This is a genomic window from Sulfitobacter sp. W002 (assembly GCF_025142135.1).
Lineage (GTDB): Bacteria > Pseudomonadota > Alphaproteobacteria > Rhodobacterales > Rhodobacteraceae > Sulfitobacter > Sulfitobacter profundi.
On sequence record NZ_CP081126.1, the window covers coordinates 1 to 114,133 of the forward strand.

Below are 114,133 nucleotides of genomic sequence, written 5' to 3' on the forward strand. Positions count from 1 at the left end.
ATGACATTAGATCACTGGGGCGAGATCAAAGAGCGGCTTCTAAAGACAGTGGGGCAGAACAACTACACCACCTGGATTGAACCGCTTGTGCCCGGCGCTGTTGAAGACGGAATCGTGACACTCAAAGTGCCGACAAATTTCTTCGGGAATTACGTCAGCCAGAACTTCTCGGATCTGATTCTGCATGAGATCAACACGGCGGGCACCGATGCCACCCGTTTGAACTTCGCCTTGAATCAGCAGCCCAGCCCTGCCGCCGAAAAGCCTGCCCCGGCTGCGCGTCAGACCACGGCTGCCGTGAAACCCGCCGCCAACACCCAGCTGAGCACCGCCCCGCTTGACCCGCGCTTCAGCTTTGACAATTTCGTCGTCGGCAAGCCCAACGAACTGGCCCACGCTGCCGCCCGCCGCGTCGCCGAAGGCGGCCCGGTCACCTTCAACCCGCTGTTCCTGTATGGCGGCGTTGGTTTGGGTAAAACGCACCTCATGCACGCCATCGCGCGCGAATTGCACGCGCGTAAGCCTGAGATGAATGTGCTCTACCTCTCGGCCGAGCAGTTCATGTACCGTTTCGTTCAGGCGCTGCGCGACCGCAAGATGATGGACTTCAAAGAGATCTTCCGTTCGGTCGACGTGCTGATGGTCGATGACGTGCAGTTCATTGCGGGCAAGGATTCCACCCAAGAAGAGTTCTTTCACACGTTCAACGCGCTTGTGGACCAGCACAAACAGATCATCATCTCTGCCGACCGCGCACCGGGGGAGATCAAAGACCTCGAAGACCGCGTGAAGTCGCGCCTGCAATGCGGCTTGATCGTTGACCTGCACCCGACGGACTATGAACTGCGTCTCGGCATTCTGCAAAGCAAGGTTGAAGTGCAGCGCAAGACCTACCCCGACCTCGAAGTGGCCGATGGCGTGCTGGAATTCCTGGCGCATCGCATCACCTCGAACGTGCGTGTCCTCGAAGGCGCGCTGACCCGGCTCTTTGCTTTCGCCTCGCTCGTGGGCCGTGAGATCGACATGGGTCTGACGCAGGACTGTCTGGCCGATGTGCTGCGCGCCTCCGAGCGCAAGATTTCGGTCGAGGAAATCCAGCGCAAGGTATCGGACCATTACAACATCCGCCTGAGCGACATGATCGGCCCCAAGCGTCTGCGCAGCTATGCCCGCCCGCGTCAGGTGGCGATGTATCTGTGCAAGCAGATGACCAGCCGCTCCCTGCCCGAAATTGGCCGCCGCTTTGGCGGGCGCGACCACACCACCGTCATGCACGGGGTGCGCCGCATCGAAGAGCTCAAGGTCTCGGACGGGCAGATCGCCGAGGATCTGGAACTGCTGCGCCGGGCGCTCGAATCCTAAGCTGAGCGGCCTGAGGGGTTGTCCTCAGGACACGGTTAAACAGCGATCGGGGGCGCAGCTTGCGCCCCTCTTGCATTCACTTAAACAAAGCCACAAAAGTTCTTGTGTAAGCGTGGGAACCGGGTAGTTTGCCTCTCCCGGCAATCGGTATGGGAGAAGGCATATGAAATTCAGCATCGAACGCGCGGCACTGCTCAAGGCCGTTTCGCAAGCCCAATCCGTGGTCGAGCGCCGCAACACCATTCCGATCCTCGCCAACGTGCTGATCGAGGCCGAGGACAGCGATGTCTCCTTCCGCGCCACCGATCTGGATATCGAAGTGGTCGACAAGGTCGCCGCGCAGGTTGAGCGCGCTGGCGCCACCACCGTTTCGGCCACGCTGCTGCACGAAATCGTGCGCAAACTGCCCGATGGCGCGTTGATCAGCCTGACCGCCGATACCGCCGCTGGCCGCCTGACTGTCGAAGCGGGCCGCTCGAACTTCTCGCTGGCGACCCTGCCGCGTGAGGACTTCCCCGTCATGGCGTCCTCGGAATATGCCTCGAACTTCGCGGCCCCTGCCCCGGTGCTGCGCCGCTTGTTCGACAAGTCGAAATTTGCCATCTCCACCGAAGAGACGCGCTATTACCTGAACGGTGTCTACCTGCATATCGCGGATGCCGAAGGCGGCAAGGCCCTGCGCTGCGTGGCGACCGATGGTCACCGTCTCGCCCGGATCGACGCCGAGATGCCCGAGGGGGCATCCGAGATGCCCGGCGTCATCGTGCCGCGCAAAACCGTGGGCGAATTGCGCAAGTTGCTGGATGATGACGAGATGGAAATCGCGGTTTCCGTGTCAGAGACCAAGATCCGTTTCGCCACCCCCGCCATCACCCTGACCTCCAAGGTCATCGACGGCACCTTCCCCGATTACACGCGTGTGATCCCGCAGGGGAACACCCGAAAGATGGAAGTCGACGCCGCGGATTTCGCTCGTGCGGTGGACCGTGTGGCGACCGTGAGTTCCGAGCGTTCGCGCGCCGTGAAACTGCAGCTGGACGAAGACCGTCTGGTGCTATCCGTCAACGCGCCTGACAGCGGTGCCGCCGAAGAAGAGCTTGCCGTGGCCTATGCCGACGAGCGGCTGGAGATTGGTTTCAACGCGAAATACCTGCTTGAGATCGCAAGCCAAGTGGACCGCGAGAACGCCGTCTTCCTGTTCAACTCCTCTGGCGACCCGACCCTGATGCGCGAAGGCAATGACACTTCGGCGGTCTACGTCGTCATGCCGATGCGCGTGTGAGTTGGGCGGGAATTTTTGAAATTCCCGCGCCGTTTTCTTTCAAAGAAAACGGGGTCTGAATGGCGCAGCTGTATCTTTCCAACCTCGGCCTCTCGCATTTCCGCTCGCACCGCCGGGCGGTGATCGACGTAGATGCGCGCCCCGTCGCGCTCTATGGCCCCAATGGCGCGGGCAAGACCAATATCATCGAAGCGATCTCGCTGCTGTCGCCGGGTCGCGGGCTGCGCCGCACCAGCGCGCAAGATATGGCACGGCGGCCCGAGGCTTTGGGCTGGAAGGTGACCGGGCTGCTGCACGGCCCCACGGTGCTGCATGAGGTCGACATCTGGTCCGAAGCGGGCGCGGCCCGGCAGACCAAGATCGACGGCAAGGCGTCCGCCCAAACGGCGCTTGGTCGCATTGCCCGCGTGCTCTGGCTGATCCCCGCCATGGACCGGCTTTGGATCGAAGGCGCCGAGGGGCGGCGGCGCTTTCTTGACCGGGTGACGCTTTCGATGCTGCCCGACCATGCGGACCTGTCACTGAGCTACGAGAAAGCCATGCGCGAGCGCAACCGGCTGCTCAAGGACATGGTGCGCGAGCCTGCGTGGTACACAGCGCTTGAGACCCGAATGGCTGAAACCGGGGCGCAGATTCACGCCAACCGCCTACAGGCGCTGGCAGCCCTTGAGGCGGCGCAGGCAGAGGCCCAAACCGCTTTCCCCATCGCGATGCTGTCGCTGCTGAACGACATGCCCGAGAGCGCCGATGCCCTGCGCGCCGCGCTCTCGGACAACCGCATGCGCGACCTTGCCGCCGGGCGCACGCTCATCGGCCCCCACCGCGCCGATCTGGAGGGCACCTATGCCGCCAAGGGCATCGCCGCGCGGGACTGCTCCACCGGAGAGCAGAAGGCGCTGCTGGTCTCGCTCATCCTTGCTAATGCCCGCGCCATCGCCGCCGACTTCGGCGCGCCGCCGCTGCTGCTACTGGACGAGGTCGCCGCCCATCTCGACGCGAGCCGCCGCGCGGCGCTTTACGACGAGATCACCGCGCTTGGCGCGCAGGCGTGGATGACCGGCACCGGCCCTGAACTGTTCGAGAGCCTTGGCGCGCGGGCGCAATATGTCGAGGTCACCGAAGAGGATGGCCTTTCGCAGGTGGAGCGGCAACCGTGACCCTTACCCCCGCCGATCTGTTGCTTTACTGCGGCGCGCTGCTGATCCTTTTCCTCACCCCCGGCCCAGTTTGGCTGGCGATGATGGCCCGTGCGCTTTCGGGCGGGTTTCAGGCGGCATGGCCGCTGGCGCTCGGTGTGGCGATTGGGGACATGCTTTGGCCGCTGGTGGCGGTGCTGGGGATCACATGGATCGTCTCGGCCTTTGACACGGTGATGGAGGTGCTGCGCTGGACTGCGGCGCTGGTGTTCATCGCCATGGGGATTGGCCTGATCCGTCAGGCGGGTGCGCAAATCAGCACCGACAGCCGCCTCACCCGCCCCGGGATGTGGTCGGGTTTCGTCGCGGGGCTGGTGGCGATCCTCGGCAATCCCAAGGCGGTCCTGTTCTACATGGGCGTGCTGCCCGGCTTCTTTGACCTGCGCCAAGTCACCGGCCCCGACATCGGGCTAATCCTCGCCGCCTCGGTCATCGTGCCGCTTATCGGCAACCTTGTGATCGCGCTGCTGGTGGGCCGCCTGCGCGGTTTTCTGACCGCCCCGCGCACCCTGCGGCGGATCAATCTGATCTCGGGCGGGATGCTCATTTTCGTGGGGCTGATCATCCCCTTCACCTGACACAAAATCTTGTGTCATTCGCGTGACAATGCCGGGCGAAAACACTATAAATCGGGCAAACGAGAAGGGTTATTTCCGCATGTCCGATACCGCGCAGACACCACAGGAATACGGCGCCGATTCCATTAAGGTTCTCAAAGGGTTGGAGGCTGTTCGCAAACGCCCCGGCATGTATATTGGGGACACCGATGACGGCTCGGGCCTGCACCACATGGTCTATGAGGTCGTGGACAACGGCATCGACGAGGCGCTGGCCGGTCATGCCGACGCGGTAACAGTCACGATCCACGAGGACTCCAGCGTCTCGGTCAGCGACAACGGCCGCGGGATTCCGGTAGGCATCCACGAAGAAGAAGGCGTTTCCGCCGCCGAGGTCATCATGACCCAGCTGCACGCGGGCGGCAAATTCGACAGCAACTCCTACAAGGTCTCAGGCGGTCTGCACGGGGTTGGCGTTTCGGTCGTGAACGCCCTCTCGGACTGGCTGGAACTGCGCATCTGGCGCGAGGGCAAGGAACATGTCGCACGGTTTGAGGGTGGTTTTACAACCAAGCACCTCGAAGTCGTGGGCGAGACGGACCGCACCGGCACCGAGGTCCGCTTCATGGCCTCGACCGAGACTTTCTCGAACCTCGAATACAGTTTCGAAACGCTGGAAAAACGCCTGCGCGAACTGGCCTTCCTGAACTCCGGCGTGCGGATCATCCTGAACGACGAACGCCCCGTCGAGCCGCTGCGGACGGAGCTGTTCTACGAAGGCGGGGTGAAAGAATTTGTTAAATACCTCGACCGTCACAAGTCTTCGGTCATGCCCGAGCCAATCTTTATCACCGGTGAGCGTGACGACATCGGCATCGAAGTGGCGATGTGGTGGAACGACAGCTACCATGAGAACGTACTGCCCTTCACCAACAACATTCCACAGCGCGATGGCGGCACCCATATGGCGGGCTTTCGCGGCGCGCTGACGCGGACGATCAATAGCTACGCCCAGACCAGCGGCATCGCCAAGCGGGAGAAGATTAACTTCACCGGTGACGACGCCCGCGAGGGCCTGACCTGCGTGCTGTCCGTCAAAGTGCCGGACCCAAAGTTCTCTTCGCAAACCAAGGACAAGCTGGTGTCTTCCGAAGTGCGCCCGGCTGTCGAAGGTCTGGTGAACGAAAAGCTCGCCGAGTGGTTCGAAGAGAACCCCAACGAGGCCAAGCAGATCGTCGGCAAGATCGTCGAGGCCGCACAGGCCCGCGAAGCTGCCCGCAAGGCGCGCGAGTTGACCCGCCGCAAATCCGCGATGGATGTGAACTTCCTCGCCGGGAAGCTCAAGGACTGCTCGGAAAAAGACCCGTCCAAAACCGAAGTCTTCCTCGTCGAGGGTGACAGCGCCGGTGGCTCCGCCCAGACCGGCCGCGACCGGCAAACGCAAGCGATCCTGCCGCTCAAAGGTAAAATCCTCAACGTTGAACGCGCCCGGTTTGACCGGATGCTGGGCAGCCAAGAGATCGGCAACCTCGTCATGGCGCTCGGCACTGGCATTGGGCGGGATGAGTTCAACCTCTCCAAACTGCGCTACCACAAGATTGTCATCATGACCGACGCCGACGTCGACGGGGCGCATATCCGCACGCTCCTGCTGACCTTCTTCTACCGCCAGATGCCCGAACTCATCGAGAACGGACACCTCTACATCGCGCAACCGCCGCTCTACAAAGTGTCGCGCGGCAAGTCCGAGGTCTATCTCAAGGATGAGGCTGCAATGGAGGAATATCTGATCCAGCAGGGCGTCGACGGTGCCATGCTGCGCCAAGGCAACGGCGAAGAGATCACCGGCCAAGACCTCACCCGCGTGGTCGACATGGCGCGCCAACTCAAGCGCGTGCTGGAAGCCTTCCCAACCCATTACCCGCGCCATATCCTTGAACAGGCCGCCATCGCCGGGGCCTTTGTCGATGGCGCGGTGGACAGCGACCTGCAAGGCGTGGCCGACAAGGTCGCCGACCGTCTGAACCTGATCGCGCTGGAATACGAGCGTGGCTGGCAGGGCCGCATCACCCAAGATCACGGCATCCGCCTCGCCCGCATCCTGCGCGGCGTAGAGGAGGTACGCACGCTTGATGGCCGCATGATGCGGTCGGGCGAGGCGAAGAAATCCGGCAGCTTCACCCAGCACCTGCAAGATGTCTATGACCAGCCCGCCAAGCTGATCCGCAAGGACCGCAGCCAGATGATCTATGGCCCCATGGACCTGCTCGGAGCGATCCTCGCCGAAGGCGAAAAGGGCCTGTCGTTGCAGCGCTACAAAGGTCTGGGCGAGATGAACCCGGATCAGCTGTGGGAAACCACCCTAGACCCCGATGCACGCACGCTGCTGCAGGTCCGCGTAGAGGACATGGCCGAGGCGGATGATCTCTTTACCAAGCTGATGGGGGATGTGGTCGAGCCACGGCGCGAGTTCATTCAGCAGAACGCGCTGAGCGTGGAGAACCTGGATTTTTAAAGGGGGGAAGTAGGCAGGCGCAAAGACGCGCTTTCGCTCTGCTCAAATTCTTGAAACGGATATCCGCCGCGTAGCTCAGACAGCTACGCGGCGGATTTGTTTATATCAGGCTAGTTACCCGATGATGCCATTCAGCGTTTCGGAGGGGCGCATCACGCGGGCGGTTTTCTCGGCGTCGGTGTGGTAGTAGCCACCAAGATCGACAGCAGCACCTTGGGCCGCAGCAAGCTCGGACAGGATGTCAGCTTCCTTGGCGGCAAGCTCTTTGGCGATGGGCGCGAACTCTGTGGCGAGTTCCGCATCATCACCCTGCGCGGCCACCGCTTCTGCCCAGTAGCGCGCGAACCAATAGTGGCTGTCGCGGTTGTCGGGCTCACCCACCTTGCGCGAAGGAGAACGACCGTGGTCGAGGATGCCCTGCGTCGCGGTCTCGACCGCTTTGCCCAACACGCGCGCCTTCTCGTTGCCGCGTGCGTCGGCGAGGAACATCAAGCTTTCGCCAAGCGCGCAGAACTCGCCAAGGCTATCCCACCGCAGGTGATTTTCTTCGACCAACTGCTGCACGTGCTTGGGGGCCGAACCGCCCGCGCCGGTTTCAAACAAACCGCCGCCGTTCATCAGCTTCACGATCGATAGCATCTTGGCAGAGGTCGCCAATTCCAAGATCGGGAAGAGGTCGGTCAGGTAATCGCGCAGCACGTTGCCGGTGATGGCAATCGTGTTCTCGCCTTTGGTGATGGTCTCAAGCGAGGCGCGGGTGGCTTCGCGGGGGGCCATGATCTCGAACTTATCGGCCACGCCTTGGGCCTCAAGGATCGGCTTCACGTAGGAGATCAGTTCGGCGTCATGGGCGCGGCTTTCGTCCAGCCAGAAGATCGCCCGGCAGCCTTCGGCCTTTTGACGCGAGATGGCGAGGTTGACCCAATCTTCAATCGGCGCCTTGCGTGCGGAGGAAGAGCGCCAGATATCACCGGCCTCGACCTTGTGCTGGTGCAGCACAGTGCCATCGTCGAGGATCATCTTGACGGTGCCCGCCTCAGCCAGCTCAAACGTGGTGGGGTGAGAGCCGTATTCCTCGGCCTTTTGCGCCATCAGGCCGATGTTCTGCACCGTGCCTGCGGTCGCTGGGTCAAGCTTGCCGTTCTCTTTGAAGAAGTTGATCGCCTCGTCATAGACCGGCGCATAGGAGTTGTCGGGGATCACGCAATTGGCGTCGTGTTCCTTGCCGTCCGGGCCCCAGCCTTTGCCGCCAGCGCGGATCAGCGCGGGCATCGAGGCGTCGATGATGACATCGGACGACACATGCAGATTGGTGATGCCCTTGTCGGAATCGACCATATACATCGGCGGACGGTCGTCCATGCAGGCGTCGATATCGGCCATGATCTCGCTCTCGCCTTTCACGCGCTCCAGCAGGTCGCCGAGACCGGAATTGGGGTTCACGCCCAGTTCCTTGAGCTTTTGCCCGTGCTTTTCAAACACCGGCGCAAAGTAGGCTTTGACCGCGTGGCCGAACAGGATCGGGTCAGAGACCTTCATCATCGTGGCCTTGAGGTGCAGCGAGAAGAGAATGCCGTCTTCTTTGGTTTTCTCGATCTGAGCGGCGAGGAATTCTTTGAGGGCCGCAGCGCTCATGAATGTCGCGTCGACGACGGTGCCTGTGGGGTAATCAAGGCCGTCTTTCAGCACCTTCTCACCATCCGCGGTCTCTAACACGATTTTCGCGCCGGAGGCTTTGTCGAGCGTGGCGGAAACTTCGTTAGAGAAGAAGTCATTGCCGGACATCGACGATACATGCGTCTTGCTGTCCGACTGCCAGTTGCCCATGCGGTGCGGGTTGGACTGGGCAAAGCTTTTGACGGCCTTGGCCGCGCGGCGGTCAGAGTTGCCTTCGCGCAGGACCGGGTTCACAGCCGACCCTTTGATGCCATCATATTTGGCGCGCACGGCCTTTTCCTCGTCCGTGCTGGGCTCTTCTGGATAGTCGGGCAGCGCATAGCCTTGGGCCTGAAGCTCTTTGATCGCCGCGACCAGCTGCGGCACAGATGCAGAGATGTTCGGCAGCTTGATGACATTCGCTTCGGGCGTTTTTACCAGACGGCCCAGTTCGGCCAGATCGTCGGACTGACGCTGTTCCTCGGTCAAGTGCTCGGGGAAAGTCGCGAGGATACGGCCCGCGAGGCTGATGTCTTTCGTGCCGACGCTCACACCGGCGGCTTCGGCGAATTTCTTGATGATCGGCAACAGCGACGCAGAGGCCAGCTCCGGCGCTTCGTCAACTTTGGTGTAGATGATATCGGACATGATTGCTCCAAATTGCTGCATTTGCTGCCCTGATAGCGGAAGAGGCGGCGAAGGTCGACGGTATACCGCAGTATGCGGTAGGGTCGTTTCGGGAAAATATGCGGAACTAGCGGATTTCAGCCTTTCGGCATGCTTCGATGGAGCGCATCCCCCCGGGTCCTGCGCCTGTGTCTCAGCGGGTCACGCTGCGCGTTTGCAGAATCTGCATCCCGATGGCCATGGCCGGACCGATGCCGACCGCGAAAAGCAGCGTGCCAAGGCCCAGCGTCCCGCCCAAGGCCCAGCCAATCGCCACGACCGATAATTCGATGCTCATGCGGACAAGGGCGATGGGTTTGCCCGTCACCCGCTGCAGCCCCGTCATCAGCCCATCGCGCGGGCCGGGGCCGAGGTTGGCCACAAGATAAATCGCGCCGCCAAAGCCGGTCACGAAGACGCCGGTCAGCGCCAGCATTACATTGGCCAGATAGCTGTCAAACTGCGGCAGGATCGGCAAGGCATATTCCAACACCAGTGCTACGATCACCGCGTTCAGAATGGTGCCGATGCCCGGCGTCTGGCGCAGCGGAATCCAAAGCAGCAGCACCGTGGCGCTGATAAGGAACGTGGCCAGCCCAAGGCTCCAACCCGTAATGTTGGTCACCCCTTCGGCAAAGACGGTCCAAGGGCTGACACCGACGCCTGCATTGACCAAAAGCGCTTCGCCCAAGCCGAACATGACCAGCCCGAGGACCAGAAACACCATCGAGGCAAAGGGCGGCTTGAGGGTAAACGCCTTCGGCGAACTCCAGCGCAATGTCGGGACAGAGGTGACAGACAGGAAACTCACGGGCGGCGCGACCTTTGGCGATGCATTCAGGATGCATCCTTGTTCCAGTTTACGCCAAACCCGGCAAGGTCAATCCACCGCCAACTCAGCGCCAGCGGGGGAAGCCGAAAGTCATGTAATCTTTTTGATAGGCATCCGCCGTCAGCGCCTCGATCTCGTCGTCATAGATATCGGCGAGCGTGAAGGGACCGGGTTCCGCCGCCGCAGCCACGGCGGGGGTGGTCACATGACCTTGGCCCGCGGCCAAAGCGGGCAGCTCACTGGCCAGCTCCTCTTCGCGGATGATGCGATCCGGCAGGCAGAACTCGCCGAACCCCGCGATGGCTTGGGCCTGAGAGCACCATGCCGCATCCACCCGGATCGACGTCTGACCGGCCAGATTGCCTTTGAGAAATTTCAGAAAGGCGACAAAGGCGGTGCGATGTGCGGCATGGTCATAGCCAGCAACGGGGCCATCTTTCGGCAGCGGCATCTTGTAGCGGCGCATCAGCGTGTTGCGCAATTGGCGATAGCTGCCCTCGCCCGTGGTCAGGATGTGGCGGCAAAAAGCATCATGCGCCCGTAGAGCGGGATGGCGCAGCACGGTAAAGCCACGATGCCCCGGCGTTTTGCGCTTCCACTGACGCAGATCTTTTTGCGACATCTTATCGCGCAGCGCCTCGCGCGGGACACCATCAAGAGCAGCCAGCCAATCCAACACCTGATCCTGCGGCCCGGATTTGATCGGGAGATAGATCAACCCGCTGGTCGCCGCCGCCACGTAGGAAGGCACATTCGGCCCGCGCCGCGGCTCGAAATTGGGGGTGCGTGTCAGATCGAAACGGTCCAACCGCGCCAGCGCCTCTAGCATCTCGTCATAGTTGCTGACCTTGGCCGAGATCGGGCTGGGGTTCTGCTTCTTGAGGTTTTTGTCCAGCGCCTCCAACTGCTCATCCACGCCAAGATAGCGCGCAAGGCCGTTCATCACCTCAACGCTTTGTAGGTCTTCGTATGCCACGTAAAACGCCGTTTGGCCCGAAGTCTGCAAGCGGTTCAGTAGCGTGATCTGAAAGCGCTGCAAGGCGTCCAGATGTGTGCTGAACTCATCGGCGTCAAAGACCGCCTGCGCCACCTTCTGCGCCTTCATATCGGTCAGTTTCCACTGCCCGGTCGCCTGCGCGATCTTCCAACTCACGTAGCTGTCGACCGGATTGCGGGTCAGCACGATTTTCGCGCAGCGCTGGTCTTTGATAATGGTATCAAAGACGCGCGGATCGTGATCGTGGAAATACCGAAAACCGCCCAAGGCATCCTGTTGTCCCCGGATGGCGGAGAGCAGCTTTTGGGGGTTTTCGTCCCGCGTGGCCTGATCGACCCCTAAGATCGGCTCGCTTTTGGGATAGCCCATAAAGAAAGGGTTAAAAGCCTCTCCATGACAGGCGATCCCCGCGAAAGCGTTTAGGTTCGCCTCCAGAAAGTTAGACCCGGTTCGCATCTCGGCGAAGACCACGAAACTGTCGAATTTATCGCGCATGGGTTATTTCACCAGATAGGGTTTGGGAGAGGGTTTGGCATCGGCACTGCCGCCGCGGGCGACAGGGAAATCGCCGACCAAATAGGGGTGCATGCCTTGGTTCTTGAGGTTCTGCAGGAACTGGCCGAAACCGTTCAGATCAACCATGCGAGGCGCCTCTGACAGGCGGCGCAGGCGGGGGCGGCCAATCTCACCCAGGATATCTTGCAGCGGCTCCATCGGCGCTTCGATGAAATCCGCCATGGTCCAGACCCGCACGCGCGCCTTGGTATAGGGCGAGTGCAGCACATCCAAATGCGTGCTTTCCGTCTTTTGCAGCTTGGCCGCCAGACGGCGTATATCGGCGAAATCGAGGTTCGAGCGGAACAGCGGCACTGCCCAAGCGCCGGTGATTACCGAAATATGCGCATTCGGGTCTTTGGCGATGCGCCAATTGATGTCTTGGTTGTCCATCGGGCCGAACTGAAAACACTGGCGTTCGCCACGGGTGTTCCAGATCAGGTTGGTCAAAAACGCGCTGGCATTGTGATCGCGCAGCACCGGATTGTCCGACAAGGCACCGTTCAACGCGGTCTGCCCGTCGGCGAAATGAACTCGGTCGGGCGCAAAGAGATGCCCATGCACGCGCCCCCCGCTGGCACGGCTCAGCCAATGTTCGAAATCCTCAAAAATCTCGGCAAAGCCCTGAAACACAGAATAGGGCGCAGCGGTGACGCCATTCTCCCAATCCTCATTGGGAAAGCGGCTTTGCATATAGAGCCCGGCCCGCCCACGGGTCCGTCGCTCCACGGCCTTGGCAAAGATGCGGTCGATCTTGCCGGGGTTCGGTTCGGACTTTTTCAGCGCACCGGCCGAATCCGTCAAAAACGCTTGATAGAGCCTGTCTGCATGGGGCCAAATCTTGCGTGCGACAAAGCAATCCGAACGGCGCAAAAGCTGCAGGTGATCGTCGTAAAAGATATGCGGTTTGCCCTGAAAATCGAACTTCGACAGGGTCAGCGACCGGCTCTCGATCTTGCTGGAATAGAGCCGCGTTAGGGTCTGGAAATAGCTTTCGTCCGGGATCCAGACATGGCGAAAGAACTTGTCATAGCTGGGCCGGTCCGGGTCTTGCAGGATCGCCGAGAGCGTGCGCCGGGTTAGGCACCACCATTGCGAGCCCATATGCGGGACGATCCCGCGCGGCATCCGACGTTTGAGCCGCAGCAGGCGCTGCATCTCGACCGCGCGGTCAAACAGATAGCGGTTGCGCCGCCAAGAGAAGGGGAAACGCAGGGTAAACCGCTCTTCATCCAGCCCGCCCACCGTCCAGGGTACATCCGCCGTGGTGGCGCTTTCGATGAAATCGGTCTGCGGGCGATCCTCAAGATAGTCGATCAATTCCTGCACCGGGCGCAGCGGCAGACAGGAACCCGAGGCCAGATAGACGTGGCGCACCTTGGGAAAGCGCGACAGCATCAATTCCGCCGCCCCCTGAGAGGCCGCAACGATCCCCCAAGTGCCCCATTCGCAGCGTTTGCGGGGGCTGAAACGCACATCCTTCAGGTCAGAGAGTGCCGCCACGAAAGCATCGTGCGCCCGCCGGGGCACGGCCTTGTCGATGTGGATCACCACCGGGCAGCCCGCAGCGGCCCAATGGCGCGCGACCTGCTCGGCCCGGTCAAAGGCGTTATGCACCAGCATGACGATCCCGACGCTCATGCCCAGTTCCCCTTGGACATCAGGCCGAGAATCTCAAGCTGCCGCCAGTTGATGTAGCGCTCCGACCACTTGCACCATAGCTGCGGGTCGTCCTTTAGCTGCGCGGCATAGGCTTTGTATTCCACCGAAGCCGCGTAATGCTCGCTGCGCTGCAACTCCTCCGCCGCCTTGGCGCCGAAGGTGTCGAGGAACTTGGCATGAAGCAGCACACCCGAGGCTTTCTCTCCGCCCCATTCGTCATAGACCTGATTAAGCCCGCGCGGCAGCAGCATATGGGTCGAACTGACATAGGCATAGCGCCGATCCCATTTGACCAGCGGTACTTTGTTCAGCGCCGGCGCCTTGGCGGGTTCATCTGGGAAGAACACCCGCGCCCGTGGCCCGCCCTGAATCCAGAGGTTCCCAAACCGCCGATTGCGCGAAATGGTGTAATTGCCGCTGTCGAACCACGACGCAATCTCAATTGGATTTTGGCCCGCTTGGTAGGGTTCTTCGTCAAGCCGACCCTTGGGATACATATCCAGCAACATCGCGGAAAAGCTTTTGATCGACGACGCGTCAAGCCAATCGGTCAGCGCCCGCAGGGGCCGCGTGTCGCAAAAGGGATAGACCAGAAATTCATCGGGATCGACCGTCAGCGCCCAGTGGCCATGGGCGTATTTCATCTGCAGCCAGTTCAGCCAATCGACGCCGAAGCGCGCGCGCTTGTAGCTGGCCTTGGCGCTCCAGACCGACACATCAGGTTGCTCGGCAAGATAGTCGAGCGAGCCATCCGTGCTGTCGTTATCGACGAAGAAGAAGTGTCCGACGCCCATCTCGCGGTAGTATTGCAGGAAATAGGGCAGCCGGATGCGTTCGTTGCGCTGTGTGCAGAACACAAGGATATCGTCGCGTTTGATCTGGGCGGTGCGGTTCGCTACGCGGGTCAACTCGCGCCGTTTGCGGAAGGCGCGGATGCGCCAGCGCTTGCGTTGCAGCCGCAATCGATATGACTGAATTAAGCCCAAACCGCCCCTTACCTATCGGATCTGACCGCTTCTCTACCGCGCTATCACGTCGACTTTAACACGGTCTTGAAGTGTTCGGCCCATGTTGGCGCGATAAAAGTCGTCGCGGGGCGCGGGTCTGGCACAGATGCGGCCCATTCTTCGATTGTTCTGATCCATGAATAGGGCTCGGACAGGGCCGCGTAAACGGCTTTGTCGCCCAAGACCTCGTGCAAGACCGGTAAATCGTTGCATAAAACACGCGTTCCAAGGCTTAGCGCCTCGGCCGGGGGCAGGCCGAACCCCTCTGCATGGCTGGGAAAAAGCATCCCTGCCGCGCCCTGCACCAATGCGGCCAATCCGGCGTCGCTGAGGCTTGAGAACTCGCGCACAGGGCCGCTCGGGGGCAGCCGATCAAGTCGGTCAAAGACCGCGCTGTTGTTCCACCCCCGAGCGCCGCAAATCAGCAGCAGCGGCGCGTTAGGGCCCATCTGCTGCCATAGGTCCAGCAAGAAACCATGGTTCTTGCGCGGCTCAATGGTGCCGACGACGACGAAATAGGGCGGCTTTGGCGGCAGGCCCGCAGGCAGTTCACCGCTATCGGGCGCAGGCAGATCAAGACCCAGATGCGCGACAACGGCAGGGGGAATCCGCCCCCGCATCTGCGCCTCGCTGCGCTGGCGCGTGTCCTGCGAGTTGTAGATCACCAGATCGGCCTGCGCAGCCACCCGGTCAATCTTGGCCCGAAACGGCGCGACCGTGCCGGGACGCTGGTAGGCGGGATGGTCTAGCGGAATCACGTCATGGATAAGAACCGCAATCCGTCCCTGCGCCTTTTTCACGGCACCCAGAACCCGGTCCGTCAAGTTGCTGTGGCCGACATTGAGATAGGCAAAGCCCGGTGGCAGATGCCGCGCGAGCAGTGACGGCAACCCGGCAGGCAGACACCGCCCCCTCGCCAAGCGCCTCAGGTCACTTTCCGCCCGTGTTAGAGCCACACTACGCCCCCGTGGCAAGCGCGACAGAAGGTCTGCCCGCCCCCAAGGGACCCGACCTTCAAGCCGATCATGAAAGCCCCGCATCCCGGCGCGGTCCAGCAAGACATAGCCCAAAGCCGTGCGCGCCACTCCAAAGAGCGGCGCGCCACCTGTCAGAAGATGTGAGAGATAGGCCAGTTCGACCCGATCAACCCCCGTCGCGCCCCGCCCGACCCGACGCAAACTGCGCGTCAAGTCCAAGAGCCGCGCGGCGGGTTCAGCCATCGTAGTGGCCGGTCTGGTGCCACTTCCAAGCGTCTGCAATCATCTTGTCCAAGGTCGAGCGTTTGGGCGCCCAGCCCAACTCCTCTTCCGCGCGGGAAGAGCCCGACACAAGTTTGGTACAATCCCCCGGACGGCGCGCGCCGATCTCATGGGGCACCGTTTGATTGGTCACGGCGCGGCTATGGTCGAGCACTTCACGCACCGAAAAGCCACTGCCGGTGCCAAGGTTGAACACGCGGCTGCCCTTCCCGTCCTGAAGCCATTTCAGACCCAAAACATGGGCATCGACCAGATCGCAGACATGCACATAGTCCCGAATACAGGTGCCGTCGGGGGTGTCATAGTCATCCCCGAAAACAGTCAGCGCCGCGCGTTTTCCGGCAATCGCATCCAGCATCAGGGGGATCAAATGCGTCTCTGGCTGATGGAACTCGCCCACTTCGCCTTCGGGGTCCGCCCCGGCCACGTTGAAATAGCGAAAGATCACATGCTGCAGCCCATAGGCCGCTTCAAAGTCGCGCAGGATGTCTTCGATCGCGCGTTTCGATGCGCCGTAGGCGTTGATCGGATATTGCGCGCTGTTCTCATCCAGCACGACGTTATCCTGATCGCCATAGGTCGCACAGGTCGACGAAAAGACGAAGCCTTTGCAGCCTGCGGCGACCGCCGCCTCGATCAGCGTGAGAGACCCGTTGACGTTGTTGCGCCAGTAAAGCCCCGGCTCCGCCATGCTCTCCCCCACTTGGCTGAGGGCGGCGAAATGCATCACCGCAATGGGCTGATGTTTCGCAAAGACCTCATCCAGCCGCGCGCGGTCCAGCAGATCGCCTTGCTCAAAGGGGCCGAATTTCACGGCATCGCGCCAGCCTGTCACCAGATTATCAAATGTGACGGGAATAAAGCCCGCCGCTTTCAATGCCTTACAAGCGTGCGAGCCGATATAGCCTGCCCCGCCCGTTACCAATACCTTTTCCATTTTGCGTTTTCCCGCCCTTACTGCGCGGCCCGGTCGATTTGGGAAATACTTTGCAGATAGGCCGAAAGATCGTCGCGCAATTCCTCACGGGCGAGACCAAAGGCCACGGTCGCTTGAAGAAAGCCCGCTTTGGAGCCGCAATCGAACCGCTGCCCGCGGAACCGGAAACCATAGACATCACGGCCTTGCTCGATCTCTTGGGCGATTGCATCGGTCAGCTGAATCTCACCACCCGAGCCGGATTTCAGTTTGTTGAGGTTCTTCAAAACGTTCGGCGAGAGGATATAACGCCCGATCACCGCAAGGTTCGACGGCGCTTCGTCGACGGCGGGTTTCTCTACCATCGCTTTGACCTTCACCATATCGCCGCGCTCTTCGCTGGTGTCGAGAATGCCGTAGGAAGACGCACGGGATGGCTCGACCTCCATCGCGGCGACCATGCTGCCGCCGGTTTCCTCATAGGCTTCGACCATCTGCTTGAGGCAGGGCTTTTCCGCCGCGATCACGTCATCAGGCAGCATGACGGCAAAAGGTTCATTGCCGATCAAACGGCGGGCGCACCAGACCGCATGGCCAAGACCAAGCGCCTTATGCTGGCGGATATATGCAATCGCACCGCTGTCCATATTGGTGCTTTGAAGCGTCTCAAGAAGCTCTGTCTTGCCCTTTTTACGCAACTCCTGCTCAAGCTGCGGGGCGTGGTCGAAATAATCCTCCAACGCGCCTTTGCCGCGCGAGGTCACGAAGATGAACTCTTTGATCCCGGCCGCCCGCGCCTCATCGATTGCGTATTGAACCAAGGGGCGGTCAACGAGGGTCATAATCTCTTTGGGCACCGATTTGGTGGCGGGCAGAAAGCGTGTCCCCATACCTGCGACAGGGAAAACCGCCTTTGTTACCTTCTTGCGCATGTTAATCCTTACAACTTATTCGAAAAATACAGAACGCCACGGTAAATCCACCTGCGTCTTTTTAACGGCTACGATCATCGCTGAAACCGCGCTGTCTGGCAACTCGCTTAACTTCTCTTTTCAGCCGATCACACCGCCGCCTTAAGCGAAAAACCGCGTCATCCCGGGCGGATTTTCCGAATATTCCACCTGTTTGCAGCCAAATAGCGTGGGTCGGATCAAAGGCAACGCGATGGTAGAGCGCCGTTGGCGAAAGGCTGATCAGGGTAACGATCTCTCCGGCTTGCGCCCGTTTTGCAGCTTTTGCCCGGTCCCGTGCCAGTTTTATAGGCCGGGTGAAGATCGCCACGCTGCGCCGCGCGCGGGCGGGGAAAGGGCGAAAGGGACTGTTGGCGACGTGCGGTACGCTGGTGCTGACGATTTGGCGCTTCAGCCCCTCGGCATGGCCTTCATCCAGTCTGCGCAACAAGCGGGGAACATCGCGCGGCTCTAACCCGCCGCTTATCAGGTGGCGCAGCAACCGGCGGCGCTCTGCCGCGCGAAGGTACGCCCATTGCGCGGCATGGTCCTGCGGGGGCAGATGTTTGCGATGGAACACGGCCCAGCTTGCCCCGATGTCGAAAAGATCACGTGGCACGCGGTTGGCGCTTCGCATTGTATTGGCGGCGAAACCGTGATGGACCTCGGCCAGCGGCACGATTGCGGTGGCATGGCCCGCCCGCGCCAGCCGCATGTTCAGGTCGGTTTCATCGAGATAGTAATGAAAGGCCGGGTCAAAACCGCCCATCTCCACCAAGACATCACGCCGAAAGGCCATATTGGTGCCTTCGGTTTTGATCGCCCCCCCGGGCGGGGGGGGCAGAATGCTGGGCGTTTCGGGGTCTACATCAAGGTTTTCCGGCTCTCCCAAAGCGTTCAGTTGGCGCGCGCGGTATTGGAACGAGATGCCGTTTCGCCCCCGGACGAAACCGGTCATCGCCGCGAGGTCGGGCCGTTGCGCAGGTTCCAGCAGGTGGCGCAGCCATAGCGGCTCTGGCACGGCATCATCGTCGATAAAGGCCACGACCTCTCCCGCGGCCTCAGCGATCCCAAGATTGCGCGCGGCAGAGATGTTCGGCCTGTCATAAGTGACCAGCTTTAGGGCCTCGGCAAAGGCCATGTCGCGGGCCACGGCGATCCCTGCGGGGTCGGCCACGACGATGACTTCGAAAGGGGCGTATTGAAGCTGCCCCACCCCCGTCAGACAGCGCCGCAATGCCTCGGGCCGGTTCCGGCTGACGATGACGATGCTGACAGGCACGCCGCTTTCCAGCGTGGCACTGACGGGGGTGGTGGTCATTCCAGACCCATTTTCGCCATCATGGCTTCGAGCTTCGGCACGTCTTCGGGGTTGTTCAATTCCCAGAACTCGCGCCCTTTGGCCTCGACCTCGGCGCAGAGCACCGGGCGGCCATTCTCAAGGAAACGAAGCTGTTCCAGCCCCTCCAACTGCTCCAAGGGGCCGACAGGCCAGTTGGGGTAGCGCGCCAGCGCGTCGGGGCGGTAGGCATAGACCCCGACATGATGGAAAACCGGGGTCATATCAGTCTCTGCGTAGGGCTTTCCGGTATAGGGAACGACCTCTTTCGAGAAATAGAGCGCTTGATTATCGGCTCCGAAAACCGCCGTCGTGCCCCCGACGCGGCCCGCTTTGCGGTCGCCCAAAAGACTGTTCAGCGTGGCACCGTCGCAACGCAGCACCGGGGTGGCAATCTCGGCATCGGGATTGTCTTTCAACCCCTGCACCAGCCCTTCGACGAACCAATGCGGCGTTAGCGGTGCGTCGCCTTGCAGGTTGACCACGATGTCATAGCCCCCGCCCAGCGCGGCATGAGCTTCGGCGCAGCGTTCGGTGCCGTTGGCGCAGGCTTCCGAAGTCATCACGACCTCGGCGCCGAAACCTTCTGCGGCCTCGCGAATGCGGTCGTCGTCGGTGGCCACCACCACACGATCGACGCCCGAAACCGCGCTGGCGGCCCGCCAACTGCGCTCGATCAGCGACTGTTTTTGCCCCGTAGCCCCGGTGAGGGCCACAAGCGGTTTGCCGGGATAGCGGGTGGAGGCATAGCGGGCGGGGATGACGATCAGAACAGACATCAGCCCGCCTTCAGCTCAACACCCGGTGCATGGGCGATGAAGAAGGGGTTGGCGAAATCTTCCTTGCCGTAGGCCAGCGGAGTGAGGTCATCGAAACGCACCACTGCGCCGCCTGCCCCGTTCAGCACCGCATGGCCTGCGGCGGTGTCCCATTCCATCGTGCGGCCCAAACGCGGGTAGAGATCGGCCTCTCCAGTCGCGACCAGACAGAACTTCAGCGACGACCCTGCCGAGGTCATGTCCCGCACGCCGTATTTGCCGATGTAATCGTCGGTCGCCTGATCGCGGTGGGATTTGGAAGCAACGACCATCAGGGCCGTGTTGTCTGGATTAGAGACTGAAATCGCCTTGGTTTCGCCAAGCTGCCCTTTGGCAAATGCGCCCGTCTCCTCGACCGATTGACCGTCGGCTTGGGTAAAGAACATCCGGGATTTCGCGGGGGCATAGACCACGCCGCGCGTCGGCACGCCGCCTTCCACCAGCGCGATGTTCACCGTGAAATCCCCGCGGCGGTGGACGAATTCCTTGGTGCCATCAAGCGGATCGACGATGAGAAATGTATCGCCCTTGGCAGTATGGGTCGCGGCCTGCTCTTCGGTGACCAGCATGACATCGGGAAAGGCAGCGCGAAGCCCTTCGGAAATGATCGCATCGGCGGCTTCGTCGGCGGCGGTGACGGGGCTGTCGTCGGATTTCGATTTCACCTCAAAATCATCCTGACCATAGATCTCCATGATCTTATCCCCGGCTTCCAATGCCAGCCGCCGCATTTCTGCGACCAATTTCTCGTAATCCATTTTGCCTCCGGCCCTGCGGGCTGTCGTTGCTTCAATTAACCGTTTCCCTTATGCTGTGCAGCTAACGGAACAGCAAGAATTCCGTGCCACGTTAGGGCTTCGTCAAGGACGCGCGCATGTTCCAATCCTCCAGAAAGCCGAAATCCGGCTTTGGCTCGGCTCTCTCCATTGCAGAGTTGGTTTACCATTCCGTGGTGCGCAACGTGCGCAAACAGCACAACAACGCCTTCATCGCCATCGCGATGAACATGCTGCAAACGGTGATGTTCGTGCTGGCCTTCTATGTGATGTTCTCGATCCTCGGGATGCGCGGGTCTGCCGTGCGCGGTGATTTTCTTGTCTATCTGATGTCTGGCATCTTTCTCTACCTCACCCATGTGAAGGCATTGGGCGCGGTCGCCGGGTCAGAGGGGCCGGCAAGCCCGATGATGCAGCACGCCCCGATGAATACAATCATCGCCATCGCTTCGGCGGCGGTCGGATCGCTTTATATTCAGGTGCTGTCGCTCTTTGTGATCTTGTTTATCTACCATGTGGCGGTGACCCCGATCTCCATCGATCAGCCCTTTGCCGCTTTCGGGATGATGCTCACCGCGTGGTTTACCGGCTGTGCGCTTGGGCTGGTGATGCTGGCGATCAAGCCGTGGTTTCCGTCCTTCGTGACGATTTTTTCGACCGTCTATCAACGTGCCAACATGATCGCCTCGGGCAAGATGTTCCTCGCCAACTCACTGCCCGGCTATATGCTGGCGATGTTTGATTGGAACCCGCTGTTTCATAGCATTGATCAGGCGCGCGGCTTTGCCTTCATCAATTACAACCCGCGCTACAGCAGTTGGGAATACCCGCTCTGGGTTGGTCTGGTGCTTTTGATGATCGGGCTGATGGGCGAATTCTATACCCGCCGCCATGCGTCGATCAGTTGGAATGCCCGGCGGTGAGACTGCTGGCGGTCCTTCTCTGCCTCTGGGCGCTGCCTGTTTGGGCGACGCAGGATGCATGGCCCGCCCTGCATGACGTCAGCGGTGTCGCGGCGCATGACGTGTTGAACATTCGCCAAGCCCCGAGCGCCAGCGCCCCGATCATCGGCAGTTTTGAGCCTGATGCGCAGAACATCGAAGTGATCCGCCCCGACGACCATCACGGCTGGGGCTTGATCAATACGGGCGAAGGGGGCGGCTGGGTCTCTCTGCGTTTCCTCACCCGGCAACCGGGCCAATGGGCCGGTGCGATGCCACCCCTGGCCCATTGCGGCGGGACGGAGCCGTTTTGGTCTGTTGAGGTGACCGGCGAGACGCTGAGTTATGATGCCATGGCGGACGGCCCGCGCGATCTCCGCATCACCCAGTCTGGCACGGCGCAGGGGCGGCGCGACAGCTTTCATCTGATTGCCGAGGGGGCCAGCGGTACCGCAATCGCGGCGCTTACGGCGCGTGCCTGTAGCGATGGCATGTCTGACCGCGCCTATGGGCTTGCGGTCGACCTTCTTTTGCAGGGAAATGATGGCTGGCAACATCAGACAGGGTGTTGTTCCCTCAGCCGCTGAAACGACGGACTTTTCAAAAAAGTCCGTCGCCGTTTTCTTCAAAAGAAAACGTCACTCCACCACCCGAAGCGTCAAATTGATCCGCCCCCCCTTGGGCAGCAGGGTCGAGGTGCCGGGCTTGATCCGGTCCACCCCGTGGTAGGTCAACCGCGCCTCACCGCCCATGACCACCACATCGCCCGACTGCAGCCAGATCGATTCCGTCTTGCCGCCTCGGGTCAGGTTGCCGATCCGAAACAACCCGTCATCTCCCAGAGAGACCGAAACGACAGGCCACTGAAAGTCCGCCTCATCCCGGTCCTGATGCAGCCCCATGCGCGCATCGGCATCGTAGTAATTGATCAAGCAGCATTCGGGACGACGCTCCAACCCCGTCAACTTGTCCCAGATCGCCAGAATCGGTGCGGGGATCTCGGGCCATGGCTGGCCATCGGGATGTTCGGTGACGTAACGATAGCCGCGCCGGTCCGAGAACCAGCCATAGCGCCCCGCCGCGCTCATCCGGACCGACATGCGCCCGCCGCGCGGCACTTCGGGGCGAAAGAACGGCGCCTCGCGCACCACACCGCGCACCGCGTCCAACACCTCCTGCTGGGCCGCTCTTCCCAGAAATTCTTTGTGGATATCGAAGCCCCGCAGGCGCAAAGCAGTCATTTTTCTTTCTTCCTCACTCGTTTGGCAAAAACATCACGGAATCGCGACCATCCTGACCAGCCAATGGTTGCAGGGTGCAAATACCCTCCCTATATACGCTCCGAACCGTCGAAGGCACGTGGTCTTCGATGTCAACAGATCGGGGCAGGATGCCGAAACGGGTCCGCGCCTCGTGTCATCGCCTTAGATTCAAAGAGGGATCGAACATGTCCAAAGTAATCGGTATTGACCTTGGCACCACCAACAGCTGCATCGCCATCATGGATGGCAGCCAGCCGCGCGTGATCGAAAACGCCGAAGGCGCGCGCACAACGCCGTCGATCGTCGCCTTCGCCGACGATGAGCGCCTTGTCGGCCAGCCGGCGAAACGCCAGGCGGTCACCAACCCAGAAAACACTGTCTTTGGCGTCAAGCGCCTGATCGGCCGCCGCAATGACGATGCGGATCTGGCCAAAGACAAAAAGAACATGCCGTTCAACGTCATTGATGGCGGCAACGGCGACGCATGGGTCGAAGCCCGTGGTGAGAAATACTCCCCAAGCCAAATCTCGGCCTTCATCCTTGGTAAGATGAAAGAAACCGCAGAAAGCTATCTGGGTGAGGAAGTCACGCAGGCCGTTATCACCGTGCCCGCATACTTTAACGACGCCCAGCGTCAGGCCACCAAAGACGCCGGCAAGATCGCCGGTCTCGAAGTGCTGCGGATCATCAACGAGCCGACAGCCGCCGCGCTGGCCTATGGCCTCGACAAAGAGAACACGCAAACCATCGCGGTCTATGACCTTGGCGGCGGTACATTCGACGTGACCATCCTTGAGATCGACGACGGCCTGTTCGAAGTGAAATCCACCAACGGCGACACCTTCCTCGGCGGTGAAGACTTTGACATGCGCATCGTCAACTACCTTGCGGATGAGTTCAAAAAGGCCAACGGCGTTGACCTGACCCAAGACAAGATGGCGCTGCAGCGTCTGAAAGAAGCTGCTGAGAAAGCGAAGATCGAGCTTTCCTCCTCCAGCCAGACCGAGATCAACCAGCCCTTCATCTCGATGGGCAAAGACGGCTCGCCGCTGCACATGGTCATGAAGCTGACCCGCGCCAAGCTGGAAAGCCTCGTTGGCGACCTGATCAAAGCGTCGATGAAGCCCTGCGCCGCAGCGCTGAAGGATGCGGGCCTGTCCGCGTCTGACATCGACGAAGTCGTGCTGGTCGGTGGTATGACCCGGATGCCGAAAGTCGCAGAAGAAGTGACCAAGTTCTTCGGTAAAGAGCCGCACAAGGGTGTGAACCCTGACGAGGTTGTGGCCCTTGGTGCCGCCATTCAGGCCGGTGTTCTGCAAGGCGACGTCAAAGACGTGGTTCTGCTCGACGTGACACCGCTGTCGCTGGGTATCGAAACGCTGGGTGGTGTCTTCACCCGTCTGATCGACCGCAACACCACGATCCCGACGAAAAAGTCTCAGGTCTTCTCGACCGCCGAAGACAACCAGAACGCTGTGACCATTCGGGTTTTCCAAGGTGAGCGTGAGATGGCAGCCGACAACAAAATGCTCGGTGCCTTCAACCTTGAGAACATCCCGCCTGCCCCACGCGGTATGCCACAGATCGAAGTGACCTTTGACATCGACGCCAACGGCATCGTGTCGGTGGGCGCGCTCGACAAAGGCACCGGCAAAGAGCAGAAAATCACGATCCAAGCCTCGGGTGGTCTGTCGGATGCGGATATCGACAAGATGGTCAAGGACGCGGAAGAGAACGCCGAGGCGGACAAATCCCGTCGCGAGCTGATCGAAGCGAAAAACCAAGCGGAATCGCTGATCCACTCGACCGAGAAGTCGCTGGAAGAGCATTCCGACAAGGTTGACCCGACCACCGTCGAAGCGATCGAACTGGCCATTGCCGCGCTGAAAGACGAACTGGAAACCGACAACGCCGACAAGATCAAGTCCGGCATCCAGAACGTCACCGAAGCGGCCATGAAACTGGGCGAGGCGATCTATAAGAACGCTCAGGAAGAAGGCAACGACGACACGGCGCAGCCTTCGGATGCTCAGCAATCGCAGGGTGGCGACGATGACATCCTCGACGCCGAGTTCGAAGATCTGGACGACGACAAGCGCGCGTAAGCGTGAAACGGAACCTGTGAAAGGGCCGGTCCGTCAGACGGGCCGGCCCATCACGTTCCAGCGCAGGAGCATGATAACCCATGGCAAAACGTGACTACTACGAGGTGCTTGGCGTTGCCAAAGGGGCCTCTGCCGACGAGATCAAGAAGGCCTACCGCAGCAAGGTCAAAGACCTTCACCCCGACCGCAACAAAGACAATCCAAACGCCGAAGCCCAGTTTAAAGAAGTGGGCGAAGCGTATGACGTGCTGAAAAGTGACGACAAGAAAGCGGCCTATGATCGCTACGGCCACGCCGCCTTTGAAGGTGGCATGGGCGGCGGGCGTCCCGGCGGCGGCATGGGCGGCGGTCAGGGCGATTTCTCTTCGGCCTTTTCCGACGTCTTTGACGATCTTTTCGGTGACTTCATGGGCCAACGCGGGGGTGGTGGCGGACGCCGCGCCGCACGCGGTGCCGACTTACGCTATAACCTGCGCATCTCGCTCGAAGATGCCTTCTCGGGCATGCAAAAGTCGATCACCGTTCCGGCCTCGGTCCAGTGCGATTCATGTGACGGCAGCGGTGCCGAGGGCGGCGCAGAACCTTCGACCTGTCCGACCTGTTCGGGCATGGGTAAGGTGCGCGCACAGCAGGGTTTCTTCACTGTTGAACGCACCTGTCCCACCTGTTCCGGCATGGGTCAGATCGTCAAGAATCCTTGCAAGAAATGCCGCGGCGCGGGCCGTGTTGAGAAAGAGCGCACGCTCTCGGTCAACATCCCCGCTGGTGTTGAAACCGGCACCCGTATCCGGTTGGCCGGTGAGGGCGAAGCGGGCATGCGCGGCGGACCGTCGGGCGACCTCTATATCTTTATCGAGGTGGCCGATCATGAGCTCTTTGAGCGTGACGGGCCGAACCTGTTCTGCCGTGTCCCCGTGTCGATGAGCACCGCCGCTTTGGGTGGCAATATCGAGGTGCCCACCATCGACGGGGGTCGTGGCCGCGTGCAGATACCCGCAGGCAGCCAGTCGGGTCGTCAGATGCGTCTGCGCGGCAAGGGCATGCCCCCGCTGCGGGGCGGTGGCGTCGGTGATATGATCATCGAACTGGCGGTTGAGACCCCGGTGAACCTGACCAACAGACAGAAGGAACTGCTGCGGGAGTTTGAGGGCGAAGCCCAGAACAACAACCCGGAAAGCAGCAATTTCTTCTCTTCCGTCAAATCCTTCTGGGATTCGATGAAGGGTTAAAATTTTGCCGGGTGAGGCGTATCGCGCGCCTCACCCGCAACCCTAGGTGCACAAGGTAAATAGGGCGTGAAAACCCTGTTAACCGAATCCTAACCACCTTCGCGCAAAACTCTGGTCATGACCCGTGCCCCGAGAACCTTGGCTGATCAGCCCCTTCCCTTCCTGATGGACGAGGCGCGCAGACCGCCGTCCAATACGGGCAAACAACCCTCTTATATCGCAGACCACCGCCAGCGCTTGCGCAGCCGTTTCATTGATGGCGGCGCCGCCGCCATCCCGGATTATGAGATGCTGGAGCTTGTCCTTTTCCGCGCCATCCCCCGCCGTGATGTCAAACCGCTGGCGCGTGAACTTCTGGACCGGTTCGGTGACTTTAACCGCGTCATCACAGCCCCAGCCACCCGCCTGCGCGATATCAAAGGTGTTGGCGAAGCGGTGATTGTCGAGCTCAAGATCGTTGAGGCTGCGGCCCAGCGGCTGGCCCGGGCGAAGGTGCTACAGCGGCATATCGTGTCCTCTTGGGACGCTCTGCTGGACTATTGCCACACCACCATGGCCCATCTGGAGATGGAGCAGTTTCGCGTGCTCTACCTAGACCGCAAGAACATCCTCATCGCGGATGAGGAACAGGCGAAAGGCACGGTCGATCATGTTCCCGTCTATCCGCGCGAGGTCGCCAAACGCGCGCTTGAATTGAACGCCAGCGCGATCATCCTTGTCCACAATCACCCCTCGGGCGACCCCAGCCCATCAAGATCGGACATCGACATGACGCGACAAGTTGCTGCTGCCTGTGATGCCCTGGGGCTGACGCTACATGACCACCTGATCATCGGCAAATCACGCGAGCTGAGCTTTCGGAGCGAAGGACACCTGTAAGGCCCGCCTTTAGCGCACCCAAACCTCGACCCGCCGGTTGGCCTGTCGGCCCCACTCGCTGTCATCGCAGGCAATCGGCATGGCCTCGCCAAAGGCATCCACCCGCAGATCAATGCGCGACAGGTTGGCAGTGACCGCGGCGGCGCTGACGGCACGTTGCACTGCCTCGGCCCGGCGCAGCGCGATCTCGCGGTTGGCACTCGCTACGCCCTCTCCATCGCTGAAGCCCACGAACATCAACCGCCGCGCGTCATATTGGCCCTGCTCCAGCGCCCGCGCCAATTGCTGAACGTTAGAGCGCGACTGCGCGTCAAGCCGGATCGAGCCTGCCTCGAACCGGAAAGAGGTCGTCAGCCGCGCCATCGGGACCAGCGTCGCCGTCATGCGCTGCAATTCTTCCAGCGGGGTTTCGATCCCCGCCGTGATAATGGCATTGGCAAAGCGGTTGCCCTGTTCCTCTACCGGGATTTCTTCGGGCGTTTGATCCACGAAACCAGCCCTACGGATCACGATCTGCGCCGAGGGGCCGCGGGTAAAGGCCAGAAACTCGCGCGTGATCAGCGGCAGCCGACGCGCCGGGAAATAGAGGAACATCGGCGCGGTCAGCGGGTAGTCTTCGGTCTTGATCGTGCGCCGCGCGGCATCCAGCGCAAAGCCGCAGTTGCCGCCAAGGGTCAGCACCTCGGTCCCGCCCTGTTCGGCATAGCTGGTGATCCCAAGAGCAAAGACATCCCGCGCGACCGCCTCTGCCAGCGCGTCGGGCATGGTGTGGCGCGTGACATCGGCGCTCAGTTCCAGTCCGGCGGGCGTTAATACCTGATCCACAATGGCTTGGCTCAAGCCGCTGTCGGCGGTGGGCAAGTGCAGTTCAATGGGCGCGTCCGGCCCGCCAAGGCGCTGCCAATTCTTGATCTCACCGGAAAACACCCGGGCCAAGGTCAACGGCGAAATCTGTTTCACCGGATTGGACGGGGCCACCACAGGCACCACCGCATCAAGCGCCAGCACCCGGCTGCGATTGACGCCGGTCAGATCGCCCAACCCCAACTCGCGGGCATTTATCCGCTCCTCGCGGCGCACTTCGCGCAGGGCCATCACCACATCGGCCTCATCCGCCAGAAGATCGGCAAAGCCTTCGTTGGTGTTGGTCGCCCGGAAATCGAATCGCGCGGCCAGTTTGCCATCATCTTCACGCGAAAGCAGCAGCGCGAAACGCCCGCCCTCCCCGTCTTCGCGGTTGACCGTATAGCCCTGCCGCGCCGCGAAGGCTTCGATCAGCGCGGGCATCAGCACCGCCCCCATGGTTGCCGAGCCCGAGAACCGCACCTCGGCCACGAAATCCTCAAGGTTGGGGCAACCCGGCCCGGCGCAGGACACGCCGCTGCTGTCGACGGTCAGCTCGCCGTAGTCGGTCTCGACCCGATAGAATTCGCCGTCGAAACCCAGCAAGATGCCGCTGAGTTCAACGCTGCCATCGCGCGAGGTCAGCGCGATATCCTGCGCCGCGCCCGTAACCGCCGTAAAAAGCAAAAGTGCGGCGCTGATCGCCGCACGTTTCAACCCGTTCATCAAGACCTACCCGGTTGCGTTAGTTCTGCGCGACTTTCAGGTCTTGGAGCAAATTATTCAACACCAGAAAGTTGCCAACCGCATCACACTCCGGCACGGCGAGGGTCAAGTTCTGAGTTTTCACCGGATCGTCGCCACGCAATTCCAGCGCCTGTGCTTCGATCTCAAGCCCGCAGTTGGCCTCGCTCACCTCGGCCTCGACACTGAGCGCAACATCGCCCTCCTGCGCCGCTTTGGCGACCGGGAAGCTATAGACTTCAGCCATCAGCGGCTCAGCGGTATCGGTGTCGCCATTGCGGGTCATGAAGCCGCCTTCGCCCAGCACGGCAGCGGTCATATCGCGCGGGGCGCCGGACCAGACATGGCCCGCATCGCCGTAATCCGCGCCGAACTCACGGGCGTGAAGCTCAAACCCCGCGGTGCCTTTCCATTGCAGCACGACGCGGTTGAAATCAGACAATTCGGGCACGGTGGTCTGCGCCACAGCGCCGTCACCGTTGCCAAAGGCAAGGATGAACACAGCCTCTTCCGCGAGGGCCGGGACGGAGACGGACAACCGCCCTTTGTCATCGGTGACTTCGGTAAAGATCATGCCGTTGTGGTGCACGGTCAGCCGTTCATTCGGCAGACAGGCCGCATCCAAGCTGAGTTTCACCATAGCGGCGGCCACGGCGTCTGCAGTGGCGATGATATCGCAGGTCGCGGGGATCGCGGTGCTGTGGCTCTCAGGTGCGGGCGGCAGGCTTTGAGGGGCTGCGGCTTTGACCACCCGGTCATCTAGCGTCGGCAATGCGATGGGACTGTCCAGCGCGGCAGAGGTCAGGGTGATGCCCTCAACTTCGAGCAGCGCGCCATTGTCGGCCACCAGACGCTGCGCCTCAGCCGCGCCATAACGCTGCTGCGCCGTGTCAGAGCTTTGCATGACATAGCCGATGCCCACGGCACAGGTGAGAGTGCCGACAGCCGTCAGAATTTCTTTAGTGCGCCACATGACAAGTCTCCTTCAACGGATTCGTTGGAGACTTTATGAGCGGGGATCAGGGCCGGGGTATGGCCCTGAAACGCCAAGTTATGGGCGAAAAGATGTCGCGGCTCAGGTGATCTGGCCGTGGCAGTGCTTGAACTTCTTGCCAGAACCGCAGGGGCAGAGATCGTTCCGGCCCGGGTTGCCCCATGTGGACGGATCGTTTTCGTCAAAGCCCGGTGCGGCGGCCTCGGCCTGCTCAGATGCCTCATCTGCGGCCTCGGTGGCAGCGGCCTGCATGGCGGCCTGACGGGTGGCCATTTCCTGCATCATCTCACGACGCTGCTCTTCGCTCATCGGTTGGATTTGCCCCAGTTTCTGGGTCACGTCCTGCCGCAGACTGTCGAGCATCGTCTCGAACAGTTGGAAGGCTTCGTTTTTATACTCGTTCAGCGGATCGCGCTGCGCGTAGCTGCGAAAGCCCACGACCGAACGCAGATGCTCCAGCGTCAGCAGGTGGTCGCGCCATTTGGTGTCGATGGCCTGCAACAACAGCTGTTTTTCGATGTTGCGCATGTTCTCTTCGCCGAAAGCCTCGGCCTTTTTGGCCATCAGCTCATCCGTGGCCTGCATCAGACGTTCGCGGATCACCTCGTCATCCACGCCGTCTTCTTCGCACCATGCGATGATCGGCACATCGACGTTCAACTGTTCGATCACCGCGGCATAGAAACCTTGGGTGTCCCACTGATCGGCGTAGGTTTTGGGCGGCATATAGGTGTCGATCAGATCGTCGATTACCTGCTCGCGCATGTCGGTGACGATCTCATTGAGGTTGTCCGCCTCCATGATCTCGCGGCGCTGGCCAAAGATCACTTTGCGCTGCTCGTTCATCACGTCGTCGAACTTCAAAAGCTGCTTACGGATGTCAAAGTTGCGGCCCTCGACCTTCGCCTGCGCGCGCTCCAGCGATTTGTTCACCCAAGGGTGCACGATGGCTTCGCCTTCTTTCAGGCCCAGCGTGGTCAGAACCTTCTCCAACCGTTCCGAGCCAAAGATGCGCATCAAGTCATCTTCGAGCGATAGGAAGAAAGAGGTGCGGCCCGGATCGCCCTGACGGCCCGAACGGCCCCGCAACTGGTTGTCGATGCGGCGGCTCTCGTGACGCTCAGACGCCAGCACGTAAAGGCCACCGGCCTCCAGCACCTTCTGCTTTTCCTCGGCGTGCTGCGCTTCGATCTGGGCGCGGATGTTGGCCGGATCGGCCTCCGGATCGGCATCCAGCGCGTCGAGCACTTTCAGCTCGACGTTGCCGCCCAGCTGAATGTCGGTGCCGCGGCCCGCCATGTTGGTGGCGATGGTCACGGCGCCCAGCTTGCCAGCTTCGGCGATGATCTGCGCTTCTTGCTCGTGCTGGCGGGCGTTGAGCACGTTATGCTCGATCCCGTCGGCGGTCAGCATGGCGCTAAGCTGTTCGGACTTTTCGATCGAGGTGGTGCCGACAAGGCAAGGCTGACCCTTGGCGTGGGCTTCCTTCACCTTTTCAATCATCGCCTCGTATTTCTCACGCGCGGTGCGGTAGACGGCATCGTCTTCGTCGACACGGGCAATCGGCACGTTGGTCGGCACTTCGACAACGCCAAGGCCGTAGATCTCGGCGAATTCCTCGGCTTCGGTCAGGGCCGTACCGGTCATGCCGCCCAGTTTGTTGTAAAGACGGAAGTAGTTCTGGAAGGTAACGCTTGCGAGGGTCACGTTCTCAGGCTGGATATCAACGCCCTCTTTGGCCTCAATCGCTTGGTGCAGCCCATCCGACAAGCGGCGGCCCGGCATCATGCGGCCCGTAAATTCGTCGATCAGCGTCACCGCGCCATCGCGGACGATGTAATCTTTGTCGCGCTGGAACAGCTTGTGCGCGCGCAGACCTTGGTTGACGTGGTGCACGATGGTCGTGCTTTCGGGATCATAAAGGGTCATCCCCTCTTCGATCAGATCACGGGCGCGCAACTGCTCTTCGAGGAACTCGTTGCCCTCGTCGGTGAAGGTCACGTTGCGGGTTTTCTCGTCCAGCTCGTAATGCTCATCGGTCAGCGAGGGGATCAGCGCGTCGATGATCTGGTACATCTCCGAGCGGTCCTGCGAGGGGCCAGAGATAATCAGCGGCGTCCGCGCTTCGTCGATCAAGATACTGTCGACCTCGTCCACGATGGCAAAGTTATGCCCGCGCTGCAGCATGTCCGAGAGGTTCGACTTCATGTTGTCGCGCAGATAGTCAAAGCCCAACTCGTTGTTGGTGGCATAGGTGACGTCACAGGCATAGGCCGCGCGCTTTTGATCTTCGGGCATGCCGGAATAGGCGACCCCGGTGGTCAGACCCAAAGCGCCAAAGACTTTGCCCATCCATTCGGCGTCACGTTTGGCGAGGTATTCGTTCACCGTCACCACATGCACGCCTTTATGCGTGAGCCCGTTGAGGTAGGCCGCGAAGGTCGCGGTCAGGGTCTTGCCCTCACCGGTCTTCTGCTCAGCGATATTACCCTGATGCAGGAAAATCCCGCCCAAAAGCTGGGTGTCGAAGGCGCGCAGGCCAAGGGTGCGGCGCGCCGCCTCGCGGCAGTTGGCAAAGGCTTCGGGCAGCAGATCGTCAAGGTTTTCGCCCGCATTGGCCCGTTTGGCCAACTCTTCCGTGCGCAGCTTGATCTCGTCGTCGCTTAGCTTTTCGAATTCAGGCTCCAGCGCATTGATCCGTGCCACAAGCGGACGGGTCGCCTTGATCTTCCGGTCGTTTGGCGTGCCAAAGACCTTTTTGGCGATTGTTCCGATACCCAGCATGTAATCTCCCGCCGAAGTTATGATGTCTTGCGCCGATCTGGTTGCCGAGCGCCATGGCAGCCCATAGATAGTGGATGAGCCCGCGCCTCTCAGCGCCATAAGGCGATGTAAGGGGCGTGCCATACACTGTCAATGTAGCAGCCTTGCTACGAAGGAAGCGATTGGACCCAACCATGCAAAAACCCCTCACTTTTCTGTCGTCTTTGGCGCTTGCCGCCGCTGTGGCGCTGCCTGTAGCCGCCCAAGACGAACCGGGTGTCGACACGGTTGTTGCCACCGTCAACGACACTGAAATCACGCTCGGCCATATGCTCGTGGCGCGTGCCACCCTGCCCCAGCAGTATCAGCAACTGCCTGATGACGTGCTGTTCCAAGGGATCCTCGATCAGCTTGTGCAGCAGACAGCCCTAGCTGACAGCTTTACCGGCGAATTGCCGCCGCGCGTGACCCTGTCGATCGAGAATGAGACCCGCTCGCTCACCGCTGGTGAGGCGATCGAAGGCGTTATGGCCGAAGATGTCAGCGACGAAGAACTGCAAGCCGCCTATGACGCGCAGTACAAAGACGCCGAGCCTGAGCAGGAATTCAACGCCTCGCACATCCTTGTCGAAACCAAGGAAGAAGCCGACGCGATCAAGGCTGAACTCGACGGCGGTGCGGACTTTGCCGAAGTTGCCAAAGAGAAATCGACCGGCCCCTCCGGCCCCGGTGGCGGTTCCTTGGGGTGGTTCGGCCCCGGCATGATGGTCCCCGCCTTTGAAGAGGCCGTGGCTGGCATGGAAGCCGGCAGCGTGTCTGATCCGGTGGAAACCCAGTTCGGCTGGCATGTCATCAAGCTGAACGAGACCCGCACAGGCGAAGCGCCCGCGCTGGAAGATGTGCGCGAAGAGCTTGAGACCCAAGTGCGCCAGACCAAAGTGCAGGAAGCCATCGAAAGCCTGACCGAGGCCGCCGAGGTTGACCGCAGCGCCGCCGAAGGCATCGACCCAACTGTTCTTAAAAACATTGAATGGCTGAACTGACCCATGGGTAAATCACTGGCTGTCTCGCCGCTCGCCCCGGCCCGTTTTCCCGACCTTCCGGTTATTGACGGCGTGACATTCGCCACCATCGCTGCTGGCGTCCGCTATCAAGGGCGCACCGATGTGATGTTGGCGAAGCTGGCACCGGGCAGCGCTGTGGCGGGGGCGTTCACACGCTCTGCCACCCGCGCGGCCCCGGTGCTGGACTGCCAGGCAAAAATCGGCGGCGCCTCAGATGAGGGCGCCGCCATCGTTGTGAACTCCGGCAATGCCAACGCCTTTACCGGGCGGGGCGGCACCGACGCGGTCGAGGCGATCACCGCCGCCGCCGCTGAAGCCTGCGGCGTGCCGCAATCGCGGGTTTTCACGTCGTCCACCGGCGTCATCGGCGAACCCCTGCCCCACGAACGGATCACCGCCGTGCTGGGCGACCTTCACGCGAAACTCGACCCTGCGGGCATCGAAGACGCCGCGCGGGCCATCATGACAACGGATACTTTCCCCAAGGGCGCCAGCGCGACCGTAGAGATCGACGGCAAAACCGTCTCTATCGCGGGGATCGCCAAAGGCTCGGGCATGATCGCGCCCGATATGGCCACCATGCTGGTCTATATCTTTACCGATGCGGTTATCGCGACAGATGCGCTGCAACACCGCCTTTCGACCCATACCGAGACGACCTTCAACTGCATCACCGTCGACAGTGATACCTCAACCTCTGACGCGCTGATCATGGCCGCGACGGGGGCCTCCGGGGTCGAGGTCGCTGACAACGAAGCCTTCGACGCGGCGCTGCGTGACGTGATGATGGACCTTGCACATCAGGTCGTCAAAGACGGCGAAGGCGCGCAGAAATTCGTCGAAGTGGCCGTCACCGGTGCCTCTAACGATGACGAGGCCAAGGTCCACGCCATGGCCATCGCCAATTCGCCGCTGATCAAAACCGCCATTGCTGGTGAAGACCCCAACTGGGGCCGCGTCGTCATGGCCATCGGGAAATCAGGCGCTCCGGCAGACCGCGACCGCCTGTCGATCCGCTTTGGGGATATTGAAGTCGCCCGCGACGGCTGGCGCAGCCCCGACTATTCCGAAGAGGATGCCGCCGCCCATATGAAGGGCCAGAATGTCGTCATTGGCGTTGATCTGGGCCTCGGCGAAGGCCGGTGCACCGTCTGGACCTGTGACCTCACCCACGGCTACATCGACATCAACGCCGACTACCGGTCCTGACCCTATGAAAACAGTGCTCGTTTCCGCCGCGGCCTTGATCGATATCGATGGCCGCGTGCTTTTGGCACAGCGGCCCGAAGGCAAGCCAATGGCGGGCCTCTGGGAGTTTCCCGGCGGCAAGATCGAACCCGGTGAAACGCCAGAGGCGGCGTTGATCCGGGAGTTGCACGAAGAGTTGGGGATCGAGACATGGGCATCCTGTCTCGCGCCGCTGACCTTTGCCAGCCATAGCTACAGTGATTTTCATCTGCTGATGCCGCTTTTTGCCTGTCGCAAATGGGGCGGCACCCCGGTTTCGCGTGAAGGGCAGACCCTGAAATGGGTACGTCCCAATGAAATGCGCGGCTATCCGATGCCCGAAGCAGACGTGCCGCTCATATCAATATTGCGTGATTGGCTCTAGCCTAGAGTGGCAGAATTGCACTAGTGATCACCAATCACTCAGCATGTTGCGGATATTTTAACCCAAAGCGCACCATCCTGAGGCAGAGTTGTAACATCTGTATGAAAGGGTGCCGACATGTTGAGAACCATCGCAATCGGAAGTTCCATTTACGTTCAGGGCATTTTTGTAAAAATGTTGGCGGGCGGTCGCATGGCCGTTCAAGTCGACGGTAAGATTTTCGAAGGCAAACCAGTCTGAAAAATCTGCGTGGAACGCCTATTTAGGTGAACAAATAGGCGTTCCACCGCGTTTCCCCTGAGCATTTGGCAGGGGATTTTATGTCATCGAAGCGCGCTATTGTCATCCTGAACCGCGGTTCGGGCCGTCAAAACGGTGACCAAGCCGAAAGCACCATCCGAGCAGCCTTTGCGCGGCATGGGATTACGGCGGAATTTATTCACATCGACAAACGGAATGATCCGGCCAGTGCGGCCCGTCAGGCCCTGTCTATGGCCGAGGGCATCATCGCCGTGGCCGGGGGGGATGGCACGATCTCTGGCGTGTCCTCGGCCATGAAGGACCAGGACCGCCCGCTGGGCATCATCCCGCAGGGCACCTTCAACTATTTCGCGCGGTCGATGGGCATCCCAGAAGACCTGCAAGAGGCGGTTGATGTCATCGCTGGCGGCGAAAGCCGCGCGGTGCATGTGGCGACGATCAACGGCGAGACCTTCTTGAACAATGCCAGCATCGGCGCCTACCCGGCGATTCTTAAGACCCGGGAGGGCATCTATCGTCGCTGGGGCCGCAGTCGGATCGCCGCCTATTGGTCGGTGATCAAAGCCTTGATAGATTTCCGTACGTCTCTCAAGCTGACCATTGTGGTCGACGGCAAAGAGACCGACCTCCGAACCCCGCTTGTATTTGCCGTCAACAACGCCTTTCAATTGGATCAAATGGGTCTGGCCGGGCAAGACTGTATCGCGCGCGGCGATATGGTGCTGCTGGTCGCCCCCGATACCTACCGCTTTGGCCTGCTGCGCCATGCGGTGGCGTTGGCCACGGGCATGGCGAAACATCATACCGATTATGAAATGCTCTGCGGGTCCGAGATCGAAATACGCATGAAACAGCGCAAACGATATGTCGCGCGGGACGGGGAGATTGCGGTAATGAAGGGCCCTTATAGGCTCACCCGTGCAACCTCTCCCATCCATATTTTCGTCCCCCGCGCCTCTGGAAAGGACGTGCGATGAGCCGCTTGATTCACCTATCCGACCTGCACTTCGGCAAGGACCGGCCCGACCTTCTTATGCCCTTGTTGGAGGCCGTGAACGGCTATGACCCCGATCTGGTGATCATCTCGGGCGATCTGACCCAACGGGCGAGGGAAAAGGAATACCGTGCGGCGCGGGCCTTTATCGACCGGATCAATGCGCCGGTCTTGAGCGTGCCGGGCAACCACGATATCCCCCTGCACCGCCCCTTTACCCGGTTCTTGGCCCCTTGGCGTTACTACCGGCGCTGGATCCATCACGATCTGACCCCGGTGCACGAAGGCGCGGATTTCGTCGCTGTGGGGATCAACACCGTCGACCGTTTTAAATGGCAGACCGGCAAACTGGGCCTGCGCCGTTTGGGGCGGGCCTGCCGTGCCCTGTCGCGCGGCGGGAAGAACACGTTGCGCATCGCGGTGTGTCACCACCCGCTGGATCACCCCAATGAAACCCACAAGCGGCCCATTCCGGGCGCGCAGCGGGCCTTGAAGCGGCTTCTGGACTGTGGCGCGGACCTAATCCTGTCAGGCCATCTGCACATCTGGCACGCGGGCACCTTTGCCCATCCGGCACCGGAGCATGACGGCCATCTGGCGATCCAGTTGCACGCAGGCACCAGCCTGTCGTCGCGACAGCGGGGGGAGCCGAATGATTTCAATTTGATCGATATCTCGCCCCTACACGTCAACCTTGCGCGGATCAGCTTTGACGACGGCAAAAAGGCCTTCACAAAAGCAGAGGCCCGGCAATTTGACCGGGCCTCTGGGGAATTCGTTCTGTAAGCGCGTGGCTTAGGCCAATGTGCGGGTCACTTCTTCGCGCTCGAAAATCTCGATCACATCGCCGGGCCGGATGTCTTCGTAGTTTTCGAATGCCATGCCGCATTCCTGACCGGACTGAACCTCGGGCACTTCGTCTTTGAAGCGCTTGAGCGTTTTCAGCGTGCCTTCGTGGATCACGACGTTGTCGCGCAGCAGACGCACACCGGCGCTGCGGCGGGCGACGCCTTCGGTGACCAGACAGCCAGCAACTTTGCCCACCCCAGTGACCTTGAAGACTTCTTTGATGTTGGCGTAGCCAATGAAGTTCTCTTTGATCTCGGCGCTCAGCAGGCCGCTCGCAGCCGCTTTTACGTCATCCACAAGGTCATAGATGACCGAGTAGTAGCGGATTTCGACGCCCTTCTGGTTCGCAGTGTTCCGCGCCGAAGCATTGGCACGCACGTTGAAGCCCATGATCGGGGCGCCGGAAGCTTCGGCCAGACCGACATCCGTCTCCGTGATTGCGCCCACACCGGAGTGCAGAACCCGAACGCGGACTTCGTCGTTGCCGATTTTCTCCATCGCCTGAACGATCGCTTCGGCAGACCCCTGCACGTCGGCTTTGACCAAGATCGGCAGCTCGCTGACGTCTTCGTTCGCCTTGGCGTTAGCCATCAGCTGCTCCAGCGTGGTGGCAGCCCCGGCAGCGGCACGTTTGTCCTTGGCGGCGTTGGCGCGATACTCGGCGATTTCGCGGGCCTGCGCTTCGGTTTCGGTCACGTTCAATACGTCACCGGCCTCTGGCGTGCCGTTGATGCCAAGCACCTCAACCGGCACCGATGGCCCGGCTTCTTTGACGCGTTCGCCTTGGTCGTTGATCAGCGCACGGACCTTACCGTATTGCTCACCCACAACAAAAATGTCGCCCTGACGCAATGTGCCGTTCTGAACCAGCACGGTCGCCACGGGGCCGCGGCCCACGTCAAGCTGCGCTTCGATCACTGCGCCCACAGCGGCCCGGTTCGGGTTCGCCTTGAGTTCGAGGATTTCAGACTGCAGCGCAATGGCTTCGAGCAGTTCGTCCAGACCTTGGCCCGTTGCGGCCGAGACTTCGACATCCTGCACATCACCGGACATCTTCTCGACGATGACTTCGTGCTGTAGCAAGTCGGTACGGACCTTGTCGGGATTTGCGGCAGGTTTGTCGATCTTGTTGATCGCCACGATCATCGGCACTTTGGCCGCTTTCGCGTGGGCAATCGCCTCGATCGTTTGCGGCATCACGGCGTCATCCGCCGCGACCACCAGAACCACGATATCCGTTACCTGAGCCCCGCGCGAACGCATGGAGGTAAAGGCCGCGTGGCCGGGCGTGTCGAGGAAGGACAGAACCGCGCCATTGTCGGTCGTGACCTGATAGGCACCGATGTGCTGGGTGATGCCGCCGGCTTCGCCAGCAACCACTTTCGCATTCCGGATCGCATCAAGCAGCGATGTTTTACCGTGGTCGACGTGACCCATGATCGTGATGACCGGGGGACGACCCTGCAGATCCTTCGGATCGTCTACAGCCTCTTTGATGACGTCTTCGACATCGGCATCGGAAACGCGCACCACTTTGTGGCCGAATTCTTCGATGATCAGCTCGGCTGTATCGGCGTCGATGGTTTCGTTCTGAGTTACCATCAGGCCGTTTTGCATCAGCGCCTTGACCACCGCGCCGGTCTTTTCGGCCATGCGGTTGGCCAATTCAGAGACCACGATGGCGGGCGGCAGTTGCACGTCACGCACGATCTTTTCACGCTCGACCTGACCACCCATCGCTTTTTGACGGGCACGTTCCTGCTTGCGCTTCATCTGCGCCATGGAACGCTGACGGCCGCCTTCGCCACCGGCCAGCGCCTGATTGACGGTCAGCTTGCCCGCGCGGCGGCTGTCGCCACCTTTGCTGCGCTTCTTGCTGTCGTCGCGGTCACGGTCCGTGGTTTTGCGCGGCGTGGCGGCGGGCGCGGGCTTGCTGCCCGGCTCGCGTGCAGCGGCAGGTTCCGGTGCTGGCGCTGCGGCAGCGGCTTCGGCCTCTGCCTTGCGGCGGGCGTCTTCCTCGGCCTTGGCTTTGAGGCTTTCTTCGCGCTCGCGCTCTTCGCGTTCCTTAGCTTCGATCTCGGCCCGGCGGCGCTCACGCTCTTCGGCGCGGGCCTTTTCCTCGGCCTCGCGCGCAGCGGCTTCCTCAACCTCACGGGCTTTGGCGGCCTGAACGGCCTTCAGACGGCGCTCCATCTCGGCATCGGTGATGCCTGCGGGGCGCTTCTTGGGATCGCCAATCGGCCCGGCGCCCGGCCCGGTTGGTTTCTGGCCACCCGGCTTGGGCACCACAACACGCTTGCGCTTGGTTTCGACCACAACGTTTTTGGTACGCCCGTGGCTAAAGCTTTGCTTTACATTCCCCGGACGTGCGCCACCGCGCAGACCCAATGTTTTCTTGCCGTCACTATCGCTCATGAAGCTCGTCTATCCTTTCGGATGGCCGTTGCCACCCTCGTTTACGCGCACGCCTTTAAGTCGTCCGGCTTCCTCTACAACACGTTGCGTGAGTCCACCAGAGGCGAGCGCCCCATGTATCACAGTTTGGCGACCGAATGCCAAACCCAATTCATCGGCTGTCAACCAACCGATGTAATGGCCATAGTGTGGGGTGCTCAGCTTGGACTTACCGCGCCCTGACCCGTCTACGGCCTGTATCAATACTTCGGCCTCTTCGGTTTGCAACCAACCCTTGACCTTTTCGTAGCCGGCGACCGCCTTGCCTGCCTTGCGCTGGAGCGAGATCAAGTCCACCACCCGGCGCGCCAATTGCTGTTCGACTTCGTCGATCAACCCCTCTGGCAGCGTGACCGGCTGTTTCGCCGACCGAGCAAAGGCCTTTTTCTTTACCGCGAGTTCCAGCGCGGCACGGTCCGCCGAGACATAGATGCCCCGGCCCGGCAGTTTACCCAAAATATCTGGGTAAACCTGATTGTCCGGGCCGATCACAAAACGGATCAACCCGTGTTTTGGCTGCACGTCGCCCGTGGCGATGCACTTGCGTTCCGCACCGTCTGAACGGTCATTCGAGGCGCCACCGCGTCCCATGTGCAACCCCCGAGGCCCGCTTAGGCCTCGGCCTCCTCGGCGGTTTCGCCGTCTGTTTCTACGTCGTCCTCGTCCGCATCGGCTTCAAGCTCGGTCGGATCGACCCAGCCCAGCATGACACGGGCGGTCATGATCATAGCTTGGGCGTCTTCAAGGCTGACCTCAAAGGGCTCAAGCGCACCATCGTCCTTAACACGCTCGCCGTTGACCGTGGTCCAACCGCCAGCCAGTTCCCAATCGGCACAGGTGGCGAAATCCTCCAAGGTCTTTACGTCGTCTTTTGCCAGCGCTTCTAACATTTGGGGGGTCAGACCCTCAAATTCAACCAGGCTGTCTTCGACACCGAGCGCACGGGCGTTATCAAGCGCCGCTTTGTTCTGCGCTTCGAGCACGTCGCGGGCACGGGCCTGCAACTCGCCTGCGGTGTCTTCGTCCACACCGTCGATGACCAGCAGTTCGTCGACTTCGACGTAGGCCACTTCTTCGAGGTTGGTGAAACCTTCGGAAACCAGCAACTGGGCAAAGAATTCGTCCAGATCGAGGTTGTCCATGAACAGCTTGGTGCGCAGTTCAAACTCGGCCTGACGGCGCTGGCTTTCCTGCTCTTCGGTCATGATGTCGATGTCGAGACCGGTGAGCTGCGACGCCAGACGCACGTTCTGACCACGACGGCCAATCGCGAGCGACAGCTGCTCTTCGGGCACGACGACTTCGATCTTGCCAGCTTCTTCGTCCAGAACCACTTTCGACACTTCAGCAGGCTGCAGCGCGTTCACAAGGAAGGTTGGCTGGTCTTCATTCCACGGAATGATGTCGATCTTCTCGCCCTGAAGCTCGTTCACGACGGCCTGCACGCGGCTACCGCGCATACCAACGCAGGCACCGACAGGGTCGATGGAGCCGTCATGCGAAATCACGGCGATCTTGGCGCGCGAACCGGGGTCACGGGCGACAGCTTTGATCTCGATGATGCCGTCATAGATTTCCGGCACTTCCATCTTGAACAGTTCGGCCATGAACTCAGGCGCGGTGCGGCTCAGGAAAATCTGTGGGCCACGCTGCTCGCGGCGCACGTCTTTGATGTAGACGCGGATACGGTCATTCGGGCGATAGCTTTCGCGGCCGATCTTTTCATTCCGGCGCAAGATCGCTTCGCCAGCGCCCACATCGACGATGACGTTGCCATACTCTTCGCGCTTGACCAGACCGTTGATGATTGTACCGGCGCGGTCTTTGAATTCTTCGAACTGGCGGTCACGCTCAGCTTCGCGGACCTTCTGCAAAATCACCTGCTTGGCCGACTGCGCCGCGATGCGGCCCATCTCAACCGGGGGGACTTCTTCGACGTAAGTGTCACCGACCTTGGGGTCAGCCATATACTGCTTGGCTTGATCGACAGTGAATTCGGCTTGATAGTTCTCAAGCTCTTCGTCCTCGACCACGGTGCGAACGCGGGTGAAGGTCGCCTTGCCGGTCTTGCGGTCGATATCGACCCGGATGTCCATCTCGGCGCCGTAGCGGGACTTGGCGGCACGGGCGAGGGATTCTTCCATCGCTTCGACGACCAGACCGGGGTCGATCATCTTTTCGCGCGCAACTGCCTCGGCGGTTTGCAACAGCTCAAGCTGGTTTGCAGATGTAATGGCCATTAGGTGTCTCCCTCAGCAGACTCTTCAGTCTCGATATCATCAAATTCGTTTTCGTCGATCGCGCCGGACGCTTTGCGCTGGCGGAGCATTTCTTTGATCAGGTCGTCGGTCAGCACCAGCTTGGCATCGCTGAGCCAGTCGAACTGCAAGCCGATGGTGCCTTCTTCGACGTTGATCAGCACTTCGCCACCCTCAACGCCAGCCAGCTCACCCTTAAAGCGGCGGCGGCCATCGATCAGTTCGGTGGTTTCGATCTTGGCCTCATAGCCCTCAAAGGCATCGAAATCCTTGAGCCGCGTCAGCGGGCGGTCGATGCCGGGGCTAGAAACCTCAAGCGAATATTCGTCCAAAATTGGGTCTTCGACATCCAAGACCGCGCCGATGGCCTGCGAAATCTTGGCGCATTCGTCCACTTCGATCCCGCCATCAGGCCGGTCGGCCATGACTTGCAGGATGGTGGATTTGCCCGACATCAGGCGGACGCGCACCAGTTCAAAGCCCATGTCCTCGATCACTGGGGTGATGATCTCGGCCAGACGGCGGTCAATGGCAGCTTTGGCAATCAGGTCATTCGACATGAGACATCCAATTTAATCTGGCAGTTTCGTTCAGGCATAAAAAAACGGGCGCGCGGCCCGTGTTCAAGATCGGTGGTGCCTTCGGTTTGGACCCGAAAGCGCCGCTGTTGAAAGGGGATATAGGCCGGAAAGCCTGAAACTGCAACCCCTCTCAGCCGAACCACCACCGCTCGGGCGCGCGCAGGTTGTCCATCGGCGCTTGGCGTCCGGGGTTCGGCGGTTGGCGCAGATCGTCCGACAGGGCGCTGACCCCGCCGGCGCTATCAGCCTGAAGTGTCACATCACCCCGCTCGCGATAGCGGGGCCGCGCGGGTAAATCCGCTGCATCCACAAGCCCTTCGCTCAGTGCTTGCGCCCGCACCTCCCGCGCGGGGATCGAGACAAGCTCGACCGTATCGAACCAACCGGCAGTGCCGTCCTTGTAATGGCTCTCCACCCGCTCGGCCAAAACCTGACGCCCGGCGGAAAAGCGCCGCAGACTGTAAAGCCCGGTGCCGATCCCGGCCTCGGGGGCGTGGGCGGGGCGGATCACATAGCGCGATTGCGCCAGCAGCAGCGGCAGGTCAGGATTCGCCGTGGCCAATGTGACCTGCACCTTCAGGTCGTCTTGCACCGCGACCTCAGCCTCGGTCAGGACGGATTGCAGACTGGCCACAACATCGCGGGCGGTCAGCGGGCTGCCGTCGTGAAAGCGCACATCGGAGCGCAGATCGAATTGCCACTGCCGCGCGCCGTCGCTGGCTTGCCAGCCAGTCGCCAATTCACCCTTGAGGATGCCATTGCCGGTGACTTCGGTCAGCGTGTCAAAAATCAGCCCCTGCCGCGCGACCTGCATGAACAGCCCGTCGCCTTTGACCCAAGTGTCGTCACGCGTGGCACCCGAAAGCGCCAGCCGCAGTCGGCCCCCGCGCCGGGGTGGCTCTCCGGCGCTGGCACCTGTCGCGGCCAGCAGGGCCGCAGCCGCACCGGTGGTGAAAAGCGCCCGGCGATCCAGCAGAGAGTTGCGCCCGCGCGTCACTGGCCAATCCTATCCATGGTCCGCACCAATTCGGCACTGATCCCCGGCTCCGAGAGCGCATGCCCCGCGTTGCGGATCATCCGCAGATCGGCTTTCGGCCAGCGTTCGGCCAGCGCGTAGGCGCCCGCAGGCGGGCAGATCATGTCGTAACGCCCCTGCACGATCACCCCCGGAATATGCGCGATGCGGCCCATATGTTCGAGGATCTGACCGTCGAACTCCAGAAAGCCGTTATTGGTGAAATAATGGTTCTCCAACCGCGAAAACGCCCGCGCATAGGCCGATGGCCCGCCATGCGAAACGCCATCGGAATGCACCGAGGCCAACGCATTCTCCCAAGCCGCCCATGCGCGGCCATAGTCCTGCTCGACCCTCAGATCACCGGAAAATAGCCGCCGGTGATAGGCCGCAATCAGATCGTCACGCTCATCTTCGGGGATCAGATCGACGAACCGCGCCCAAAGTTCGGGCCAGAACCGCCCGGCCCCGCCGCCGTAGAACCAATCAAGCTCGGCCTGCGTCATCAGGAACACGCCGCGCAGGATCAGATGGCGCACGGCCTCTGGATGCGCTTGGGCATAGATCAGCGCTAGCGTGGCCCCCCAAGAGCCGCCAAAAACCATCCATTTGTCGATGCCGAGTGTGCTGCGAATCAGCTCAATATCCGCGACCAAATGCCATGTCGTGTTGTCCGTGACGGACGCATGCGGGGTGGACCGCCCGCAGCCGCGCTGATCGAACAGCACCACGCGGTAAATCTTTGGGTCGAAATAACGCCGCATCGCCGGGCTACAGCCGCCGCCGGGGCCGCCATGGAGCACGACAACGGGGATACCATCGGGGTTGCCGCATTGTTCGACATAGACCTGATGCCCCTGCCCCACAGACAACATCCGCTGGTCGAAAGGCTCAACCGGCGGATAAAGATGCGCTGCGTCGCGTTTTTGGTCGGGATACTTGTCCATTGCCGCCCTATATAGTCATTGAACCCAAAAGAGCACAGGGAGATCAGAATGCAAGTGGATCAATCAACCATCGACCCCGCCGAGATCGCCAAATTCGAAGCGATGGCCGCCGAATGGTGGGATCTGAACGGCAAGTTCAAGCCGCTGCATATGCTGAACCCCTGCCGGTTGGATTATATCACCAGCCAAATCGCCGGGGAGTTTGACCGTGATCTGACTGCCGAGGCGCCGTTTAAGGGTCTGCGCATTCTCGACATCGGGTGCGGCGGTGGATTGCTGTCGGAACCGATGGCGCGGCTGGGGGCCGAGGTGGTCGGCGCGGATGCGGCGGCGGGCAACATCCCCGTCGCGCAAATCCACGCGCAGCAGTCGGGGCTGGAGATTGATTACCGCCACACCACCGCCGAAGCGATGGCCGAGGCGGGTGAGAAATTCGATGTCGTGCTGAATATGGAGGTCGTCGAACACGTCGCCTCCCCCATCGACTACCTGATCGCCTGCCGCCGCCTGCTGAAACCGGGCGGGCTGCACATCTGTTCGACTCTGAACCGCAATCCGAAGTCCTTCATGATGGCAATTGTGGGCGCAGAGCATGTGATGCGCTGGCTGCCCAAGGGCACCCATGATTGGAACAAGTTCATCACCCCGGATGAGCTTTTTGACCTGCTGAACCGCGCCGGATTGGAGCCTGTGGACCGCAAGGGTTTCGTCTTTAACCCCGTCGCATGGTCTTGGCGTCTGTCTGATCGGGATCTGAGCGTGAACTACGTGACCGCAAGCCTTAATCCGGGCCTTAATCCGGGCCTCAACCCTGGCTCAACTGACGCCTGAGCGCGCGCAGGATCGGCAGCGTGGCGCGGACCTGCTCTTCGCCCAGATCATCCACCACGTTGGAAATCATCGGCGTGATCGCGTTCACCGCTGCATCCCGTGCTTGTCGCCCGGCAGGGCTGATCGCGACCATCTTGCGCCGCGCATCATCCCAATCGGGGCGGATATGGACGTAGCCGGCCCATTCCAGCTTGCTCAGCGTGTTGGTCATCGCCCCGCGCGTGACGTTGAATGTCTCGGCCAATTGCGCGGGCGAGCGTTCGCCGCCGTGCCACGACAGAGAGTTCAGCACCGAAAAATGCGAGATCTCCATCCCGCGCGGCAGAACCCGCGTGAGGCGGCTGCGCACCTGTTGATCGGCGGCCAGCAATTCACCGAACAGCATGATCGCAAGTGTGTTTTTATCGTCGGTCATCTTAGGTCCGGTCAGGGCGCGGCAAAGGGGCGGCGGTTGGCAAGGCTGGGCACTTTGGCGCGGGCCTTGTCACATTCTTCCATGTCCATGTCACAAAAGTAAACGCCGGGGGCCGTCCCGGCATCCAACACCACCTCCCCCCAAGGGGCCACGACCAGCGAATGCCCATAGGTATCGCGGGTTTTGTGTTCGGCACTGGCGTGCGTGCCGGTCTGCGCCGGGGCCAACACATAGCAGCCATTCTCAATCGCTCGCGCCCGCAACAGGCTGTGCCAATGCGCGGCGCCTGTGACTGGAGAGAAGGCCGCAGGCATCGTGAGGATACGCGCCCCCGCCTCTGCAAGCGCTTGATAAAGCGACGGAAAGCGCATGTCATAGCAAACCGACATGCCGATTTTACCAAATGGCGTCTCGGCCACTACAGCCTTGTCGCCGGGGCGATAGCCTGCGGATTCTCGGTAGGTCTCGGTCGCGCTGATATCCACGTCGAACATATGGATCTTGTCGTAGTGGGCCACGATCTCTCCCTGCGGAGAGATCAGCAAAGATCGGTTGGCAAAGCGCCCGTCGCCGCCCCGCGTCTTGAGCGCGAGTGAGCCGATCAGCAGCCAAATGCCCGCCTTCGCCGCCTCTTCGCGCAGGGCGGCGAGGGTGGCATCGTCTTCCTCATAGGCGAGCACCGCCTGCTGATGGGTCCGGCTGGTGCTGACGCAATTCGTCACCTCGGGGGTCAGCACAAATGCTGCCCCGCCCGCCACCGCCTCGCGCAATAAGGCGCGGGTTTCGATCAGATTGGCGGCCGGATCGTCCGAGACGTTGAGTTGCAGCAGCGCGATTTTCATCTGTCTTGCAGCAGCGCGTCGAGCTTGCCCGCACGGTCCAGCGCATAAAGCTCATCACAGCCGCCCACATGCACGTCCCCGATAAAGATCTGCGGCACGGTACGGGCCCCGCCTGCACGCTGAATCATCTCTTGCTTGCGCTCTGGCTCTGACAGCACATCGACCTCATCAAAGGCCGCGCCCTTCTGGGTCAGCAGGCGTTTGGCGGAATGACAAAAACCGCAGAGCGGCGACGTATAGATTTCGACAGGTTGCATAGGATCACCCTTTGAACAGTTAACGTTGCACAGTGATCTAGGTCTCTTTGGCCACGCGCGCCAGTGCCAGCACGAAAACGGGGCCGGAACCGGCGGCAAGACATGCCTCTGTGCAGGCGGTCAGTGTCGCGCCAGAGGTGAACACATCGTCTACCAAAATCACCGGTCGCATGATGATACGGTGCCGCCGCCGGGGATGAACTGTGATCGCTTCCTGCAGGACGCTGTACCGTTCCGCCCGCCCCAACCCATCCAGCGACGGCGTGTGCCGGACCCGCCGCAACAGATCGGGACACCAACTGTGGCCGGTTTCAGCCGAGAGTGCTTTGGCCAGCAAGGCGGATTGGTTGTAGCGCCGTTTCAGCAAACGCCGCCAATGCAGCGGCACCGGCGCGATCAGTGCCGTATCAGGTAAGAGGCCCTGCGCCGCCTGCGCCATCCACCGCGCGCCCGGGCGCGCGATCTCTTGGCGGTCACCGTGTTTCAGCGCCAAGACCAGCCTGCGCCCCATATCGCGATAGAGCAGCGCCGTCCGGCCCTGTGCCCAAGGGCGCGGCGTGGCGAGACAGGCATCACAATGCGGTGAAGCCACATCCCCGCCCCCCGGAAGCGGCACCCCGCAAGCATCGCAGACCGTGCCGCCGATAAAGCCCGTGTCGCGCCAACAGGTGCCGCAAAGCCCGAAATCCGCATCGACCAAACCGCCGCAGCCCAAGCAACGCGGCGGGTAGATCAGTGATACTGCTGTTTGAAGTCCCCGTGGCGGCATTCTATGTGTTCCTCATGACAGCACAGCCCACCCTGACCGACCCCAAGGCCCTCGCCCATCGCCGCGCACGCGCGACGGTGCGGGGCATGTTCTTGCAACAGGCAGCCGCCGATGAGGTTCAGGATCGGGTGGGATTGGTTAAAAAAGCGTTTACCGCTCCAGCCATCGTGACCGCTTTCCCGCAGGTCTGGGCGGCCTCCTTCCCCGAGGCCAAGATTACCCCCGAGGCCGAGGTATTGGCGCTGGAACCGCAGGGCCATGATCTGGTGATCCACGCCATGGGGCTGCATTGGGCAAATGATCCCATCGGCCAATTGATCCAATGCCGCCGTGCGCTGCGGCCCGATGGGCTGTTGCACGCCGTGGCGCTTGGCGGGCAGACCCTGCATGAGTTGCGGGCCTGTCTTGGCCAGGCCGAAGCCGAAGTGACCGGCGGCCTGTCGCCGCGCATCGCCCCGATGGGGGAACTGCGCGACCTTGGCGCGCTGTTGCAACGCGCCGGATTGGCGTTGCCGGTGGCCGACAGCCAACCGCTGACCGTGGAATACGAAGACGCTTGGGCTCTGATGCGCGACCTGCGCGAGATGGGTGAGACCAACGCCCTACAAGCCCGCCTGCGCCGCCCCACGGGCCGTGCGGTACTGACCCGCGCGGCAGAGCTTTACGCCACCCATTTCACCGCCGCATCGGGCCGGGTTACCGCGACCTTCGATATGATCTTCCTCGCCGGTTGGGCGCCGGATGAAAGCCAGCAAAAACCCCTGCGCCCGGGATCGGCACAACAACGGCTCGCAGATGCGCTGAATAGTCGCGAAGAGCCTCTCCCCGATTGACCCGACCCTCAGAGCGGCTATCTCTGCGCGGATCATATGTGCGAGGAAACCCCATGCAGGCAGCCCAGCCCGAGACGGCCCGACCCCAACACGGCCCCAACGACCACCCCAAAGTCCCGCGTCCCAAGGTTGGCGTCCTGCTCGCCAACCTCGGCACGCCGGACGGCTATGACTATTGGTCGATGCGCCGCTACCTAAGCGAGTTCCTCTCGGACCGCCGGGTGATCGATTACAGCCCGTGGAAATGGCAGCCGTTGTTGCAGACGGTGATCCTGACCAAACGCCCCTTCACCAGCGGCGCGGCCTATAAATCCATCTGGAACGAGGCTGAGAACGAAAGCCCGCTGGCGACGATCACCAAGTCGCAGACTGCCAAGATCAAGGCGGCGTTGCAGGCGCGTTACGGTGCCGATGTGATGGTCGATTACGCCATGCGCTACGGCAACCCATCGACCCAGTCCAAGGTCGAAGCGATGACCGCAGCAGGGTGCCAGAAGATCCTGTTTTTTCCGCTGTATCCGCAATATGCCGGGGCCACGACCGCAACGGCGAATGACGCTTTCTTTGCTGCGCTGGCGAAAGAGAAATGGCAGCCTGCGTCGCGCACCGTTGCCCCCTATTTCGACCGCCCCGACTATATCGAAGCGCTGGCTCAGTCGGTCGAGCGTGCCTATGCCGCGAAGGACAAGAAGCCCGACCTGCTAGTCTGCTCCTACCACGGTCTGCCGCAGCGCTATCTGATGGAGGGCGACCCCTATCATTGCCAATGCCAGAAAACGACGCGCCTGCTGAAGGAACGTCTGGGCTGGCAAGACAGCGAGATCATGACGACTTTCCAGTCGCAGTTCGGCCCCGAGGAATGGCTGCAGCCCTACACGGTCGAAGAGGTCGCCCGTCAGGCCAAAGCGGGCAAGAAAAGCATCGCCGTCTGCGCGCCTGCCTTCTCGGCCGACTGCATCGAAACGCTCGAAGAGATCAACGAAGAGATCAAGGAAAGCTTTGAAGAGGCGGGCGGCGAGGATTTCACCTATATCCCCTGCCTGAACGATGATGCCGCGCATATTGAGGCACTGACCACGATCATCAGTGAAAATCTGGCTGGCTGGGTTTAAGCTGGTCCGGGGGTCGCTGCGGCGGCCCCTGTTTCAAAGCCATACGCAGAATACAAAAAAGGCGGTGCACTGCACCGCCTTTTCCGTTTGATCGTCAGTTCCGATTAGTCGGAAGCAACAGCTGCGGCAACCAGCGCCAACAGGATCAGGGGAACCAGGATGCCCGAGGACGAACCTGTTGTTTCTTCCACGATGACCGGTGCTTCGACGATCGGCTCGGCCAGCGAACCAGCAAAAGCAGTCGATGCAGCAGCGGACAGAGCAGCGGCGAGAACGAGTTTCTTCATAACATAACCTCCAGAATAGGCGTGCTGTATCATATACATACACGCACCCAAGACTTACCTCGTAATCTCGTTCTAAACAGTATCGGCAAAAGTTTGCAAACCCGGAATCAGCTATTGCATCAAGGAATCAGGGGGATGTCGTCAAATAAGCAACACCTGCGTGCCAACCTTTGTCATGGCAAAAAGTTCGGCGATATGTTCGTTATAGAGCCCAATGCAACCATTGGAAGACTTGCGGCCAATTTTTCTTGTGTCGTGGGTTCCGTGGATACGGTAATATGTCCAGCTGAGGTACAGCGCATGGGTGCCCAGCGGGTTATCCGGGCCAGGCCCGACATAGGGCGGCCACTCGGGATTGCGCTTGAGCATGGAAGGCGTGGGACGCCAGCTTGGCCCCTCGACCTTTTTGATGACACGGGTGCGACCCCGGCGCGTAAGGTCTTCGGTCAGCGGCACCGATGAGGGGTAGAGTTTGTAAACGCTCTGGTCCTCGGACCAGTAATGCACCGCCCGGCTGTCGATATCGACCAGCACCGCGCCGTTGCGCGTGTTGCTGAAATAGGGGCGCCAATCCAACATCCGGAAGCTCGAGACATTGCGCTGGACCGATTCAGTCAGATCGCGCTCAGTCTCGGTCGTCGCGGAGGAGTTGAAAGAAGAGGTGCTTTGCGCCAGCGCCGGTGTGGCAAGCATCGCGGCGCTGCCAGCCAGAAAGCCACGGCGGCTCTTAATCGAAAAACGGTGAGCGGACATGGAGCGTCTCCAAACTGAAATTATGCTAATTAACGCCATATATATGGCTCGAAAGACGCAGTTTCAATTGAAACCGGCCCCATACGGCAGAGTCACGCCGATGTGCGTTTGAACTGCAACGCGCCCCGATGTAAGGCAGAAAAAATCTCATTGCGTGGAGCGCTCATATGATCCGTATCCTGTCCATCCTGCTGGCGCTGACGGTTGCGCTGTCTGCCTGTGCCCCGTCCAGCACCACTGGCGGCAAAGCCAGCGGTTCCTACCGCATCAGCCGTTCCGACGCGGGTACCATCCAATTCCGCATGCTCGACTCGGTGAATGCGCTGCGCAGCTCGGCTGGGGTCACACCTTTGGCGCTGGATGCCAAACTGAACGCCGCCGCCGCGACCCACTCGCGCGATATGTCGGTGCAAAACCGTCCATGGCACTTCGGCTCTGACGGGTCGTCGCCAATCGACCGTATCCAGCGCGTTGGCTATACCGGCGGTCTGGTCGGCGAAGTCATCTCGGAAACCTATGAGACCGAGCTTGAGACCCTCGCCGCCTGGATGGAGCAGCCAGACACCCGCCGCATCTTGATGGCCCCCGATGGCCGCCAGATGGGTTTCTCTTGGTATCAGGAAAACGGTGGCAAGATCTGGTGGACGCTGGTCGTCGGCAACTGATCTTTCGCTGAACAAGCGGTTTATCCGGCCCCTGCGGGGGCCGGTTTCGTTTTTACCGACCCGGTGATCAGGGTGTGATCAGGATCGGCGTGCCATCGCGCACCATCGCATAGACATCTTCGATCTCTTTGTTGGTGACCGCGATACAGCCCCAAGTCCAATCGTTCTTTTCTTTCTGTCGCGGGTCTTTTTGCCCGTGAATAAAGATATCGCCGCCGGGGCTTTTGCCCATGGCGCGGGCGGTTTCGATATCCCGTGCGTTGGGGTAATCGATCCCGACGGAAAGATGGAACCGGCTGTTCGGATTGCGACGGTCGATTCGGTAGAGCCCTTCGGGCGTGCGCCCGTCCCCCTCAAAGGTCTTGTGACCCACAGGAGCGAAGCCCAGCTTGATCGGATAGTCCTCCAACACGCGGTTATGATGCAACAGCATCATGCGGCGTTGGCTTTTGTTCACAACCACATAGGTCACTTCGGGACCGTTGTATCGTTTGAATTTACTGCTGCTGCACGCACCAAGCGCCACCATAGCGGTGCCGCCAAGTATCATTGTCCTGCGCTTCATCACTGTGCCCTCAAAGCCCCGGCCATTCCGGCCCTTTTTACCTGAGCTACCACAATGAGGGATTAATTTCATTCAAAAAGAGGTGATGAGCCGAGCCAAATGCAGCCCTTTTGCCTAACCTTCCGGCAGTGTCAGGCAGGCGGCAAGCTCCACATGCGACGACCAGCGAAACTGGTCCACGACCTGCACCCAGTCCAGCCGATACCCTGCCGCCACCATATTTTGCACATCACGGGCAAAGCTGACCGGGTTGCAAGAAACATAGGCCACGCGCGGCACCCCGGCGCGGATGATCTCGGCCACCTGCGCCTCGGCCCCGGCGCGGGGCGGGTCCAGTACGACGGCGTCGATCTTGGCCAACTCATCCGGCAAGAGCGGACGGCGGAACAGATCGCGGGTCTCAACGGTGAGCGGTTTGGCCCCCTTGGCCCGACGCCAGCCGCCCTCAAGCGCGGCGATCATCTCGGCATCGCCCTCAACCGCATGAACCCGCGCCTTTTGCGCCAGTGGCAAAGCGAAGGTGCCGCAGCCTGCGAACAGGTCCGCCACGGTCTCGGCCTCCCCCACGGCATCCAAGACGGCGGCGCGCAGGGCCGCTTCGCCATGGCGGGTGGCTTGCAAAAACGCGCCCGGCGGGGGCGTGACCGCTGCGCTGCCAAAGCGCTGCGCGGGCGGCGCGCGCATCGCGATCACCTCGCCATCCCACGTTAGCCGTGCCAGCGCCAAAGCCTCACAGGTCTGCGCCAACTGCTGTCTCAGCGGCCCGTCGAGCGGTTTGCCATTGGCAACCGACACGTCCAGCCCCTCTTCCGACAGCGTCACGGTCACGGCCAATTCAGCCTTGCGGCTGGTGCCGATCAGCGCCAGTTCCTCTGCAACCTTCAACCCCGGCAAAAGCGCGGGATCGACCAGCTGACAGCCCGGCACCTCGATCAACACGTCAGAAGCGCGGCCATGGAACCCAGCCATGGCGCCCTTTTTCGTGCGGCGCGCAGCATAGGTGGCCCGGCGGCGCGATTGCGCAGGCGAGGTTTGGATGGGGCGAAATTCTGTCTCTAACCCATGCGCCGACAGCGCATTGCGGACCACATCAACCTTCCACGCAGCCACGAAATCATCTGCGGCATGCTGCAACTGGCAGCCCCCGCAGGATTTGAAATGGCGGCACGGCGGCGCGACCCGCTGTTCGGACGGCGTAACGATCCGCACGTCGCGCAGCTGTTGGCCCTCGACCTCACCGCTGACGGTTTCCCCCGGCAGGGTCATCGGAGCAAAGATCGGACCTTCGGCGATGCCGTCGCCGTGGTGGCCAAGGCGCAAGATGTGATGTTCTGTCATAGCCTGCCCATAGCGCGGCAAAGGCCACAGCGAAAGCCTATTCCGCTGCCTTCACATCCAGAAACCCGCCCGACTGACGGTGCCAATAGCGTGCATAAAGCCCGTCTTGGGCAAGCAGATCAGCATGGCTGCCGATCTCTGCGATGCGGCCTGCGTCCAACACCATGATGCGGTCCATCTCTGTCAGGGTCGACAGACGGTGCGCGATGGCAAGCACGGTTTTGCCCTCCATCACACGGTCCAGGGTCTGCTGGATGGCGGCCTCCACTTCGCTATCCAGCGCGCTGGTCGCCTCGTCCAGCACCAGTATGGGCGCGTCTTTTAAAATGGCGCGGGCCAAGGCGATGCGCTGACGCTGCCCGCCGGAAAGCTTCACCCCACGCTCCCCCAGATGCGCGTCATAACCGCGGCGGCCTTTGTGATCCTCAAGGTCTTGAATGAAGTCATGCGCCTCGGCACGCTGCGCCGCCGCGAGGACCTCGGCTTCTGTCGCGTCGGGCCGCCCATAAAGGATGTTGTCCCGCGCCGAGCGGTTGAACATCGCAGTCTCCTGCGTGACCATCCCGATGTTGCGACGCAGGCTCTCTTGAGTAACCGTCGAGCTATCCACCCCGTCGATCAAAATCTTGCCCTGCTCCGGTTCATATAGCCGCAAAAGCAGCGCCACGAGGGTCGATTTCCCCGCGCCCGAAGCGCCGACGATCCCCAGTTTCTCTCCCGGTTTGATGGTCAATGAAATCCGGTCGATCCCGCCGGTCTGGCGGCCATAGGCAAAGCCGAGGTCGCGCAGTTCGATCTGCCCGGCCTTCACCATCAACGCCTGCGCATCAGGCCCGTCGTCCAACCGCACGCGCGGCGTCAGGGTGCGCATCCCATCTTCGACCTCACCAATGTTGGAATAGATCGCCATCAGCGTGAAAGACACCCAGCCGGTCATCTGCGCGATACGGATCGCGATGGCACCGGAAGCCACAATATCCCCCTCGCTCGCCATGCCGCGCTGCCACAGCAGGATCGTCCCACCAAGCAAAAGCACCGGCAGAAGCCCGGCAAGGCTCATCAATGCCAAGCGGAACCCGGCGGCGAGATAGCCAAACTCCAGCGCCCGGGCACGAAAGCTTTGCATCGCGGAAAGCGCTGCGCGGTCCTCGTGATCGGCATGGGCAAAGAGTTTCACCGTCTTGATATTGGTGATCGTATCCACCACCTGCCCCGACACCATCGCCCGCGCCCCGGCACGGCCCGCGGCCCGCTTGCGCACGCGCGGCAAGAACCAGTTGATCAGCGCCAGATACATCACCAGCCAGACCGAAAATCCAAGTGCCACGCGCCAGTCAATCGCCAAGAGCAGCGCAACCGACCCGACGAGAGAGGCCAGCGCAAAAGCCACCACGTTGATCACCTCAGCCGCCACTTCTGTCACCGCCCGCGCGGCCTGCATCTGCTTTTGCGCGATGCGTCCGGCAAAATCATCATCAAAGAAGTTGACGTTTTGCCCCAGCGTCCAACGGTGCAGACGCGACAGCACCAGCGGGTTCACATTGGGCTGCACCATGATCGCGTTCGAGGCCGAGGACAGGCCGAACAGCACGGGCCGTGCCACAAGAAAGAACGCGACTGCGCCCAGCACCAGCACCAGACTGCTGCCTTCGAAGAACCGCTCTGGCCCCGCGCTGACCGTAGCGTCGATGACCTTGCCCAATATCCACGCCGTGCCCGCCTCCATCGCGCCAGCGGCGGCGGAAAGGAGCGCGGCAAGCCAAAGCACCGGCCAAGCGCCCGACAGGCACCAGCGCATGAAAGCCCCCAGCGTTTGCGGCGGCGGGCCATCGGCGGGGTGAAACGGGTTGATCCAGTTCGAAATGCTCACGTCTTGTCATCCAATGCGAGAAAACCGCCCGACTGACGGTGCCAGAAGGCTGCATATAGGCCAGCTTTCTGCAAAAGCGCGTCATGGGTGCCTTCTTCGACGATACGTCCCTGATCCAGAACCAGAATTCGGTCCATCTCGGCAATTGTGGACAGCCGGTGTGCGATGGCGATGACGGTCTTGCCAGCCATCATGCCATAGAGCGTTTCTTGAATCACCGCCTCCACCTCACTGTCAAGCGCGCTGGTCGCCTCATCCAGCAACAAGATCGGCGCATCCTTCAGGATCACCCGGGCGAGCGTAATCCTCTGACGCTGCCCGCCGGATAGCTTCACACCCCGTTCACCGACACGGGCATCATAGCCCGCCCGCCCCTCCGGGTCTGTCAGATCAAGGATGAACTCATGCGCCTGCGCCTGTTTCGCAGCCGCGATCATCTCAGCCTCGGTTGCGTCGGGGCGGCCATAAAGGATGTTTTCCCGCACCGAGCGGTGCAGCAGCGATGAATCCTGCTGCACGACACCGATATGCCGCCGCAGACTGTCTTGCCGCACCCGTGCGATGTCCTGCCCGTCGATCCGGATCTGACCCGTTTCGGCATCGTAGAACCGCAGCATCAACTTCACGAGGGTCGATTTCCCCGCGCCAGAGCGGCCAACAAGGCCAATCTTCTCGCCCGGCTGCACGGTGATATCGATATCTTGGATCCCGCCGCTTTCGCGCCCGTAATGATGGCTCAGCCCTGCCATCTCGATCCGGCCTTCGGTCAGCTTCAAGGGCGGCGCATCGCGTCTGTCGGTCAGGGCGAGAGGCTGGGCAATGGTCTCCATCCCTTCGGCCACGACACCCAACTCGCGGAAAAAGCTCGACAGCGCCCACATGATCCAGCTGGTCATTGAGTTGAGCCGCAGCGCCAGCGCGGCGGCAGCGGCCACGACGCCGACGCTCGCTTCGCCCGCCATCCAAAGCACCAGCGCCCAGCCGACGATACCCACGATCAACATGCCGTTGAGAAGGGTCAGCACCACGTCCATGATGCTGAAAATCCGCATCTCGCCCTGAAAAGTACGCCGCGCCTCTTCGATGGCCTCTCCGGCAAAGTCGACCTCTAAATCATGATGCGCGAACATCTTGACCGAGTGGATATTCGTATAGGCATCCACCACGCGCCCCGTCACCTGAGACCGCGCGTCCGATGCCGCCTTAGACGCAGGGCCGACCCGTTTGATCGTCCATGCCACCAAGCCAGCGTAGAGGATAAACCACCCCAAAAGCGGCACTAACAAGCGGATATCAGAGGTGGACAGCAGGATAGCCGCGCCGATCATATAGGCCAGCGAATAAGAGATCGCGTCAAAAACCTGAAAGACCACCTCCCCCGCGGCCGGGGGTGTCTGCATGATCCGGTTGGCGATACGCCCGGCGAAATCATTCTCGAACCAGCCGACGGATTGCCGCAACACATGCCGATGCGCCCGCCAGCGGATCAGGGTGCCAAAGTTCGGCAGGATCGCATTGTTAAGAAGCATAACGTCGACCGCCTGCACCAAGGGCCGCAGGAACAGCACGGCAAGGGCCACGAGGGTCAGTTCGGTGCCGTAGTCCTCCCACATCTGCGCGGGGTCGCTGCCCAACAGGTCAACGATCCGGCCCATATAGTAGATCAGACCAATCTCAATCGCAGCCACAAGGATCGCCATCACCCCGGCGAGGACAAAGACCTTTTTAAACGGCTGCGCATAGTCCCGCAAAAAGGGCCAGAGCCCCTGCGGCGGGTGATCCTTTTCCCGATAGGCAACATAGGGATCAACGAGGTTTTCGAAAAAGCGAAACATGGGGAGACCTTGGAAATAGACGTGCAAAATACGCGGCAATGCCCAATAGCAAAGCCGCAAAGGGGCAATGGTTATGCCAGCTTAGCTAAACCAGATCCCGCGGTACATCTCGCCCATCTCCCTTATAATGCGGTTTGGATAGCCGAATTTCCGCGCGATGTCGACCTAGCTGGACTTTCGCAGCAGCTCCGCACGGGTCTGGGTGAAGCCAGAGTTGATCCAGATTTTCTCCAGCCGGCCAAGCTCTTGCCCTAAGGCCGGGCCCTTGAACGCTGGCATCAGGTCTTTGGCCGTGACCGGAAAACGGGCAGCGGCGGCGTTCGAAATCGTCTCTAACACAATGGTTTCGGGCATCCGTTCTGCCATAACGCCGCGTAGCAATGCAGCGCCACGGGCGATCCCTGCCCCATGACGATAGGCAAGTTCGGCCAGCGGTGGCCCGGCAAAGCCTTGCTCTTGTAGCAACGTCAGGCGCTTGGCCTCTGCCTTGCTCAACCGCAGACGATCCGCCAAGGCTTCCCCGCCCAGCGCGGCCAGCCGAACCAGCCAATCAGGCTCAAGCCCCAACATTTGTTCAAAATGAACCAGTATGGATAGCCAGCGGTCATCACTCCCCGGCAAAAGCACCGGCAAGGCACCGGTTTGCCGCATCAACGCCAAGGCCGGGGCGGGATCCGGCGCGCGGAGCAGCTTTTTGAACTCTTGCCCGACCCGCTCCGCCGAAAGCGTTTCTAACCCATCCAAATTCGACGCGATCGCATCCAGCGCCTCCGGCTCCGGCCCCGCCTCCGGGTCGCCATACCACGCCATGAAGCGAAAATAGCGCAGGGTGCGCAGGTAATCCTCGCGGATACGCTGACCTGCATCCTCGATAAAACGCAGCCGTCGCGCGTGCAGGTCAGGCAGGCCGCCCAACGGGTCAATCACACGGCCCTCGGGCGTGGCATAGAGCGCGTTCATCGTGAAATCACGGCGGCGGGCATCTTCGGCGATATCGGTGGAAAAGGCCACGACAGCCCGGCGGCCATCGGTTTCCACATCGCGGCGAAAGGTGGTGATCTCAAACGGTTTGCCGCCCGACACAAGCGTTACCGTGCCATGGTCGATCCCCGTCGGCACGGCCTTGACCCCGGCGGCCTTGGCCAGCGCCATCACCGTTTCAGGCGTCGCATCGGTGGAGAGGTCCACATCGCTGTCCGGCAGGCCCAGCAGCGCATCGCGCACGCAACCACCGACGAAATAGATACGGTGCCCACCATCCTGCACCACGCGGCAAACCCGCTGTGCGTCTGCGTCATGTAACCAGCGTGTCGTGGTTGGAATCATCGGTTCATACGTGTCGCCCATGCCCGCAACATACGCGCGGTCGCGCCCCAGATGTAATAGGGGCCATAGGGAACAGCGTAATAATACCGCCGCTGGCCACGCCAACGCCGGGAATGCACAAGGTAGTTGCTGGGGTTCAGCACAAGGTCAAGCGGCACGCGAAACACCTCTTCGACCTCGCCGGGCTCCGGCACCACGGTGAAATCGCGCGTCACATAGCCGATCACGGGGGTCACGCTAAAGCCGGTGACCGTCTCATGAGCCGGAAGAACGCCCAAGACATCCACGATGTCGCTCGGCAGGCCGATCTCTTCACGCGCTTCGCGCAGGGCGGCGGCGATGACATCCGCATCGCCGCCGTCTTGTTTACCCCCCGGAAAGGCAATCTGCCCGGGGTGATGTTTCAACGCCGAAGACCGCTTGGTCAGGATCAGTTCCAGCCGCGTTCCGGTATCCACCACCGGGGCGAGCACACCCGCAGGCCGCAGACTGCGCCCCTCGGGCAGGGTGACCTCCGGGTTCAGATCGAAATCGGAGGATTCCACCCCAGTCTGGGCAAGCGCCTCGCGAAAGGATTGGAACCGGTCGCTCACCCTAGGCCTTGGCGTCAAAACCGACCGTGGCCGGATCAAGGTCATAATGCGCGCCGCAGAACTGGCAGTCTGCGGTCACCCGCCCCTCGTCCGTCGTCATCTTTTCGATATCGCGGGCTGAGTAGATCGACAGGCTCTGACGCACGCGGTCTTCGGAACAAGTGCAGCCGAAACGCACCGGCTGAGGGTCATAGACCCGCGGTTGTTCCTCGTGAAACAATCGCAACAGAAGATCGGTCGGCGGTACGCTAGGGCCGATCAGTTCCAGATCCTCAACCGTGCCGAGCAGGATGTTCACGCGGTTCCAATTCTCGGCCTCGTCGCCTTCGACCAAATCATCGGCTTTAAGGACCTCACCCGTCCCTTCGCCCGACGCCGATAGTGGCGAGGCTTTGGGCATATGTTGCAACATGATGCCACCAGCACGCCAATGCTCTGGCTCGCCCGGGCCCGACGATTTGCCAAAGCTCAGCGAAAAGCGGGTCGGCAACTGCTCAGACTGGGCGAAATAGGCTTCCGCACAGGCAGCCAAAGACCCGCCGGCCAGTGGCGTGATGCCCTGATAGGGGGTCATGCCTTTGCCTTGGTCGATCATGATCGCGAAATAGCCTTCGCCGATCTGTTCAAACGGGGCGTCATCGGTCAGCCGATCCGCATCATAGCTGGCATAGGCGCGGATGCGCGCAGGCTCGCCTTCCTTTTCGGGGCCGTAGTAATCGGTCGCGATCATCCGAACGGCACCTTTGGATTGCACCTGTAGCGACAGTTTCCAACGCAGTTTGATCGTCTGACCGATCAATGCGGTCAACAACGCCATCTCGGCCACCAAGGCTTCGACCTGCGGCGGATAGTCGTGCTGCTTCAGGATGCCTTCCAACACGCCGTCAAGCCGCGCCACGCGGCCGCGCATGTCGACATCATCAAGCTGAAAGGGCAGAACGGTATCGTCCCACGCGATTTTAGTTCCTTGGGTCATCGGGTTTCCTTATCGGGGGCCGCTTGGCATACCGCGTCTATATAGGCGCAGCAACCCATGGAAAAAGGGGCAGCAGATGATCCGACGTACAGGCGAAACACCACAGCCCGGCCAAAGCTACACACCGCGGCCCGGGGTCTATGCCATTCTGCCGCTGCAACGCCGTTTTCTGATGACGCTGGAAATGGCGCAAGACACCGAGGTGCAATTGCCCGGCGGCGGTATCGAAGCGGGAGAATCCCCGCTCCAAGCGCTCCACCGCGAGGTGCTAGAGGAAACCGGTTGGCGCATTGCCCGCCCGCGCCGACTAGGCGCATTCCGCCGCTTTACCTATATGAAAGATTACGACCTCTGGGCGCAAAAGATCTGCCATATCTACGTCGCGCATCCCGTGCGCCAGATCGCCGCGCCGACAGAGCCGCATCACGCCACCATGGTGCTATCGGCCAGCGAAGCATTGGCGACCCTCGCAAACGAAGGCGACCGCCTGTTTCTGCAACGCCACCTGCGCTAAACGTTGCCCTGATACTCAAGCAATATCCCTGAAACATCATCGGGGAAATCACGGCTGCCCGCGAATTCGGAAAGCTTCCAGACCAGCGCGCTGAGAAGCGCCGGACCGCTGAACCGGCGCAATTCCCCCAGCATCCGCGCCAAACCGTCTTCGCCCAACATCTCACCGCCCGGATCGGGGCATTCCGTCACCCCATCCGATAGGATCAACAACCTGTCCCCCGGCGCCATCTGAAGCTTATATTCCTCAAACCCCACCCCGGCGAGCAGGCCAACAGGAAAGCCCCCGGTGCCCGGCTGTTCGACCTGCCCATCGCCGCGCAGCAAAGCGGGATGCGGGTGCCCTGCCTGCGCAACTGTGACCTCCCCGGTGGTGAGGTCGGCAATCGCCAGCATCAGCGTAAAATAATGCTCCGTCTCCATCTCATGAAGAACAAGATCGTTAAGCTCTTCTATCACCTCCCCCGGGGGGCGCGCCGCATAGCTGCCCCCGGGCAATAGCGTGAGCGCAAGGTTCTGGTCCGGCGTCGACGCCGACAGATATCCGGCCAGCCGCGCCGTCATCAGGGCCGAGCTGATGCCATGGCCCGACACATCCAAACCGAAAAGCCCCACGACCCCCGGTCGCACAGGGAAATACCCCACCAAATCGCCGCCAACATGCCCGGCAGAGCGCAGCATCATCGACAGATTGCCCCCCTCCATGGCGCGATAGCGTTCGCGAAGCAGCGATTGCTGAAATTTCTTGGCCTCAATCAGATCCTTGTCGATCAGCGCGTGCACCTGCCGAAGAACATCCAATGTTTCGGTGATCAGCTTGTTTTTCTGCGTCAGCTCACGCTGCATGACCAGAAAACGCTCCCCTGCCATGACCCGGGCGCGCAGGTCCGGCGGACCGATTGGCCGGATCAACACATCATCCGCCCCCGCATCAAGGGCGCGGGTCACCACGCCACCTTCAGGCCTGTCGGTGAGCAAAATGAAATAGCCACGACGCTCTTCCGACAGGCTTCGGAAAGTCCGGCAGACGTCGAGCCCCGACAGCCCCGTCATCGCCCAACTGCAGAGCACAATATCAGGCAAGCGGCGCTCGCAAAGGGTCAGAGCCACAGCACCCGACGCGGCAGAGATCACCTCATACCCCCATGCCCTCAGAGACGCTGAGAGAAAACCCCGATGGGTTTCATCCCCCTCAACCACCAAAACCAATGGCGACACAGCAGGCGTCGCCACCGCTTCAGAGAGGCTGGGGATATCCAATTTCATGCGACACGATCCTGACAGGCCTGCTGATCTAAACAGCGATGGCTTACCGAAACGTGAATTCTTCTGTAAATCCGTCGCGCCGGGCGCGCCTACAGCACGAACTGCGCCAAGGTCTCGTCGTTGGTAATATCGGTATAGGTAAAGCCAGATTGCCCCAACTGCTCAAGGAAGGGCTTAAAATTCTCAGGCCGCCGCGTCTCGATCCCAATGAGGACAGAGCCGAAATTCCGCGCCGACTTCTTCAAATACTCAAACCGGCAGATGTCATCCTCCGGACCAAGCAGCATCAGAAACTCCTTCAACGCCCCCGGCCGCTGCGGCATGCGCAGAATGAAATACTTCTTCACGCCCGAATAGCGCTGCGCCCGCTCTTTGACCTCTGGCAAACGCTCGAAATCGAAATTGCCGCCCGAAGCCACACAGACCACCGTCTTGCCGACAATCTGATCGGCCACCTCGCCCAGCGCATCTATCGACAGCGCGCCTGCTGGCTCCAAAACGATGCCTTCGACATTCAACATCTCGTTGATCGTCACGCAAATCCGGTCCTCCGGCAGATGCACCACATCCGCCGGGTTCACCCCGCGCAAACGCTCAAAGGTCCGCGCGCCGATCTTGGCCACCGCAGCGCCATCCACAAAGTTATCGATCGGAGAGACATCCACGGGTGCCCCAGCCTCCAACGCCCGCGCAAGGCTCGGCGCACCTGCGGGTTCAACGAATGTATAGGCGCAGGCATCCCCAAAATAACTGACCACCCCCGAAGACAGCCCGCCGCCGCCTACGGGCAAGATCACCCGATCCGGCACCCGGCCCAATTGCGCGGCAATCTCCACAGCAACAGAAGCCTGCCCCTCAATCACGTCATCATCGTCAAAAGGCGACAAGAAATGCGCGCCCTCGTCCCGGCAAAAACTCTGTGCTGCCGCCAAGGTGGCATCGAAATAATCCCCCACCAGCCGGATCTCGACATTCTCACCCCCGAACATCCGGGTCTTTTGCACCTTCTGCTGCGGCGTGGTCACCGGCATGAAAATCACGCCGCGCACTCCGAAATGGCTGCAGGCAAAAGCCACCCCCTGCGCATGGTTCCCCGCCGAGGCACAGACAAACAACCCCTGCCCCGGGATCACTTTGCGCATCGCATTGAACGCCCCGCGCAGCTTGTAAGAGCGCACCGGGCTTAAATCCTCGCGCTTCAGCCAGATATCCGCGCCAAAGCGGTCCGACAGATGCTCATTGCGGAGCAGCGGTGTCGCCGGGAACAATGCCCGCAGCGCCTCTGCCGCCGCCTGTGCTTTCTGTGCAAAATCATCCGCCATCTGTGCTCTCCTTGCTGCCATTCGTCGATAGGCGCGCAGCCTGCATAGGTCAACGCAGGCTTCAATCTTGCCCGCGCCCACGAAAACCGCTACCTCGCAGGGCGAACTTGAAAGGAACCCCGTCATGTCCGCGCCCAAGAAAGTCGTGCTTGCCTATTCCGGCGGCCTCGATACCTCGATCATCCTGAAATGGCTGCAAACCGAATATGGCTGCGAGGTGGTGACCTTCACCGCCGACCTCGGCCAAGGTGAAGAGCTTGAACCGGCCCGCAAAAAGGCCGAGATGATGGGCATCGCGCCAGAGAACATCTACATCGAAGACGTGCGCGAGGAATTCGTCCGCGACTTCGTCTTCCCGATGTTCCGCGCCAACGCGGTCTACGAGGGTCTGTATCTCTTAGGCACCTCCATCGCCCGCCCACTGATCTCCAAACGCCTCGTGGAAATCGCCGAAGAAACCGGCGCCGACGCGGTCGCCCACGGCGCCACCGGCAAAGGCAACGACCAAGTCCGTTTCGAGCTCGCCGCCTATGCGCTGAACCCCGACATCAAGGTCATCGCCCCATGGCGCGAATGGGACCTGTCGAGCCGCACCAAACTCTTGGAATTCGCCGAAGCGCACCAAATCCCCGTCGCAAAAGACAAACGCGGCGAAGCCCCCTTCTCCGTCGATGCCAATCTGCTGCACACCTCTTCCGAAGGCAAAGTCCTCGAAGACCCCGCAATCGACGCACCCGACTATGTCTATCAGCGCACGGTGAACCCCGAAGACGCGCCGGACACGCCCGAATACGTCGAAATCGGCTTTGAGCGCGGCGATGCCGTCAGCATCAACGGCGAAGCTATGTCCCCCGCCACGATCCTCACCAAACTCAATGAGCTTGGCGGCAAACACGGCTGCGGCCGTCTCGATCTGGTCGAAGGCCGCTTCGTCGGCATGAAATCCCGCGGCATCTACGAAACCCCCGGTGGCACCCTGCTGCTCGAAGCCCACCGCGGCATCGAATCCATCACCCTCGACCGCGGCGCCATGCACCTCAAGGACGAGCTGATGCCGAAATACGCCGAACTGATCTACAACGGCTTCTGGTACAGCCCCGAGCGCACCATGCTGCAAGCCGCCATCGACGCAAGCCAAGCCCATGTCACCGGCACCGTGCGCCTGAAACTCTACAAAGGCCACGTTCGCACCGTTGGCCGCTGGTCCGATCACAGCCTCTATTCCGAAGCGCATGTGACCTTCGAAGACGACGCCGGCGCCTACGACCAAAAAGACGCCGCAGGCTTCATCCAACTCAACGCCCTGCGCCTCAAACTCCTCGCCGCCCGCGACAAACGCACCAAAGGCTGAAACACGGGGGGCCTAATCCCCTTCATTCTTTCTTAAATACCCGCGGGGGTCCGGGGGCAGCGCCCCCGGCGGCTGGCCCCAAACAAAACGCAAAAGGCCCGGACGCTTCCGCCCGGGCCTTTCTACATCTATCAATGCCAAATCAATCGGCGGTAATGACTTTCATCACCAATTCACCGTCTGGCTTGATCGGCCCATCTTCCTTGGCGCCCAGCGTGTATTCGAACACGCCAGTTTTCATGCCGCCATCTTCGGAATGTACCATCAGCATTAGCATATCACCGGAAGCCACGTCCTCTTGCAGGATCGCGACCACGTCGGTGTTCTCACCCGCACGCAGCGGCGCATAGCCCACAACAGGGCCGGGCTTCATGTCGGCATCGGTGCGGTGCACGACCAGCCAGCCATTCTCTCCGGCCATCACTTTATCGGCGCTAACGACGCCATTCGAAACATCTTGGCCCGACGCTTCGACCATTGCCATGGCATGAGCATCAGCCCACGCGCCACCGGCGATCATGGACAGGGCAACTACGGTGCTTGCAAATTTTTTCATCTGGTTTTCCCTCCGTTTGAAATAACGCCGTAGTCACGACAGCGACCCAAAATAAGTTTCGCAGATTTCAGAAATTTTTAAGACGTTCCGCAAATAGCTGCTCATAATAGGGTAAGGCGGCGGCCAGAACCTCTGCATTCGCCCCGTCAAGCATGGGCAAATCCCCCTCGGGTCCGGCAAATCCGGTGCTTTGATGAATCGCCCCATACCAATGCGGGGCCCAAACCCCATCCTCGGGGCGTGGTCCGGCAGGCCAGCGCAGCATCGCAGGGTCGAAAGGCAGATCGATCGCGGCGCAGAGTTTGCGCAGCATCCCCTCCGGGTCCGCACGGATGTCGCCACTGTCGATGACCAGCCCGCCCAAACGCTCAAACAACATAAGCTGCCGGTCAAAGCCAATGTCCGCCAAACGGGGCGCTTCACGTTTCGCGGCGTAGCTGGCGATCACCCGTGCGGGATGCCGGATCAGATGGATGTTCACACAATCCTCCGCCCAGTCCAGCGGAAAACCATCGATCATATGCTGCGCCATATGTTTCATATAAAGGTGCCGCGCACCTTCCTGCACAAACCCTAAGGGCACCCGCGCAGGGTCTTTTTCCTGTGCCGCCAGCACCGCGTCGCGCATCGGATGTTCCAACCCGGTCGCCTTCAGATAGGCCGCGTAGAAAGGCTCATCCATCGCGGTAAAGTCCTGCCGCGCCCCGAAACTATACATCATCGCGGTGCTGAGATTGCGTGGCCCAGACCACATCGCAATTCGCATGAAAGGTTTCCCCCATTGCCGTTGAACCCGGAACGCTAGAAAGAACGCGCCATCTCGCCAAGTGGTAAATTGCCTTCACCAGCGCGTGACTTCCCCTGCCCCGGCCTTGCGCTATCTCAGTCCCAGCGGCAACCCTACGCCAGAGGAGGACCATCATGTTCCGAAAATCAATGTTCAAACCCGCCATTCTGACCCTCGCCATCACCTTGGGCCTCGCGGCGCAGAACCGCCCTGCTGCTGCGGCGCAAACCGAGGTGCTGACCGTCGCAGGCGGCTGTTTCTGGTGCGTCGAGGCGGATTTCGAATCCGTCAAAGGCGTGAAAGAAGCCGTCTCGGGCTTTGCCGGGGGGCGCACCCAGAACCCCACCTACAAACAGGTCACCGGCGGCAACACCGGCCATTATGAGGCCGTGCAAATCCAATTCGACCCAGACGTGGTCAGCCGCAAAACGCTGCTGGATCTCTTTTTCCGCTCAATCGACCCGACGGATGCGGGCGGCCAATTCTGTGACCGAGGGGAAAGCTACCGCACCGCGATCTTTGCGGGCAGCCCCGCACAGAAAAGCGCTGCAGAGGCGGCCAAGGCCGAGGCCCAGAACGCCCTCGGCGCCAAGGTCGTGACCCCAATCCTTGGCGATGCGCCGTTTTATCCGGCTGAGGATTACCACCAAGACTACTACAAAAGCAGCGAGCGGCTGGCCTTCAGCAGTGTCGGCGTGGCGGTCAAAAAATCAGTCGCCTACAAACGCTACCGCAACGGCTGTGGCCGGGATGCCCGTGTGAAACAGCTTTGGGGCAGCGCGGCACCCTTCGTAAAGTAACCGCGACACCGATCGCTTAAGTACGAAAATCGTGATCCCGGATCTCTTTCAGGTCGGGGATCACATCCGCGGTGCCATGGCGCATGACCATCAGCGCCCCGGCGCGCATCGCCAGATCAATCGCCTGCGGCATGGTCATGCCCCGGTCCAACCCCGCGACCAGATAGCCCGTAAAGGTATCCCCCGCCCCGGTCGTATCCACCGCCTCGACCCGATAGGCAGGGTAGCTTTCCACCAGATGCGCCTTGTTAGAGACCCATTCGCAGCCCCCGGCGCCCAGTGTCACCACGATGTCATCGACAGGCAGTTGCCGCAGCTCGCCCCCCGTCGCGGCCCGAAGCTGCGCCGCTTCGACCTCGTTCAATACCAACAGATCGATCTGGCCTAGGATCGCCGTCACCGCCGCCGCATCGAAAGGCGCGGCGGCATAGGCCAGCCGCAGGCCCAATGTCTTTGCCGTCCGGGCCGCGAACCGCTGGCCGTTGGTCTCATTCTGCATTAACAGCCAATCGCCAGAGGAGGCCTCACTCAGCGCCGCGCCGATCATCTCATCGGTGATTTCGTGGTTGGTGCCGGGGAAGATGACGATGTTGTTCTCGCCCTCAAGATCAACGGCGATATTGGCGTGACCGGTAACCCCCTCCATCAAGGTGATATGCGCCGTCTCGACCCCGTATTCCAACAACCGTTCCAGCGCCCAACCGCCATCGGCCCCAAGCGCGCCGACATGCATCACCCGCGTCCCGGCGCGGGCGGCGGCGACCGACATATTGGCCCCCTTACCGCCCAGCCCTTGCCGAAAATTGCGGGCCGAAATCGTCTCCCCCGGCCCCGGCAGATGGGGCAACAGATAGAAGTTATCCGCGTTGATAGAGCCGAGGTTCCAGATCATCAGCCCACCTTGCAGGCCGCGAGAATGGCCATGTTAAGAATGTCATTCGCCGTGGAGGTGGAGGAGCAGATCTGGATCGATTTGTCCAAGCCGGTGAGGATCGGCCCGATCACCGTGGCCCCCGCCATCTCTTGCATCAGCTTGACCGAGATGCTGGCCGAGTGCCGCGCTGGCACCACGAGGATATTGGCAGGCCCCGTCAGCCGCGAGAACGGGTAGTTCGCCTGACTGGCCGCGTTCAGAGCCACGTCGACGGTCATCTCGCCTTCGTATTCGAAATCGACGCCGCGCCGGTCGAGCACTTCGGGCGCGAGGTGCATCTTTTCGGCGCGTTCCGAGACGGGGTAGCCAAAGGTCGAGAAGCTGACGAAGGCAACCCGCGGCTCCAGCCCCAGATGCCGCGCCACACGCGCGCCGCTTTCGGCGATATTGGCCAGATCGTTCTCATTGGGCCATTCATGAACCAGCGTATCCGCGATAAAGACGATGCGCCCCTTGTGCAGCAACGCCGTGATGCCTGCGGCTCCGGCTTCGGCATTTGCGTCAAAGACGTGGTTCAACCGTTCCAACACATGCGCTGACTTGCGGGTGGCCCCGGTCACCAGACCGTCGCCGTGCCCATGTGCCAGCATCAGGGCCGCAAAGACATGCCGGTCGCGAGAGGCAAGGCGGTGGATATCCTTGCGGTCGAAACCCTTGCGCTGCAACCGACCATAAAGGAAATCTTTGTATGTTTCCAAATGCTGTGTATTGGCGGCGTTCACCACCTCCAACTCGCGCACCGCGTCGGCCATGCCCGCTTCTTCGAGCTTGGCACGCACGTCATCCTCGCGGCCCACGACCAGCGACTTGCCCAAGCCCGCACGCTGGTACATCACCGCCGCGCGCAGCACCTTGGGGTCATCGCCCTCGGCAAAGATCATCCGCGCCTGATTGGCCCGGGCGCGGGCGTTGATGCCGCGCAGGATGCTCGCCGTTGGGTCCATCCGCGATTTCAGCCCCAGTTCATAGGCATCCATGTCGATGATCGGCCGCCGCGCCGCCCCTGTGTCCATCCCGGCTTTGGCAACGGCAGGCGGAATGCGGTGGATCAGACGCGGATCAAAGGGCGTGGGGATGATATAGTCGCGACCAAAGCTCAGCGTGCGGCCATAGGCCAGCGCCACCTCATCGGGCACATCCTCACGCGCCAGTTGCGCCAACGCATGGGCGCAGGCGATCTTCATCTCGTCGTTGATGGCGCGTGCGTGAATATCCAGCGCACCGCGGAAGAGATAGGGAAAGCCCAGCACGTTGTTAACTTGGTTCGGATAATCCGACCGCCCGGTGGCGACGATGGCGTCCATACGGACCTCATGCGCCTCTTCGGGGGTGATCTCTGGATCCGGGTTCGCCATGGCGAAGATCACCGGGTTATCCGCCATGGAGGCGACCATTGCAGGCGTCACCGCGCCCTTGACCGAAACCCCAAGGAACACATCCGCCCCCTTCATCGCCTCTTCAAGCGTGCGCAGCTCAGTATTGGCGGCATGGGCCGATTTCCACTGGTTCATACCCTCGGTACGACCCTGATAGATCACACCCTTGGTGTCGCACATGATGCAATTGTCATGCCGCGCGCCCATCGATTTGAGCAGTTCCAGACAGGCGATGCCCGCCGCCCCCGCACCATTCAGCACGATGCGCACATCTTCGATCTTTTTGCCCGACAGATGCAGCGCGTTGATCAGCCCTGCGGCACAGATCACCGCCGTGCCGTGCTGGTCGTCATGGAAGACGGGGATGTCCATCTCTTCCTTCAGACGTTGTTCGATGATGAAACACTCAGGCGCCTTGATGTCTTCGAGGTTGATGCCGCCAAAGGTTGGGCCCATCAGCTTGCAGGCGTTGATGAAAGCCTCGGTATCCTCTGTATCAAGCTCGATATCGATCGAGTTCACATCGGCAAAGCGTTTGAACAGAACCGCCTTGCCCTCCATCACTGGCTTGGACGCCAGCGCGCCGAGGTTCCCCAAGCCCAAAACCGCCGTCCCGTTTGAGATCACCGCCACTAGATTGCCCTTGTTGGTGTAGTCATAGGCCGTCTCGGGGTTTTCCGCGATCGCCTCGCAGGGCACCGCCACGCCGGGGGAATAGGCGAGGCTGAGGTCTCGCTGGGTGGTCATCGGCACCGTAGCCGAGATCTCGAATTTGCCGGGCGTCGGCTCAAGGTGAAAGGCAAGCGCCTCTTCAGAGGTGATACGGTTCTTTCTGGTCACGATATGGCCCTTCCCTTGCTTTGGAATCTTCTTAGCCACGATCGGACGCCTGCACAACGCAAGCGCCGCGTCAGAGCAAAATTGCTCGATAAAGGCCGCCCATCACGCCTGCACCCCCTTTCCCTGCTTCGGGGGGTTTTGTAGGGTCCGCGCTGCAATAGGGGGCCGCCGTGCAGACAGAAAAAGTAACGCCAATGATGGCGCAATATCTTGAGCTTAAAGCGGACCACGCGGATGCGCTGCTGTTCTACCGCATGGGCGATTTTTACGAGATGTTTTTCGACGATGCCGTGGCCGCTGCCGAGGCGCTGGACATCGCGCTGACCAAACGCGGCAAGCATCAGGGCAAGGACATCGCCATGTGTGGCGTGCCGGTCCATGCCGCCGAAGGCTATCTGCTGACGCTGATCCGCAAGGGCTTTCGCGTGGCGGTCTGCGAGCAGATGGAAAGCCCCGCCGAGGCCAAGAAACGCGGCTATAAGTCAGTGGTGAAACGCGATGTGGTGCGGCTGGTGACACCCGGCACCCTGACCGAAGAGAGCCTGCTGGAAGCCCGCCGTCACAACTACCTCGCTGCCTTTGCCGAGGTCCGTGATGCCTGCGCGATGGCATGGGTCGATATCTCAACCGGCGCGTTCCACGTGATGCCCTTGGCGCAGGTTCGTCTGGGGCCGGAACTGGCGCGGTTGTCGCCGTCTGAGTTGATCGTCTCTGAGGCGAAAGAGAGTGATTTGCACGAAGTCGTCTCTGATTTCGGGATCGCGCTGACGGGCTTGGCCCGCTCAGCCTTCGACAGCACCAGCGCGGAAAAGCGGGTCTGCGACCTGTTTGATATCGCGACGCTGGAGGCATTCGGCAGCTTCACCCGCGCCGAAGTCTCGGCCATGGGCGCGGTAATAGAATACCTCACCATTACGCAACGCGGCAAGCTGCCCCTGCTCCGCCCCCCGCAGAAAGAGGCCGAAGCCCGTACCGTACAGATCGACGCGGCAACCCGGCGCAATCTGGAACTGACGCATTCTCTGAACGGCGGTCGCGGCGGGTCTTTGCTGTCAATCATGGACAATACCGTCACCGCCGGGGGCGCGCGGCTGCTGGAACGGCGGATCTCAAGCCCCTCGCGGGTCGTTGACGTGGTGTCCGCCCGCGCCGATGCGGTCAGCTTTGCCCATGAGAATGCCCGTCTTGCCGAAGACATGCGCCGACGGCTGCGCAATGTTCCGGACCTCGACCGCGCATTGTCGCGGCTGTCGCTCGACCGGGGCGGCCCGCGTGACCTTGCCGCGATCCGCAACGGGTTGATCGAAGCCGAGGCGTTGCACCAGAGCCTAACACAACAGGATCTGCCAGATTTGCTGCGCGAGGCCGCCGAAGGTTTGCAGGGTCATGGCGACCTTATCGACCTGCTGGATCAAGCCTTGGTCGCCGAACCGCCGCTGATGGTGCGGGATGGCGGCTTCATCGCTCCCGGTCACGATGGAGACCTCGACGCCGCACGCGAGTTGCGCGACGAAGGGCGCGGCGTAATCGCGGGCATGCAGCAGCAATTTGTTTCTGACACGGGGATTTCCTCGCTCAAGATCAAGCATAACAATGTCTTGGGCTATTTCGTCGAATGCACCGCGACCCATGCGGAAAAAATGCTCTCTCCGCCGCTGTCAGAGACCTTTATCCACCGTCAGACAACGGCGAACCAAGTGCGGTTCACCACCGTCGAACTGTCTGAGTTGGAGACGAAAATCCTCAACGCTGGCAACCATGCGCAGGAGATCGAAAAACGGCTCTACGAAAGCCTTCGGAGTGCCATTCTGGAACATGCGGCAGAGATCGGCCAAACCTCTGCCGGGCTGGCCGAGGTCGACCTTGCGACAGGTCTGGCCGACCTTGCGCGGAGCGAGAATTGGACCCGCCCGCGCGTTGATATGTCTCGGGCATTTGACATCAAAGGCGGGCGGCATCCGGTGGTTGAGCGCGCTTTGACCCAACAATCAGGCGAGCCTTTTATCGCCAATGACTGCGACCTCAGTGCCGAGGGCGAAGCCGCCAACATCTGGCTGCTGACCGGCCCGAACATGGCCGGTAAATCGACCTTCCTGCGGCAGAACGCCCTGATTGCGTTGATGGCACAGATGGGCAGTTTCGTGCCCGCGACCTCGGCGCATATCGGCGTGGTCAGCCAGCTCTTCAGCCGCGTCGGCGCCTCGGACGATCTGGCCCGCGGCCGCTCGACCTTCATGGTCGAGATGGTCGAGACCGCCGCGATCCTCAACCAAGCCGACGACCGCGCGCTGGTGATCCTCGACGAGATCGGGCGTGGCACGGCGACCTACGACGGTCTCTCGATCGCCTGGGCCACGCTGGAGCATCTGCACGACGTGAACCGCGCGCGGGCGCTGTTTGCCACGCATTACCACGAGATGACGGCGCTTGCCGGAAAACTGCCGGGTGTCGACAATGCCACCGTCGCGGTCAAGGAATGGGAGGGCGAGGTTGTCTTCCTGCACGAGGTGCGCAAGGGGGCGGCTGACCGCTCCTACGGTGTGCAGGTGGCGCAACTCGCGGGCCTGCCCGCCCCGGTGATCGCCCGCGCCCGGGTGGTGTTGGAAGCGCTGGAGAAAGGTGAACGCGAAGGCGGTGCGACGCAAAAGACGCTGATCGACGATCTGCCGCTCTTTGCCGTGAGCCCCACGCCCGCGCCGCAGCCGATGAAATCCTCGCCGGTCGAAGACAAGCTGCGCGAGGTGAGCCCCGACGAACTGTCCCCCCGCGAAGCGCTGGAGCTGATCTACAAACTAAAAGAGGCGGCCACTTCCTGACCGCCTCCTTCAAATTTTCGACTGTTTGACTGGGCTTAGCTCGCCGGGGTCGAAGACACCCCAACCTGCGCGGGGCGCAGCAGACGGTCGTGCAGCATGAAGCCTTCGGCGGCGACCTGAATGATCTCGCCCGCGACGGTGCCGGGCACCGGGGCTTCGAACATCGCTTCGTGATGCTTGGGGTCGAACTTGTCGCCCACTTCGGGTGCGATCACTTCGATGCCGTGCTTTTTAAAGACGTTCAGAAGCTCGCGCATCGTCAGTTCCACACCTTCGAGCAGCGGGCCAAAAGCCTCTTTCTGCTCTTCGGTGGTGGTTTCCAGCGCACGCTTCATGTTGTCGTAGACCGGCAGCATGTCACGGGCAAGCTTGGAGCCGCCGTAGTTCTCAGCCTCGCGCCGATCCTTGTCGGAGCGTTTGCGCGCGTTCTCGGCATCGGCCAGCGCGCGCATGAAACGGTCGCGGTACTGGTCACGCTCGGCGCGCAACTCTTCCACCGCAAGGGCTTCTTCGTCGATCTCGGCCATGTCTTCGGCGTATTCTTCAGCTTCGGCGCTGTCGATCTCGTCCAAAAAGTCGTTTTCTTTCGGCTCTGCCATGTTCCACCTCTAGTTCCGGTCGGAAATCAGCTTTCCCACCAGTTGTGCCGTGTAGTTCACAATCGGCACGATACGTCCATAATTTAAGCGTGTCGGGCCAATGACACCCACGGCGCCGATCACCTTACGATCAGCGTTCATATAAGGGGAAACGACCAGAGAGGAACCCGAAAGTGAGAAAAGTTTGTTTTCGGAGCCGATAAAAATGCGCACACCGTCCCCATCTTCGGCCAGTTCGAGGAATTCGGCGATGTCCCGCTTGCGCTCAAGGTCGTCAAAGAGGCTCCGGATACGGTCGAGGTCTTCGGCCTCCCCCTCCCCGCTCAGCAGATTCGACCGGCCCCGAACAATCAAGCGTTCGGAATGCTCCCCTTCTGCGTCCCACAGCACGGCACCGCTCTCGACCAGCTGTTGGGCCAACACGTCAATCTCCTGACGGCGTTTGGCGATCTCTTGTTTGATGCTGCGTTGCAATTCGCTGAGGGTCTTGCCCTCAACGAAAGCATTCAGAAAATTCGCCGCCTCGCGCATCGAACTGGGCGTTTGCCCCGGCGGAGGCGTGAAAAGCCGGTTTTCCACATGGCCATCTGAAAAGACAAGCACAACCAAGGCCCTATCAGGTGACAGAGAGACGAATTCGATATGCTTTATCGGCGCTTCGTGCTTCGGCGTCAGCACGAGGGAGGCGCCATGCGTTACCCCCGACAAGGCCGAGCCGATCCGGTCCAAAAGCCCGCCCACATCGGACGAATTATTGCCCAGCGTCGCGTCGATCTTTTCGCGGTCCAACTCGGTCGGGTCGCCAATCTCGATCATGCCATCGACGAACATCCGCAGCCCCAATTGGGTCGGAATCCGCCCGGCCGAGACATGCGGGCTGTCGAGCAGCCCCATATATTCGAGATCCTGCATCACATTGCGGATCGTCGCTGCCGAAACCTTTTCGCTGAAGTCGCGCGTCAGCGTGCGCGACCCCACCGGGTCGCCGCTCTCCAGATAGCCTTCGACCACCCGGCGAAACACTTCGCGGGATCGGTCGTTCATGTCTTTCAGCAATTCAGGCGTGTTTTTCATCGGTGCTCGCTCTCTTCCCCAATAAAGGTACAAGCCGGGCAAACGTCAATCGGGGTTGCATCAAAGCCTTGTGGGGCGGTATCCCCGGGCAACATCAAAAAGGATATCTCATGCGTCCCTCTGGCCGGAAACTCGATGAAATGCGCGCCGTCTCGATCGAGACAGGTTTCACCAAACACGCCGAGGGGTCGGCCCTGATTAAGATGGGCGACACGCATGTATTGTGCACCGCGACAATCGAAGACCGCGTACCGCCGTTTATCAAAGGCTCGGGTCTGGGCTGGGTGACCGCCGAATACGGCATGCTGCCCCGCGCCACCAACACGCGGATGCGCCGTGAAGCCGCTTCGGGCAAGCAAGGGGGCCGCACGGTCGAGATCCAGCGCCTGATCGGTCGCGCCCTGCGCGCCGGTGTCGACCGCTCCGCTCTGGGAGAGCGTCAGATCACCGTCGATTGTGACGTGCTTCAGGCCGATGGCGGCACCCGCTGCGCCTCGATCACGGGCGGTTGGATTGCCCTGCGTTTGGCTGTGAATAAACTGATGAAAGCGGGCGATGTCGTCTCTGATCCGCTGGTTGATCCGGTCGCCGCGGTAAGCTGCGGTATCTATGCAGGTCAGCCGGTGCTTGACCTCGACTATCCCGAAGACTCTGAGGCTGGCGTTGACGGTAACTTCATCATGACCGGGTCCGGTAAGCTGATCGAAGTCCAGATGAGCGCCGAAGGCTCTACCTATACGCGGGACCAGATGAACCAGCTGATGGATCTGGCCGAAAAAGGCGTCGGCGAGCTGGCCGCGATCCAGAAATCGGTCACCGCATGACACGCAAGTTCACCGAAAGCCGGATCCTGATCGCCACCCATAACGCGGGCAAGCTGGAAGAAATGGGCCAGCTTTTCGCGCCCCATGGGGTAGAGGTCGTCGGCGCGGCAGAGATGGACCTGCCCGAGCCCGCAGAGACCGAGACCACATTCGTCGGCAATGCCCGGATCAAGGCACATGCGGCGGCCACGGCCACCGGCATGCCCGCCTTGGCCGACGATTCCGGCATTGAGGTCGAAGCCCTGGACAACGCCCCCGGTGTCTATACCGCCGACTGGGCAGAGACCGAGAATGGCCGCGATTTCATCATGGCCATGACCAAAACGCGGGACCTACTGGAAGAAAAGAACGCCCCCCACCCGCGCCGCGCCCGCTTTTGCGCGACGCTGGTGCTGGCTTGGCCCGATGGCCACGACGAAGTCTTTGCGGGTAAGGTAAACGGCACGCTGGTTTGGCCCATGCGGGGCGAACAAGGGCATGGCTATGACCCGATGTTCCAACCCGATGGGCATGACATCACATTCGCCGAGATGGACGCAGAACAGAAAAACAGCATCAGCCACCGTGCTGATGCTTTTGCGAAATTGATTGCGGGCTGTTTTGGCTGAAGATTGGCAACAGGGGGGCTTCGGCCTTTATATCCACTGGCCATTTTGCGAGGCGAAATGTCCCTATTGCGACTTCAACAGCCATGTCAGCCGCCGGATTGACCAAGCCGCATGGCGAGATGCCTATCTGGCAGAGCTTCAGAGAGCCGCGGATGAGACACCTGGCCGCGTCCTCAACGCAGTCTTTTTCGGGGGCGGCACACCCAGCCTGATGAACCCCGATGTTGTGGCCGATATCATTGCCGCGATCCGACGGCACTGGCCGACCGCCAATGATCTAGAACTCACCCTCGAAGCCAACCCCGGTTCTGTCGAAGCAGGCCGTTTCGCCGCCTACCGGCAGGCCGGCGTTTCACGTGTCTCAATGGGAATTCAGGCGCTCAACGATCCGGATCTCAAGCGTTTGGGCCGCCTGCACTCTGCTAAAGAGGCGATGACGGCTTTCGATATCGCCCGCAATACGTTCGAACGGGTCAGTTTCGATCTTATCTATGGCCGTCAGGATCAGACCGCGGCCCAATGGGAAGCCGAGCTCAAGCAGGCTCTATCACTCGCGATAGACCATATTTCGCTCTACCAACTGACCATCGAACAAGGCACCGCTTTCGGTGACCGCTACGCCCGTGGCAAGCTGCGCGGCCTGCCCGACGAAGGTTTGGGCGCGGATATGTTCACACTGACACAAGACATCTGCAACGATATGGGCATGCCCGCTTATGAGGTTTCAAATCACGCGCGCGATGGTGCCCAATCGCGTCACAACCTGATCTATTGGCGCTACGGCGATTACATCGGTATCGGCCCCGGCGCGCACGGACGGCTGACACTTGGCGGACAAAAGCTGGCAACCGTTGCCTATAGCAATCCGCAACGCTGGCTCGATGGTGTCGCGAAAGGCGAAGCGGAGAAACCCCGCACGGCCATCAGCCGAAGCGAACAGGCGACCGAGTTTCTCCTTATGGGTCTACGCCTGAAAGAAGGCGTCGATCTGGCCCGCTACACCGATATCGCCGGGCATGAAATCGACGAAAAGGCCGTCGATCACCTGCAAGATATTGGCATGGCAAAGCGCGAAGCAGGTAGATTAATCGTGTCCGATCAAGGCGTTATTGTTCTAAACGCCGTGATCGAAACGCTTTTGCGCTAGGACCCGCCCAGCAGGCGGCAGATCTCGTCCAACTGGTCAAGCGTGGTATAGTGCAACGTCACCTTACCCGCTTCTTGGCCCGGTTTATGGTCCAAACTCACCTTCATACCAAGGTTAGCTGACAGGTCGCCTTCAAGCGCCTGAGTATCGGCGTCTTTCTCTGAGCGCTGCGAGAGGCGCTCTCTATTTACCATATTACCGCGCTCGCCAGCTTGATCTTTCTTGACCAACGCTTCGGTTGCGCGCACGGAAAGGCCACCCTTGATGACCTGCTGGGCCAATTTCATCGGGTCCTTCGCAGGGATCAGCGCCCGCGCGTGCCCCGCGCTCAATTCATTCTGACGCACCATTTCCTGCACTGGATCCGGCAGGTTCAACAGACGCAAAAGGTTCGCAATATGGCTCCGGCTCTTGCCAAGCGCCTCTGCCATCTTCTCCTGCGTGTGTCCGAACTTATCCATCAGCTGACGATAACCCGCCGCTTCCTCGACCGAGTTCAGGTCGGCCCGCTGGATGTTTTCGATGATCGCAACTTCAAGCACTTCAACATCGGTGAACTCGCGCACAATAACCGGAAGGCTATGTATCTTCGCGATTTGCGAAGCCCGCCACCGCCGTTCGCCAGCGACGATCTCGAAGTAACCATTGTCCAGCGCACGCACGATCAGGGGCTGAATGACCCCCTTTTCTTTGATAGATGCGGCGAGATCGTCAAGATGCTCTTGCTCAAACCGTTTACGCGGCTGATCTGGGTTCGGCTTGATCCGTTCAATCGGAACGAACTGCTCCGCCGCCGCGGCCCCCTTGGCGGCCACGCTCTCTGTCTCAGCTACATCCGCCATCAATGCCGAAAGCCCCCGGCCAAGGCCCCGTTTACGCTCTTGTTTATCTGCCATACTGCCACCTTATTAACCATTGTTTCTCGTTAGCTCTGCCGCCAAATCGCGGTAGGCTTGGGCCCCTTTCGAAGTAGGATCATAACTCAAAACGGGCATCGCAAAACTTGGCGCTTCGCTTACCCGAACATTGCGCGGGATGACGGTCTGGAACACCAGATCTCCGAGGTTCGAACGCGCATCACTCTCAACCTGCTGCGAGAGATTATTTCGCCTATCATACATCGTAAGAAGCACGCCCTCGATCCTCAGCTCTTTATTCCCGCTCTGCCGCACTTCGCGGATCGTAAGCATAAGCTGTGAAAGACCCTCCAGCGCGAAAAACTCGCTCTGAAGCGGCACCAGAACAGAATGCGCCGCGATCATGGCATTTACTGTCAAGAGGTTAAGAGATGGCGGGCAGTCGATCAGGATATAGTCGAACTCAAACTGATCCATCGCTGGCTGCCGCAGCGCATCGTGAAGAAGGAAGCTCCTTTTCTCATTTGAGAAAAGCTCGATATCCGCAGAACTGAGGTCTACCGTTGCAGGAACGATAAGCAATCCATCGGTTTCAGTGCGCTGGATGACATCCTGCGGCAAGCTGTCGTCAAGCAATAGATCATAGGTCGTGAACTCTCGATCCTCCACTTCGATCCCAAGCCCGGTAGAGGCGTTCCCCTGTGGGTCAAGATCGACAACGAGGATCCGCTTGCCCGCCTCTGCGAGCGCTGCCGCGAGGTTGATCGTGGTTGTGGTCTTACCAACGCCGCCTTTTTGGTTTGCAATTGCAACGATTTTCGGTCCAGCCGGACGAGAGAGGTCAGACACGAGTGATATCCTTAATCTTCAAAATAGCGGCAGCCGGATTGGTTTTGCTCTCTACGGCTTCGAGCGCGTAAGCCCAGACTTGCTTAGCATCATTGTCTTCGCTTCGCCAATTCTGCCCCTTGGGAAAGAGCGCGGTACCATCAGAATTCAGATGAAGTTCAGTGAAGTCCAGAAGCTGCGTCAAATCAGCAAGAGCCCGTGCCGACAATACATCGGCTTCAAGACCATCCAACTGTTCGATTCTTTCGGTTTTCACTGAGGCGGTCAGGCTGAGTTCCCGTATTGCGGTACGGAGAAACGCGCATTTTCGTTGATCACTCTCGACCATGGTTACTTGAAAATTCCGCGCTTCTTGATTGAGAATCGCAACGACGATTCCCGGAAACCCTCCGCCGCTGCCAAGATCAACCCAATGCCCCTCGCCCTCTGCAAGTTCAAAAACCTGTACGGAATCGAGGATATGCCGCTGCCAGAGATCATCCAAGCTGTTTTTGGAAACCAAATTGATCTTCAGATTCCATTTCCGCACTAGCTCAGCGAAAGCTATCAGCTTGTCAAATGTTTCACGTGAAACATTCAGGGTGTTCTCTATCGTCATGCAGACCTCTTACCCGTTCCTCTTTTCACCCGCGCGAGTATTAAGGTTAGGGCAGCTGGCGTCATCCCGTCTATACGGGCCGCCTGTGCCATCGTCTCCGGCCGGGCCGCCGCGATCTTCGACTTCAATTCATTGGAGAGCCCAGCAAGCTCGTCGAACATGAAATCAAGCGGGATCCGAAGGCCCTCGTCCTTTTTGAGAAGATCGATCTCTTTCTGCTGACGGGAGATATAAGTCGCGTACAGCGCATCGCGCTCAATCTGGCGTCGCACCTCTTTTGGGGCTATCTCTAAGCTACTATCGAGCGACAGAAGATCCTCGAACTTAACGTCCGGAAACGCAAGGACCTGAAAACCATTCCGTTTCGAACCGTCTTGATTGACGGCAATACCGCCTGCCAGGAGTTCCTTCGGGGTCCAATCTATTGCCTGCAATTGCTCCTTAAAGGCCTCCAAAGAAGCCAGCTTACGCTGAAAGAGCTTACCTCGAGCTTCCGATACGCAGCCGAGCTCGATTGCCAAGGGCGTCAGGCGCTGGTCAGCGTTGTCTGCGCGTAGGGACAGCCGGAACTCCGCCCGGGACGTAAACATGCGATATGGCTCGCTCACACCTCGGGTCGTCAGGTCATCGATCATGACGCCGATATAGCTCTCAGCACGTCCAAATGTCACAGCGTCCCTACCCTGCGACATCAAAGCAGCATTTAGTCCTGCGACGAGGCCCTGAGCAGCGGCTTCCTCGTAACCTGTGGTGCCATTGATCTGACCCGCCAAATAGAGGCCCGGCACGGTCCGCACGGCGAGGGTCGAAGACAGAGCACGCGGGTCTATGTAATCATACTCAATGGCATAGCCGGGCTGGAGGATTATTGCATTTTCGAGCCCAACCATACTACGTACGTAGGCCTCTTGCACGTCTTCCGGCAGGGACGTTGAAATTCCGTTCGGGTATACAGTGTGGTCGTCTACGCCCTCAGGCTCCAAGAAAACCTGATGCGAGTCCTTATCCGCAAATCGAACCACCTTGTCTTCAATAGATGGGCAGTACCGCGGGCCCACACCATCGATATGCCCTCCGTACATGGCGGACCTATCTAGGTTCTCGCGAATGATCTGATGAGTTTTCTGGTTGGTGTGCGTTATCCCGCAGGCAACCTGCGGTGCAGATACTTCTGTGGAGAGGAATGAAAATACGACAGGCTCCTCGTCGCCTGGCTGTTTTTCCAAAATATCCCAGTTAATGGTCCGGCCATCCAAGCGCGGCGGCGTCCCTGTCTTCAACCGTCCCATAGGAAGGCCAAAGGAATCGATCCGTTCAGCGAGCCGAACGGAGGCTTTGTCGCCCATTCGTCCACCCTGGTGCGATACGTCGCCGATGTGAATGACGCCCCGCAAAAAGGTTCCAGTGGTCAGCACCACAGAGGTCGCTCGGATAGTAGCGCCGTCGGCCAGTACCACCCCGGCCACCGTGTCGCCATCCATCGCGAAATCCACGACTTCGCCTTCGACAATATCGAGGTTTTCTTGGCCTTCGATCTCTTTAAGCATCTCGGTACGGTAGATCCTGCGATCTGCCTGGGCACGCGGCCCTTGAACCGCGGGGCCCTTGCGACGGTTCAGCAGGCGAAACTGAATGCCAGCCTTATCTGCCACCCGCCCCATAACGCCGTCCATGGCGTCAATCTCTCGGACGAGGTGACCTTTGCCCAGCCCTCCAATCGCAGGATTGCAAGACATCACACCGATGCTGTTCCGGTCCATCGTCACAAGAGCGGTATGAGCTCCGATACGCGCCGAAGCGTGAGCCGCTTCCGCGCCCGCATGGCCGCCGCCGATCACGATCACATCAAAATGTTTCACGTGAAACACTCCATCATTTACCTACGCAAAAGCTGGTGAAGATTTCATCCAGCAGGTTTTCGACATCTATTCGGCCAACTAAGGCTTCGAGCGCGCGTATAGCGAATCGCAATTCCGCCGCGGCTAAATCATAAAAGTCGGGTCCTCGCTGGAGGATAACATCTACCTCCGCCAAACACGAGACGGCTTGCTCCAGAGCGACGCGATGTCGCTCATGCGTCGCTAGTCCGATGCGGGCGCTCTTCGTCGAAAGGGTCGTTTGGACCCGGGCAATAAGCTCAGAGACGCCCTGCCCGGTTTTTCCAGATATCCCGCTTTCCTCGATACCTGTAAGATCCGCCTTTGGTCGAACCACTATATCATCGGGCTCCGGAGCGATCATCAAAGTCTCATCCGGGGCGGCAAGAAAGACTCGCAGATCTGCGGCTCGCGCGCGTTCGATGGCCCGCTCGACTCCGATAGCCTCAATCTTATCATCGCTATCGCGCAGACCCGCCGTATCCAGCAGTGTCACAGGAAGACCGCCGAGGTCCATCCTTACCTCGATCACGTCCCGGGTCGTGCCCGCAATTTCGGAAGTAATCGCGGCGTCTCGGCCCGCGAGAGCGTTTAGAAGGGTCGATTTACCAGCGTTTGGTGCGCCGATGATGGCAACTTCGAAGCCATTGCGAATGCGCTCTGCGACATAAGTGCCCCGTGCCTCGGCCTGCAATTCCTGTCCGACCTTGGTTAGCAGCGCGTTGACCTCGGGAGTGACATCGACGGGAACCTCTTCGTCTGCGAAGTCGATCGTCGCTTCAAGCAAGGCGGCAGCCCGGATCAGGTCTTTCCGCCAGTCTTCAACCCGTGCGCCAAGGTGCCCGGAGAGAACGCGGAGAGCTTGCTTTCTTTGAGCCTCGGTTTCTGCTTCGATGAGATCTGCCAGACCTTCGACCTGTGCGAGGTCCAGCTTTTCATTTTCTAGAGCGCGACGGGTGAATTCACCTGCCTCAGCCATTCGTGTTTCCGAAAATGTCGAGAGCAGTGAGAGCATAGCGCGCACGACAGCGATCGACCCGTGGACTTGCAGCTCGACAACATCTTCACCGGTGAAGGAATTCGGCCCCGGAAAACTGAGGACCAAGGCTTGGTCGATCACCTCCGCCTCGGCGCCCCGAAGATTGCGCAGCACGCTTTCGCGTCCCTCAGGGCGTTGGCCGGTGATCTTCTCTGCGATCGCAAAGGCCCGCGGGCCGGAAATGCGGATCACCGCAACGCCGGCACGGCCCGGCGCTGACGCTTGGGCGAATATCGTGTCCATAGTTCACTAACCTATTGTTATTAATAAATAACTCAGGTGTTCATGGAGTCGAAGAAGTCAGAATTCGACTTGGTTTGCTTAAGTTTGCCGAGCAGGAACTCGATGGCGTCGGTGGTGCCCATCGGGTTGAGAATGCGGCGAAGGACAAAGGTCTTTTGTAGGTCCACTTTATCGACCAGCAGATCCTCTTTCCGGGTGCCGGACTTGAGGATGTCGATTGCCGGGAAGACGCGCTTGTCGGCGATTTTGCGGTCAAGCACGATCTCGGAGTTGCCGGTGCCTTTGAACTCTTCAAAGATCACCTCGTCCATGCGGCTGCCGGTGTCGATCAGCGCGGTAGCGATGATGGTGAGCGATCCGCCCTCTTCGATGTTCCGCGCGGCACCGAAGAAACGTTTGGGCCGTTGCAGGGCGTTGGCGTCGACACCACCAGTCAGAACCTTACCCGAAGATGGCACCACGGTGTTGAACGCGCGGCCCAGACGGGTGATCGAATCGAGCAAGATCACCACGTCGCGCTTGTGTTCAACAAGACGCTTGGCTTTCTCGATCACCATCTCGGACACGGCCACGTGGCGCGTTGCAGGTTCATCGAAAGTGGAGGATACGACCTCCCCCTTCACCGAACGCTGCATGTCGGTGACTTCCTCGGGCCGTTCGTCGATCAGCAAGACGATGAGATAGCACTCTGGGTGGTTCTTTTCGATGCTGTTAGCGATGTTCTGCAGCAGCACGGTCTTACCGGTGCGCGGCGGGGCGACGATCAGCGAACGCTGGCCTTTGCCGATGGGCGAAACCAGATCGATGATCCGCGCGGAGCGGTCTTTGATCGTGGGGTCGTCGACCTCCATCGTCAGACGCTCGTCAGGGTAAAGCGGCGTCAGGTTCTCAAAAGCAACCTTGTGGCGGGCCTTCTCGGGCGCCTCAAAATTGATCTTGGTCACTTCGGTCAGCGCGAAATAGCGCTCGGTGTCGTCAGGCGCTTTGATCAGCCCTTCAATGGTATCCCCGGTGCGCAGCGACCATTTGCGGATCATGTCGGGCGAGACATAGATGTCATCGGGGCCCGGCAGGTAGTTCGCTTCAGGCGAGCGCAGGAAACCGAATCCGTCCTGCAGCACTTCAAGCACGCCATCGCCGGAGATTTCCCAGCCCTCATCCGCGCGTTCGCGGAGGATCTGGAACATCATCTCGCCCTTGCGCATCGTCGAGGCGTTTTCGATCTCGAGCTCTTCGGCCATGGCGAGCAGGTTTTTCGGCGTCTGCGCCTTAAGATCAGCGAGGTTCAGCGTTTCGGTTGTCATGAAGCATCCTGTTCAGCCGCAGCAGAATGCGGGCTGGTCGATCATTTGAATGTGGCAAGCAGAAACCGCCCCGGACGGGACAGTGGCGCAGATATAGGCAACGGCGCTGCTTGAGTCAATTACTTCAGAATTTCACAACGACCGAGAAGACGATCACGATCATCAAAAGCGTTGGCACCTCGTTCAAAAGGCGGAACTGACGGCCTGTCACCGTGCTGTCGCCGCTTTCGACGGATTTGACCTGTTTTTTAAGCCAAACGTGGAAAATCGTCATGGCGACGACGCTAGCACCCTTGGTCCAAGGCCAGATCATCGTCCAATCCACGATTCCGGGCGTCAGAACGAGGGCGAGGCCGAAACCCCATGTCGCCATCATCGCGGGGCGCATGATGAACTGAGCGAGCTTAAATTCCATCATCGAGAAGGTCTCATGCATCCGACCTGCCGAGCCTGCCTGTTCGACATGATGCACGAAGAGCCGCGGCAGATAGAACAGCGCGGCCATCCAACTGATGACGGACACGATATGGAGCGCTTTGATCCACGGATAGGCGAGGCTGAGAAGATCAAACATGGGGACGGCTCCGGTGTGCGTGCTTCTTTCTTAATAAATAAGAAAAGAGAAAAGATGTAGTTGATTGTAGGGAACCGGATTCCTGTGGATTAATGATTTATACCGCCGCTTATCAACAGGTGAACAAACTTCACGGCCACCTGTGGATAAACCCGCCCCGATTCGCGAATGTTGAACTTTCTCAGGATCTTGCCAGCGTATTTTCCGGGGGACAAAATGTATCAAAGCGGGGATAACCGGTGAAGTGCCGTGGTTATACGCACAAGCAGCTTATCCCTATCCATCGGGGTGGGAATCGGCGACAAAAACCGCGACTCGGGGCGAGATCTGCGGGCTTGTGCTGTCAACTTTTATCTCGCAGAACAAATCCTCAAGATTTGCGCCAGATCATCACAGGGTTATCCACATGCCGCAGAAAATCGTCCTCGCCTCCGGCTCGGAGATCCGCGCGAAACTCTTGGCGCAGGCCGCGATCCCGCATGAGGTGATCCCGGCGCGGATCGACGAAGAGATGATCACCGCCGCCCTGCGGGCAGAGGCGGCGAAACCGCGCGACATCGCCGATACATTGGCCGAGATGAAGGCCCGCAAGGTGAGCGAAAAACACCCCGGCGCGCTGGTATTGGGTTGCGATCAGGTTTTGGAGCATCGCGGAGAGATGTTGCACAAGCCGCGTGACCGGGATGAGGCCATCGCGCAGCTTCACCAATTGCGCGGGGATCGGCATTCGCTGCTCTCTGCCGCCGTGCTCTACGAAGATGGTGAACCGCTGTGGCGGCATGTCGGCCAAGTGCGCCTGCGGATGCGTGATGCAAGTGACGCCTATATCAAGGACTACGTTGAGCGGAACTGGGACAGCATCCGCCACGCGGTGGGCTGCTATAAGCTGGAAGAAGAAGGTGTGCGGCTGTTCAGCCAGATTGAGGGGGATTACTTTCACGTCCTCGGTATGCCATTTCTTGAACTGCTGAATTACCTGACGCTGCGCGGAGACCTCACGACATGAGCCTGTCCAAAATCCCCCTTGCCGGTGTGATCGGATCGCCCATCGCGCATTCCAAATCCCCGCAACTGCACCGCCATTGGCTAGAGACCTACGGCATCGCGGGTCATTATGTACCGCTTGATGTGGCGCCCGATGATCTGGAGCAGGTTTTGCGGACACTGCCCAAGATGGGTTTCGTCGGGGTAAACCTGACGATCCCCCATAAGGAGGCGGTGATGAAGATCGCGGATCTCATCACCGACCGCGCCACATTGATTGGTGCCGCCAATACGCTGATCTTTCGTCCCGATGGCAAAATTCATGCTGATAATACGGATGGCTATGGGTTCATCGAAAACCTCAAAGCCGGTGCGCCCGATTGGGATCCAAAATCCGGACCAGCGGCGATCTTGGGTGCAGGCGGCGCGGCGCGCGCTGTGGTCTCGTCGCTTTTGGACGCTGGGGTGCCTGAGATCTGCCTGTCGAACCGCACCCGCGTGCGGGCAGAGCAGTTGCAGCGCGATTTCGGCAGCAGGGTCAAAGTCGTCGATTGGATGCAGGCAGGCAATATGATTGATCATGCCGCCTTGGTGGTGAACACCACATCGCTTGGTATGATTGGCAAGGGTGCTTTGCGTGTGCCGCTTGATGGGTTGCGCCCCGGCACCGTGGTGACGGATCTCGTTTATGCGCCGCTTCGCACACATCTGCTGGAAACGGCCGAGGAAATGGGCTGCGTCACGGTCGACGGCCTTGGCATGTTATTGCATCAGGCGGTGCCCGCGTTTGAGCGTTGGTTCGGCCAGCGGCCAGAGGTTGACCGCGCCACGCGCACGGTGGTGCTGCGCTGATGTTTTACCTCGGGCTGACCGGGTCGATCGGCATGGGCAAATCGACCACGGCAAAGATGTTTGCCGAGGAAGGCTGCGCCGTGTGGGATGCCGACGCAGCGGTGCACCGGCTTTATGCAAAGGGGGGCGCAGCGGTCGCGCCCATGCGGGCGGCGTTTCCGACGGCGATAGAGGCTGGCGCGGTTTCTCGCGCCGCATTGAAAGAGATCATCGCCGCTGATCCCACCGCCCTGCCCCGGATCGAGTCCATCGTACATCCGCTGGTGGCCCAAGACCGGGCGACATTTCTGGCCGAAGCCCAAAGCGACATTGCCGTGCTCGACATTCCGTTGCTGTTTGAAACCGGCGGCGACGCTGCGATGGACGCGGTGGTCTGCGTCACGATCCCAGACGCCGTCCAACGCGACCGCGTGCTTGCCCGTGGCACCATGACCGAAGCGCAATTCGATGCCATCCGCGCCAAGCAGATGCCCGCCAAAGAGAAGTGCGCCCGTTCAGACTATGTGATAGTGACCGACACGCCCGACCATGCCCGCGCGCAGGTGCGGGATGTGATCCGCGACATTAGGGAAAAGCTACGTCATGCGTGAAATCGTGCTCGATACCGAAACCACCGGCTTTGACCCCGAAAGCGGCGACCGTATCGTCGAAATCGGCGCGGTCGAGCTGATGAACCACATGGCCACGGGCGAGACCTATCACCAATATATCAACCCCGAACGCTCCATGCCCGAAGAGGCGTTTCAGGTGCACGGGTTGGGTGATGATTTCCTGCGCGACAAGCCCAAGTTTGCGCAGATCGGCAAGTCATTCCTCGACTTTATTGGCACGTCCAAGCTGATCATTCATAACGCGGCCTTCGACATTAAATTCCTGAACGCCGAGCTGCGCTGGATGGGCCTGCCGCAAATCCCATGGGAGCAGGCGCTTGATACGTTGGAAATTGCGCGCAAACGCTTCCCCGGCTCGCCCGCTTCGCTCGACGCGCTGTGCCGTCGCTTTGGGATCGACAATACCTCGCGAACGCTGCATGGCGCCCTGCTCGACAGTGAGATTCTGGCCGAAGTCTATCTGGAATTGATCGGGGGGCGGCAGCCCGACTTTGCGCTGTCATCGGCGCCCGAACGGAAATCCGGTGAGCCTGACACGCGCTGGACCCCGAAACCGCGGCCCAATCTCCTGCCTTCGCGTCTGACAGAGGCCGAAGCCGCCGCCCATGCCGAATTTGTCGGCAAGCTGGGCGACGACGCGCTGTGGAAACAGCTTGGCTGACGCTTAGGCGTCGGCTTTTGGTGGGGTCTCGGCCTGACGGCGGGCAACTTCGTTGCGGTAGAGCGACAGGAAGTCGATGTTCTCAAGGTTCAGCGGCGGGAAGCCACCGTCGCGGGTCACGTCGCTGACGATGCGGCGCAGGAAGGGGAAGATCATCCGCGGGCATTCGATCAGCAGATAGGGGTGCATCTGCTCTTCAGGCACGCTTTCGACTTGGAAAATGCCGACATAGTCGATTTCCAGCACGAAGAGCGTCGCGTCGCCGTCTTTCGCTTTCGAGGTGATGTTCAGCTTGATCGCGGTCTCATACTGGTTTTCCCCACCACGCTTTTTCGCGTCGAGGTTGACCTGAACCTGCACATCGGGCTGCACATCTGCAGGGGCGCCCTTTTGCGCCATGATATTTTCAAACGACATGTCGCGGATGAACTGGCCCAGCACGCGCATCTGCGGCTGTTTCGGTTGCGCTGTTTCGTTTTCTGCCATTTTCTGTGTCCTGTTGTGGTGAATTTCTTAAATCTATCCGGACTTAGCAGGTCGGCACGGGCCGCTCAATCCTTAGTCCAGCCCGAGGGGCCTTTGGTCTGGCGCGGCTGTTCGGGGATCTCATGGAAATCGCCATCGATCACGTCACCGCGACCGCGCGGGTCGCGTCTGCCCTGCGGGCCGGGGCGCGGGCCCATGCCGCCCGGGGTGCCAAAGCTCTGGACATTCACCCGGTCGCGGATCGCGCTGTAGGCCGCTTGCCGGAAGCGCGGGATCAGGAAAGCAAAGCCGACAGCATCGGTGAAAAAACCCGGCGTCAGCAGCAGCGCGCCGGAAAACAGGATCATCGCGCCATGCACCAAAGGCTCTGTCGGGTCGCGCAGGTCATTGAAGGAACTGCGCAATTGACCCAGTGCCAGCGCCCCTTGAGAGCGCACCAACCATGTGCCCAGAACGGCGGTCAGCACCACCACGGCCAGCGTCCAGCCAAGGCCGATGGCGCCACCGACTTGGATGAAAAGCGTGATCTCGATCAGAGGCACGGCGATAAATGCGATCAATAGCCACATGTGGCGGGGTCCTTTCGCTGGGGGCAGAGTGGACTTGCCCCGGTCGAACACCTACATAAGAGCTTAACTCGCATGTTTCCATGCCACCCCTGAATGAGGTTTCGATGAATTCTCCCCTGATACAGCTTCTGGTGCTTGCCGGTATCGCCGTATTCCTGATCCTGCGGCTGAAAAACGTGCTTGGCACCCGCGAGGGTTTTGAAAAGCCCCCGGTAACCGATCAAACGCCAAGCGCCCGCAGTGGCCCCGCGTTTGAGGTGATCGAAGGCGGCCCCGATCTCGATATCACCGACCACGTTCCCGAAGACAGCTCCTCGGGCAAGGCACTGGCCGAGATGAAACGGGTTGAGCCCTCGTTCGGCGTCAGCGATTTTCTGCAAGGCGCACGCGGTGCCTATGAGATGATCGTCATGGGCTACGAGCGTGGCGATCTGGCAGAAATTCAGCCGTTTCTGGCCGATGATGTCTATGAAAGCTTTGTTGACGGTGTCGCGGCGCGCGAGGATCAAGGTCTGACGATCGACGCCAACTTTATCGGCGTGCGTGAGATGGAATTGGTCGACGCCACGATGGACGAGACCACGAAAGAAGCCGAACTCACCATTCGCTTCGTGGGAGAGCTGACCTCTGAAGTACGCAACCGCGAAGGCGAGGTTGTCGAAGGCAGCAGCAACGAAATCAAACGCCAAAAAGATACATGGGTCTTCGCCCGTGTCATGGGCTCGGATGATCCGAATTGGCTGTTGGTTTCCACAGACGGGTAGCGCGTGCGCTTGGCGCACTTGCGCTGTTGGGCGGTGTGTCGATGAACACGCCGTCCGCAGCAGAGGTGCATTATACGGTGATGGATTTCGACCAGCTTGACGGCTGGGCCGAAGATGACCACGCCGCCGCCTTTGAGGTGTTCACCAGCACCTGCGGCGACATGAAAGATGTCGATTGGCGCGCGCTGTGCAAGCTGGCCAAAGATGGCCCCGACCCCCGGCAGTTTTTCGAATTGTTCTTCCGGCCCGTGTTGATGGAAGACGGGAAAGATGGTCTGTTTACAGGGTATTTCGAGCCTGAGTTGGACGGCGATCTCTACCCCTCTGCGCGGTTTCAGTACCCCATCTACGCCATGCCCCCCGAGGCCGAAGAGATCCGCCCCTGGCTCACCAGACGTGAGATCCTAGATGGCGACGTGATGCGGGACCGCGGGTTGGAAATCGCTTGGGTCGATGACCCGGTTGAGCTTTTCTTTTTGCAAATTCAAGGTTCTGGCCGTATCCGCCTGCCCGATGGCAGCTACCTGCGCGTGGGCTACCGCGGGGCGAATGGCCATGATTACCGCTCTGTCGGGGTCGAACTGGTGCGGCGCGGGGTCTATGAGGCGCATCAGGTCAGCGCCGATGTCATCAAGAATTGGGTGCGCCGCAACCCCGAAGATGGCCGCGAATTGCTCTATCACAATCCATCCTATGTTTTCTTTCGAGAGGTCAGCCGAGTGCCTGCCGACAAGGGGCCGCTTGGGGCGATGAACCGTTCCATCACCACGCTGCGCAGCATCGCGGTGGACCCGTCGCACGTGCCGCTCGGCGCGCCAGTTTGGATCGAAAAAGACGGCAAGAAACCCATGCGGCGCTTGATGGTCGCGCAGGATACAGGCTCGGCCATTAAGGGCGCGCAGCGTGCGGATGTGTTCTTTGGCACCGGCGACAAAGCGGGCCGCGAGGCAGGCCGCCTGCGCGACGCGGGGCGGATGATGGTTTTGATGCCGATCCAACGCGCCTATGCTTTCCTGCCGGAGAGCGCGATATGAAACGTCGCCGCCTGAACGAAGACGATCTTGCGCTTTGGCGCAGGGTCACGGAACGGACAGAGAAGCTGGAGCTGAACAAGCTTTTCACGCCTGAGATTGACGCGCCCGCCCCTGCCCCGCCGCAGGTCCGTCGGGCCAAAATCGCGCTCCAAGGCAACAAGCCTCAGCCGCCCATGAATAAACGTAGCAATGACCTGCGCCCGACATTGTCAGAACAGATGAAAGCCGCCCCGGTTCAGATGGATCACAAAGCCTTCGGCAAGCTGAAGCGCGGCAAACTGCGCCCCGAAGGCCGGATTGATCTCCATGGCATGACGCTTGACCGCGCGCATCCGGCGCTGAACGGCTTCATCATGGATGCCCATGCGCGGGGCAAGCGGTTGGTGCTGGTTATCACCGGCAAGGGCAAGCGCCGCGACGATGGTGGCCCGATCCCTGTGCGCGATGGTGTTTTGCGCCATCAGGTGCCGCAATGGCTGTCGATGCCGCCGCTCAACGGCCTTGTGCTTCAGATTGCGCAGGCCCATGTGAGCCACGGCGGCGGCGGGGCCTATTACGTCTATCTCCGGCGCAACCGTTAGCCGCGCAGCAGCGGCCTGTAGCGTCTTATCGCCCATGCGGCCAACCCAGCCGCCAGCAGATAGTAAACCGCGATCGGCAACATCTGCTGCGGGAAATCGACGCCCAAGTCGATGAAAAGTCCCGTTACCCCCGGCCCGATGGCCGAGCCAAAGACCATCAGCGCCGCAGCCACCGCTTTGATCGACCCCACATGGCGGGTGCCGAAATACTCGGCCCAGAACGCCGCTGGTGCGGTTGATTGCATGCCCTGCCCCATGCCGAAAATCACCAAGCCGATCCCCGCCATCCACAGCGTATCGGCATAGGCCAGCACCGCGAATGACAGGGCAAAGGGCAGCATCATCACCGGCACCACGCGGCTGACGCCAAAGCGGTCAATCGCCCAACCCGAAAGGAAGGTCGAGGCCACCGCCGAGAGCGTGTAGACCGGCATGAGCGCCACGAATTCGACCAAGGCCCAGCCCTTCACTTCGGTCAGGTGAACCTGCTGGAAAAACAGCGCGGTGCCCCATGCGGCGGGGCCGATGGCGAGAGGGATGATCATCCAAAACAAGCCCGAGCGGAACATCTCTGCCCGCGTCCAATGCCGCCCCTTCATGCCCGCGCGCTGCGCTTGATCCGCCATGCTTTGCGGGGTGCGCTCTTGCCGCAGTAGCATCAGGATCACCGGGATGGTCAGCAGCACCAGCACTGCGGCCAGCACCCAAAGGCTGCGCCAGTGAAAGCTGGCAAAAAGCGCCACAAAGATCACCGGAAGAAACGCCTGACCGGCCGCAAATCCCATAGAGGATAGCGAAAGCGCTTTGCCGCGCGATGCCTCGAACCAGCGGACCATGGCGACCTGCCCAAGCTGAGACATCATGCCCTGCCCGGTCAGCCGCAAGGCATAGATAACGAAGATCAGCGCGATCCAATTCGGCACCGCCGCCATCGCCAAACAGGCCCCAGCAAGCGCCACCATCACGCCAAAGGCCAGCACCCGCACGCGAAAACGATCCGTCAGCACCCCGGCCCAGACCATGGTGACTGCCGAAAGCGTCGTGCCGATGGTATAGATGCCGCCCCATTGCCCATCACTCAGGCCAAAATCGCCCTTCACCGCCCCGGCAAAGAGCGAGATGAAATAGGTTTGCCCATAGGACGAGGTGAATGTCAGCAGGAAACCGGCCAGCAGAAACAACCAGTTGCGCCGCAAAAATGAGAGGTATTCCATGCCCCTTTCATCGCCGGGGCATGGAGGAAAGGAAAGCCCTAAAGAACGTAGCGGCTTAGATCGGTGGAGCGGGTCAGTTCGCCAAGGTTCTTTTCGACAAAGTGGGCATCAACCGTGATCTCTTGCCCCGACCGGTCGGGCGCATCAAAGGAGACCTCCTCGAACACCCGTTCCATCACCGTATAAAGCCGCCGCGCGCCGATGTTCTCAACCGAGGTGTTCACATCCGCCGCGATCTTGGCCAGTGCCGCGATGCCCTCTTCGGTGAAGGTGACGGTTAGATCCTCGGTCCCCATCAGGGCGGTGTATTGCCGCGTCAGCGCATTGTCGGTCTCAGTCAGGATGCGAACGAAATCACCCTCGGTCAGCGCCCGCAGTTCGACGCGGATCGGCAGACGGCCCTGAAGCTCGGGCAACAGGTCCGACGGTTTGGCGATGTGGAAGGCACCAGAAGCGATAAAGAGGATATGATCGGTCTTAACCGTGCCGTATTTCGTCGACACCACGGTGCCTTCGATCAGCGGCAGCAGATCGCGCTGAACCCCTTCACGTGAAACATCACCGCCTCGCGCATCGGAACGGGCACAGACCTTGTCGATCTCATCAAGAAAGACAATGCCGTTCTGCTCGACCGCTTCGATGGCGGCGCGGTTCACGGCTTCATCGTCCAGCAATTTGTCGGCCTCTTCGCCGACCAGCACCTCATAGCTATCGGCCACGGCCATGCGTTTTTTGGTGGTGCGCCCCCCCATGGCTTTGCCAAACATATCGCCAAGGTTCATCATCCCCATGCCCTGTTGGCCGGGAATGTCCATCATTGGGAAGGGGCTGGAGGTATCGGAAACCTCAAGCTCGATCATCGTGTCGTCCAGCTCACCACTGCGGAGCTTCTTGCGGAACATCTCGCGGGTGCCGTCGCGGGCATCGGTGCCGGCGATGGCGTCGATCACGCGCTCTTCGGCGGCCTGCTCGGCCTTGGTTTTCACGTCTTCACGCATGAAATCGCGGGTCATGACGATGGCGCTGTCCACAAGATCACGGATGATCTGCTCCACGTCGCGGCCAACATAGCCCACTTCGGTGAATTTCGTCGCTTCGATCTTGATGAACGGCGCGCGGGCCAGCTTTGCCAGACGGCGGCTGATCTCGGTCTTGCCGACGCCGGTGGGGCCGATCATCAGGATGTTCTTGGGGTAGACTTCGTCGCGCAGGTCATCGCTCAGCTGTTTGCGGCGCCAGCGGTTGCGCAGGGCAACGGCCACGGCGCGTTTGGCATCGTTCTGGCCGATGATATAGCGGTCCAGTTCGGATACGATCTCGCGGGGGGTCAGGTCGGTCATGCGGTGATTTTCTCCACGGTGAGTTTGCCGTTGGTGTAGACGCAGATGTCGGCGGCGATCGACATGGCGTCACGGGCGATGGTTTCGGCGTCCCGGTCGCTGTCCATCATGCCGCGCGCGGCGGCGAGGGCATAGTTCCCACCCGATCCGATGGCGGCGACCTCATGCTCCGGCTCCAGCACATCGCCCGCGCCGGTGATGACCAGCAGGTCTTTCCCGTCAGTCACGATCAGCATCGCTTCGAGCTTTTGCAGGTATTTATCGGTGCGCCAGTCCTTGGCCAATTCGACACTGGCACGGGCCAATTGACCCGGTGTCGCTTCCAGTTTGGCCTCCAGCCGTTCCAGCAGGGTAAAGGCATCCGCGGTGGACCCCGCAAACCCCGCCACCACGTCATAGCCACCGGGGCTGAGCTTGCGCACCTTGCGCGCGGTGCCTTTGATCACGGTCTGGCCAAGGCTGACCTGTCCGTCACCGGCAATCACCACTTCGCCGCCTTTTTTGACGCCAATGATCGTGGTCCCGTGCCAACCGGGGAAATCGTCGTTCTGTGCCATGGGGCCTCCTGTCGCTTGGCGTCTATATGGCCCCCGTGGCAGGGCAGGACAAGGGCAGCGCCGCTTGTGAGCGGTCGGGCGACGGGCTAGCCTTTAGCGATGCAGGATCACGCCCAAGTTGATATCTACCTTGAACCCCCGCTACGGCAGAGCGCCGAAGCCGGGACGCATAACTTCATCGGAAAACTCGCGCGTGTCCTCGAAAATGCCCAACTTAGGGTCACATATCGGGATATCGGCGCGCCCGCCCGCGCGTCCGATGCGCTTTCACTAAGCCATATGGCCCCTGCCCCAACGAACCGCAGCTTGGTCTTTCGGCGCTGCTATTACTACCCCTTTTGGCAGATTGAAGCGCGCCCTGAACGGTGGCTTTGGGATGTCGCCGTGGCCGAGTTTGATCCAAGCGGTGTCGATCCAAGGCAGGCGCAACGCTTCTACAGTTTCTGGCAAAAGCGCCTGTTCGGAGACGCGCCGCAACAGTCCAACCGCGATGGGCCGATCTACGTGCCGCTGCAGGGCCGATTGTTGCAACGGCGGTCTTTTCAATCTTGCAGCCCGCTGGAAATGCTGACCCTCACGCTTGCCCATAGCACCGGCCCCATCGTCGCGGCCCTGCACCCGAAAGAGGTCTATAGCCCCGAGGAGCTAACCGCGCTCGAAGCCCTCGCTGCGCGCCATCCAAGGTTGACCCTGACGATGGGTGAGATGGTGCGGCATTTGCAAAACTGTGCTTTTGTCGTGACGCAGAATTCAGCAGCCGCCTTCTCTGGCTACTTCTTTGGCAAACCGGCGTTGTTCTTTGGCGAGATCGATTTCCACCATATCGGCGTGCGGGCGGATCTGGAGGATCTCAGCCACAGCTTTGACGCCGTGGGGCAAGCAGCCCCGGATTTCGCCGCCTATATCTGGTGGTTCTGGCAAGAGCATTGCATCAACGCAGGCCGCGCCGAGGCCGAAGAAAAGATCGTCGCCCGGTTCAAGCGCTTTGGCTGGCGCCTTTGACTGGCTCTTGTGACCACAAATGAAAAGGGCGCCCCGAAGGACGCCCGTTTTCGTTATTCAAATCTGGTAAGGTACTGACCTTAGATGGATTCTTCGATCCAGCTTTGCAGGGCCGCCTTGGGGCGTGCGCCAGCAAGGTTGGAAACGACCTGCCCGTCTTTAAAGATGAACAGCGCCGGAATACCACGCACACCGACCTGAGCGGGCGAGTTCGGGTTTTCGTCGACGTTGACTTTGACGATCTTCACGCGACCGTTCATCTCATCCGACAGCTCTTCCAGCGAAGGGCCGATCTGTTTGCACGGGCCGCACCATTCGGCCCAGAAATCGACCAGAACCGGAATGTCCGAATTTTTGACTTCGGCGTCGAAAGTGTCGTCGGTGACTGCGACGGTTGCCATGATGCTCTCCTGACAGGAATGGGTTGAGGCCTGAACCTATGAACGCGGGGCGGTGGCGTCAAGATATGGCAGGGCACGCAGCGCATTTGTCACGATATCGTTGGGTAACACCATAAGCGCGGGGCGGGCGGTCCACAGAATGGCGGTCTCGATCCGGCGATCGGGGTAGATTTGGCGCAGCATATGGGCATAGGCGCCCATCTGGCGCAACAGCCCGTCGGGGCAGGCGTCGGCGGTCTCGGGGACCACGCGGTTGGTCTTGAAATCGACGGCAAGGATATGGTCCTCGGCGATCACCAATCGGTCGATCGTGCCGTGCAGACGCTGATGGCCCAAGCTGCCGGTCACGGGGACTTCGGCAAGGGTCGTCTCGGTGAACAGCGGGGCGAGGGCAGGGGTGCGCAGAACCACTTCGGCCTCAATTTCGGCGCGGGCAATCATTTCAGGTGGGTGCGTGCGGGCCAAGCGGTCCAGAAATACCTGCCGCGCGTCCGGCCCCATGAGGGGCAGATGCTCCAGCAATTCATGGACCAAAGTCCCGTAACTCAGCGCGGTATCCATATCAAAGCCAGCCTCACCCGCCAGGGCCTTGGCGCCCCCAAGATCGGAGGGCGAAAGGGTCTTGTCTTCCCCCCGGGGGGACGGGGCCGAACGGGTGAAAATAGGGTCTAACACGGGCGTTGTGACGATTTTCTCTGGGGTCTCTACGATGTCGAGCGCATCCCAATCGCCCTGTTGATAGCGCAGCGTGCCATCATCGCCCAAGGGCTCGGCCCGGAGCCGGGCCAAAGCGGCAGCGGTGATTTGATACCAAGAGGATTCATCTTTCGACAATTCCCCCGCCGCCGCCACGATCAGCCATTTTTCGGCCCGTGTCATGGCGACATAGAAAAGCCGAAGCCGCTCTTGCAACGCCGCTTCTTTCATCTCGTCGAGCCGCGCGCGCATGGGCTCGGGCATGTCATCTGCCGGGGCTTTCCAGACGGGGGTGCCATCGACCGTGATGATCTCATCCTTGATCGTCACATCGCGCCGCCCGGTATCGGGCAGGATCACAATCGGCGCTTCCAGACCCTTTGCCCCATGCACCGTCATCACGCGGATCTGGTTTGAAGCGCTGTCGATCTGGCGTTTAATCTCTAAATCGTCGGTCTGCATCCATTGCAGAAATCCGGTCAGGCTGGGCACCGTGCCGCGCTCGTAAGAGAGCGCTTGGCTCAGCATCGCATTGATCCCATCCTCGGCTTCTGGTCCCAGCCGCGCCAATAGTTTGCGGCGGCCATCGTGGCGGGTGAGGATGCGTTCGATCAGATCGTATGGGCGCAGGTAATCAACCTGCCCGCGCAGGTCGCGCAGCACGGCGAGGGTGGCGGCATGGGTCTCGGTCTGGCCGCGCAGCGCTTGCCAGAGGTGATCCTCTTTGCGGTAATGGGCGAGGGTGAAAAGGTCTTGTTCAGACCAGCCGAAAAGCGGTGATTTCAACGCGGTGGCAAGGGATAGATCGTCGTCCGGTGTGGCGAGGAACGACAGGATCGCCGCCAGATCGCGCACCGCCAGTTCGGCCCCGACCTTGAGCCGGTCCGCCCCGGCGATGGGCAGTTCCGCCGCCTTGCAAGCGCGGATGATTTCCGAAAACAGGGCTGAGCGGCGCTGCACGAGGATCAGGAAATCCCCCGGTTGTATGCGCCGCCGCGCCAAGCCGCCCTTGCTGTCATCGGGCAGGTAATGCGCCTCTTTGGTTAGCTCTTTGATCCGCCGCGCAATGCGTTCGGCCAGTTGCACCGTGTGGTGCCGCGCGCTGCGGCGGTCCACGGGGTCGGTCCAATCGCCTTCCTCATCAGGGCCTGCTTTCTCAATAAAGGGCCAAAGATCGACACGGCCGGGCAGGCGGTCCTTAAAGGCCATATGGCCGTCATTGGTGAATCCGGTCTGGATCGCGGGATCGAAAACCCCATCGACCGCCTGCAAAATCGCCGAAGAGGAGCGGAAGGAATAGGCGAGGCTACGGCGCTGGAAGAACTGCCCCGCTTCGCCGATTTTCTGCTCAAAGGTCGCGCCTTTGCGGTCCAACTCTTCGGGGTCGGCCCCTTGGAAAGAGTAGATCGACTGCTTTTTGTCGCCCACGACGAAAAGCGTCCGGTCCACCTCATTACGTGCGCCAGCGCCCGAGTAAAACTCATCTGTCAGCCGTTCGATCACATCCCATTGCCGGGGCGAGGTGTCCTGCGCTTCGTCAACAAGGATATGGTCGATGCCACCGTCGATGCGAAACAGCACCCAAGCCGCCACCGCCTTGTCGGTCAACAAAGCGCGGGCTTTGAGGATCAGATCGTCAAAGTCGAGCCAGCCGCGTTTTTGTTTCTCGTCGGCATAACGCTCAAGGAAACGGGCGGCGAACCGGTGCAGCACATAGGACTTGCGCGCCGCCTTTAACGCCAGCCGCGCTTCACGGGCATCTTCGACGCGCTGCATCAACTGCTCAAGCTGCGGCATCTGTTCTGCGATGACCTTTTGCGTCGGCTTGGTCGGGAAACTGCCGATCTTGGCGGTGAAGGGCGCCTTGGCGCCGCTGCCGGTCAAAAGGGTATTCTCAAGCTGGGGCAGGGCAGAGAGATCGTAGCGGTCAATCTCTTGCAGCGCCGCGCCGGCCTTGCCGTCATTGCCGCCCTTGGCCAGCAGATGAGGAATGATCTCGGCCATCATCGCCGCTTCGCTGCCAAGAAAGACCGATGCCGCGATTTTCTCTTCGGTCAGGTCTTCTGGCTGGGCGAAAAGCGTTAGGATCTCGGCCCATGACCGGGGATCGGTGAAAGCATCGCGCTGACCCACGATGCTGCGGGTAAGGCTGGCGAAATCTTCGCCGGTGTAATGCCGCGCAATGTCGGCCACCAGCGGGGCGTCTTCGCTCTCGGCCATCTCATCGACGATCTCGGCCCGCAGCAGATCGGCGGCGCGGTCTTCGATCTCGGTGAATTGCGGGCTGACCTGCGCCTCCAACGGGAAGCGGCGCAGAAGGGCCGCGCAGAAAGAGTGGATGGTTTGGATTTTCAGCCCGCCCGGTGTCTCAATCGCGCGGGCGAAAAGGGTGCGGGCATTGCGCAGTTGCTCGGGTGTCAACTCTCCCTGCACGCCGAGATCGGCCAAAGCGCTGCGCAGCGCCTCGTCCTTCAGCATCGCCCATTCGCCCAAGCGTTTGAATAGACGGTTTTGCATCTCTGACGCGGCGGCCTTGGTATAGGTCAGGCAAAGGATGTGCTGCGGCTCCACATCATCCAGCAACAACCGCGCCACGCGGTCGGTCAGCACGCGGGTCTTGCCAGAACCTGCGTTGGCGGTGAGCCAAGTGGAGGCGTCGGGCCGCGCCGCTTCGATCTGGGCGCGGGTGGCATCGTCAAAATCGCGCATCATTCCAAATCCTCTGGACGGGCAGAGCTGGTGCCGTCCCATTCGCCGAAACGGGCCAGTTGGTCATAATTTCCCGCAAAGGCATCGCTTTGCACCATGCGGCGCGCGGTGAAACCCTGCCCCTCATCAAGGTAGCGCGAGAGCAGGGCGTGCAGCCCGGCGAGCACCTCTTGAGGGTTCTCTTCTTCCAGCGGGGCAGGGACTTCGACGGGTTTCGACCCGAGCCCGATAAAGGCGGCATGGGCCACATGGGCCACGCCCACCTCGGGGAAACCGCCACGCTCGACCATCGCCGCTTCGATCAGCAGTTGTTTGTCGAACAGCCGCTGCTCTTTTTTGCCCGGCGGCGTGCCGGTCTTGTAGTCATAGATCAGCACATCGCCATCATCGGTCTGGTCAATCCGGTCCGCAAAGCCGCTGAGGGTAAAGCCGAGGTCGGCAAAGGTGTAGCTGCCGCGCGCGCCCTGCTCAAAGGCGACGGGGCTGGAAAATCCGGCGCGTTGGCTTTCACGGGCGATGAACCAATCCGCGATCCGGTCGATCCGCGCCAGCCACATGGCGCGAGCGGCGGGCCATGGGGCTTCCTCCTCCAGCACTACGGCGGCCACTTGCATCAGCGTGTCACGGGTCAGCCGCGCGGGGTCGCGGGCCACCAGCTTCACGAAATCCTCCATGATGCGGTGCAAAACGATGCCCCGCACCGGCGCGTCGGGAGATTGCACCAGCGGGTTGATCGGACGCAATTTCAGGCTGTGCTTGGCGTATACGGCATAGGGATCACGGATCAGCGTCTTGATCTCGGTCACCGATAGTTTGCGCGGCCGCGCGGCACGGGGCGGGCGCGGCGAGGGGCGCGGCGCGGGGGCCGTACGCTCCACCGCCTCAAGGCCGCGCACCTGATCCAGCCAATAGCCGCCGCGTTGTTGCATCGCCTTCCACGCCTCCGGCCCACCGGTGTCGCCCAAGCCGCCCAGTAGGTTGCCCAACCGGTTCAGCCAGCGCGAGGGCACCATCTCTGCCTCATCCGACCGGATCGCGCGGGTGATCCAAACCTCGGGGCTGGCGATGGCCTGTTGATAGTCATGCGCCGACAGGCCGATACGCCGTTCGGGGAGCAGCAGCCCGGCCTTCTCGCGCATCTGACGGTTGAGCCAAGGATCGGGCGGCGGCGCTTCGGGCCAAGTGCCTTCGTTCAGACCGCCGAGGATGACCAGATCGGCCCCCTGCACCCGCGCCTCCATCGTGCCCCAGATCATGATGTCGGGATGCGGGGTATCGGCCTCGCGCACCTCTTCTTGGGACAAAAGCGCGCCCAGCAGGTCGGCATAATCGGCGGCATTCATCGCGCCGCCATGGGCGGCATGCTCCGTCAGGTTGGCCATCACCGCCGCAGCCGCGATGCCCGCACCCTGCTGCCAAAGCAGGTGATCGGGGTCGGCGGTTTGCCCGGCGGCGATCCTTTCGGCCAGCGCCAAATGCGTGGCGACGCAATCGGGCAGGGGCCGCTCTCCGGGGGTGTCGTGGCCGGGGAAAACCTCGCCCAGCCAAGCGACCCAATCGCGGAAACCGCTGGGGTCTTCCATCCGCTTCGCGGCGCGCTCTGCAATCTCGGTCAAGCTCTCGGCATCAGGATAGGGCAGCCCGTGACGGCGGATCTCGGCCTCCAACCGCTGGGTATAGAGCTGGTGAAAGTTCCGCCCCGCGCCGCTGTGTGTCAGCGGGTGTTTCAATAGGGTCAGCAGCGCCTCGGCATCCAGTTTTCGGACGAACAGCGCCGCCACATGGCGCAAGAACCGCCCCGGTGGAGAGAGTTGCAGCGGCATCCCGGCGCTGTCGTCGGGCAGGATGTTCCAGCGATCAAGCGCCGCCGTGACTTGCCGGGTAAGCATCCGGTCGGGCGTGATCAACGCGGCTTTCACCCCATCTTCGGCAGCTTGGCGCAGACGCAGCGCGATGGCCAATGCCTCGACCCGCGGCGTGGGCGCTTCGATCAGGGTGATGTTGGCGGTGGCACCTTGCAGGTCTTCCAGTTTCGGCCCCTCACCCAGCCAAGCATGGGTGACCGGCGCGGGCCGGAGCGAGAGCGACACCAGCTTGTTGCGGGCCGTCGAAACCGGGGGCATCGCGCACCAAGGCGCGACCGCGCCGCGCGCAACGCCGAGCATGTTCATCAGCTTGCGAAAGCGGTATTGCGGATGATCCTCGGCCAGCAGCGCCTGATCCAATTCATTCCAAACGGCGGTCGGCATCTCAAAGTCGAAACCGGGCAGGATGATCGCCCCTTGCGGCAGGCGGGCCACGGCCTCCATCAGCAGCGCGGTGGTCCCGCGCGACCCGGTAGAGCCGGCAAGGATCACCGGATGTTGCGGCGGATTGTCCTGCCAGCGGGCGATGATCCGGGCGACGAGTTGACGCCGCCGCGCTTCGGCATCCGGGCGGGTGGTGGTCTGGCCTAGATAGTCATGGGCGATGGCAAGGAACCGCTGCGCGCGCTCCCAATGGGCCGAGAGATGGCCAACGTCCAGCCCCGCAACTGTCTCGGGCGAAACCCCTTCGCCCTGCATTTCGTCGATCAGGCCCGCAAGACTGTCCGACAGCGCATAAAGAGACGCGCGCGGCGCGAGATCCGGCGCGGCATCCAGCAGGCGCGACACCAGTTGAATGAGCTCCAGTCGCCGTTGCAGCGGCGGCGTCGGGGCAGGCAGCGCAATGCCGGGGCTCAAGGCATCAAGGTCCGTAATCAGCCGAATGCGGGGCAGAAACCCCGCCGGTCCTGCGTCGAAATCATGGCGCAACCGGCGTGCCATTCGGTTGGTGTTGACCAGCAGTTCAACGCGGGCCATCGCCTCGGGCGGGCCATTCTCCAACCGGTCGCAAAGCCCGCGCACCAACCCGCGTGGGAAGTCGACACCGGGGGCAAGGCCAAAGACGCGGGGGCTGTCTTGCGGTTCAAACATCGGCGCCCGCCAAAAGGCTTTCGGCAAGGGGAATGCCGCCGGGATGGCCCACATCGCACCAACGTCCGGTATAGGGCAGGCCAAACAACGTCTCGCGCTGAAGCATCATATCCCACAACAGGTTGAGCGAGAATTTCTCGGCTTCGATATCGGCCAGCAGATCGGTCTTGATGATCTGTATACCGCCATAGACCTGCCCCGGCCCCCGTTGCAGGCGGCCATCCGCGGCGCTGGTAAAGTCGCCCGTGCCGCCATGGCCAAGGGTGTTTTCCAGCGGTACGGTCATCAATAGCGCTTCCATCCGCGCCGGATCCCACGCCGCTTGCAGCATCGCGAGCGGGTTCGGCCCGGCCCAAAGTGCGTCACTGTTCATGGTGAAAACCGGCCCCGCGCCCAGCAACGGCAGGGCATTGCGCAGCCCGCCGCCGGTGTCGAGGATCTCAGGCGTCTCGATCACGGTTTTAACACCCTGCGCCCGCAAATGGGCGTCCAACTTGTTGGGCAGATAGTGCAGGTTCGCCACGATCCGGGCGGGGGATATCCCGCGGGCAAGGTCTAGCGCATGGTCGATCAAGGGGCGACCTGCGACCGGCACCATGGGCTTGGGCTGGGTCTGGGTGAGATGTTTCATACGCGTGCCGAACCCGGCCGCGAACATCATGATGGCGTCGGGATAGTCGCGCATTGGCTTTTCAGTTGCTCCAAGAATTCGGGGGTCGGAGGGGGCAGTACGTCCGCGATAGAATCTGCCACCGCGGCAAGCGCGGGATGGCGCAGGTTATGTTGCAGATGTTGCCACACACGGGGGATCAGATCGACGTAATGCGGTTTGCCATCGCGTAGGCAAAGGCGCGCAAAGATGCCCAGAATGCGCAGATTGCGCTGGGCACCAAGCAGCGCATAGGCGCGGCGAAAGGGGGCGGCTTCTTGTTCGGTCTGGGCAAGGTAATAGTCGATGATCTGTGCCTCCACCGCGCGGGGAACATCACGGCGGGCGTCTTGCAGGATTGAGACCAGATCATAGGCCGGATGGCCCAGCAGCGCGTCCTGGAAATCCAGCAACCCGACGCGCGCGGCACCTTCGCGCTGCGGCAGCCAAAGCAGATTTTCGGCATGATAGTCGCGCAGGATCACGACCTTGGGCGCGTCATCCAGCGCAGCGACGAGGGGGCGGAAAGCCTGCGCAAAAGCGGCGCTTGCCACTTGCCCACCCTCGGGTGCGTAAAAGTCAAATGCGGGGGCTGCCATGTCGGTCAGCCAATCGGCATCGCAAAGCGGCAGCTCCGGCATGGGGGCGCTGTGCAGTTTGACCAATACGTCTGCGGCGGCGCGGTACAGCGGAAGTTCCCGAGCGGGATCAGCCGCCATCAGTCGGGCGAAAAGATCATCGCCAAGGTCTTCGATCAGCAGCAATCCGTGGTCGCTGTCCGCATGGTGAATCTGGGGGGCGCTGAGGCCGCAGGCCGTCAGATGCGCCGCGACATCAAGGAAGGGGCGCACGTCTTCGCCGCGTTCGGGTGGGGCATCCATCAAGATGGCCCTATCCCCATTCGCTTTGCACAGCCGGTCATACCGCCGGTTGGAGGCGTCGCCCGCCAGCAGCTTGCGGGTGGCTCCGGCCCAGCCGGACGCTTGCAAAAAGGTCTCGATCAATGCGGCGCGTTCGGTCATCCGCGCCACTCTGTCAACTTGGCGGCCCAACCGCTGCCGGACCATTCGGCTGTCAGCGCGCGGCTGTCTTCATGGGCCCCGGGGGAAAGGCTGATCCGTAATGCCCCGGCGGGGGATAGCGGGCCGAGACGATCTGGCCATTCCACCAGACAGAGCGCGTCATGAAAGGCGTCGATCAGCCCCAGTTCCTCAATCTCATGGGTGGAGGTCAGACGGTAGAGATCGGCATGCCAGATCGCGCCGCTTGCCCCCTCATAGGTTTGTACCAATGTGAAGGTGGGCGAGGGGATGTCCTCGGGGTAGTCGAGCAATTCGGTGATCAGGGCGCGTGCGAAATGGGTCTTACCCGCACCGACATCGCCGCTGAGCAAAATGACATCGCCGGGCGACAGGCGCTGGGCCAATTGCTGGGCGCGCCGAGCGGTGTCATCGGGGCCGCTGAGCCGGAGGGAAAGGGTATCGTCGGACATGCCCCATGCTTAGCGTGCCGACACGCAGCCGCAAGATTAAAGCGGCGGGGAATGCCCTAGTTGGAGGGTTGTCGCCGGTCGCATGCCGAAGGCATGGCGCTGCGGTCCGGGCGGGCCGTTCCAACCGGGGTCGGGCGAAAGCGCAAAAGCGTCGCGCCGGAAGCGATGGCCGAAATCTCACAAGAAAGGGCCGCGCCGTGGAGCGGAGCGACGGGCAAGCTCCAACCCGCGCGGTCCCCTCTGCCCATGACAAACTCGGCCACGTCGGGCCACAGCGGATTGGCGGCCGACATCTTTTGCCAGACGCGGATCGCGTCGTTGATGGTAATCTCGGCAAAGCTTTTGTCGGGGTCTTGTTTCCATTGGTCGCGATAGGCGGCGTTGCAAAAGGTCAGCACGCCTGAGGCGGAGAAGACGGCGAAGCCATCTTCGAGCTTGTCCAGCAGGCTTTGGCTTTGCTCAAGCTCAGCGCGGAAATTGCGGGTCAGGGTGACTTCGGCGGTGATGTCTTCGATCAGGAAAGCGGTAGCCCCGTCGGGGTGGGGCCGGCCACGGATGCTATAGGTTTGACCGTTCTCAAGCGACCATGTCTCTTGATAGCGCCCATCGGTTGCGGCGGCGATCACCTCGGCAATCTCCTGACGCCAATTCTTGTAGTTTTTTGGTTCCGGCATGCGGCGGCTTTCGCGCAGCTGATCGAAAAAGGACACCATCGTCGGTCGGGCGCTGAGAAAAGGGGCGGGCAGGGCGGTCAGGTCAACCAGGGCAGGGTTGAACAGGGCCAATTGCCCGTTGCGGTCAAAAATCGCCAGCCCGATGGACAGATGGGCAAAGGTCTTGGCGAGGGTTTGAACGAAGTTGCGCTGCGCTTCTTCGGCGGCGACCACGGCGTTGATGCAGGTGGCGTGGTAGACCTGCACATTGTCTTCTGTCGTGGTGGTCAACGCGTACCAATCGGGTTTGTCCCCGTCGCCGCAGCGCAGGCATACGCGGTTGGGATGTTCGGGCGAGGGCGTGCTGAACAATGCGGCGCCGCCGCATTCAGGATCGGCCGGAGCCTTGCGTTTCAGGGCCCCGTAGGCCCGGTTGTGCCAGATGATGCGGCCTGCGGCATTGGTCTGCCATGCAGGGTTGGGGCTGGTTTCGCTGGCCCGACGCAGCGCGGCGAGTTTTTGGAACGTCTCTTGCGTGATCTCTTCGGCTGCGCGGGTCTGGGGCAGGTGCAGCCAACAAAGCGCGTCCCGCCATGTGATGCGAAGTTCCGACGGGCTGTCGCCATCTTCTGCCGTGAGGGTCAGTTTGCCAGTGGCCCCGTGCCGGGCCGTGCGGGGGAATTCAGGAAACCGCGACAGCAGCGCTTCGCGGATGTCCTCCCACTGGTGGTGGCCGGGGGCGAGGGCAAAGCGGGTCAGCGCGCTGTCGGAGCCGTGGATCAACTCGCCGTCTTCGAAAAGCAGGCTCATATCGTCGATGCCGGGCGGTGCCGCAACGGGGCGGCCCGCGTTTGTGCTAAGCCACCAAAGGGCGGCCAGAGCGGTGGTGAAAGCGGCGGCAAGCACGATGATAACGTCTGGCAATGCCATGACGGATAACCCTTTCGGCAAATGCGACGCCCTATCTTGAGAGCCAAAGGTTAACGGCGGGTTAACAAAAGCGCAGTTCCCCCTGTCAAGCCGTGAGGCGCTGGTTCTCGCCCATCACGGCCTCATCGGGGCCAAGGTCCAGCAGGCGGCGCGGCCAGACGACTTCGACAACCGCGCCGCTGCCTGCGGGCGGCAACCCGCGCAACCAACCGCTGTCTGACCCATTGGCAAACCGCAGCCGCGCGCCGGACCGTTCGAGGAAAGTCTTGGCGATGAAAAGCCCCAGCCCCATGCCCTCATATTCAGGGCGCGCCGTCTCGCTTGCCGTGCCGCCACGGCGGCGCAGGAAGGGGTCGCCGATCCGCCCCAGATGCTGCGGCGGAAAGCCCGGCCCGTTGTCGATAATTCGCACCGAGATATCCTCGGCAGACCATTCGGTTTCGATCCAAACCGTGGTTTCGGCGAAATCCACCGCGTTCTGCACCAGATTGCGCAGCCCGTGAATGATCTCGGGTTTGCGCGGGATCGTCGGGGGGCGCGCGTGATCTCGGGCCATCGGGTTGTCAGAGAACATCACCGTCTTGCCGCGCTCCAGATGTGGTTCGGCGGCCTCTTTCACCACGGCGGTGAGTTGCGCGCGTTGCATATGCAGATCGTCTTTCCCAATGCGGCCCATATCGCGCAGGATATCGCGACACCGGTCAGCCTGATCGCGGATCAACGCGGCGTCTTCGGCCAGATCGGGCCGGTCTTCGAGGTCACCCAGCAGTTCGGTGCTGGCCAGTTTGATGGTGGCCAGGGGCGTTCCCAATTCATGGGCGGCGGCGGCGACAACGCCGCTGAGGTCCGACAGTTTCTGTTCCCGTGCCAGCACCATCTGCGTGGCTGAGAGCGCATCGGCCATGGAGTGGACCTCGGTCGTGACGCGCCGCGAATAGGCGCTGGTGAAAACGATGGCGATCAGCAGCGCTGCCCAATGGCCAAAGACAAAAATGCCGGGCTGGCGCAGCACATCGCCCGACTGGGTGACAAGCGGCAGATGCCACAGCGCCAGCACCGAAGCCGCGACAATCGCGGTAGCGCCCAAAACCAGTGTCGAACGCAGGCTGAGTGCGGTGGCCGAGATCGTTACCGGGGCCAGCAGCAGCAGCGCAAAGGGATTGTGCAGCCCTCCGGTCAGCCCCAGCAGGGCGGTCAGTTGCAGCAGGTCAAACAGGACCATGGCGAGGTTTTCGCGCTCGGACAGGCGTTTGTTCTGCGGAAAGACAAAGGCCGCGACGAGGTTGCCGACCACCGAGGCACCGATGGTCAGATAACACAGACCAAAGGCCAGTTGCAGCCCAAGCGCCCATTGCGCCACGGTAACGGCGGTCAACTGTCCGGCGATGGCGAACCAGCGCAGTAGGATCATCGTGCGCAGGCGGATCCAACTGGCGCGGGTGCGCCCGTCGAGAGGCCGAATATTTGCCTGCGTCATCTTAGCCCCATCACTTTATTGCGTCTTGCATCACCTGCGATCTAGCGTAGGTCTGCGGCGAAACACGATCAAGAGCGGCCATCGGCGCAAAGGACTGACATGAAACAGATGATTGCATTTGGTGCAGTTGGGGTTGCAGCGGTATTTCTAGCGGGCACGGCCTTTATGGTGCTGCGCGGCGAAGATGATCCCTATGCCTCTTGCCGGTCAAGCCAAGTGGCGGGGGGCGATATTGGCGGGCCGTTCGAATTGGTCAATGGCGCGGGCGAAACCGTGACCGATGCCGATGTCATCACCGAGCCTGCTTTGCTCTATTTCGGCTATACCTCTTGCCCCGATGTCTGCCCGCTGGACGTGGACCGCAACGCCGCCGCCACCGAAATCCTGGAGGAGCGCGGCCAAAGCATCACGCCGGTTTTCATCACCGTCGACCCAGCACGCGACACGCCCGAAGTGGTCGGCGACTTTGCCGAGGTGATGCACCCGCGTATGGTGGGGCTGACCGGCTCGCCTGAGCAAGTCAAAGCGGCCAGCCAAGCTTACCGCACCTACTACAAGGCCCACCCGGCAGATGAGAATGGCGAATACCTCGTCGATCACTCGACCTTCAGCTATCTGGTCATGCCCGAAGAAGGCGTCGTCGACTTTTTCCGCCGCGAAGTGCGCCCCGAGCAGATGGCCGACAGCATTGGTTGCTTCCTCAATCAAAGCTGAAATTGACCCGCCGCGATAGCCGCCCCATATTAGCCTTGGAGAGGGGACGTTGATGCAGGATATTTCCGACTTAGGCCCAGACCGCAGCTTGCTTTTGGTCGATGACGATGAGCCGTTTCTGCGCCGCTTGGCCAAGGCGATGGAGAAACGCGGCTTTGAGGTGGAAACCGCAGGCTCTGTCGCTGCGGGCAAGGCCATCGCCACAGCACGTCCCCCGGCCTTTGCCGTGGTTGATCTGCGGCTTCAGGATGGCAATGGACTCGACGTTGTGGAAGTGCTGCGTGACAAACGTGCCGATGCGCGGGTGGTCGTGCTGACGGGCTATGGCGCGATTGCCACGGCGGTTGCGGCCGTAAAATCAGGGGCCACGGATTACCTCTCAAAACCGGCTGACGCGAATGACATCGTGAATGCGCTTTTGGCAACCGGAGGCGATCTGCCCGAGCCGCCGGAGAACCCGATGAGTGCGGACCGCGTGCGGTGGGAGCATATCCAGCGGGTCTATGAGCTTTGTGATCGCAACGTCTCGGAAACCGCGCGGCGGCTGAACATGCACCGGCGCACCTTGCAGCGCATCTTGGCAAAACGCTCGCCGCGCTAAAGCTCGAACCGTTTCCAGATTTTATCGACGCGGGTGCGATCGGCCAGCATGCAATTGGGCAGGCGGCGGAAATCCTCGAACCCGCGGCTTTGATAATAGGCCAACCCGCCCAGATTGTCGGCGCGGATGATCGCGTGGATATGGGCATAGCCTAGATCACGCGCGGCAGTCTTTGTCTGCTCGAACAGCGCCGATCCGATGCCGAACCCTGTCTCGCCCACCCGCACAAAGGTCGCGACATCCACACCGCCTTCGGGCAGGTCTGGATGGGGCTCGAGGTACTGAAAACCTTTGATCTCTCCCCGCTCGTCTTCGGCCAGATGCCATGCGCTGTCGGGCGCGGTCATCCAACCTTGCAGCTCGCGCGGGGTGACGGGGGTGACCATGGCGGTGGTCCCGCCCTTGGCGATGATCGCGTTCAGCAAGTCGGCTAAGGCGCGGGTATCAAGCGCCCCGGAACGGCGGACATGGATCACGCCATCTCGCGCAGCAGCGCCTCATGGCGTTGGGTAAACTCTGCCCGTACCTCGACCGGTGGGCGCAGCAGGATGCTCAGCCCCTCCATCAGCGCCGCGTCGGGGCGGCCAAAAAAGCGCGTCGCCTCGGTTTCGGAAAAGCCCGCGATCTGGCTGGCCTCCATCCAAGCACTGACGCGATCCGCCTTTTTGATCTGTTGCTTGACGCGCACCGGCAAGCTGGCGGGGAGGCCAAACCGGACATGCACGGCAGTGGTCAGCCGGTCATCCAGCGCGCGATAATCCGGCCCCACGGCAGCCTTCACGGGCGAAATCATGTCCCCGATCACATATTCCGGCGCATCATGCAGCAGCGCGGCCAAGCGCCATTTCGCAGGCGCACGGGGGGCGATCCGGGCAAATATCGTTTCCACCAGAAGGGAGTGTTCGGCCACCGAATAGGCATAGTCTCCCCGCGTCTGACCGTTCCACCGCGCGACAAAGGCCAACCCATGGGCGATGTCTTCGATCTCGACATCCACCGGGGTGGGGTCGAGCAGATCAAGCCGTCGACCTGACAGCATCCTTTGCCATGCACGTGGTTTCTGCGCCATCCGCCGGAGTCCTTACCTCGTGATCCTTGGGAACAAATCCCTGTCAAACCTGTTCATCCCACGAAGGAGATAATCATGAAACCCGTTTTTTCCGGTACGATACTTGCAGTTACCTTGGCCACCCTCGCCGGTGCGGCGCAGGCAGAAGAAGTCTGCATGCCCGCCAAGGAAATGAAGTCGGCTCTGATCGATTGGTACGGCGAAGAGCCTGTGCCGGGTCAGCGGGACGACAACAACCAACTCTGGGCGTCGGATCAATCGGGCACATGGACCTTGGTCAAGACATTGGCCGACGGCAATGCCTGTGTGCTAGCCCAAGGCGATGACTGGATGGCGGGACTCTCGGGCGATAAGCAACTGGCCGCTCTTCAGCGTTGACCCTGCGGGGGTCATTCCCCATTCACATTGAGAATTCGCGGCGAAGGTGCTAACCGCCCTGCAACACTTCAAACAGGAGCGCCGCATGGCCCACGACTATATTGTTAAGGATATCAATCTGGCGGCCTACGGGCGCAAAGAGCTGGACATCGCCGAGACCGAGATGCCGGGCCTGATGGCGCTGCGCGATGAATACGGTGAGAGCAAGCCGCTGAAAGGCTCGCGGATCGTCGGCTCTTTGCATATGACCATCCAGACCGCCGTTTTGATCGAAACGCTGGTCGCACTTGGCGCGGATGTGCGTTGGGCGTCTTGCAACATTTTCTCCACCCAAGACCATGCCGCGGCGGCCATCGCCGAAGCGGGCGTTCCGGTTTTCGCGATCAAAGGCCAGTCGCTGGTTGAGCATTGGGATTACCTCGACAAATCCTTCATGTTCCCCGACGGCCCGAACCTGATCCTTGACGATGGCGGCGATGCGACACTCTATATTCTGCTGGGCGCACGGGTTGAGAATGGCGAAGATGAGCTGATCTCCGTTCCCAAGTCTGAGGAAGAAGAAGCGATCTTCGCTCAGATCAAAAAGCGTATGGCCGAAAGCCCCGGCTGGTTCACCAAGATGCGCGACCAGATCAAAGGTGTATCCGAGGAGACCACCACCGGCGTGCACCGTCTCTATGATCTGGTGAAGCAGGGCCAATTGCCCTTCCCCGCGATCAATGTGAACGACTCTGTCACCAAGTCGAAGTTCGACAACAAATATGGCTGTAAAGAGAGCCTCGTCGACGGTATCCGTCGCGCCACCGACACTATGATGGCCGGTAAGGTCGCTGTTGTGATGGGCTATGGCGATGTGGGCAAAGGGTCTGCCGCAAGCTTGCGCGGTGCAGGTGCCCGCGTGAAGGTGACCGAAGTCGACCCAATTTGCGCGCTGCAAGCCGCGATGGACGGTTTCGAAGTCGTGCTGCTGGAAGATGTGGTCGGCACCGCCGATATCTTTATCACCACCACCGGCAACAAAGACGTGATCCGCATCGAGCATATGCGCGAGATGAAGGACATGGCGATTGTTGGTAACATCGGTCACTTCGACAACGAAATCCAAGTCGCCGCGCTGAAGAACCACAAGTGGACCAACATCAAAGAACAGGTGGACATGATCGAGATGCCGAACGGCAATCGTCTGATCCTGCTCTCCGAAGGGCGTCTGCTGAACCTTGGCAATGCCACCGGGCACCCGTCCTTCGTGATGTCCGCCTCCTTTACCAACCAAGTGTTGGCGCAGATCGAACTGTGGGAGAACACCGACAAATACGGCAACGACGTTTATATCCTGCCCAAGCATCTGGATGAGAAAGTCGCCCGTCTGCATCTGGACCGGATCGGCGTGAAGCTCTCAAAACTGAACCCCGAACAGGCCGCCTATATCGGTGTGACGCCTGAAGGCCCGTTCAAGCCCGAGCATTACCGCTACTAAATCGCAAAGAGTTTCCTCTTTGGAAAAGTGTCAACGCCGCCCCGCAGACCGCCGGGGCGGCGTTTTTGTATTAAAGATCTGAAATTTCTTAGGAAATGCGGCCCATCGGCGGATTCAAGCACATATCTGCCGGTGGCAAATGGCGGGCGGAACATAGTTATCCGGGCGGTGTTTCTTCCCCAGACCACTGAAAAGGAGTATCGAAGATGAAACGTACATTCCTGAAATCCACCGTCGCCGCCCTTGCACTGACTGCGGGCACCGCATTCGCTCAGACTGCCGACACCGAAGCCGGTGCAGCAGCAGAAGCCGAGGCCACAATCTCGGGTGAGAGCGTGAGCAACACCGCCAACGATTTGACCGCCACTGTTGAGAAACAGGCCGAGCAAACCGCTGAGATGTCGCGTGAGAATTCTGACGATTATGAGGGGACCAACGATCCCAATAAAACCGACGAAATTCTGACCGCCCCGACAGAGAGCGCGGAATTCGACGGTGATACCGAAGTCGACAACGAAGCGGAGCTGACCGCCGAAACCGATGGCGTGACCCCGTCGACGGATGCCGAAGCCGATCTGGCCGGGAACGCAGATTCAGAGTCGAACTCGACCCTGAGCACCGACACCAGCGGCACTGTCACAACAGAGACAGACACCGATCTGGCAGCCGATGAAGACGCCGATATCGACAGCGAAATGACTGCCGAGATCGAAGGCGAAGCTGAGACCGATCTGGAAGAGAATGTCGCTTCGGACACCGAAGCGAACATGGAAACAGACGTCACACGCACCGACACCGGCATGAGCAATGCCTTCTCCGGTATGGTTGTGGGTGATCTGGTCGGCCTGACCGTCGTCGAAGCGGATGGGGATACCATCGGTGACATCGACTATGTGATCAAGACTGACGCTGGCTATGCCGCTGTCGTTGGTGTGGGTGGCTTCCTTGGCCTTGGCGAACACACCGTCGCCGTGCCGCTTGAGGAAATCTCCATGGCTGCCGAAAACGACCTGAAGCTGAGCTCTTGGACCAAAGCCGAGCTGGAAGCCCAGCCGGAAGTTGATGAAGATACGATCGAAGGTCTCGAAGACGACGTCCGTCTTGACGACGCATCCTAAGCGACCCGCGATATCGAACTCAGAGGCGCCCCATCGGGCGCCTCTTTGCGTATGGGGGCGTGGCTGCCGGGCGTGGTCGACGGGGGCAGTCAGCCGGGGTCGCGAAATAAATCTTTTGCAAAACAGGGTTATGGCCTTAGGCTCCGGTTTCAGGAACCCCTGAAGCCGAAGTTACTGTTGGAGAGATTTATGGGCAAGCGTGACGAATGGATCGCAAAATACGCCGAGGACCTGAAGAATAAATGCGGCATGGACCCGGATATGGACCTTTTGACCAAGGTGACCATCGGTTGCGGTCCGTCGATCTACAACGCCGACGCGCAAACGGTGTCTGCCGGTGATACGGCTGAATTGAACACCGTGAAGGACAACTTCCTGATCAAGAAACTCGGCCTGCCGGATGATGAGCACCTCATGGGCGGCATCCAAAAAGTGATTGAGACCTATGGCCGGTCAGAGCGGAACAAGTACCGCGCCGTGGTCTATTACATGCTGGTCAAACATTTCGGCAAAGAGTCCGTCTACGGCTAATCGCCGGAAAGACTTACCAAAACCTTACCTCGGACGCGCGCTTGGTTAAGCGCGCGTTTCGTTTTTGATGGGGCTTTGACACAGTAGAAAGTTGAGAAATTCAATGACTTCTGCTATCACTCTTATATCGGCTTCCTGCGCTGATAAGAGTTTAAAGAACATGTGTGGTGGTTTTGGGAGCACATGGGGTGAGAAGGGTTCTGGCGGGGTGCCGGAACCCTTTTTCGTTTCACAATCGTTAATTTTGGCCGGTCTCAGGGCCCGACCCTAGGGCGCAGTCTTGCCCAAAGCGCAGATGAGGGCCCATTCCGCTTCGGTCACAGGTTGCACCGATAGGCGAGAGTTTTTCACCAGCACCATATCCTCCAGCCGTGGGTCGGCTTTGATCGTATCAAGTGTCACAGGCAGGCTGAACGACCGCACCGCTTTGATATCCACACATTCCCAACGGGGGTCATCGGTGCTGCTGTCGGGATGCGCTTCGGCGCAGACTTCGACGATGCCGACAACCTCGCGGTCTTTCTGAGAGTGGTAAAAGAACCCCAGATCGCCGACCTTCATCTCGCGCATGAAGTTGCGCGCTTGATAGTTGCGCACGCCGTCCCATTCCTCGCCCGCGTCGCCTTTGGCCTTCTGGTCGGCCCAGCTCCATGTTGCGGGTTCGGATTTGAACAACCAATAGGCCATTAGCCGATCACCCGGTTCCAATGGGTCAGGGTCACGCTTTGGAACAGACCGGCCTTAGCATAGGGGTCATTCGCGGCCCAATCCTCGGCTGCGGCCATGTCCGCTACGTCCAAAATAATAAGCGAGCCGATCATGCCGCCTTCGGCGTTCAAGAGCGGGCCAGCTTGGGCCACGGCATCGCTGGACTTGAGATAGGCCAAATGGTCGGGCCGGTTTTCCTGACGGATCGGCAGGCCATCGGCTTTGTCATGGGCGATCAAGGCAACAAACATATCATTCTTCCTTTAGGGGTCGGGTCAGTAGTGATTTCATGGCGCCAGCCACATCTAACTGGTTGTCGAGCAGCCCGGCAACCGCGCGGGTGATCGGCATATCAAGCGCGGCGTCGCGGGCCAGCGCATCCACAGCGCGCGCGGTGGCGGCTCCCTCGACCGTGGTCGACGGGTCAAACGGCGTGCCTTGGCCCAGCGATTGTCCCAGCCGGTAGTTACGCGATTGCTCCGACGTGCAGGTCAGCGTCAGATCACCAAAGCCCGAAAGCCCGGCCAGCGTTGTCGGCTCCGCCTTCAGATGCGCGGCAAGCCGCTGCATTTCGGCATAGCCGCGCGTCATCAGGGCGGCCCGTGCGCTTTCCCCCAGACCCGCCCCAATCGCGGCCCCGCTCGCGATGGCGACGACGTTCTTCAGCGCCCCGCCCAGTTCCGCGCCGATGGTATCCGTGGTGCGGTAAAGCCGCAGGTTCGCCGTTGTCAGTTCCGCTTGCAGGTATTTGCCCGCCTTCGCATCAGCACAGGCTAAAGTCAGCGCGGTGGGCAGGCCGCGCGCGATATCGGCGGCAAAGCTAGGCCCCGTAAGGATCGCTGCCGTCGCATCGAGGATGGTCTGGGAGATCACGCTCACCGGCCCGACACCGCTGCTGAGTTCGATCCCCTTGCAGCAGGCCACCAGATGTTTCCCGTGAATCGCGTCTTTGTGGTTTTCCAAGACACTGCGCAGCCGCTGCATCGGCACGGCCAGCAACAGGATTTTGGCCGCGCTCGCTTGGTCAAGGCTATCGGTCACCGTGAGCGTATCAGGGAAAGGGCACCCCGGCAGGCGTTTGGCATTCTCACGGCGCTCGGCCATGTCCCCCGCATCGCGCGCCCAAAGCGTCACCGGCCCTTTGCCCGCCAGCGAGATTGCCAGCGCCGTGCCGAATGCCCCTGCGCCAAGGACGGAAACGCTCATGCCTTGGCCCCCTTCTTGCCACTGCCCAGCATCGAAGGCCGTGCGGTATCCAGCGGCCAGCGGGGACGTGCCGAGAGTGTCAGATCATCGGCCTCGCGCAGGGCGGCTTGCTCTCCAGCAGCGAAGGCGATCATCGCGGCGTTATCGGTGC

General features: G+C 60.8%; 108 protein-coding genes (1 of these 108 cut by a window edge). 40 read left to right on the forward strand and 68 right to left on the reverse strand.

The features are described 5' to 3' along the window. The 5 genes from dnaA (at window position 1) to gyrB (ending at window position 6,912) form a co-directional block, all read left to right on the forward strand. On the forward strand, window positions 1-1,362 hold the full coding sequence (gene dnaA / locus K3758_RS00005; protein ID WP_067622961.1) for a chromosomal replication initiator protein DnaA: 1,362 nt from the start codon (window positions 1-3) through the stop codon (window positions 1,360-1,362). 163 nt (window positions 1,363-1,525) lie between these two features. Then, complete coding sequence (gene dnaN / locus K3758_RS00010; protein ID WP_259946677.1) at window positions 1,526-2,644, forward strand: DNA polymerase III subunit beta; 1,119 nt, start codon at window positions 1,526-1,528, stop codon at window positions 2,642-2,644. A 59-nt stretch (window positions 2,645-2,703) separates the two neighbouring features. Then, the gene (recF, locus tag K3758_RS00015) at window positions 2,704-3,801 is read left to right on the forward strand and encodes a DNA replication/repair protein RecF (RefSeq protein WP_259946679.1); all 1,098 of its coding nucleotides are present in this window, start codon (window positions 2,704-2,706) and stop codon (window positions 3,799-3,801) included. Continuing rightward, window positions 3,798-4,418, forward strand: a complete 621-nt coding sequence (locus K3758_RS00020) for a LysE family translocator (RefSeq protein WP_067627029.1) — start codon at window positions 3,798-3,800, stop codon at window positions 4,416-4,418. The genes recF and K3758_RS00020 overlap by 4 nt, the downstream gene beginning before the upstream one ends. Window positions 4,419-4,497: 79 nt before the next feature. Beyond that, complete coding sequence (gene gyrB, locus K3758_RS00025) at window positions 4,498-6,912, forward strand: DNA topoisomerase (ATP-hydrolyzing) subunit B (protein ID WP_259946682.1); 2,415 nt, start codon at window positions 4,498-4,500, stop codon at window positions 6,910-6,912. A 114-nt stretch (window positions 6,913-7,026) separates the two neighbouring features. On the opposite strand, the gene K3758_RS00030 is transcribed toward gyrB, so the two are convergent. The 11 genes from K3758_RS00030 to cysQ form a co-directional block, all read right to left on the reverse strand. Continuing rightward, window positions 7,027-9,216, reverse strand: coding sequence for an NADP-dependent isocitrate dehydrogenase (locus K3758_RS00030; protein ID WP_259946685.1), 2,190 nt, complete (start codon window positions 9,214-9,216; stop codon window positions 7,027-7,029). A 172-nt stretch (window positions 9,217-9,388) separates the two neighbouring features. Further along, entirely contained in the window at window positions 9,389-10,045 is a 657-nt protein-coding gene (locus tag K3758_RS00035; RefSeq protein ID WP_259946686.1) for a YitT family protein, read from the reverse strand. Window positions 10,046-10,130: 85 nt separating this feature from the next. Then, a complete protein-coding gene (locus K3758_RS00040; protein WP_259946688.1) occupies window positions 10,131-11,558 on the reverse strand; it encodes a sulfotransferase domain-containing protein in 1,428 nt (475 codons plus the stop codon). Window positions 11,559-11,561: 3 nt separating this feature from the next. Then, complete coding sequence (locus tag K3758_RS00045; protein ID WP_259946689.1) at window positions 11,562-13,259, reverse strand: beta-1,6-N-acetylglucosaminyltransferase; 1,698 nt, start codon at window positions 13,257-13,259, stop codon at window positions 11,562-11,564. After that, window positions 13,256-14,242 (reverse strand): glycosyltransferase family 2 protein, encoded by a 987-nt coding sequence (locus K3758_RS00050; protein ID WP_259946690.1) that lies wholly within the window; start codon window positions 14,240-14,242, stop codon window positions 13,256-13,258. Before K3758_RS00050 ends, K3758_RS00045 begins: the two co-directional genes overlap by 4 nt. Window positions 14,243-14,310: 68 nt before the next feature. Beyond that, a complete protein-coding gene (locus K3758_RS00055) occupies window positions 14,311-15,507 on the reverse strand; it encodes a glycosyltransferase family 1 protein (protein ID WP_259946692.1) in 1,197 nt (398 codons plus the stop codon). Then, the gene (gene galE, locus K3758_RS00060) at window positions 15,500-16,483 is read right to left on the reverse strand and encodes a UDP-glucose 4-epimerase GalE (RefSeq protein ID WP_259946694.1); all 984 of its coding nucleotides are present in this window, start codon (window positions 16,481-16,483) and stop codon (window positions 15,500-15,502) included. The genes K3758_RS00055 and galE overlap by 8 nt, the downstream gene beginning before the upstream one ends. 17 nt (window positions 16,484-16,500) lie before the next feature. Continuing rightward, window positions 16,501-17,394, reverse strand: coding sequence for a UTP--glucose-1-phosphate uridylyltransferase GalU (gene galU / locus K3758_RS00065; protein ID WP_067916371.1), 894 nt, complete (start codon window positions 17,392-17,394; stop codon window positions 16,501-16,503). A gap of 61 nt (window positions 17,395-17,455) precedes the next feature. Then, complete coding sequence (locus tag K3758_RS00070; RefSeq protein ID WP_259946696.1) at window positions 17,456-18,733, reverse strand: glycosyltransferase family 2 protein; 1,278 nt, start codon at window positions 18,731-18,733, stop codon at window positions 17,456-17,458. Further along, complete coding sequence (locus K3758_RS00075; protein WP_259946697.1) at window positions 18,730-19,530, reverse strand: 3-deoxy-manno-octulosonate cytidylyltransferase; 801 nt, start codon at window positions 19,528-19,530, stop codon at window positions 18,730-18,732. The genes K3758_RS00070 and K3758_RS00075 overlap by 4 nt, the downstream gene beginning before the upstream one ends. Further along, entirely contained in the window at window positions 19,530-20,327 is a 798-nt protein-coding gene (cysQ, locus tag K3758_RS00080; protein WP_120349759.1) for a 3'(2'),5'-bisphosphate nucleotidase CysQ, read from the reverse strand. The genes K3758_RS00075 and cysQ overlap by 1 nt, the downstream gene beginning before the upstream one ends. A gap of 116 nt (window positions 20,328-20,443) precedes the next feature. Between cysQ and K3758_RS00085 the strand changes: the two genes are divergently transcribed. Both K3758_RS00085 and K3758_RS00090 read left to right on the forward strand, forming a co-directional pair. Beyond that, window positions 20,444-21,268, forward strand: a complete 825-nt coding sequence (locus tag K3758_RS00085; RefSeq protein WP_120349760.1) for an ABC transporter permease — start codon at window positions 20,444-20,446, stop codon at window positions 21,266-21,268. Next, the gene (locus tag K3758_RS00090) at window positions 21,265-21,873 is read left to right on the forward strand and encodes a COG3650 family protein (protein WP_259946705.1); all 609 of its coding nucleotides are present in this window, start codon (window positions 21,265-21,267) and stop codon (window positions 21,871-21,873) included. Before K3758_RS00085 ends, K3758_RS00090 begins: the two co-directional genes overlap by 4 nt. 51 nt (window positions 21,874-21,924) lie before the next feature. Here the strand turns inward: K3758_RS00090 and K3758_RS00095 are convergent, their stop codons facing one another. Beyond that, window positions 21,925-22,527 (reverse strand): alpha-ketoglutarate-dependent dioxygenase AlkB, encoded by a 603-nt coding sequence (locus tag K3758_RS00095; protein ID WP_120349762.1) that lies wholly within the window; start codon window positions 22,525-22,527, stop codon window positions 21,925-21,927. 206 nt (window positions 22,528-22,733) lie between these two features. Between K3758_RS00095 and dnaK the strand changes: the two genes are divergently transcribed. From dnaK to radC, 3 genes are all read left to right on the forward strand, one after another. Then, the gene (gene dnaK, locus K3758_RS00100) at window positions 22,734-24,653 is read left to right on the forward strand and encodes a molecular chaperone DnaK (RefSeq protein WP_259946708.1); all 1,920 of its coding nucleotides are present in this window, start codon (window positions 22,734-22,736) and stop codon (window positions 24,651-24,653) included. A gap of 80 nt (window positions 24,654-24,733) precedes the next feature. Beyond that, window positions 24,734-25,882, forward strand: a complete 1,149-nt coding sequence (gene dnaJ / locus K3758_RS00105) for a molecular chaperone DnaJ (RefSeq protein ID WP_067627846.1) — start codon at window positions 24,734-24,736, stop codon at window positions 25,880-25,882. 117 nt (window positions 25,883-25,999) lie between these two features. Beyond that, a complete protein-coding gene (radC, locus tag K3758_RS00110; RefSeq protein ID WP_409202611.1) occupies window positions 26,000-26,761 on the forward strand; it encodes a RadC family protein in 762 nt (253 codons plus the stop codon). Window positions 26,762-26,770: 9 nt separating this feature from the next. On the opposite strand, the gene K3758_RS00115 is transcribed toward radC, so the two are convergent. The 3 genes from K3758_RS00115 to secA form a co-directional block, all read right to left on the reverse strand. Beyond that, entirely contained in the window at window positions 26,771-28,330 is a 1,560-nt protein-coding gene (locus tag K3758_RS00115; protein WP_259946712.1) for a phosphate ABC transporter substrate-binding/OmpA family protein, read from the reverse strand. Between the two features lie 19 nt (window positions 28,331-28,349). Next, window positions 28,350-29,321, reverse strand: coding sequence for a hypothetical protein (locus K3758_RS00120; protein WP_120349765.1), 972 nt, complete (start codon window positions 29,319-29,321; stop codon window positions 28,350-28,352). A gap of 102 nt (window positions 29,322-29,423) precedes the next feature. Beyond that, window positions 29,424-32,126 carry a preprotein translocase subunit SecA gene (gene secA / locus K3758_RS00125; protein ID WP_259946714.1) on the reverse strand — a complete coding sequence of 901 codons (2,703 nt, stop codon included), beginning with the start codon at window positions 32,124-32,126 and terminating at the stop codon, window positions 29,424-29,426. Window positions 32,127-32,299: 173 nt separating this feature from the next. Between secA and K3758_RS00130 the strand changes: the two genes are divergently transcribed. From K3758_RS00130 to K3758_RS00150, 5 genes are all read left to right on the forward strand, one after another. Beyond that, window positions 32,300-33,148, forward strand: a complete 849-nt coding sequence (locus tag K3758_RS00130) for a peptidylprolyl isomerase (RefSeq protein WP_259946716.1) — start codon at window positions 32,300-32,302, stop codon at window positions 33,146-33,148. 3 nt (window positions 33,149-33,151) lie between these two features. Further along, a complete protein-coding gene (gene argJ, locus K3758_RS00135) occupies window positions 33,152-34,378 on the forward strand; it encodes a bifunctional glutamate N-acetyltransferase/amino-acid acetyltransferase ArgJ (RefSeq protein ID WP_120349768.1) in 1,227 nt (408 codons plus the stop codon). Window positions 34,379-34,382: 4 nt separating this feature from the next. Further along, the gene (locus tag K3758_RS00140; RefSeq protein WP_067627863.1) at window positions 34,383-34,781 is read left to right on the forward strand and encodes a (deoxy)nucleoside triphosphate pyrophosphohydrolase; all 399 of its coding nucleotides are present in this window, start codon (window positions 34,383-34,385) and stop codon (window positions 34,779-34,781) included. Window positions 34,782-35,101: 320 nt separating this feature from the next. Then, entirely contained in the window at window positions 35,102-36,019 is a 918-nt protein-coding gene (locus K3758_RS00145) for a diacylglycerol kinase family protein (protein WP_259946719.1), read from the forward strand. Further along, complete coding sequence (locus K3758_RS00150; protein WP_067627869.1) at window positions 36,016-36,822, forward strand: metallophosphoesterase; 807 nt, start codon at window positions 36,016-36,018, stop codon at window positions 36,820-36,822. Before K3758_RS00145 ends, K3758_RS00150 begins: the two co-directional genes overlap by 4 nt. Window positions 36,823-36,831: 9 nt before the next feature. Here K3758_RS00150 and infB read toward each other — a convergent pair whose 3' ends face one another. The 6 genes from infB to pip all read right to left on the reverse strand — a co-directional run bounded on the left by infB (window position 36,832) and on the right by pip (window position 44,140). Next, entirely contained in the window at window positions 36,832-39,300 is a 2,469-nt protein-coding gene (gene infB, locus K3758_RS00155) for a translation initiation factor IF-2 (protein WP_259946721.1), read from the reverse strand. 9 nt (window positions 39,301-39,309) lie between these two features. Beyond that, the gene (locus K3758_RS00160) at window positions 39,310-39,930 is read right to left on the reverse strand and encodes an RNA-binding protein (RefSeq protein ID WP_259946722.1); all 621 of its coding nucleotides are present in this window, start codon (window positions 39,928-39,930) and stop codon (window positions 39,310-39,312) included. A gap of 20 nt (window positions 39,931-39,950) precedes the next feature. After that, entirely contained in the window at window positions 39,951-41,579 is a 1,629-nt protein-coding gene (nusA, locus tag K3758_RS00165; RefSeq protein ID WP_120349772.1) for a transcription termination factor NusA, read from the reverse strand. After that, the gene (rimP, locus tag K3758_RS00170; protein ID WP_243266158.1) at window positions 41,579-42,157 is read right to left on the reverse strand and encodes a ribosome maturation factor RimP; all 579 of its coding nucleotides are present in this window, start codon (window positions 42,155-42,157) and stop codon (window positions 41,579-41,581) included. The genes nusA and rimP overlap by 1 nt, the downstream gene beginning before the upstream one ends. 151 nt (window positions 42,158-42,308) lie before the next feature. Beyond that, entirely contained in the window at window positions 42,309-43,175 is an 867-nt protein-coding gene (locus K3758_RS00175; RefSeq protein ID WP_259946725.1) for an ABC transporter substrate-binding protein, read from the reverse strand. Then, window positions 43,172-44,140: a prolyl aminopeptidase gene (pip, locus tag K3758_RS00180; protein ID WP_259946727.1), complete on the reverse strand. Its 969-nt coding sequence runs from the start codon at window positions 44,138-44,140 to the stop codon at window positions 43,172-43,174. Before pip ends, K3758_RS00175 begins: the two co-directional genes overlap by 4 nt. A gap of 48 nt (window positions 44,141-44,188) precedes the next feature. Here pip and ubiG point away from each other — a divergent pair, with 48 nt between their 5' ends. Continuing rightward, window positions 44,189-44,971, forward strand: coding sequence for a bifunctional 2-polyprenyl-6-hydroxyphenol methylase/3-demethylubiquinol 3-O-methyltransferase UbiG (ubiG, locus tag K3758_RS00185; RefSeq protein WP_259946729.1), 783 nt, complete (start codon window positions 44,189-44,191; stop codon window positions 44,969-44,971). Here ubiG and K3758_RS00190 read toward each other — a convergent pair. Genes K3758_RS00190 through K3758_RS00205 form a run of 4 tightly spaced genes read right to left on the reverse strand, consistent with a single transcriptional unit; the run spans window position 44,946 to window position 47,254 of the window. Then, window positions 44,946-45,386, reverse strand: a complete 441-nt coding sequence (locus K3758_RS00190; protein WP_067627893.1) for a MarR family winged helix-turn-helix transcriptional regulator — start codon at window positions 45,384-45,386, stop codon at window positions 44,946-44,948. The two genes, ubiG and K3758_RS00190, sit on opposite strands and share 26 nt — an antisense overlap. 11 nt (window positions 45,387-45,397) lie before the next feature. Continuing rightward, window positions 45,398-46,228: a carbon-nitrogen hydrolase family protein gene (locus K3758_RS00195; RefSeq protein WP_259946731.1), complete on the reverse strand. Its 831-nt coding sequence runs from the start codon at window positions 46,226-46,228 to the stop codon at window positions 45,398-45,400. Next, window positions 46,225-46,485 (reverse strand): glutaredoxin 3, encoded by a 261-nt coding sequence (gene grxC / locus K3758_RS00200; protein ID WP_067627897.1) that lies wholly within the window; start codon window positions 46,483-46,485, stop codon window positions 46,225-46,227. Before grxC ends, K3758_RS00195 begins: the two co-directional genes overlap by 4 nt. A gap of 37 nt (window positions 46,486-46,522) precedes the next feature. Then, complete coding sequence (locus K3758_RS00205) at window positions 46,523-47,254, reverse strand: ComF family protein (protein WP_259946732.1); 732 nt, start codon at window positions 47,252-47,254, stop codon at window positions 46,523-46,525. A gap of 14 nt (window positions 47,255-47,268) precedes the next feature. Between K3758_RS00205 and K3758_RS00210 the strand changes: the two genes are divergently transcribed. Both K3758_RS00210 and hemH read left to right on the forward strand, forming a co-directional pair. Then, window positions 47,269-48,087, forward strand: a complete 819-nt coding sequence (locus tag K3758_RS00210; RefSeq protein ID WP_259946734.1) for an SAM-dependent methyltransferase — start codon at window positions 47,269-47,271, stop codon at window positions 48,085-48,087. 53 nt (window positions 48,088-48,140) lie between these two features. After that, a complete protein-coding gene (hemH, locus tag K3758_RS00215) occupies window positions 48,141-49,199 on the forward strand; it encodes a ferrochelatase (RefSeq protein ID WP_259946736.1) in 1,059 nt (352 codons plus the stop codon). A 104-nt stretch (window positions 49,200-49,303) separates the two neighbouring features. Here hemH and K3758_RS00220 read toward each other — a convergent pair whose 3' ends face one another. Together K3758_RS00220 and K3758_RS00225 are read right to left on the reverse strand one after the other, a co-directional pair. Then, window positions 49,304-49,486: a hypothetical protein gene (locus K3758_RS00220; protein ID WP_067261136.1), complete on the reverse strand. Its 183-nt coding sequence runs from the start codon at window positions 49,484-49,486 to the stop codon at window positions 49,304-49,306. A gap of 141 nt (window positions 49,487-49,627) precedes the next feature. After that, a complete protein-coding gene (locus K3758_RS00225; RefSeq protein WP_067627906.1) occupies window positions 49,628-50,239 on the reverse strand; it encodes a L,D-transpeptidase in 612 nt (203 codons plus the stop codon). A 167-nt stretch (window positions 50,240-50,406) separates the two neighbouring features. On the opposite strand from K3758_RS00225, the gene K3758_RS00230 reads away from it, so the two are divergent. Then, the gene (locus K3758_RS00230) at window positions 50,407-50,904 is read left to right on the forward strand and encodes a CAP domain-containing protein (RefSeq protein WP_243266167.1); all 498 of its coding nucleotides are present in this window, start codon (window positions 50,407-50,409) and stop codon (window positions 50,902-50,904) included. Window positions 50,905-50,971: 67 nt separating this feature from the next. Here the strand turns inward: K3758_RS00230 and K3758_RS00235 are convergent, their stop codons facing one another. From K3758_RS00235 to K3758_RS00265, 7 genes are all read right to left on the reverse strand, one after another. Further along, the gene (locus K3758_RS00235) at window positions 50,972-51,469 is read right to left on the reverse strand and encodes a murein L,D-transpeptidase family protein (RefSeq protein ID WP_259946743.1); all 498 of its coding nucleotides are present in this window, start codon (window positions 51,467-51,469) and stop codon (window positions 50,972-50,974) included. A gap of 114 nt (window positions 51,470-51,583) precedes the next feature. Continuing rightward, entirely contained in the window at window positions 51,584-52,807 is a 1,224-nt protein-coding gene (locus K3758_RS00240; protein ID WP_259946745.1) for a class I SAM-dependent RNA methyltransferase, read from the reverse strand. Window positions 52,808-52,844: 37 nt separating this feature from the next. Further along, a complete protein-coding gene (locus K3758_RS00245) occupies window positions 52,845-54,677 on the reverse strand; it encodes an ABC transporter ATP-binding protein (protein ID WP_259946747.1) in 1,833 nt (610 codons plus the stop codon). Then, the gene (locus tag K3758_RS00250; protein WP_259946749.1) at window positions 54,674-56,512 is read right to left on the reverse strand and encodes an ABC transporter ATP-binding protein; all 1,839 of its coding nucleotides are present in this window, start codon (window positions 56,510-56,512) and stop codon (window positions 54,674-54,676) included. Before K3758_RS00250 ends, K3758_RS00245 begins: the two co-directional genes overlap by 4 nt. 165 nt (window positions 56,513-56,677) lie before the next feature. Further along, on the reverse strand, window positions 56,678-57,859 hold the full coding sequence (locus K3758_RS00255) for a CCA tRNA nucleotidyltransferase (protein ID WP_259946751.1): 1,182 nt from the start codon (window positions 57,857-57,859) through the stop codon (window positions 56,678-56,680). Beyond that, window positions 57,835-58,431, reverse strand: coding sequence for a CoA pyrophosphatase (locus K3758_RS00260; RefSeq protein WP_259946753.1), 597 nt, complete (start codon window positions 58,429-58,431; stop codon window positions 57,835-57,837). Before K3758_RS00260 ends, K3758_RS00255 begins: the two co-directional genes overlap by 25 nt. A 1-nt stretch (window position 58,432) precedes the next feature. Beyond that, entirely contained in the window at window positions 58,433-59,407 is a 975-nt protein-coding gene (locus tag K3758_RS00265; protein WP_067622281.1) for an Hsp33 family molecular chaperone HslO, read from the reverse strand. A gap of 76 nt (window positions 59,408-59,483) precedes the next feature. Between K3758_RS00265 and K3758_RS00270 the strand changes: the two genes are divergently transcribed. Next, window positions 59,484-59,921 (forward strand): NUDIX hydrolase, encoded by a 438-nt coding sequence (locus tag K3758_RS00270; protein WP_259946757.1) that lies wholly within the window; start codon window positions 59,484-59,486, stop codon window positions 59,919-59,921. Here the strand turns inward: K3758_RS00270 and K3758_RS00275 are convergent. Together K3758_RS00275 and ilvA are read right to left on the reverse strand one after the other, a co-directional pair. Next, complete coding sequence (locus K3758_RS00275) at window positions 59,918-61,186, reverse strand: PP2C family protein-serine/threonine phosphatase (RefSeq protein WP_259946759.1); 1,269 nt, start codon at window positions 61,184-61,186, stop codon at window positions 59,918-59,920. The two genes, K3758_RS00270 and K3758_RS00275, sit on opposite strands and share 4 nt — an antisense overlap. Before the next feature lie 89 nt (window positions 61,187-61,275). Continuing rightward, entirely contained in the window at window positions 61,276-62,508 is a 1,233-nt protein-coding gene (gene ilvA / locus K3758_RS00280) for a threonine ammonia-lyase IlvA (RefSeq protein WP_259946761.1), read from the reverse strand. A 124-nt stretch (window positions 62,509-62,632) separates the two neighbouring features. Between ilvA and K3758_RS00285 the strand changes: the two genes are divergently transcribed. Next, entirely contained in the window at window positions 62,633-63,859 is a 1,227-nt protein-coding gene (locus K3758_RS00285) for an argininosuccinate synthase (protein WP_067622271.1), read from the forward strand. Between the two features lie 142 nt (window positions 63,860-64,001). On the opposite strand, the gene K3758_RS00290 is transcribed toward K3758_RS00285, so the two are convergent. Together K3758_RS00290 and K3758_RS00295 are read right to left on the reverse strand one after the other, a co-directional pair. Continuing rightward, entirely contained in the window at window positions 64,002-64,415 is a 414-nt protein-coding gene (locus K3758_RS00290) for a hypothetical protein (RefSeq protein WP_259946763.1), read from the reverse strand. 67 nt (window positions 64,416-64,482) lie between these two features. After that, window positions 64,483-65,181: a sulfotransferase gene (locus K3758_RS00295; protein ID WP_259946765.1), complete on the reverse strand. Its 699-nt coding sequence runs from the start codon at window positions 65,179-65,181 to the stop codon at window positions 64,483-64,485. A 155-nt stretch (window positions 65,182-65,336) separates the two neighbouring features. Here K3758_RS00295 and msrA point away from each other — a divergent pair, with 155 nt between their 5' ends. Beyond that, window positions 65,337-66,002, forward strand: a complete 666-nt coding sequence (gene msrA, locus K3758_RS00300) for a peptide-methionine (S)-S-oxide reductase MsrA (protein WP_259946767.1) — start codon at window positions 65,337-65,339, stop codon at window positions 66,000-66,002. A 16-nt stretch (window positions 66,003-66,018) separates the two neighbouring features. On the opposite strand, the gene K3758_RS00305 is transcribed toward msrA, so the two are convergent. Beyond that, a complete protein-coding gene (locus K3758_RS00305; RefSeq protein WP_259946769.1) occupies window positions 66,019-66,894 on the reverse strand; it encodes a ribokinase in 876 nt (291 codons plus the stop codon). Continuing rightward, the gene (locus tag K3758_RS00310; protein WP_259946770.1) at window positions 66,894-69,152 is read right to left on the reverse strand and encodes an NADP-dependent malic enzyme; all 2,259 of its coding nucleotides are present in this window, start codon (window positions 69,150-69,152) and stop codon (window positions 66,894-66,896) included. The genes K3758_RS00305 and K3758_RS00310 overlap by 1 nt, the downstream gene beginning before the upstream one ends. Before the next feature lie 194 nt (window positions 69,153-69,346). On the opposite strand from K3758_RS00310, the gene mutS reads away from it, so the two are divergent. Then, on the forward strand, window positions 69,347-71,968 hold the full coding sequence (gene mutS, locus K3758_RS00315) for a DNA mismatch repair protein MutS (protein ID WP_259950140.1): 2,622 nt from the start codon (window positions 69,347-69,349) through the stop codon (window positions 71,966-71,968). A 35-nt stretch (window positions 71,969-72,003) separates the two neighbouring features. On the opposite strand, the gene K3758_RS00320 is transcribed toward mutS, so the two are convergent. Further along, window positions 72,004-72,567 carry a nucleotide exchange factor GrpE gene (locus K3758_RS00320; protein ID WP_067630818.1) on the reverse strand — a complete coding sequence of 188 codons (564 nt, stop codon included), beginning with the start codon at window positions 72,565-72,567 and terminating at the stop codon, window positions 72,004-72,006. A 9-nt stretch (window positions 72,568-72,576) separates the two neighbouring features. Next, entirely contained in the window at window positions 72,577-73,641 is a 1,065-nt protein-coding gene (gene hrcA, locus K3758_RS00325) for a heat-inducible transcriptional repressor HrcA (RefSeq protein ID WP_120349793.1), read from the reverse strand. 110 nt (window positions 73,642-73,751) lie between these two features. Here hrcA and rph point away from each other — a divergent pair, with 110 nt between their 5' ends. From rph to hemW, 3 genes are read left to right on the forward strand one after another with little or no spacing between them, the layout of a single operon-like run. After that, the gene (gene rph, locus K3758_RS00330) at window positions 73,752-74,465 is read left to right on the forward strand and encodes a ribonuclease PH (protein WP_067630810.1); all 714 of its coding nucleotides are present in this window, start codon (window positions 73,752-73,754) and stop codon (window positions 74,463-74,465) included. Continuing rightward, window positions 74,462-75,073 carry an RdgB/HAM1 family non-canonical purine NTP pyrophosphatase gene (gene rdgB, locus K3758_RS00335; RefSeq protein WP_259946772.1) on the forward strand — a complete coding sequence of 204 codons (612 nt, stop codon included), beginning with the start codon at window positions 74,462-74,464 and terminating at the stop codon, window positions 75,071-75,073. Before rph ends, rdgB begins: the two co-directional genes overlap by 4 nt. Beyond that, window positions 75,066-76,220 (forward strand): radical SAM family heme chaperone HemW, encoded by a 1,155-nt coding sequence (gene hemW, locus K3758_RS00340; protein WP_259946774.1) that lies wholly within the window; start codon window positions 75,066-75,068, stop codon window positions 76,218-76,220. The genes rdgB and hemW overlap by 8 nt, the downstream gene beginning before the upstream one ends. Here the strand turns inward: hemW and K3758_RS00345 are convergent. The 7 genes from K3758_RS00345 to K3758_RS00375 all read right to left on the reverse strand — a co-directional run bounded on the left by K3758_RS00345 (window position 76,217) and on the right by K3758_RS00375 (window position 83,561). Continuing rightward, window positions 76,217-77,116: a ParB/RepB/Spo0J family partition protein gene (locus K3758_RS00345; protein WP_259946775.1), complete on the reverse strand. Its 900-nt coding sequence runs from the start codon at window positions 77,114-77,116 to the stop codon at window positions 76,217-76,219. The two genes, hemW and K3758_RS00345, sit on opposite strands and share 4 nt — an antisense overlap. Window positions 77,117-77,128: 12 nt before the next feature. Then, complete coding sequence (locus tag K3758_RS00350) at window positions 77,129-77,926, reverse strand: ParA family protein (protein ID WP_067630794.1); 798 nt, start codon at window positions 77,924-77,926, stop codon at window positions 77,129-77,131. After that, entirely contained in the window at window positions 77,919-78,524 is a 606-nt protein-coding gene (rsmG, locus tag K3758_RS00355; RefSeq protein WP_259946777.1) for a 16S rRNA (guanine(527)-N(7))-methyltransferase RsmG, read from the reverse strand. The genes K3758_RS00350 and rsmG overlap by 8 nt, the downstream gene beginning before the upstream one ends. Then, window positions 78,521-80,383, reverse strand: a complete 1,863-nt coding sequence (gene mnmG / locus K3758_RS00360; protein WP_259946779.1) for a tRNA uridine-5-carboxymethylaminomethyl(34) synthesis enzyme MnmG — start codon at window positions 80,381-80,383, stop codon at window positions 78,521-78,523. The genes rsmG and mnmG overlap by 4 nt, the downstream gene beginning before the upstream one ends. 13 nt (window positions 80,384-80,396) lie before the next feature. Next, a complete protein-coding gene (mnmE, locus tag K3758_RS00365) occupies window positions 80,397-81,683 on the reverse strand; it encodes a tRNA uridine-5-carboxymethylaminomethyl(34) synthesis GTPase MnmE (RefSeq protein WP_259946781.1) in 1,287 nt (428 codons plus the stop codon). Between the two features lie 32 nt (window positions 81,684-81,715). Next, window positions 81,716-82,987 (reverse strand): transcription termination factor Rho, encoded by a 1,272-nt coding sequence (gene rho, locus K3758_RS00370; protein WP_093927598.1) that lies wholly within the window; start codon window positions 82,985-82,987, stop codon window positions 81,716-81,718. 124 nt (window positions 82,988-83,111) lie between these two features. Further along, complete coding sequence (locus tag K3758_RS00375; RefSeq protein ID WP_120349800.1) at window positions 83,112-83,561, reverse strand: CopD family protein; 450 nt, start codon at window positions 83,559-83,561, stop codon at window positions 83,112-83,114. A gap of 406 nt (window positions 83,562-83,967) precedes the next feature. Between K3758_RS00375 and K3758_RS00380 the strand changes: the two genes are divergently transcribed. From K3758_RS00380 to dnaQ, 4 genes are read left to right on the forward strand one after another with little or no spacing between them, the layout of a single operon-like run. Then, entirely contained in the window at window positions 83,968-84,567 is a 600-nt protein-coding gene (locus K3758_RS00380) for a nucleoside triphosphate pyrophosphatase (protein WP_259946783.1), read from the forward strand. After that, window positions 84,564-85,397 (forward strand): shikimate dehydrogenase, encoded by an 834-nt coding sequence (locus tag K3758_RS00385; protein ID WP_259946785.1) that lies wholly within the window; start codon window positions 84,564-84,566, stop codon window positions 85,395-85,397. Before K3758_RS00380 ends, K3758_RS00385 begins: the two co-directional genes overlap by 4 nt. After that, window positions 85,397-85,987 (forward strand): dephospho-CoA kinase, encoded by a 591-nt coding sequence (gene coaE / locus K3758_RS00390; protein ID WP_259946786.1) that lies wholly within the window; start codon window positions 85,397-85,399, stop codon window positions 85,985-85,987. Before K3758_RS00385 ends, coaE begins: the two co-directional genes overlap by 1 nt. Further along, a complete protein-coding gene (gene dnaQ, locus K3758_RS00395) occupies window positions 85,980-86,669 on the forward strand; it encodes a DNA polymerase III subunit epsilon (RefSeq protein WP_067937387.1) in 690 nt (229 codons plus the stop codon). Before coaE ends, dnaQ begins: the two co-directional genes overlap by 8 nt. 3 nt (window positions 86,670-86,672) lie before the next feature. Here the strand turns inward: dnaQ and secB are convergent, their stop codons facing one another. Then, the gene (gene secB, locus K3758_RS00400; protein ID WP_067623694.1) at window positions 86,673-87,155 is read right to left on the reverse strand and encodes a protein-export chaperone SecB; all 483 of its coding nucleotides are present in this window, start codon (window positions 87,153-87,155) and stop codon (window positions 86,673-86,675) included. Window positions 87,156-87,220: 65 nt separating this feature from the next. Beyond that, window positions 87,221-87,724 carry an FxsA family protein gene (locus K3758_RS00405; RefSeq protein WP_259946789.1) on the reverse strand — a complete coding sequence of 168 codons (504 nt, stop codon included), beginning with the start codon at window positions 87,722-87,724 and terminating at the stop codon, window positions 87,221-87,223. 104 nt (window positions 87,725-87,828) lie between these two features. Between K3758_RS00405 and K3758_RS00410 the strand changes: the two genes are divergently transcribed. The 3 genes from K3758_RS00410 to K3758_RS00420 are packed head-to-tail and all read left to right on the forward strand — an operon-like array spanning window position 87,829 to window position 90,103. After that, window positions 87,829-88,488, forward strand: a complete 660-nt coding sequence (locus K3758_RS00410) for a Tim44/TimA family putative adaptor protein (protein WP_259946790.1) — start codon at window positions 87,829-87,831, stop codon at window positions 88,486-88,488. Between the two features lie 41 nt (window positions 88,489-88,529). Next, on the forward strand, window positions 88,530-89,522 hold the full coding sequence (locus tag K3758_RS00415) for a murein transglycosylase A (RefSeq protein ID WP_259946791.1): 993 nt from the start codon (window positions 88,530-88,532) through the stop codon (window positions 89,520-89,522). Next, window positions 89,519-90,103, forward strand: a complete 585-nt coding sequence (locus tag K3758_RS00420) for a Smr/MutS family protein (RefSeq protein WP_259946792.1) — start codon at window positions 89,519-89,521, stop codon at window positions 90,101-90,103. Before K3758_RS00415 ends, K3758_RS00420 begins: the two co-directional genes overlap by 4 nt. Here the strand turns inward: K3758_RS00420 and K3758_RS00425 are convergent. Genes K3758_RS00425 through hslV form a run of 3 tightly spaced genes read right to left on the reverse strand, consistent with a single transcriptional unit; the run spans window position 90,100 to window position 93,214 of the window. After that, window positions 90,100-91,317 carry an MFS transporter gene (locus tag K3758_RS00425; RefSeq protein ID WP_259946793.1) on the reverse strand — a complete coding sequence of 406 codons (1,218 nt, stop codon included), beginning with the start codon at window positions 91,315-91,317 and terminating at the stop codon, window positions 90,100-90,102. The two genes, K3758_RS00420 and K3758_RS00425, sit on opposite strands and share 4 nt — an antisense overlap. A 38-nt stretch (window positions 91,318-91,355) precedes the next feature. Beyond that, a complete protein-coding gene (hslU, locus tag K3758_RS00430) occupies window positions 91,356-92,657 on the reverse strand; it encodes an ATP-dependent protease ATPase subunit HslU (RefSeq protein ID WP_259946794.1) in 1,302 nt (433 codons plus the stop codon). Then, window positions 92,654-93,214 carry an ATP-dependent protease subunit HslV gene (gene hslV, locus K3758_RS00435; protein WP_259946796.1) on the reverse strand — a complete coding sequence of 187 codons (561 nt, stop codon included), beginning with the start codon at window positions 93,212-93,214 and terminating at the stop codon, window positions 92,654-92,656. Before hslV ends, hslU begins: the two co-directional genes overlap by 4 nt. Window positions 93,215-93,313: 99 nt before the next feature. Here hslV and K3758_RS00440 point away from each other — a divergent pair, with 99 nt between their 5' ends. Continuing rightward, complete coding sequence (locus tag K3758_RS00440) at window positions 93,314-94,216, forward strand: hypothetical protein (protein ID WP_259946798.1); 903 nt, start codon at window positions 93,314-93,316, stop codon at window positions 94,214-94,216. An 80-nt stretch (window positions 94,217-94,296) separates the two neighbouring features. Here the strand turns inward: K3758_RS00440 and trxA are convergent, their stop codons facing one another. The 8 genes from trxA to regB all read right to left on the reverse strand — a co-directional run bounded on the left by trxA (window position 94,297) and on the right by regB (window position 106,180). After that, the gene (gene trxA, locus K3758_RS00445; RefSeq protein ID WP_007118424.1) at window positions 94,297-94,617 is read right to left on the reverse strand and encodes a thioredoxin; all 321 of its coding nucleotides are present in this window, start codon (window positions 94,615-94,617) and stop codon (window positions 94,297-94,299) included. 36 nt (window positions 94,618-94,653) lie between these two features. Further along, window positions 94,654-98,025: a double-strand break repair helicase AddA gene (gene addA, locus K3758_RS00450; RefSeq protein WP_259946801.1), complete on the reverse strand. Its 3,372-nt coding sequence runs from the start codon at window positions 98,023-98,025 to the stop codon at window positions 94,654-94,656. Beyond that, window positions 98,022-100,979, reverse strand: a complete 2,958-nt coding sequence (gene addB, locus K3758_RS00455; protein ID WP_259946803.1) for a double-strand break repair protein AddB — start codon at window positions 100,977-100,979, stop codon at window positions 98,022-98,024. Before addB ends, addA begins: the two co-directional genes overlap by 4 nt. Further along, on the reverse strand, window positions 100,972-101,664 hold the full coding sequence (locus K3758_RS00460; RefSeq protein WP_259946805.1) for a nucleotidyltransferase family protein: 693 nt from the start codon (window positions 101,662-101,664) through the stop codon (window positions 100,972-100,974). The genes addB and K3758_RS00460 overlap by 8 nt, the downstream gene beginning before the upstream one ends. Further along, the gene (locus K3758_RS00465; RefSeq protein ID WP_259946806.1) at window positions 101,637-102,650 is read right to left on the reverse strand and encodes an aminoglycoside phosphotransferase family protein; all 1,014 of its coding nucleotides are present in this window, start codon (window positions 102,648-102,650) and stop codon (window positions 101,637-101,639) included. The genes K3758_RS00460 and K3758_RS00465 overlap by 28 nt, the downstream gene beginning before the upstream one ends. Next, the gene (gene tsaE / locus K3758_RS00470; RefSeq protein WP_259946808.1) at window positions 102,647-103,120 is read right to left on the reverse strand and encodes a tRNA (adenosine(37)-N6)-threonylcarbamoyltransferase complex ATPase subunit type 1 TsaE; all 474 of its coding nucleotides are present in this window, start codon (window positions 103,118-103,120) and stop codon (window positions 102,647-102,649) included. Before tsaE ends, K3758_RS00465 begins: the two co-directional genes overlap by 4 nt. Window positions 103,121-103,176: 56 nt before the next feature. Beyond that, window positions 103,177-104,703 carry a PAS-domain containing protein gene (locus tag K3758_RS00475; protein WP_259946810.1) on the reverse strand — a complete coding sequence of 509 codons (1,527 nt, stop codon included), beginning with the start codon at window positions 104,701-104,703 and terminating at the stop codon, window positions 103,177-103,179. Window positions 104,704-104,788: 85 nt separating this feature from the next. Further along, a complete protein-coding gene (gene regB / locus K3758_RS00480) occupies window positions 104,789-106,180 on the reverse strand; it encodes a sensor histidine kinase RegB (RefSeq protein ID WP_259946811.1) in 1,392 nt (463 codons plus the stop codon). A gap of 99 nt (window positions 106,181-106,279) precedes the next feature. Here regB and K3758_RS00485 point away from each other — a divergent pair, with 99 nt between their 5' ends. Both K3758_RS00485 and K3758_RS00490 read left to right on the forward strand, forming a co-directional pair. Then, complete coding sequence (locus tag K3758_RS00485; RefSeq protein WP_259946812.1) at window positions 106,280-106,894, forward strand: SCO family protein; 615 nt, start codon at window positions 106,280-106,282, stop codon at window positions 106,892-106,894. Window positions 106,895-106,946: 52 nt separating this feature from the next. Beyond that, entirely contained in the window at window positions 106,947-107,495 is a 549-nt protein-coding gene (locus tag K3758_RS00490) for an ActR/PrrA/RegA family redox response regulator transcription factor (protein ID WP_067935816.1), read from the forward strand. On the opposite strand, the gene K3758_RS00495 is transcribed toward K3758_RS00490, so the two are convergent. After that, a complete protein-coding gene (locus K3758_RS00495; protein ID WP_259946813.1) occupies window positions 107,492-107,971 on the reverse strand; it encodes a GNAT family N-acetyltransferase in 480 nt (159 codons plus the stop codon). The genes K3758_RS00490 and K3758_RS00495 overlap by 4 nt on opposite strands. Continuing rightward, on the reverse strand, window positions 107,968-108,564 hold the full coding sequence (locus K3758_RS00500; RefSeq protein WP_259946815.1) for an HD family hydrolase: 597 nt from the start codon (window positions 108,562-108,564) through the stop codon (window positions 107,968-107,970). Before K3758_RS00500 ends, K3758_RS00495 begins: the two co-directional genes overlap by 4 nt. A gap of 75 nt (window positions 108,565-108,639) precedes the next feature. Between K3758_RS00500 and K3758_RS00505 the strand changes: the two genes are divergently transcribed. The 4 genes from K3758_RS00505 to K3758_RS00520 all read left to right on the forward strand — a co-directional run bounded on the left by K3758_RS00505 (window position 108,640) and on the right by K3758_RS00520 (window position 112,068). After that, window positions 108,640-108,942, forward strand: a complete 303-nt coding sequence (locus K3758_RS00505; RefSeq protein ID WP_259946816.1) for an S-adenosyl-L-homocysteine hydrolase — start codon at window positions 108,640-108,642, stop codon at window positions 108,940-108,942. Between the two features lie 85 nt (window positions 108,943-109,027). Next, complete coding sequence (gene ahcY / locus K3758_RS00510; protein ID WP_259946817.1) at window positions 109,028-110,419, forward strand: adenosylhomocysteinase; 1,392 nt, start codon at window positions 109,028-109,030, stop codon at window positions 110,417-110,419. A gap of 206 nt (window positions 110,420-110,625) precedes the next feature. Continuing rightward, window positions 110,626-111,537, forward strand: a complete 912-nt coding sequence (locus K3758_RS00515; protein ID WP_259946819.1) for an MSCRAMM family adhesin SdrC — start codon at window positions 110,626-110,628, stop codon at window positions 111,535-111,537. A 189-nt stretch (window positions 111,538-111,726) separates the two neighbouring features. Beyond that, window positions 111,727-112,068 carry a DUF2853 family protein gene (locus K3758_RS00520; RefSeq protein WP_120349823.1) on the forward strand — a complete coding sequence of 114 codons (342 nt, stop codon included), beginning with the start codon at window positions 111,727-111,729 and terminating at the stop codon, window positions 112,066-112,068. Between the two features lie 267 nt (window positions 112,069-112,335). On the opposite strand, the gene K3758_RS00525 is transcribed toward K3758_RS00520, so the two are convergent. The 4 genes in view from K3758_RS00525 to tsaD are tightly spaced (at most 1 nt apart) and all read right to left on the reverse strand, a layout consistent with a single transcriptional unit that may run on beyond the window. Continuing rightward, window positions 112,336-112,755: an EVE domain-containing protein gene (locus K3758_RS00525; protein WP_259946822.1), complete on the reverse strand. Its 420-nt coding sequence runs from the start codon at window positions 112,753-112,755 to the stop codon at window positions 112,336-112,338. Further along, on the reverse strand, window positions 112,755-113,027 hold the full coding sequence (locus tag K3758_RS00530; RefSeq protein WP_259946823.1) for a YciI family protein: 273 nt from the start codon (window positions 113,025-113,027) through the stop codon (window positions 112,755-112,757). Before K3758_RS00530 ends, K3758_RS00525 begins: the two co-directional genes overlap by 1 nt. A 1-nt stretch (window position 113,028) precedes the next feature. Continuing rightward, window positions 113,029-113,982: an NAD(P)H-dependent glycerol-3-phosphate dehydrogenase gene (locus K3758_RS00535; RefSeq protein WP_259946825.1), complete on the reverse strand. Its 954-nt coding sequence runs from the start codon at window positions 113,980-113,982 to the stop codon at window positions 113,029-113,031. Beyond that, window positions 113,979-114,133, reverse strand: the 3' end of a protein-coding gene (gene tsaD, locus K3758_RS00540) for a tRNA (adenosine(37)-N6)-threonylcarbamoyltransferase complex transferase subunit TsaD (protein ID WP_259946827.1). It continues 949 nt past the right edge of the window; the window shows 155 of its 1,104 coding nt (coding positions 950-1,104); the start codon falls outside the window, past its right edge; the stop codon is at window positions 113,979-113,981. The genes K3758_RS00535 and tsaD overlap by 4 nt, the downstream gene beginning before the upstream one ends.

Bases quoted from the DNA above. Each gene is read 5' to 3' on its own strand.
- secA (WP_259946714.1), bottom strand. From the start codon at position 32,126: ATGCTGGGTATCGGAACAATCGCCAAAAAGGTCTTTGGCACGCCAAAC.
- K3758_RS00120 (WP_120349765.1), bottom strand. From the start codon at position 29,321: ATGTGGCGCACTAAAGAAATTCTGACGGCTGTCGGCACTCTCACCTGT.
- msrA (WP_259946767.1), top strand. From the start codon at position 65,337: ATGTTCCGAAAATCAATGTTCAAACCCGCCATTCTGACCCTCGCCATC.
- regB (WP_259946811.1), bottom strand. From the start codon at position 106,180: ATGACGCAGGCAAATATTCGGCCTCTCGACGGGCGCACCCGCGCCAGT.
- K3758_RS00505 (WP_259946816.1), top strand. From the start codon at position 108,640: ATGAAACCCGTTTTTTCCGGTACGATACTTGCAGTTACCTTGGCCACC.
- K3758_RS00460 (WP_259946805.1), bottom strand. From the start codon at position 101,664: ATGCGCGACTATCCCGACGCCATCATGATGTTCGCGGCCGGGTTCGGC.
- addB (WP_259946803.1), bottom strand. From the start codon at position 100,979: ATGTTTGAACCGCAAGACAGCCCCCGCGTCTTTGGCCTTGCCCCCGGT.
- K3758_RS00345 (WP_259946775.1), bottom strand. From the start codon at position 77,116: ATGGCAGATAAACAAGAGCGTAAACGGGGCCTTGGCCGGGGGCTTTCG.
- rho (WP_093927598.1), bottom strand. From the start codon at position 82,987: ATGACAACCGAAACGCTGAACCTCGCTGATCTTAAGGCGCAGACGCCG.
- K3758_RS00475 (WP_259946810.1), bottom strand. From the start codon at position 104,703: ATGGCATTGCCAGACGTTATCATCGTGCTTGCCGCCGCTTTCACCACC.
- hemH (WP_259946736.1), top strand. From the start codon at position 48,141: ATGCAGGCAGCCCAGCCCGAGACGGCCCGACCCCAACACGGCCCCAAC.
- infB (WP_259946721.1), bottom strand. From the start codon at position 39,300: ATGAGCGATAGTGACGGCAAGAAAACATTGGGTCTGCGCGGTGGCGCA.
- K3758_RS00140 (WP_067627863.1), top strand. From the start codon at position 34,383: ATGAAAACAGTGCTCGTTTCCGCCGCGGCCTTGATCGATATCGATGGC.
- K3758_RS00295 (WP_259946765.1), bottom strand. From the start codon at position 65,181: ATGCGAATTGCGATGTGGTCTGGGCCACGCAATCTCAGCACCGCGATG.
- K3758_RS00115 (WP_259946712.1), bottom strand. From the start codon at position 28,330: ATGAACGGGTTGAAACGTGCGGCGATCAGCGCCGCACTTTTGCTTTTT.
- K3758_RS00465 (WP_259946806.1), bottom strand. From the start codon at position 102,650: ATGACCGAACGCGCCGCATTGATCGAGACCTTTTTGCAAGCGTCCGGC.
- galE (WP_259946694.1), bottom strand. From the start codon at position 16,483: ATGGAAAAGGTATTGGTAACGGGCGGGGCAGGCTATATCGGCTCGCAC.
- K3758_RS00160 (WP_259946722.1), bottom strand. From the start codon at position 39,930: ATGGGACGCGGTGGCGCCTCGAATGACCGTTCAGACGGTGCGGAACGC.
- rdgB (WP_259946772.1), top strand. From the start codon at position 74,462: ATGACACGCAAGTTCACCGAAAGCCGGATCCTGATCGCCACCCATAAC.
- hslU (WP_259946794.1), bottom strand. From the start codon at position 92,657: ATGACCGACCTGACCCCCCGCGAGATCGTATCCGAACTGGACCGCTAT.
- secB (WP_067623694.1), bottom strand. From the start codon at position 87,155: ATGGCAGAAAACGAAACAGCGCAACCGAAACAGCCGCAGATGCGCGTG.
- tsaE (WP_259946808.1), bottom strand. From the start codon at position 103,120: ATGTCCGACGATACCCTTTCCCTCCGGCTCAGCGGCCCCGATGACACC.
- K3758_RS00230 (WP_243266167.1), top strand. From the start codon at position 50,407: ATGATCCGTATCCTGTCCATCCTGCTGGCGCTGACGGTTGCGCTGTCT.
- mutS (WP_259950140.1), top strand. From the start codon at position 69,347: ATGATGGCGCAATATCTTGAGCTTAAAGCGGACCACGCGGATGCGCTG.
- dnaN (WP_259946677.1), top strand. From the start codon at position 1,526: ATGAAATTCAGCATCGAACGCGCGGCACTGCTCAAGGCCGTTTCGCAA.
- K3758_RS00075 (WP_259946697.1), bottom strand. From the start codon at position 19,530: ATGTCTGTTCTGATCGTCATCCCCGCCCGCTATGCCTCCACCCGCTAT.
- K3758_RS00240 (WP_259946745.1), bottom strand. From the start codon at position 52,807: ATGACAGAACATCACATCTTGCGCCTTGGCCACCACGGCGACGGCATC.
- K3758_RS00410 (WP_259946790.1), top strand. From the start codon at position 87,829: ATGAATTCTCCCCTGATACAGCTTCTGGTGCTTGCCGGTATCGCCGTA.
- K3758_RS00210 (WP_259946734.1), top strand. From the start codon at position 47,269: ATGACAGCACAGCCCACCCTGACCGACCCCAAGGCCCTCGCCCATCGC.
- dnaK (WP_259946708.1), top strand. From the start codon at position 22,734: ATGTCCAAAGTAATCGGTATTGACCTTGGCACCACCAACAGCTGCATC.
- K3758_RS00420 (WP_259946792.1), top strand. From the start codon at position 89,519: ATGAAACGTCGCCGCCTGAACGAAGACGATCTTGCGCTTTGGCGCAGG.
- K3758_RS00095 (WP_120349762.1), bottom strand. From the start codon at position 22,527: ATGACTGCTTTGCGCCTGCGGGGCTTCGATATCCACAAAGAATTTCTG.
- gyrB (WP_259946682.1), top strand. From the start codon at position 4,498: ATGTCCGATACCGCGCAGACACCACAGGAATACGGCGCCGATTCCATT.
- K3758_RS00270 (WP_259946757.1), top strand. From the start codon at position 59,484: ATGATCCGACGTACAGGCGAAACACCACAGCCCGGCCAAAGCTACACA.
- K3758_RS00030 (WP_259946685.1), bottom strand. From the start codon at position 9,216: ATGTCCGATATCATCTACACCAAAGTTGACGAAGCGCCGGAGCTGGCC.
- K3758_RS00380 (WP_259946783.1), top strand. From the start codon at position 83,968: ATGCCGCAGAAAATCGTCCTCGCCTCCGGCTCGGAGATCCGCGCGAAA.
- rimP (WP_243266158.1), bottom strand. From the start codon at position 42,157: ATGTCGAATGACCTGATTGCCAAAGCTGCCATTGACCGCCGTCTGGCC.
- K3758_RS00085 (WP_120349760.1), top strand. From the start codon at position 20,444: ATGTTCCAATCCTCCAGAAAGCCGAAATCCGGCTTTGGCTCGGCTCTC.
- K3758_RS00220 (WP_067261136.1), bottom strand. From the start codon at position 49,486: ATGAAGAAACTCGTTCTCGCCGCTGCTCTGTCCGCTGCTGCATCGACT.
- K3758_RS00485 (WP_259946812.1), top strand. From the start codon at position 106,280: ATGAAACAGATGATTGCATTTGGTGCAGTTGGGGTTGCAGCGGTATTT.
- radC (WP_409202611.1), top strand. From the start codon at position 26,000: ATGACCCGTGCCCCGAGAACCTTGGCTGATCAGCCCCTTCCCTTCCTG.
- K3758_RS00250 (WP_259946749.1), bottom strand. From the start codon at position 56,512: ATGTTTCGCTTTTTCGAAAACCTCGTTGATCCCTATGTTGCCTATCGG.
- K3758_RS00045 (WP_259946689.1), bottom strand. From the start codon at position 13,259: ATGAGCGTCGGGATCGTCATGCTGGTGCATAACGCCTTTGACCGGGCC.
- hslV (WP_259946796.1), bottom strand. From the start codon at position 93,214: ATGGCACAGAACGACGATTTCCCCGGTTGGCACGGGACCACGATCATT.
- K3758_RS00385 (WP_259946785.1), top strand. From the start codon at position 84,564: ATGAGCCTGTCCAAAATCCCCCTTGCCGGTGTGATCGGATCGCCCATC.
- K3758_RS00375 (WP_120349800.1), bottom strand. From the start codon at position 83,561: ATGTTTGATCTTCTCAGCCTCGCCTATCCGTGGATCAAAGCGCTCCAT.
- K3758_RS00440 (WP_259946798.1), top strand. From the start codon at position 93,314: ATGCAGGATCACGCCCAAGTTGATATCTACCTTGAACCCCCGCTACGG.
- rph (WP_067630810.1), top strand. From the start codon at position 73,752: ATGCGTCCCTCTGGCCGGAAACTCGATGAAATGCGCGCCGTCTCGATC.
- K3758_RS00530 (WP_259946823.1), bottom strand. From the start codon at position 113,027: ATGTTTGTTGCCTTGATCGCCCATGACAAAGCCGATGGCCTGCCGATC.
- addA (WP_259946801.1), bottom strand. From the start codon at position 98,025: ATGATGCGCGATTTTGACGATGCCACCCGCGCCCAGATCGAAGCGGCG.
- K3758_RS00525 (WP_259946822.1), bottom strand. From the start codon at position 112,755: ATGGCCTATTGGTTGTTCAAATCCGAACCCGCAACATGGAGCTGGGCC.
- K3758_RS00070 (WP_259946696.1), bottom strand. From the start codon at position 18,733: ATGACCACCACCCCCGTCAGTGCCACGCTGGAAAGCGGCGTGCCTGTC.
- dnaA (WP_067622961.1), top strand. From the start codon at position 1: ATGACATTAGATCACTGGGGCGAGATCAAAGAGCGGCTTCTAAAGACA.
- K3758_RS00225 (WP_067627906.1), bottom strand. From the start codon at position 50,239: ATGTCCGCTCACCGTTTTTCGATTAAGAGCCGCCGTGGCTTTCTGGCT.
- nusA (WP_120349772.1), bottom strand. From the start codon at position 41,579: ATGGCCATTACATCTGCAAACCAGCTTGAGCTGTTGCAAACCGCCGAG.
- K3758_RS00500 (WP_259946815.1), bottom strand. From the start codon at position 108,564: ATGGCGCAGAAACCACGTGCATGGCAAAGGATGCTGTCAGGTCGACGG.
- argJ (WP_120349768.1), top strand. From the start codon at position 33,152: ATGGGTAAATCACTGGCTGTCTCGCCGCTCGCCCCGGCCCGTTTTCCC.
- K3758_RS00150 (WP_067627869.1), top strand. From the start codon at position 36,016: ATGAGCCGCTTGATTCACCTATCCGACCTGCACTTCGGCAAGGACCGG.
- ilvA (WP_259946761.1), bottom strand. From the start codon at position 62,508: ATGGCGGATGATTTTGCACAGAAAGCACAGGCGGCGGCAGAGGCGCTG.
- galU (WP_067916371.1), bottom strand. From the start codon at position 17,394: ATGCGCAAGAAGGTAACAAAGGCGGTTTTCCCTGTCGCAGGTATGGGG.
- K3758_RS00535 (WP_259946825.1), bottom strand. From the start codon at position 113,982: ATGAGCGTTTCCGTCCTTGGCGCAGGGGCATTCGGCACGGCGCTGGCA.
- recF (WP_259946679.1), top strand. From the start codon at position 2,704: ATGGCGCAGCTGTATCTTTCCAACCTCGGCCTCTCGCATTTCCGCTCG.
- K3758_RS00285 (WP_067622271.1), top strand. From the start codon at position 62,633: ATGTCCGCGCCCAAGAAAGTCGTGCTTGCCTATTCCGGCGGCCTCGAT.
- K3758_RS00055 (WP_259946692.1), bottom strand. From the start codon at position 15,507: ATGGCTGAACCCGCCGCGCGGCTCTTGGACTTGACGCGCAGTTTGCGT.
- ahcY (WP_259946817.1), top strand. From the start codon at position 109,028: ATGGCCCACGACTATATTGTTAAGGATATCAATCTGGCGGCCTACGGG.
- hrcA (WP_120349793.1), bottom strand. From the start codon at position 73,641: ATGAAAAACACGCCTGAATTGCTGAAAGACATGAACGACCGATCCCGC.
- pip (WP_259946727.1), bottom strand. From the start codon at position 44,140: ATGGACAAGTATCCCGACCAAAAACGCGACGCAGCGCATCTTTATCCG.
- K3758_RS00275 (WP_259946759.1), bottom strand. From the start codon at position 61,186: ATGAAATTGGATATCCCCAGCCTCTCTGAAGCGGTGGCGACGCCTGCT.
- K3758_RS00255 (WP_259946751.1), bottom strand. From the start codon at position 57,859: ATGGGCGACACGTATGAACCGATGATTCCAACCACGACACGCTGGTTA.
- K3758_RS00290 (WP_259946763.1), bottom strand. From the start codon at position 64,415: ATGAAAAAATTTGCAAGCACCGTAGTTGCCCTGTCCATGATCGCCGGT.
- K3758_RS00235 (WP_259946743.1), bottom strand. From the start codon at position 51,469: ATGAAGCGCAGGACAATGATACTTGGCGGCACCGCTATGGTGGCGCTT.
- dnaQ (WP_067937387.1), top strand. From the start codon at position 85,980: ATGCGTGAAATCGTGCTCGATACCGAAACCACCGGCTTTGACCCCGAA.
- K3758_RS00515 (WP_259946819.1), top strand. From the start codon at position 110,626: ATGAAACGTACATTCCTGAAATCCACCGTCGCCGCCCTTGCACTGACT.
- K3758_RS00415 (WP_259946791.1), top strand. From the start codon at position 88,530: ATGAACACGCCGTCCGCAGCAGAGGTGCATTATACGGTGATGGATTTC.
- K3758_RS00190 (WP_067627893.1), bottom strand. From the start codon at position 45,386: ATGACCGACGATAAAAACACACTTGCGATCATGCTGTTCGGTGAATTG.
- K3758_RS00130 (WP_259946716.1), top strand. From the start codon at position 32,300: ATGCAAAAACCCCTCACTTTTCTGTCGTCTTTGGCGCTTGCCGCCGCT.
- K3758_RS00305 (WP_259946769.1), bottom strand. From the start codon at position 66,894: ATGATCTGGAACCTCGGCTCTATCAACGCGGATAACTTCTATCTGTTG.
- K3758_RS00405 (WP_259946789.1), bottom strand. From the start codon at position 87,724: ATGTGGCTATTGATCGCATTTATCGCCGTGCCTCTGATCGAGATCACG.
- coaE (WP_259946786.1), top strand. From the start codon at position 85,397: ATGTTTTACCTCGGGCTGACCGGGTCGATCGGCATGGGCAAATCGACC.
- K3758_RS00145 (WP_259946719.1), top strand. From the start codon at position 35,102: ATGTCATCGAAGCGCGCTATTGTCATCCTGAACCGCGGTTCGGGCCGT.
- ubiG (WP_259946729.1), top strand. From the start codon at position 44,189: ATGCAAGTGGATCAATCAACCATCGACCCCGCCGAGATCGCCAAATTC.
- rsmG (WP_259946777.1), bottom strand. From the start codon at position 78,524: ATGACGATAGAGAACACCCTGAATGTTTCACGTGAAACATTTGACAAG.
- grxC (WP_067627897.1), bottom strand. From the start codon at position 46,485: ATGCAACCTGTCGAAATCTATACGTCGCCGCTCTGCGGTTTTTGTCAT.
- K3758_RS00320 (WP_067630818.1), bottom strand. From the start codon at position 72,567: ATGGCAGAGCCGAAAGAAAACGACTTTTTGGACGAGATCGACAGCGCC.
- K3758_RS00205 (WP_259946732.1), bottom strand. From the start codon at position 47,254: ATGCCGCCACGGGGACTTCAAACAGCAGTATCACTGATCTACCCGCCG.
- K3758_RS00040 (WP_259946688.1), bottom strand. From the start codon at position 11,558: ATGCGCGATAAATTCGACAGTTTCGTGGTCTTCGCCGAGATGCGAACC.
- dnaJ (WP_067627846.1), top strand. From the start codon at position 24,734: ATGGCAAAACGTGACTACTACGAGGTGCTTGGCGTTGCCAAAGGGGCC.
- K3758_RS00265 (WP_067622281.1), bottom strand. From the start codon at position 59,407: ATGACCCAAGGAACTAAAATCGCGTGGGACGATACCGTTCTGCCCTTT.
- K3758_RS00520 (WP_120349823.1), top strand. From the start codon at position 111,727: ATGGGCAAGCGTGACGAATGGATCGCAAAATACGCCGAGGACCTGAAG.
- K3758_RS00490 (WP_067935816.1), top strand. From the start codon at position 106,947: ATGCAGGATATTTCCGACTTAGGCCCAGACCGCAGCTTGCTTTTGGTC.
- cysQ (WP_120349759.1), bottom strand. From the start codon at position 20,327: ATGGATTACGAGAAATTGGTCGCAGAAATGCGGCGGCTGGCATTGGAA.
- K3758_RS00195 (WP_259946731.1), bottom strand. From the start codon at position 46,228: ATGAAAATCGCGCTGCTGCAACTCAACGTCTCGGACGATCCGGCCGCC.
- trxA (WP_007118424.1), bottom strand. From the start codon at position 94,617: ATGGCAACCGTCGCAGTCACCGACGACACTTTCGACGCCGAAGTCAAA.
- K3758_RS00425 (WP_259946793.1), bottom strand. From the start codon at position 91,317: ATGGAATACCTCTCATTTTTGCGGCGCAACTGGTTGTTTCTGCTGGCC.
- mnmE (WP_259946781.1), bottom strand. From the start codon at position 81,683: ATGGACACGATATTCGCCCAAGCGTCAGCGCCGGGCCGTGCCGGCGTT.